Annotated in this window: 99 protein-coding genes, 1 tRNA gene and 5 pseudogenes (1 of these 105 cut by a window edge); 36 read left to right on the top strand and 69 right to left on the bottom strand. The window is 71.2% G+C overall.

Features of this window, described 5'->3' with window-relative positions:
- Positions 1-254, bottom strand: the 5' portion of a protein-coding gene (gene bldG, locus ACFQ6S_RS12045) for an anti-sigma factor antagonist BldG (RefSeq protein WP_003975386.1). The gene continues 88 nt to the left of window position 1, outside the view; only the first 254 of its 342 coding nucleotides appear in the window; its start codon is at positions 252-254; the stop codon falls past the left edge of the window.
- Positions 255-336: 82 nt separating this feature from the next.
- Here bldG and ACFQ6S_RS12040 point away from each other — a divergent pair, with 82 nt between their 5' ends.
- Positions 337-2,991, top strand: coding sequence for a DEAD/DEAH box helicase (locus ACFQ6S_RS12040; protein WP_383406827.1), 2,655 nt, complete (start codon positions 337-339; stop codon positions 2,989-2,991).
- Positions 2,992-3,061: 70 nt separating this feature from the next.
- On the opposite strand, the pseudogene ACFQ6S_RS12035 reads toward ACFQ6S_RS12040, so the two are convergent.
- Positions 3,062-3,262 (bottom strand): annotated as a pseudogene (locus tag ACFQ6S_RS12035) (Rv3654c family TadE-like protein); the annotation flags it as partial.
- Here ACFQ6S_RS12035 and ACFQ6S_RS12030 point away from each other — a divergent pair.
- On the top strand, positions 3,164-3,424 hold the full coding sequence (locus ACFQ6S_RS12030; protein ID WP_383409310.1) for a hypothetical protein: 261 nt from the start codon (positions 3,164-3,166) through the stop codon (positions 3,422-3,424). The pseudogene ACFQ6S_RS12035 and the gene ACFQ6S_RS12030 overlap by 99 nt on opposite strands.
- Positions 3,425-3,483: 59 nt before the next feature.
- Here ACFQ6S_RS12030 and ACFQ6S_RS12025 read toward each other — a convergent pair whose 3' ends face one another.
- From ACFQ6S_RS12025 to ssd, 6 genes are all read right to left on the bottom strand, one after another.
- Entirely contained in the window at positions 3,484-3,879 is a 396-nt protein-coding gene (locus ACFQ6S_RS12025) for a TadE family type IV pilus minor pilin (RefSeq protein ID WP_383406824.1), read from the bottom strand.
- Complete coding sequence (locus ACFQ6S_RS12020; RefSeq protein ID WP_383406821.1) at positions 3,866-4,075, bottom strand: DUF4244 domain-containing protein; 210 nt, start codon at positions 4,073-4,075, stop codon at positions 3,866-3,868. Before ACFQ6S_RS12020 ends, ACFQ6S_RS12025 begins: the two co-directional genes overlap by 14 nt.
- A 141-nt stretch (positions 4,076-4,216) precedes the next feature.
- Entirely contained in the window at positions 4,217-5,020 is an 804-nt protein-coding gene (locus ACFQ6S_RS12015) for a type II secretion system F family protein (RefSeq protein WP_383406818.1), read from the bottom strand.
- A gap of 49 nt (positions 5,021-5,069) precedes the next feature.
- Complete coding sequence (locus ACFQ6S_RS12010) at positions 5,070-5,939, bottom strand: type II secretion system F family protein (RefSeq protein ID WP_383406815.1); 870 nt, start codon at positions 5,937-5,939, stop codon at positions 5,070-5,072.
- On the bottom strand, positions 5,923-7,122 hold the full coding sequence (locus ACFQ6S_RS12005) for a TadA family conjugal transfer-associated ATPase (RefSeq protein WP_383409198.1): 1,200 nt from the start codon (positions 7,120-7,122) through the stop codon (positions 5,923-5,925). Before ACFQ6S_RS12005 ends, ACFQ6S_RS12010 begins: the two co-directional genes overlap by 17 nt.
- A gap of 476 nt (positions 7,123-7,598) precedes the next feature.
- A complete protein-coding gene (ssd, locus tag ACFQ6S_RS12000; RefSeq protein WP_383406812.1) occupies positions 7,599-8,726 on the bottom strand; it encodes a septum site-determining protein Ssd in 1,128 nt (375 codons plus the stop codon).
- Between the two features lie 557 nt (positions 8,727-9,283).
- Here ssd and ACFQ6S_RS11995 point away from each other — a divergent pair.
- Positions 9,284-10,117, top strand: coding sequence for an HAD family hydrolase (locus ACFQ6S_RS11995; RefSeq protein WP_383406811.1), 834 nt, complete (start codon positions 9,284-9,286; stop codon positions 10,115-10,117).
- Between the two features lie 419 nt (positions 10,118-10,536).
- Here the strand turns inward: ACFQ6S_RS11995 and ACFQ6S_RS11990 are convergent, their stop codons facing one another.
- The gene (locus ACFQ6S_RS11990; RefSeq protein ID WP_383406808.1) at positions 10,537-11,361 is read right to left on the bottom strand and encodes an oxidoreductase; all 825 of its coding nucleotides are present in this window, start codon (positions 11,359-11,361) and stop codon (positions 10,537-10,539) included.
- A gap of 101 nt (positions 11,362-11,462) precedes the next feature.
- Between ACFQ6S_RS11990 and ACFQ6S_RS11985 the strand changes: the two genes are divergently transcribed.
- Entirely contained in the window at positions 11,463-12,503 is a 1,041-nt protein-coding gene (locus tag ACFQ6S_RS11985; protein ID WP_383406806.1) for an ATP-binding protein, read from the top strand.
- Here ACFQ6S_RS11985 and ACFQ6S_RS11980 read toward each other — a convergent pair.
- Positions 12,493-13,767: a hypothetical protein gene (locus ACFQ6S_RS11980; protein WP_383409195.1), complete on the bottom strand. Its 1,275-nt coding sequence runs from the start codon at positions 13,765-13,767 to the stop codon at positions 12,493-12,495. The genes ACFQ6S_RS11985 and ACFQ6S_RS11980 overlap by 11 nt on opposite strands.
- A gap of 332 nt (positions 13,768-14,099) precedes the next feature.
- Here ACFQ6S_RS11980 and ACFQ6S_RS11975 point away from each other — a divergent pair, with 332 nt between their 5' ends.
- From ACFQ6S_RS11975 to ACFQ6S_RS11950, 6 genes are all read left to right on the top strand, one after another.
- Entirely contained in the window at positions 14,100-16,736 is a 2,637-nt protein-coding gene (locus ACFQ6S_RS11975; protein WP_383406805.1) for a bifunctional SulP family inorganic anion transporter/carbonic anhydrase, read from the top strand.
- Positions 16,737-17,039: 303 nt separating this feature from the next.
- Entirely contained in the window at positions 17,040-18,998 is a 1,959-nt protein-coding gene (acs, locus tag ACFQ6S_RS11970; protein WP_383406802.1) for an acetate--CoA ligase, read from the top strand.
- A gap of 212 nt (positions 18,999-19,210) precedes the next feature.
- The gene (gene nhaA / locus ACFQ6S_RS11965) at positions 19,211-20,650 is read left to right on the top strand and encodes a Na+/H+ antiporter NhaA (RefSeq protein ID WP_383406800.1); all 1,440 of its coding nucleotides are present in this window, start codon (positions 19,211-19,213) and stop codon (positions 20,648-20,650) included.
- Between the two features lie 78 nt (positions 20,651-20,728).
- Positions 20,729-21,226, top strand: a complete 498-nt coding sequence (locus tag ACFQ6S_RS11960; protein ID WP_383406798.1) for a phage holin family protein — start codon at positions 20,729-20,731, stop codon at positions 21,224-21,226.
- Complete coding sequence (locus ACFQ6S_RS11955) at positions 21,223-22,161, top strand: alpha/beta fold hydrolase (protein ID WP_383406795.1); 939 nt, start codon at positions 21,223-21,225, stop codon at positions 22,159-22,161. Before ACFQ6S_RS11960 ends, ACFQ6S_RS11955 begins: the two co-directional genes overlap by 4 nt.
- 127 nt (positions 22,162-22,288) lie before the next feature.
- Positions 22,289-22,471, top strand: coding sequence for a hypothetical protein (locus tag ACFQ6S_RS11950; RefSeq protein WP_383406792.1), 183 nt, complete (start codon positions 22,289-22,291; stop codon positions 22,469-22,471).
- 53 nt (positions 22,472-22,524) lie between these two features.
- On the opposite strand, the gene ACFQ6S_RS11945 is transcribed toward ACFQ6S_RS11950, so the two are convergent.
- The 3 genes from ACFQ6S_RS11945 to nth all read right to left on the bottom strand — a co-directional run bounded on the left by ACFQ6S_RS11945 (position 22,525) and on the right by nth (position 25,755).
- A complete protein-coding gene (locus tag ACFQ6S_RS11945; protein ID WP_383406789.1) occupies positions 22,525-23,724 on the bottom strand; it encodes a MarP family serine protease in 1,200 nt (399 codons plus the stop codon).
- Between the two features lie 120 nt (positions 23,725-23,844).
- Complete coding sequence (locus ACFQ6S_RS11940) at positions 23,845-24,540, bottom strand: NUDIX hydrolase (protein ID WP_383406787.1); 696 nt, start codon at positions 24,538-24,540, stop codon at positions 23,845-23,847.
- Positions 24,541-24,687: 147 nt separating this feature from the next.
- Positions 24,688-25,755: an endonuclease III gene (nth, locus tag ACFQ6S_RS11935; RefSeq protein ID WP_383409192.1), complete on the bottom strand. Its 1,068-nt coding sequence runs from the start codon at positions 25,753-25,755 to the stop codon at positions 24,688-24,690.
- Between the two features lie 411 nt (positions 25,756-26,166).
- On the opposite strand from nth, the gene ACFQ6S_RS11930 reads away from it, so the two are divergent.
- The 3 genes from ACFQ6S_RS11930 (at position 26,167) to ACFQ6S_RS11920 (ending at position 29,027) form a co-directional block, all read left to right on the top strand.
- Positions 26,167-26,841, top strand: coding sequence for a Crp/Fnr family transcriptional regulator (locus tag ACFQ6S_RS11930; protein WP_030046018.1), 675 nt, complete (start codon positions 26,167-26,169; stop codon positions 26,839-26,841).
- A gap of 421 nt (positions 26,842-27,262) precedes the next feature.
- On the top strand, positions 27,263-28,147 hold the full coding sequence (locus ACFQ6S_RS11925) for an NUDIX hydrolase (RefSeq protein ID WP_383406784.1): 885 nt from the start codon (positions 27,263-27,265) through the stop codon (positions 28,145-28,147).
- A 49-nt stretch (positions 28,148-28,196) separates the two neighbouring features.
- Positions 28,197-29,027 carry an MBL fold metallo-hydrolase gene (locus tag ACFQ6S_RS11920; RefSeq protein WP_383406781.1) on the top strand — a complete coding sequence of 277 codons (831 nt, stop codon included), beginning with the start codon at positions 28,197-28,199 and terminating at the stop codon, positions 29,025-29,027.
- Between the two features lie 11 nt (positions 29,028-29,038).
- On the opposite strand, the gene ACFQ6S_RS11915 is transcribed toward ACFQ6S_RS11920, so the two are convergent.
- The 3 genes from ACFQ6S_RS11915 to ACFQ6S_RS11905 all read right to left on the bottom strand — a co-directional run bounded on the left by ACFQ6S_RS11915 (position 29,039) and on the right by ACFQ6S_RS11905 (position 30,684).
- Complete coding sequence (locus ACFQ6S_RS11915) at positions 29,039-29,887, bottom strand: nucleotidyltransferase (RefSeq protein WP_383406779.1); 849 nt, start codon at positions 29,885-29,887, stop codon at positions 29,039-29,041.
- Between the two features lie 174 nt (positions 29,888-30,061).
- Positions 30,062-30,529 carry a RidA family protein gene (locus ACFQ6S_RS11910; protein WP_383406776.1) on the bottom strand — a complete coding sequence of 156 codons (468 nt, stop codon included), beginning with the start codon at positions 30,527-30,529 and terminating at the stop codon, positions 30,062-30,064.
- The gene (locus tag ACFQ6S_RS11905) at positions 30,526-30,684 is read right to left on the bottom strand and encodes a DUF4177 domain-containing protein (RefSeq protein ID WP_003967454.1); all 159 of its coding nucleotides are present in this window, start codon (positions 30,682-30,684) and stop codon (positions 30,526-30,528) included. The genes ACFQ6S_RS11910 and ACFQ6S_RS11905 overlap by 4 nt, the downstream gene beginning before the upstream one ends.
- A gap of 106 nt (positions 30,685-30,790) precedes the next feature.
- Between ACFQ6S_RS11905 and ACFQ6S_RS11900 the strand changes: the two genes are divergently transcribed.
- Positions 30,791-31,768 (top strand): ArsA family ATPase, encoded by a 978-nt coding sequence (locus ACFQ6S_RS11900; protein WP_383406773.1) that lies wholly within the window; start codon positions 30,791-30,793, stop codon positions 31,766-31,768.
- Positions 31,769-31,820: 52 nt separating this feature from the next.
- On the top strand, positions 31,821-33,239 hold the full coding sequence (locus ACFQ6S_RS11895; protein WP_383406771.1) for an ArsA family ATPase: 1,419 nt from the start codon (positions 31,821-31,823) through the stop codon (positions 33,237-33,239).
- Positions 33,240-33,316: 77 nt separating this feature from the next.
- Here ACFQ6S_RS11895 and wblA read toward each other — a convergent pair whose 3' ends face one another.
- The gene (wblA, locus tag ACFQ6S_RS11890) at positions 33,317-33,655 is read right to left on the bottom strand and encodes a transcriptional regulator WblA (RefSeq protein WP_383406768.1); all 339 of its coding nucleotides are present in this window, start codon (positions 33,653-33,655) and stop codon (positions 33,317-33,319) included.
- Positions 33,656-34,180: 525 nt separating this feature from the next.
- Between wblA and ACFQ6S_RS11885 the strand changes: the two genes are divergently transcribed.
- The gene (locus ACFQ6S_RS11885) at positions 34,181-36,484 is read left to right on the top strand and encodes a transglycosylase domain-containing protein (RefSeq protein ID WP_383406765.1); all 2,304 of its coding nucleotides are present in this window, start codon (positions 34,181-34,183) and stop codon (positions 36,482-36,484) included.
- 102 nt (positions 36,485-36,586) lie between these two features.
- Here ACFQ6S_RS11885 and ACFQ6S_RS11880 read toward each other — a convergent pair whose 3' ends face one another.
- Positions 36,587-37,051, bottom strand: a complete 465-nt coding sequence (locus ACFQ6S_RS11880; RefSeq protein ID WP_383406762.1) for a GatB/YqeY domain-containing protein — start codon at positions 37,049-37,051, stop codon at positions 36,587-36,589.
- A gap of 128 nt (positions 37,052-37,179) precedes the next feature.
- On the opposite strand from ACFQ6S_RS11880, the gene ACFQ6S_RS11875 reads away from it, so the two are divergent.
- The 5 genes and pseudogenes from ACFQ6S_RS11875 to ACFQ6S_RS11855 form a co-directional block, all read left to right on the top strand.
- Positions 37,180-38,106, top strand: coding sequence for a metallophosphoesterase (locus tag ACFQ6S_RS11875; protein ID WP_383406759.1), 927 nt, complete (start codon positions 37,180-37,182; stop codon positions 38,104-38,106).
- A gap of 121 nt (positions 38,107-38,227) precedes the next feature.
- Positions 38,228-39,037, top strand: a complete 810-nt coding sequence (locus tag ACFQ6S_RS11870; protein ID WP_383406756.1) for a Pr6Pr family membrane protein — start codon at positions 38,228-38,230, stop codon at positions 39,035-39,037.
- A gap of 33 nt (positions 39,038-39,070) precedes the next feature.
- A tRNA-Pro gene (locus ACFQ6S_RS11865) sits at positions 39,071-39,144 on the top strand.
- Between the two features lie 152 nt (positions 39,145-39,296).
- Positions 39,297-39,821 carry a hypothetical protein gene (locus ACFQ6S_RS11860; protein ID WP_383406753.1) on the top strand — a complete coding sequence of 175 codons (525 nt, stop codon included), beginning with the start codon at positions 39,297-39,299 and terminating at the stop codon, positions 39,819-39,821.
- Positions 39,822-39,922: 101 nt separating this feature from the next.
- Positions 39,923-40,072 (top strand): annotated as a pseudogene (locus tag ACFQ6S_RS11855) (IS5/IS1182 family transposase); the annotation flags it as partial.
- A 547-nt stretch (positions 40,073-40,619) separates the two neighbouring features.
- Here ACFQ6S_RS11855 and ACFQ6S_RS11850 read toward each other — a convergent pair.
- From ACFQ6S_RS11850 to ACFQ6S_RS11760, 19 genes and pseudogenes are all read right to left on the bottom strand, one after another.
- Positions 40,620-43,286, bottom strand: a complete 2,667-nt coding sequence (locus tag ACFQ6S_RS11850) for a tetratricopeptide repeat protein (RefSeq protein ID WP_383406750.1) — start codon at positions 43,284-43,286, stop codon at positions 40,620-40,622.
- Between the two features lie 17 nt (positions 43,287-43,303).
- Complete coding sequence (locus tag ACFQ6S_RS11845; protein WP_383406747.1) at positions 43,304-43,879, bottom strand: hypothetical protein; 576 nt, start codon at positions 43,877-43,879, stop codon at positions 43,304-43,306.
- 475 nt (positions 43,880-44,354) lie between these two features.
- On the bottom strand, positions 44,355-45,869 hold the full coding sequence (locus tag ACFQ6S_RS11840; protein WP_383406744.1) for a peptide MFS transporter: 1,515 nt from the start codon (positions 45,867-45,869) through the stop codon (positions 44,355-44,357).
- A 6-nt stretch (positions 45,870-45,875) separates the two neighbouring features.
- Entirely contained in the window at positions 45,876-46,715 is an 840-nt protein-coding gene (locus ACFQ6S_RS11835) for an SAM-dependent methyltransferase (protein ID WP_383406741.1), read from the bottom strand.
- Positions 46,716-46,753: 38 nt separating this feature from the next.
- The gene (locus ACFQ6S_RS11830; RefSeq protein ID WP_383406738.1) at positions 46,754-48,013 is read right to left on the bottom strand and encodes a cytochrome P450; all 1,260 of its coding nucleotides are present in this window, start codon (positions 48,011-48,013) and stop codon (positions 46,754-46,756) included.
- Between the two features lie 2 nt (positions 48,014-48,015).
- Positions 48,016-48,372, bottom strand: a complete 357-nt coding sequence (locus ACFQ6S_RS11825) for an antibiotic biosynthesis monooxygenase family protein (protein ID WP_383406736.1) — start codon at positions 48,370-48,372, stop codon at positions 48,016-48,018.
- Positions 48,369-48,704 carry an antibiotic biosynthesis monooxygenase family protein gene (locus ACFQ6S_RS11820; protein ID WP_383406734.1) on the bottom strand — a complete coding sequence of 112 codons (336 nt, stop codon included), beginning with the start codon at positions 48,702-48,704 and terminating at the stop codon, positions 48,369-48,371. The genes ACFQ6S_RS11825 and ACFQ6S_RS11820 overlap by 4 nt, the downstream gene beginning before the upstream one ends.
- 1 nt (position 48,705) lies before the next feature.
- A complete protein-coding gene (locus tag ACFQ6S_RS11815; RefSeq protein WP_383406731.1) occupies positions 48,706-49,455 on the bottom strand; it encodes an SDR family NAD(P)-dependent oxidoreductase in 750 nt (249 codons plus the stop codon).
- Positions 49,456-49,484: 29 nt separating this feature from the next.
- Positions 49,485-50,201: pseudogene (locus tag ACFQ6S_RS11810) on the bottom strand (SDR family NAD(P)-dependent oxidoreductase); the annotation flags it as partial.
- A gap of 30 nt (positions 50,202-50,231) precedes the next feature.
- Positions 50,232-50,681 (bottom strand): annotated as a pseudogene (locus ACFQ6S_RS11805) (SRPBCC family protein); the annotation flags it as partial.
- Positions 50,681-50,944 carry an acyl carrier protein gene (locus ACFQ6S_RS11800; protein ID WP_383406728.1) on the bottom strand — a complete coding sequence of 88 codons (264 nt, stop codon included), beginning with the start codon at positions 50,942-50,944 and terminating at the stop codon, positions 50,681-50,683. The gene ACFQ6S_RS11800 and the pseudogene ACFQ6S_RS11805, both read right to left, overlap by 1 nt.
- 39 nt (positions 50,945-50,983) lie before the next feature.
- Positions 50,984-52,252 (bottom strand): ketosynthase chain-length factor, encoded by a 1,269-nt coding sequence (locus ACFQ6S_RS11795; protein ID WP_383406725.1) that lies wholly within the window; start codon positions 52,250-52,252, stop codon positions 50,984-50,986.
- Positions 52,249-53,535 (bottom strand): beta-ketoacyl-[acyl-carrier-protein] synthase family protein, encoded by a 1,287-nt coding sequence (locus tag ACFQ6S_RS11790; protein WP_383406722.1) that lies wholly within the window; start codon positions 53,533-53,535, stop codon positions 52,249-52,251. Before ACFQ6S_RS11790 ends, ACFQ6S_RS11795 begins: the two co-directional genes overlap by 4 nt.
- Positions 53,532-53,963, bottom strand: a complete 432-nt coding sequence (locus tag ACFQ6S_RS11785; protein WP_383406719.1) for a cupin domain-containing protein — start codon at positions 53,961-53,963, stop codon at positions 53,532-53,534. Before ACFQ6S_RS11785 ends, ACFQ6S_RS11790 begins: the two co-directional genes overlap by 4 nt.
- Complete coding sequence (locus ACFQ6S_RS11780; RefSeq protein WP_383406716.1) at positions 53,960-54,331, bottom strand: TcmI family type II polyketide cyclase; 372 nt, start codon at positions 54,329-54,331, stop codon at positions 53,960-53,962. The genes ACFQ6S_RS11785 and ACFQ6S_RS11780 overlap by 4 nt, the downstream gene beginning before the upstream one ends.
- 162 nt (positions 54,332-54,493) lie before the next feature.
- Positions 54,494-56,416 (bottom strand): BTAD domain-containing putative transcriptional regulator, encoded by a 1,923-nt coding sequence (locus tag ACFQ6S_RS11775; protein WP_383406713.1) that lies wholly within the window; start codon positions 56,414-56,416, stop codon positions 54,494-54,496.
- A 325-nt stretch (positions 56,417-56,741) separates the two neighbouring features.
- Entirely contained in the window at positions 56,742-58,613 is a 1,872-nt protein-coding gene (gene asnB / locus ACFQ6S_RS11770; RefSeq protein WP_383406710.1) for an asparagine synthase (glutamine-hydrolyzing), read from the bottom strand.
- Positions 58,610-59,143 carry a hypothetical protein gene (locus ACFQ6S_RS11765; RefSeq protein WP_383406707.1) on the bottom strand — a complete coding sequence of 178 codons (534 nt, stop codon included), beginning with the start codon at positions 59,141-59,143 and terminating at the stop codon, positions 58,610-58,612. Before ACFQ6S_RS11765 ends, asnB begins: the two co-directional genes overlap by 4 nt.
- A complete protein-coding gene (locus tag ACFQ6S_RS11760) occupies positions 59,140-59,589 on the bottom strand; it encodes a DUF1772 domain-containing protein (protein WP_383406704.1) in 450 nt (149 codons plus the stop codon). The genes ACFQ6S_RS11765 and ACFQ6S_RS11760 overlap by 4 nt, the downstream gene beginning before the upstream one ends.
- 265 nt (positions 59,590-59,854) lie before the next feature.
- On the opposite strand from ACFQ6S_RS11760, the gene ACFQ6S_RS11755 reads away from it, so the two are divergent.
- On the top strand, positions 59,855-61,438 hold the full coding sequence (locus tag ACFQ6S_RS11755; protein ID WP_383406701.1) for an FAD-dependent monooxygenase: 1,584 nt from the start codon (positions 59,855-59,857) through the stop codon (positions 61,436-61,438).
- Between the two features lie 100 nt (positions 61,439-61,538).
- On the opposite strand, the gene ACFQ6S_RS11750 is transcribed toward ACFQ6S_RS11755, so the two are convergent.
- From ACFQ6S_RS11750 to ACFQ6S_RS11720, 7 genes are all read right to left on the bottom strand, one after another.
- The gene (locus ACFQ6S_RS11750; RefSeq protein ID WP_383409189.1) at positions 61,539-63,242 is read right to left on the bottom strand and encodes an FAD-dependent oxidoreductase; all 1,704 of its coding nucleotides are present in this window, start codon (positions 63,240-63,242) and stop codon (positions 61,539-61,541) included.
- Entirely contained in the window at positions 63,152-64,192 is a 1,041-nt protein-coding gene (locus tag ACFQ6S_RS11745) for a methyltransferase (RefSeq protein WP_383406698.1), read from the bottom strand. Before ACFQ6S_RS11745 ends, ACFQ6S_RS11750 begins: the two co-directional genes overlap by 91 nt.
- A gap of 194 nt (positions 64,193-64,386) precedes the next feature.
- The gene (locus ACFQ6S_RS11740) at positions 64,387-65,952 is read right to left on the bottom strand and encodes an MDR family MFS transporter (RefSeq protein ID WP_383406695.1); all 1,566 of its coding nucleotides are present in this window, start codon (positions 65,950-65,952) and stop codon (positions 64,387-64,389) included.
- Between the two features lie 227 nt (positions 65,953-66,179).
- Positions 66,180-67,157, bottom strand: coding sequence for a zinc-binding alcohol dehydrogenase family protein (locus ACFQ6S_RS11735; RefSeq protein ID WP_383406692.1), 978 nt, complete (start codon positions 67,155-67,157; stop codon positions 66,180-66,182).
- Positions 67,158-67,318: 161 nt separating this feature from the next.
- Positions 67,319-68,296 (bottom strand): zinc-binding alcohol dehydrogenase family protein, encoded by a 978-nt coding sequence (locus tag ACFQ6S_RS11730; protein WP_383406689.1) that lies wholly within the window; start codon positions 68,294-68,296, stop codon positions 67,319-67,321.
- Positions 68,297-68,384: 88 nt separating this feature from the next.
- Positions 68,385-69,329 (bottom strand): methyltransferase, encoded by a 945-nt coding sequence (locus ACFQ6S_RS11725; protein ID WP_383406686.1) that lies wholly within the window; start codon positions 69,327-69,329, stop codon positions 68,385-68,387.
- Positions 69,330-69,439: 110 nt separating this feature from the next.
- A complete protein-coding gene (locus ACFQ6S_RS11720) occupies positions 69,440-70,996 on the bottom strand; it encodes an FAD-dependent monooxygenase (RefSeq protein ID WP_383406683.1) in 1,557 nt (518 codons plus the stop codon).
- A gap of 115 nt (positions 70,997-71,111) precedes the next feature.
- On the opposite strand from ACFQ6S_RS11720, the gene ACFQ6S_RS11715 reads away from it, so the two are divergent.
- Entirely contained in the window at positions 71,112-71,600 is a 489-nt protein-coding gene (locus ACFQ6S_RS11715) for a MarR family winged helix-turn-helix transcriptional regulator (protein ID WP_383406681.1), read from the top strand.
- Between the two features lie 57 nt (positions 71,601-71,657).
- Here the strand turns inward: ACFQ6S_RS11715 and ACFQ6S_RS11710 are convergent, their stop codons facing one another.
- From ACFQ6S_RS11710 to ACFQ6S_RS11660, 11 genes and pseudogenes are all read right to left on the bottom strand, one after another.
- Entirely contained in the window at positions 71,658-73,313 is a 1,656-nt protein-coding gene (locus tag ACFQ6S_RS11710) for an FAD-dependent oxidoreductase (protein WP_383406678.1), read from the bottom strand.
- A 64-nt stretch (positions 73,314-73,377) separates the two neighbouring features.
- The gene (locus ACFQ6S_RS11705) at positions 73,378-74,217 is read right to left on the bottom strand and encodes an ester cyclase (protein WP_383406675.1); all 840 of its coding nucleotides are present in this window, start codon (positions 74,215-74,217) and stop codon (positions 73,378-73,380) included.
- Between the two features lie 67 nt (positions 74,218-74,284).
- Complete coding sequence (locus tag ACFQ6S_RS11700; protein WP_383406672.1) at positions 74,285-75,247, bottom strand: GNAT family N-acetyltransferase; 963 nt, start codon at positions 75,245-75,247, stop codon at positions 74,285-74,287.
- 153 nt (positions 75,248-75,400) lie between these two features.
- On the bottom strand, positions 75,401-76,174 hold the full coding sequence (locus ACFQ6S_RS11695; protein ID WP_383406669.1) for an SDR family NAD(P)-dependent oxidoreductase: 774 nt from the start codon (positions 76,172-76,174) through the stop codon (positions 75,401-75,403).
- Complete coding sequence (locus ACFQ6S_RS11690; RefSeq protein WP_383406666.1) at positions 76,171-77,622, bottom strand: FAD-binding oxidoreductase; 1,452 nt, start codon at positions 77,620-77,622, stop codon at positions 76,171-76,173. Before ACFQ6S_RS11690 ends, ACFQ6S_RS11695 begins: the two co-directional genes overlap by 4 nt.
- The gene (locus ACFQ6S_RS11685) at positions 77,622-77,990 is read right to left on the bottom strand and encodes a hypothetical protein (protein WP_383406663.1); all 369 of its coding nucleotides are present in this window, start codon (positions 77,988-77,990) and stop codon (positions 77,622-77,624) included. The genes ACFQ6S_RS11690 and ACFQ6S_RS11685 overlap by 1 nt, the downstream gene beginning before the upstream one ends.
- A 353-nt stretch (positions 77,991-78,343) precedes the next feature.
- Positions 78,344-78,895 carry an O-methyltransferase gene (locus ACFQ6S_RS11680; protein WP_383406660.1) on the bottom strand — a complete coding sequence of 184 codons (552 nt, stop codon included), beginning with the start codon at positions 78,893-78,895 and terminating at the stop codon, positions 78,344-78,346.
- Between the two features lie 133 nt (positions 78,896-79,028).
- Positions 79,029-79,799, bottom strand: coding sequence for a calcium-binding protein (locus ACFQ6S_RS11675; RefSeq protein WP_383406657.1), 771 nt, complete (start codon positions 79,797-79,799; stop codon positions 79,029-79,031).
- Between the two features lie 143 nt (positions 79,800-79,942).
- The gene (locus ACFQ6S_RS11670) at positions 79,943-81,037 is read right to left on the bottom strand and encodes an acyltransferase family protein (protein ID WP_383406654.1); all 1,095 of its coding nucleotides are present in this window, start codon (positions 81,035-81,037) and stop codon (positions 79,943-79,945) included.
- Positions 81,038-81,191: 154 nt separating this feature from the next.
- Positions 81,192-82,586 (bottom strand): LCP family protein, encoded by a 1,395-nt coding sequence (locus ACFQ6S_RS11665; RefSeq protein ID WP_383406651.1) that lies wholly within the window; start codon positions 82,584-82,586, stop codon positions 81,192-81,194.
- An 86-nt stretch (positions 82,587-82,672) separates the two neighbouring features.
- Positions 82,673-83,065: pseudogene (locus ACFQ6S_RS11660) on the bottom strand (M48 family metalloprotease); the annotation flags it as partial.
- A gap of 207 nt (positions 83,066-83,272) precedes the next feature.
- Here ACFQ6S_RS11660 and ACFQ6S_RS11655 point away from each other — a divergent pair.
- The gene (locus ACFQ6S_RS11655) at positions 83,273-83,494 is read left to right on the top strand and encodes a twin-arginine translocase TatA/TatE family subunit (RefSeq protein WP_383406648.1); all 222 of its coding nucleotides are present in this window, start codon (positions 83,273-83,275) and stop codon (positions 83,492-83,494) included.
- 56 nt (positions 83,495-83,550) lie between these two features.
- On the opposite strand, the gene ACFQ6S_RS11650 is transcribed toward ACFQ6S_RS11655, so the two are convergent.
- The 5 genes from ACFQ6S_RS11650 to ACFQ6S_RS11630 form a co-directional block, all read right to left on the bottom strand.
- Positions 83,551-84,948, bottom strand: coding sequence for an MFS transporter (locus ACFQ6S_RS11650; protein ID WP_383406645.1), 1,398 nt, complete (start codon positions 84,946-84,948; stop codon positions 83,551-83,553).
- Between the two features lies 1 nt (position 84,949).
- A complete protein-coding gene (locus tag ACFQ6S_RS11645) occupies positions 84,950-86,839 on the bottom strand; it encodes a glycoside hydrolase family 15 protein (RefSeq protein WP_383406642.1) in 1,890 nt (629 codons plus the stop codon).
- Positions 86,840-86,888: 49 nt separating this feature from the next.
- Positions 86,889-87,299 (bottom strand): hypothetical protein, encoded by a 411-nt coding sequence (locus ACFQ6S_RS11640; protein ID WP_383406639.1) that lies wholly within the window; start codon positions 87,297-87,299, stop codon positions 86,889-86,891.
- Positions 87,300-87,342: 43 nt separating this feature from the next.
- On the bottom strand, positions 87,343-87,807 hold the full coding sequence (locus ACFQ6S_RS11635) for an SHOCT domain-containing protein (RefSeq protein ID WP_383406636.1): 465 nt from the start codon (positions 87,805-87,807) through the stop codon (positions 87,343-87,345).
- Positions 87,808-87,882: 75 nt separating this feature from the next.
- The gene (locus ACFQ6S_RS11630) at positions 87,883-88,524 is read right to left on the bottom strand and encodes an HdeD family acid-resistance protein (protein WP_383406633.1); all 642 of its coding nucleotides are present in this window, start codon (positions 88,522-88,524) and stop codon (positions 87,883-87,885) included.
- A 218-nt stretch (positions 88,525-88,742) separates the two neighbouring features.
- Between ACFQ6S_RS11630 and ACFQ6S_RS11625 the strand changes: the two genes are divergently transcribed.
- Positions 88,743-90,155, top strand: coding sequence for a DUF2252 domain-containing protein (locus tag ACFQ6S_RS11625; RefSeq protein WP_383406630.1), 1,413 nt, complete (start codon positions 88,743-88,745; stop codon positions 90,153-90,155).
- Between the two features lie 48 nt (positions 90,156-90,203).
- On the opposite strand, the gene ACFQ6S_RS11620 is transcribed toward ACFQ6S_RS11625, so the two are convergent.
- The 3 genes from ACFQ6S_RS11620 to ACFQ6S_RS11610 form a co-directional block, all read right to left on the bottom strand.
- Positions 90,204-90,401 carry a hypothetical protein gene (locus ACFQ6S_RS11620; protein ID WP_383406627.1) on the bottom strand — a complete coding sequence of 66 codons (198 nt, stop codon included), beginning with the start codon at positions 90,399-90,401 and terminating at the stop codon, positions 90,204-90,206.
- A gap of 119 nt (positions 90,402-90,520) precedes the next feature.
- Positions 90,521-91,039, bottom strand: coding sequence for a hypothetical protein (locus tag ACFQ6S_RS11615; RefSeq protein ID WP_383406625.1), 519 nt, complete (start codon positions 91,037-91,039; stop codon positions 90,521-90,523).
- A 36-nt stretch (positions 91,040-91,075) separates the two neighbouring features.
- Positions 91,076-93,721 (bottom strand): LuxR C-terminal-related transcriptional regulator, encoded by a 2,646-nt coding sequence (locus ACFQ6S_RS11610; protein ID WP_383406622.1) that lies wholly within the window; start codon positions 93,719-93,721, stop codon positions 91,076-91,078.
- A gap of 193 nt (positions 93,722-93,914) precedes the next feature.
- Between ACFQ6S_RS11610 and ACFQ6S_RS11605 the strand changes: the two genes are divergently transcribed.
- The 5 genes from ACFQ6S_RS11605 (at position 93,915) to ACFQ6S_RS11585 (ending at position 101,401) form a co-directional block, all read left to right on the top strand.
- Entirely contained in the window at positions 93,915-94,388 is a 474-nt protein-coding gene (locus tag ACFQ6S_RS11605; RefSeq protein WP_383406619.1) for a carboxymuconolactone decarboxylase family protein, read from the top strand.
- Positions 94,389-94,420: 32 nt separating this feature from the next.
- The gene (locus ACFQ6S_RS11600; protein ID WP_383406616.1) at positions 94,421-95,353 is read left to right on the top strand and encodes an RNA polymerase sigma-70 factor; all 933 of its coding nucleotides are present in this window, start codon (positions 94,421-94,423) and stop codon (positions 95,351-95,353) included.
- Positions 95,354-95,761: 408 nt separating this feature from the next.
- Positions 95,762-99,781, top strand: a complete 4,020-nt coding sequence (locus ACFQ6S_RS11595) for an AAA family ATPase (protein WP_383406613.1) — start codon at positions 95,762-95,764, stop codon at positions 99,779-99,781.
- Between the two features lie 280 nt (positions 99,782-100,061).
- On the top strand, positions 100,062-100,631 hold the full coding sequence (locus ACFQ6S_RS11590) for a UTRA domain-containing protein (protein ID WP_383409186.1): 570 nt from the start codon (positions 100,062-100,064) through the stop codon (positions 100,629-100,631).
- The gene (locus ACFQ6S_RS11585) at positions 100,628-101,401 is read left to right on the top strand and encodes a glycosyltransferase family 2 protein (RefSeq protein WP_383406610.1); all 774 of its coding nucleotides are present in this window, start codon (positions 100,628-100,630) and stop codon (positions 101,399-101,401) included. Before ACFQ6S_RS11590 ends, ACFQ6S_RS11585 begins: the two co-directional genes overlap by 4 nt.
- Before the next feature lie 10 nt (positions 101,402-101,411).
- On the opposite strand, the gene ACFQ6S_RS11580 is transcribed toward ACFQ6S_RS11585, so the two are convergent.
- The 3 genes from ACFQ6S_RS11580 to ACFQ6S_RS11570 form a co-directional block, all read right to left on the bottom strand.
- Entirely contained in the window at positions 101,412-102,626 is a 1,215-nt protein-coding gene (locus tag ACFQ6S_RS11580; RefSeq protein ID WP_383406608.1) for an amidohydrolase family protein, read from the bottom strand.
- Positions 102,627-102,902: 276 nt separating this feature from the next.
- Positions 102,903-103,628, bottom strand: coding sequence for a TIGR03943 family putative permease subunit (locus tag ACFQ6S_RS11575; RefSeq protein ID WP_383406605.1), 726 nt, complete (start codon positions 103,626-103,628; stop codon positions 102,903-102,905).
- The gene (locus tag ACFQ6S_RS11570; protein ID WP_383406602.1) at positions 103,625-104,644 is read right to left on the bottom strand and encodes a permease; all 1,020 of its coding nucleotides are present in this window, start codon (positions 104,642-104,644) and stop codon (positions 103,625-103,627) included. The genes ACFQ6S_RS11575 and ACFQ6S_RS11570 overlap by 4 nt, the downstream gene beginning before the upstream one ends.
- A gap of 250 nt (positions 104,645-104,894) precedes the next feature.
- Between ACFQ6S_RS11570 and ACFQ6S_RS11565 the strand changes: the two genes are divergently transcribed.
- The 6 genes from ACFQ6S_RS11565 to ACFQ6S_RS11540 all read left to right on the top strand — a co-directional run bounded on the left by ACFQ6S_RS11565 (position 104,895) and on the right by ACFQ6S_RS11540 (position 111,141).
- A complete protein-coding gene (locus tag ACFQ6S_RS11565; RefSeq protein WP_383406599.1) occupies positions 104,895-106,817 on the top strand; it encodes an NAD-binding protein in 1,923 nt (640 codons plus the stop codon).
- A gap of 10 nt (positions 106,818-106,827) precedes the next feature.
- On the top strand, positions 106,828-107,058 hold the full coding sequence (locus tag ACFQ6S_RS11560; protein ID WP_383406596.1) for an anti-sigma factor family protein: 231 nt from the start codon (positions 106,828-106,830) through the stop codon (positions 107,056-107,058).
- A 135-nt stretch (positions 107,059-107,193) separates the two neighbouring features.
- A complete protein-coding gene (locus ACFQ6S_RS11555) occupies positions 107,194-107,868 on the top strand; it encodes an RNA polymerase sigma factor (RefSeq protein WP_383406592.1) in 675 nt (224 codons plus the stop codon).
- On the top strand, positions 107,865-108,095 hold the full coding sequence (locus ACFQ6S_RS11550; RefSeq protein WP_383406589.1) for an anti-sigma factor family protein: 231 nt from the start codon (positions 107,865-107,867) through the stop codon (positions 108,093-108,095). Before ACFQ6S_RS11555 ends, ACFQ6S_RS11550 begins: the two co-directional genes overlap by 4 nt.
- A gap of 48 nt (positions 108,096-108,143) precedes the next feature.
- On the top strand, positions 108,144-109,805 hold the full coding sequence (locus ACFQ6S_RS11545) for an NAD(P)/FAD-dependent oxidoreductase (RefSeq protein ID WP_383406587.1): 1,662 nt from the start codon (positions 108,144-108,146) through the stop codon (positions 109,803-109,805).
- A complete protein-coding gene (locus ACFQ6S_RS11540) occupies positions 109,798-111,141 on the top strand; it encodes a hypothetical protein (RefSeq protein WP_383406584.1) in 1,344 nt (447 codons plus the stop codon). Before ACFQ6S_RS11545 ends, ACFQ6S_RS11540 begins: the two co-directional genes overlap by 8 nt.
- A gap of 69 nt (positions 111,142-111,210) precedes the next feature.
- On the opposite strand, the gene ACFQ6S_RS11535 is transcribed toward ACFQ6S_RS11540, so the two are convergent.
- Genes ACFQ6S_RS11535 through ACFQ6S_RS11525 form a run of 3 tightly spaced genes read right to left on the bottom strand, consistent with a single transcriptional unit; the run spans position 111,211 to position 113,332 of the window.
- On the bottom strand, positions 111,211-111,717 hold the full coding sequence (locus ACFQ6S_RS11535) for a DM13 domain-containing protein (protein ID WP_383406582.1): 507 nt from the start codon (positions 111,715-111,717) through the stop codon (positions 111,211-111,213).
- 57 nt (positions 111,718-111,774) lie between these two features.
- Positions 111,775-112,608, bottom strand: a complete 834-nt coding sequence (locus ACFQ6S_RS11530; protein WP_383406579.1) for a hypothetical protein — start codon at positions 112,606-112,608, stop codon at positions 111,775-111,777.
- Between the two features lie 22 nt (positions 112,609-112,630).
- A complete protein-coding gene (locus ACFQ6S_RS11525) occupies positions 112,631-113,332 on the bottom strand; it encodes a flavodoxin family protein (RefSeq protein WP_383406576.1) in 702 nt (233 codons plus the stop codon).
- Between the last annotated feature and the right edge of the window lie 114 nt (positions 113,333-113,446).

Raw genomic sequence — 113,446 nt, 5'->3', positions numbered from 1 at the left:
CGCTCCTGGTTGCAGACCAGGCGCAGGGAGCCCTCATGGGCACGAACCCGCTTCAAGCCGCCGACCAGTACGCCGAGCCCGGTGGAGTCGAGGAAGTCCACGCCCTCCATGTCGACGACGAGGTGAAAACTCCCGTCGTTCACAAGCTCGACCAACTGTTCGCGCAACTTGGGCGCGGTATATACGTCGATTTCGCCACCGACCTCGACGACCGTACGATCGCCGACGGTACGGGTCGACAGGGACAGGTCCACGGATCCTCCAGCACCTTGCTATCGAGCGGTCGCCCCTTGGGACACCCCGGCTTGCAGCCCCCAAGACGGTTCGCCAGCCGCGATGGCATTCAATCACTTACCGGCAGGCGTGCACGACGCCTTGGTCCCATTGTCCGTCACGCCAGTGACACACTCGGTCCCAATGGCCAAGAATCACCGATCCGATCGATCCCCGACGGGCCCCGCTTCCCGGGTGGACCCGGGCGCGGTGCTGGGCCGACTCGCCTCGGGGCCGAGTCGGGCTTCGCGCATCACTCATACGGAGCATGTGCCCCCGCGCGCGGGCCGCCATGCCGTCTGGCCCGACCGGATCCGCGCGGAGATCATCGCCGCAGTACAGACGGCCGGAATCGAACATCCCTGGGCCCACCAGGCACGCGCCGCCGAGCACGCCCTGGACGGCGACTCCGTGGTCGTCGCCACGGGCACGGCCTCCGGAAAGTCCCTGGCCTACCTCGTGCCGGTTCTCTCGACGCTCCTGGACGGCTCCGAGGCCCCGAACGGCCGCGGCGCCACCGCCCTCTACCTGGCTCCGACCAAGGCTCTTGCGGCGGATCAGTGCCGTTCGGTGAAGGAACTTTCACATCCGCTGGGCAATTCCGTCCGACCTGCCGTGTACGACGGCGATACTCCGTTCGAGGAGCGGGAGTGGATCCGTCAGTACGCCAACTACGTGCTGACCAACCCCGACATGCTGCACCGGGGCATACTCCCGTCCCACCCCCGCTGGTCCTCCTTCCTCAAGGCGCTGAAGTACGTCGTCATCGACGAGTGCCACACCTACCGCGGTGTCTTCGGCTCCCATGTCGCCCAGGTCCTGCGCCGTCTGCGCCGCCTGTGCGCCCGCTACGGCGCCTCTCCCGTCTTCCTGCTGGCCTCCGCGACCGCCGCCGAGCCCGCGGTGGCCGCCCGCCGCCTCACCGGGCTTCCGGTCGTCGAGGTCGCCGACGACGCCTCTCCGCGCGGCGAACTGGTCTTCGCCCTCTGGGAGCCCCCGCTCACCGAGCTCCAGGGCGAGAAAGGTGCACCCGTCCGGCGTACCGCCACGGCCGAGACGGCGGACCTTCTGACCGATCTGGCCGTGCAGGGCATCCGCTCGGTCGCCTTCGTGCGTTCCCGGCGTGGCGCCGAGCTGATCTCGGTGATCGCTCAGGAACGCCTCGCCGAAGTAGATCGCTCCCTCGCCCGGCGTGTCGCGGCCTACCGGGGCGGCTACCTCCCCGAGGAACGCCGCGCCCTGGAACAGGCCCTCCACTCAGGCGAACTCCTCGGCCTCTCCGCCACCACCGCCCTGGAACTCGGCATCGACGTCTCCGGCCTGGACGCCGTACTGATCGCCGGCTACCCCGGCACGCGAGCCTCCCTGTGGCAGCAGGCGGGCCGGGCCGGCCGCTCCGGACAGGGGGCGCTGGCCGTCCTGGTCGCCCGCGACGACCCGCTGGACACCTACCTCGTCCATCATCCCGAGGCCCTGTTCGACCGTCCGGTGGAATCGACGGTCCTCGACCCCGACAACCCGTACGTCCTGGCCCCGCATCTGTGCGCGGCGGCCGCGGAGATCCCGCTGACGGACGAGGACCTTGCGCTGTTCGGCCCCGAGACCGAGGGGCTGCTGCCGCAGCTGGAGGCCGCGAAGCTGCTGCGCCGCCGTACGAAGGCCTGGCACTGGACGCGCCGGGAGCGGGCCGCCGACCTGACCGACATCCGCGGCGAGGGCGGCCGCCCGGTCCAGGTGGTCGAGGCCGGGACGGGACGCCTGCTCGGCACGGTCGACGCGGGCTCCGCGCACGGCTCGGTGCACGAGGGCGCGGTCCACCTCCATCAGGGCCGCACCTACCTCGTCCGCTCCCTCGACCTGGAGGACTCGGTCGCCCTGGTCGAGGAGGCCGCCCCGCCGTATTCGACGGTCGCCCGCGACACGACGGCCATCTCCGTCCTGGAGACGGACATCGAGGTCCCCTGGGGCGACGGCCGCCTGTGCTACGGCTCCGTCGAGGTCACCAACCAAGTGGTCTCCTTTCTGCGCCGCCGGCTGATCACAGGCGAAGTACTGGGCGAGACGAAACTCGACCTCCCTCCTCGTACGCTGCGCACACGCGCGGTGTGGTGGACGGTCACCGAGGACCAGCTGGACGAGGCCCGGATCAACCCGGAGATCCTCGGCGGCGCCCTGCACGCCGCCGAGCACGCCTCCATCGGCCTGCTGCCCCTCTTCGCGACCTGCGACCGCTGGGACATCGGCGGCGTCTCGATCCCGCTCCACCCCGACACGCTGCTCCCGACGGTCTTCGTCTACGACGGCCACCCCGGCGGCGCCGGCTTCGCGGAACGCGCCTTCCACACGGCCCGCTCCTGGCTCACGGCCACCCGCCAGGCCATCGCCTCCTGCGAGTGCGAGGCCGGCTGCCCGTCCTGCATCCAGTCCCCCAAGTGCGGCAACGGGAACGACCCGTTGCACAAGAGGGGTGCGGTGCGGTTGCTGGGTGTGCTGCTGAAGGGAGCGGTGGAGGGGGAGGCCGTCCCGGCCCGGGAGGAGCGCGGGAGGCCGCCCACGTCGGCCGCTCAGCCGCTCACGGAACCGGTCTCGGCCGGTTCGTCCCCGCTGGGCCGGGCGATGGCCCCGTCAGCGGCACAGCCACCCTCGCCGGCTCCGTCGGCCCAAGAGGCTCCGTCGACTCAAGAGGCCCCGTCGGCCCCGGAATCCCCGAAGGCGTAGTCGGCCCCGCCGGCCCCGCCCGCGCCCTGACCTCCGCCTCGAAGGGCCCTCGGCCCGATGCCGCCGTGACGTCCGAGACCTCGCCGGCCATCACGCACCGCACCAGCCGCGCTCTCTGCGCCAGCGCAACCCGTTCCGCCCTCGCACAGGCCGCCGTACCGCCCTCCGCCCAGTGGTCGGCCGCCGCCAGCGCCGCGAGATCCGCACCGCCGGCCGCACGGTGCCGGGTCACTACGGCGTGGCCCAGGGCGAGTACGACGCCGAAGACGATGCAGAGCACGGCGATGCCACCGAGGCTCCACACGCTGGCGGAACCTCGGTCGGAACCGCCGTCGGAGCCGCCGTCGGAGCCGCCGTCGGAACCGCCGTCGGGGCCGTCGTGTTGGCGGAGGGCGACGGCCGGCTCGCGGACCGTGCGCCGACCGCCAGTTGAGTCACGCCGCGACCGGCGATCGGCACGAGGACTACGGCCGGTTGTGCAACCTCCGCTCCTCATGTCCCCGCCCCCACCGTGTCCTCCGCCGACGCCACGGCCTCCTCCCGTACCTCGAACGAGAGCCCCCTCAGCACCGGTGGCCTGGCCACGACGACCACATGGATCTCGTCTCCCTCTCGGTCAACCGTCACCGACGCGCCGCGCGGCGCCGTCTCACGCGCCACTTCGATGACCGCCTCCATCGGATCCTGCCGAGCTGCCGCGCGTGCGCCGGTCCTGGCCGCGTCCACGCACTGGATCTGCGCCGCCATCACGAGCAGCCCCCACACCAGTGCCATCGCGAACATGACCAGCACCGGCAGCACGACGGCCGACTCAGCGGTCACGAACCCCCGGTCCGAGCGCCAAGCCGCCCTGCGCTCGCGCCCGCCGTCCCGTTCACATCCGCGCATCGAGCGCCCGCTTCACGATGGCCTGCAACTCCGCGCTGACCTCGCCGCTCGTCACGACCTTGTAGAGCACCACGGCGAACGCCACCGCCGCGACGATCCCCATCGCGTACTCGGAGGTGACCATCCCGGCATCCCTCCGCGCCGCTCGCACCCTCCACAACTGCATGCGCATCCGCGCCCGTACCGCCTTGTACATCTCAACCCCCGTAAGGTTCAGTCCTGTTGAAACCAGCTGTTGAACGCCTGCTGTTGAACGCCGCGACAGCCCCGAGCCCGGTTGCCTACCGCCGGTTGCCGACTGCCTGTTGCCCACTGCCGGACGCCCCGCCTCACCCCGTCATCCACCACCCCCTCCCAACACCCCACCCGCGAGCCCGATCACCACCGGCGCCACGCCGACCGCGATGAACGCGGGCAGGAAGCACAGCCCCACCGGCACGGTGACCATGACGGCCGCCCGTCTGGCCCGTTCCGTGGCAGCGCGGGTCCACTCGGCGCGGGCCTCCGCGGCGAGCCGCGCGACCGGTCCGGCCGCCGGAAGACCCGTCACATCGGCCCGTTCCAGCAACCGCGCCAGCGCCCCGGCCCCCGGCATCGAGGCCAGCCGCTGCCATGCCTCGCCCGGTTCACCACCGAGCCGCACCTCCGCCGCGCCGCGCGCCAGCCCGTCCCCAACGGGACCGCCCAGCGCCTCGCCCACGGCCTGCGCCGCGATCACCGGACCGGCTCCGGCCGCGATACAGGCCGCCAGCAGATCGGCGGCGAGCGGAAGCCGGCGTGCCACCTCACCGGCGTCGACCTCTTCCACACCGGCTCCCACGGCCTTCTGACGGCGCCGCCACACCCACAGCCCGGCCGCGACGACCAGCCCCACCACCAGACCGGCGGCCCCGCCGACCAGCGCCCAACCGGCAGCCCCGACCGCCACCACGGGCAGCCCTTGCCGCATGCCCTGCCGGACGTCGAACCGTCTGCGCGTCGGCGCCAGGTCGGCGGTCGTCATCAACCCCGCCAACCGTCGTTGAACCCTGCGCTCGTGCCGGACGTCCGCCCACCACCGCAACAGCCACCCGACGACCAGCACCGCCCCCAAAGCCGTCCCCAAAGCCGTCCCCAGCCTGTGGACAACCTCGACGCTCACGCCGCCACCCCCTTCTCACGCTTCTCACGCCCTGGCTCGACTCGAGTCCTCACACCGCCTCCGCTCCCCGCACGATCCGCGTCGCCCACCACATCCCCACCCCCTCCAGCACTCCGCCGACGACCAGGCAGCCGATGCCCGCCCCGGTGTGCAGCAGCACGTGCAGCGGATCGGCCCCCATCGCGGCACCGAGCAGCAGTCCCAGGACCGGCAGCCCGGCGAGCATCGCCACCGTCGACCGGGCTCCCGCCAACTGGGCGCGCAGATCTGCACGTTGATCCCGCTCGGCCCGCAGTGCCCCTTCCAGCCGGTCGAGGCCGGCCGCGAGCCCCGCGCCCTGATCCACGGCCACCCGCCAGCACGCCGCCAGGCCCGACAGTCCCTCTGCGCCCGGCTGCCGTGCCGCGGAGGCGAGCACGCCCGGCACATCCCCGCCGAACCTCGCCGCCGCCAGCACCGCGGACTGCGCTTCACCCAGCCCGCCGCAGTCCCGTGCCGCCCGCAGCAACGCCTCATTCGGCTGTCGCCCGGCCCGCACCTCCCCGGCGAGCGCCGCGCACAACGCGATCACCGCGTCCCCGTGGCGCTCCCGCGTGCGCCGCGCCTCCCGGGCCAGCCGTACCCGCCGCAGCAACGGCACCCCGGCCGCTCCCGCGACGACCGGCAGCACAGACGCCCCCAGCACTGCCAGCACCAGCCCGACGGCCGGCGCCCACCACTCGGCCCGCATCCGCCCCCGCAACCGCCGCAGATCCCCAGCCAACCGTCGCCAGTCGGGCGGCCCGGCACCCACCGCCCCACCTCCCGCGAGCAGCAACTGGGCCCGTCGAGCCCCCGAGTTCTGGCCGCCCAGCAACCAGACCGCCACGCCGAGGCACAGCACGGCCACGCCCGCCGACACCTCACCCACTCGAATCACCGAACCCCTCACGTTCACGGAACCCCTCACGAAGCAACCCCCGCAGCCGCTCCCACCCCCGCTCGTACGCGAACGCCTCCTCGCCCCACCGCAGCGCCGGCACCGTCCGCACCAACCCCGACGGGTCCCGCTCCAGCACATGCACCTCGGCGATCCGCCGACGCCCGCTCCGGTCGCGTACCAGATGCAGTACGACCGACAGCGCGGCCGCCAACTGACTGTGCAGCGCGGCCCGGTCGAGCCCTGCCGCTGTGCCGAGCGCCTCCAGCCGGGCGGGAACGTCGCCCGCCGCGTTCGCGTGGACGGTCCCGCATCCGCCTTCGTGGCCGGTGTTCAACGCGGCCAGCAGATGCACCACTTCGGGTCCGCGCACCTCACCCACGACGAGCCGGTCCGGCCGCATCCGCAGCGCCTGCCGGACCAGGTCCTCCAGGGTGACGAGACCGGCGCCCTCCTGATTGGCGGATCTGCTCTCCAGCCGTACGACGTGCGGGTGGTCGGGCCTGAGCTCCGCGGAGTCCTCGGCGAGCACGATCCGCTCGCCCGGCCCGACCAGCCCGAGCAACGCGCTGAGCAGCGTCGTCTTGCCGCTGCCGGTGCCGCCGCTGATGAGGAACGACAGTCGGGCGTCGACCAATGCGCGCAGGACCAGGTCCCCGCCCGGCGGCACCGTGCCCGCCGCGACCAGTTCGTCGAGCGTGAACGCACGCGGCCGTACCACTCGCAGCGACAGACACGCACAGCCGACGGCGACCGGTGGCAGCACCGCGTGCAGTCGGGTCCCGTCGGGCAGACGGGCGTCCACCCAGGGGCGCGCGTCGTCCAGTCGCCGCCCGGCGACCGCCGCGAGGCGCTGCGCGAGGCGTCGTACGGCCGCCGGGTCCGGGAAGGACACGGACGTCAGCTCCAGACCGCCGCCCCGGTCCACCCAGACCCGGTCCGGCGCCGACACCAGCACGTCCGTCACCGACGGGTCGGCGAGCAGCGGCTCCAGCGGGCCGCTCCCGACCAGCTCGGAGCGCAACTGCTCGGCCGCCCCGAGGACTTCGGCGTCCCCCAGCACCCTGCCCTGCTCCCGCAGCGCCTGCGCCACACGCGCGGGCGTGGGTTCGCCCCCGCTCTCGGCCAGCCACTGCCGCACCCCGTCGAGCAGCTCCGACGGCATACCCGCCCGGCCCGCCATTGCGTCCGTCGCCCACCGCACAGCCGCCGGACCGGCCCGGACGGCCAACTCCCGCCCCGCACCGGCCGTACTCACCACGCCCTGCGACGGCCGCGCTCCGGCATCACCGCCAGCTGAGCCGCCCGAGCCGGACGAGGCCGATCCAGCCGCGTCCGTAGACGCCCTGTCGTCGGTCACCCATCGCGGCGAGGACACGCGTAGGCCGCCATCCGACGCCCGACGAGGCACACCGGCACTCGCCCCGCCATCCGACGCCCGACGCGCACTCGCACCCGCAGTCGCCCCGCCATCCGCCACCGCCCGAGACCCGCCCGTACGTGCCCCACCACCGGACGCCCACCGAGGCGCCCGCCTGCGCGGCCCAGCGAGCCGCGCCCCGGCCGCCACCGCGTCGCCGTCCGACCGACCCCGCCCAGGCGACGCCCGCACCGAACCACCCTCGCCACCGCGCACCCGGTCGAGCCCAGAATCCGTACTCATGCCGCCCTCGCCTCGACCAACGCCCGCTCCCAGAACTCCCGGCAGAACCGCGCCAGCGGCCCCCGCCCCACCGCCCCCGGCGGTTCCTTGCTCTCGTGCTGTCGCAGCAGCCCCGTCTCGACGGGCACCTCGCCCACCAGCGGCAGCTCCAGCAGCCGGGCCACCTCGCGGTCGTCCAGCCCGGGTGCGTACGGCCCGCGCACGGCCACCCGCAGGTCCCGCAGGACCAGCCGGACCGCCCAGGCCACTTGGCGGGCGGCGGCGACGGCGCGCAGTTCGGCGGGGACCACGAGGATGCCGACGTCGAGCTGGGCGAGGGCCTCCGCGACCCCGTCGTCGATGCGGCGGGGCAGGTCGACGACGACCGCGCCGCCCCGTCGCCTGGCCGCGGCGAGCACGGCACGCATCGCCTGCGGCGGAACGGCGACGCACTCGCCGCGATCCCAGCTCAGGACCCGCAAGGAGTGCAGCTTCGGCAGCGACTCCTCCAGCGCCCCGCTGCCGAGCCGCCCGCGCGATCCGGCGAACGAGGGCCAGCGCAGCCCTTCGGCCGCCTCCCCGCCGAGCACGACGTCGAGTCCGCCGCCCAGCGGGTCGGCGTCCACGAGCAGGGTGCGCAGTCCCTCACGCGCGGCGGTGACGGCGAGGGCGCACGCGAGCGTGGAGGCTCCGGCGCCACCGCGGCCGCCGATGACGCCGACGGTGAGGGCGGGTCGGCCGACGCCCTCCGTCACGTCGGCGATGCGGTCGACCAGCCATTGCTCGCCGTCGGGAAGCATCAGGACATGGTCCGCGCCGATCTCGACGGCCCGGCGCCAGACCCCGGCGTCGTCCTGGTCCCGTCCGACGAGCACCACTCCGCGCCTGCGACCGGCCCCGCGTACGCGGCGGGCGGCGTCGTCGCCGACCAGGACGAGCGGAGCGCCCTCCCAACTGCCTCTGGGCTCAGGCACTCCATGGTGGACCTCGGGTGTGGCGCCGGCCGCGGCGCACAGGCGCAGCAGGTCGTCCAGCAGTTCGGCGTCCTCCGTGACGATCAACGGCTTGCCCGGCCGCCCGGAGGCGGCGTACGGCGGATCGTGTGTGACGGCTGCGGTCACGGCTTCCGTCCCCCTTCGCTGCATCACTCGCGCAGCCCTGCGGCCCCGCGATTCCCATCCGTGTGAAGAACCGGTAAGCGGCCTCCATATGAACGGCCGATACGAACCGGCCAAACACGCCCGACTAACCAGAACCGGCCATGAAGTCGGCCGAGCGGGACGCGTTGGAATCACGGTGCAGCGATCCCGGAAATCGTGTGGATCTTGGTCGATAACTGTGGACAACTCAGTAGTTGTGAATATCGCCGTCACCCAAACCGGTGACCCCCACACCGACCCGTGTGCGACTTCCGCAGAGCAGCGCGACGGCTACACACAGTCACGAATCTTGAACATGCTGACCAGGCCGCCGCAGCGACCTGACATCGGCCTCGCGGCCGCGCTCAGAAGAGGAAAACCCACCCGGACATGCGACGACCCCCGCCGGGGGGGAGAGCGGGGGTCGTCTCCACGGCCGACTCGGGGGGGGAGGAGTCGGACCGGGTTAGCACGGTCGCGAACGATCCGTGACTTCCATGGTGTACCCGAGAGCCCTCTCAGGCAAACCCACGCGCCCACCTTACGCCGAATGGGCTGCCCCTATGCTCAGGGTCGTGGAAAACCACTCCTTGCCCCGCACAGCGGCCTTCTTTGACCTGGACAAGACGGTCATTGCGAAGTCGAGCACGCTCACCTTCAGCAAGTCGTTCTACCAAGGTGGTCTGATCAACCGCAGGGCCGCCCTGCGTACCGCATATGCCCAGTTCGTCTTCCGCGTGGGCGCTATGGACCATGACCAGATGGAGCGCACGCGCAAGTACCTCTCCGCGCTCGTCCGCGGCTGGAACGTCCAGCAGGTCAAGGAGATCGTCGCCGAGACGCTGCACGACCTGATCGACCCGATCATCTACGACGAGGCCGCCTCACTCATCGAGGAGCACCACACCGAGGGCCGCGACGTGGTGATCGTGTCCACGTCGGGGGCCGAGGTGGTCGAGCCGATCGGCGAGCTGCTCGGCGCCGACCGCGTGGTGGCCACGCGCATGGTCGTGGGCGACGACGGCTGCTTCACCGGGGAGGTGGAGTACTACGCCTACGGCCCGACGAAGGCAGAGGCGATCAGGGAGCTGGCCGAGTCCGAGGGCTACGACCTCGACCGCTGTTACGCCTACAGCGACTCGGCGACCGATCTGCCGATGCTGGAGACGGTCGGACATCCGCACGCGGTGAACCCGGACCGCGCGCTGCGCCGCGAGGCAGTCGCGCGCGGGTGGCCGATTCTCGACTTCCATCGCCCGGTCCGGCTCAAGCAGCGGATCCCCTCCTTCTCCGTACCGCCGCGCCCGGCCCTCGTCGCGGCCGCCGCCATAGGAGCGGCAGCGGCCACCGCCGGCTTGGTCTGGTATGCGAACCGACGCCGTACGGCGCCCGCCTGACCTGGCCGCGCGCATTCCGTAAGCCTCGCTCGACAAATCGATGTCTGTTTCAAGTGATTTGAGGGCAAAAGTAAAGAACTGCGGACAGGCCTTCCGCTTGGTGGTGACCAGGAGTACAAAGGAGTCAACGGCCCGCGAGACCAAGGACATCCGAGAGGATCACCTTTGATACGCATTTGGCCCCACGGACCGAGCATGAACATCGAGCACCCACGCGACGTCGACCCGTCGATTACGGGCCAGCCGCACCAGGTGACGGGCAAAGTTCCCGACCTGATGGGCAACATATCGAGGACGCTTGGTAACCCGGTGAACATGCCAGCGGCGGTACGAATCCTCGTACCGCCGCAACTCTTGTGGGCTCCCACGCGCGCGCTTTTGTCAGCGCGTCACCACCACGCGCGCGTGCGCTGCGTCCGTTACGCCGCCCCGCGCTGCAAGGCCTCGCACACCGCCGTCGACTCGCGCGCCCCGAGTTCGGTCGCCCTGCCGCAGTGGGAGATCCACGCGGCCACACCCTCAGGGGTGCCGGAGACATAGCCGTCGAGGGCCGCCGCATACGCAGCGCGGCCCAGTTCGGCGTGGCCGACCTCGGCCGGGCAGACGGACTTCGGGTCCAGGCCGCTGCCGACCAGGACGATGCGCTCGGCCGTGCGCGCGACCAGGCCGTTGTGGGAGGCGAAGGGGCGCAGCGCGAGAAGCTCACCGTGCACCACCGCGGCCGTCACCAGGGCCGGCGCCGAACCGCCGGCGATGATCAGCTCGGACAGTCCCTCCAGCCGGCCGTGCACCTCCGCCGCGCTCGGCAGCGGCAGCTCGATCAGCGGCTCGTCGACCGGCTCGCCCTCCTGACGTGGACGCCCGACCGCGTCGTCCTTGCTCGCCGCCGCCACCAGGTGCAGCCGGGCCAGCACGCGCAGGGGCGACTGCCGCCAGATGGACAGCAGTTGGCCCGCCTCGGCCGTCAACCGCAGGGCCGCACCCACGACCCGGGCCTCGTCGTCACCGCTGAAGTCGGTACGCCGGCGCACCTCTTCGAGTGCCCAGTCGGCGCCGGACAGCGCGGCGGAGCCACGGGCGCCACGCAGGGCCGCCTCGGAGGTGATCTCGTTGCTGCGGCGTCGCATGATCCGGTGCCCGTAGACCCGGTCCACCGCCTTGCGCACGGACTCCACGGAATCGGGCACCCCGGGCAGCGAACCGAGGGCCGCGAGCGGATCGGCGGACGCACCTGTCGTACTCATGAGTACGACACTACGCACCCCGGCCCGGCACCCCACGATCGAGTGGCGTTCTTCACGCACGCCTGCCACATACAGCTATCGGACGACTACTGTTCGTGAACATGAAAATTGCTTTCGTCGGCAAGGGCGGCAGCGGCAAGACGACCCTGTCCTCCCTGTTCATCCGCCATCTCGCGGCCACCGGCGCGCCCGTCATGGCCATTGACGCCGACATCAACCAGCACCTCGGAGCGGCCCTGGGTCTCGGCGAGGACGAGGCCGCCGCACTCCCCGCGATGGGTGAACGGCTGCCGCTGATCAAGGACTACGTGCGCGGCACCAATCCACGGATCGCCTCCGCGCGGACGATGATCAAGACGACACCCCCCGGCGAGGGTTCGCGGCTGCTGCGGGTGTGCGAGACGAACCCGGTCTACGACGCCTGCGCCCGCCCCGTGGAACTCGACGGCGGCGCCGTCCGTTTGATGGTCACCGGCCCCTTCACGGATTCCGACCTCGGGGTCGCCTGCTACCACTCCAAGACGGGAGCTGTGGAGCTGTTCCTGAACCACCTGGTGGACGGCCCCGACGAATACGTCGTGGTCGACATGACGGCGGGTTCGGACTCCTTCGCCTCCGGCATGTTCACCCGCTTCGACATCACGTTCCTCGTCGCCGAGCCGACCCGGAAGGGGGTCTCCGTCTATCGCCAGTACCACGAACACGCCCGCGACTTCGGAGTCGTCCTGAAGGTCGTCGGCAACAAGGTGCAAGGACAGGACGACCTCGACTTCCTCCGCGCCGAGGTCGGGGACGACCTGCTGGTGACCGTCGGGCACTCGGACTGGGTGCGCTCCATGGAGAAGGGCCGCCCGCCCCGGTTCCAGCTCCTGGAGGACGACAACCACCGCGCCCTGCGCCGACTGCGCACGGCCGCGGAGGCGACATACGAGCTGCGGGACTGGGAGCGCTACACCCGCCAGATGGTGCACTTCCACCTGAAGAACGCCCGGACCTGGGGCAACGAGCGCACCGGGGCCGACCTGGCGGCGCAGATCGACCCCGGGTTCGTGCTCGGCGAGAGCGTGACCGCCCTGCCCGAGGGGCACTCCCCCATGGGTAAGTCGCCGCTGGGCAACTCTCGTCTGACGCCTACGGCTTGACCGCCGGCGCCCCGGGCACCCCCTTCGGGGCCGGGGCCGGATGCCCGGACAGGAAGGGCGCCCAGCCCTCCTTAGGGGCCTGGCCGACGTCCAGGGTGCGCAGCTTCTTCAGGGTCGCCGGGTCCTGTGCGTCCAGCCAGTCGGCGAGCTGCCGGAACGACACACAGCGCACGTCGGGCTTGTTGCACACGGCCTCGACGACCTCCTGGACGGCTCGCATGTAGGTGCCGCCGTTCCAGGACTCGAAGTGGTTGCCGATGATCAGGGGCGCGCGATTGCCGTCGTAGGCCCGGCGGAAGCCCATGAGCAGGCCGTTCCGCATCTGATCGCCCCAGAACTCGCGCTTGTCGGGGTCGCCCTGGGTCGCGGTGCCGGACTGGTTGACCATGAAGTTGTAGTCCATGGTGAGCTGCTCGTAGGAGTGCCCGGGGAAGGGCACCAGCTGCATCGACAGATCCCACAGGCCCTCTGTCTTCCTGGGCCAGAGCTGGTTGTTGACGCCGCTGGAGTCATAGCGGAAGCCCAGCTCACGGGCCGCCTTGACGAAGTTCTTCCGGCCCTCCAGGCAGGGTGTGCGGGCGCCGATGAGCTCCTTGTCGTAGTCGAAGGGCAGCGGGGCCGCTTTCGTCACGCCGGTGGTGGTCTTCCAGGACTTGACGAATCGTTTCGCCTGGACGATCTCGTCCTTCCATTCCTTCACCGACCACTCGCCGACACCGCCGTCGCTGCCGCAGAAATGGCCGTTGAAGTGGGTACCGATCTCGTTGCCCTCCAGCCACGCGTGGCGCAGCTGCGTCACGGTGTCGGCGATGCCCTCCTCGTCGTTGAAGCCGATGTCGGAACGGCCCGGCGAGTGCTGCGGCGGGCGATACAGGTCGCGTTTGTGGTCCGGCAGCATGTAGACGCCGCTGAGGAAGTAGGTCATCGTCGCGTTGTTCGCCTTGGCGACCTCGCGGAAGTGGGAGAACAGCTTCTGGCCGTCCTCGCCGGCGCCGTCCCAGGAGAACACCACGAACTGCGGGGGCTTCTGACCGGGCTTCAGCCGCTCGGGCCTGGGCAGATGCGGCTGCGCACCGGTGTACGCGGTGGACCCGTCGCCGATCAGGCGGATCGCACCACGGGGCGCGGGGGCCGCGGGCTTCGCCTTGTGCGGTCCGGGTGCCGCGTGCCGGGACGTGTCATGGCCGCTCGCGCATCCGGCGAGCGACGCGCAACAGACCGCGGCGGCAGCGGTGCCCGCGGCGATCCTGTGCGTGGCGGCAATGGGGCGGGGAGCGGCGAACCTGCGAGTGGCGGCCATGTTCCGTGCACCTTCTTCCTTCTCTCGGGTGCCGACAGCGCCGCAAAGGTCGCACGGAACAGAGAAGGAATTAATACGACAAGCCGACTAATGAATCGCTTCACTCTTCAGGGGGATTTATTAGTCCATTTGCTCGGAAAAACTATTCCCTCCCTTTACTCTGCATTACGATCCGTTTACCGACAGTTTCATCCCGCCACTGCACGCCGTGACCACACGGCCGCGACCCGACCCCTCGCCGATCAGCGGGGGACCACCAGTTCCGCGACCGCGCTGCCCCGGAGGAGACGGGAAACATGTCAGCCTGCGTTCCCACCCGCGCCGACGGACCACGTCGAGAGAAGTGCATCCACGAGCCCCACAGTCCACCCCCGACCCGGCCCCGCCGGCCTCACGTGGCGGGCGCCGATGTATCCGCCTCGATCGCGGTCTTCCTGATCGCGCTCCCCCTGTCCCTCGGCATCGCCCTCGCCACCGGCGCGCCCCTTCAGGCCGGCCTCGTCGCCGCCGCCGTGGGAGGACTCGTCGCCGGACGGCTCGGCGGTGCCCCGCTCCAGGTCAGCGGCCCTGCCGCCGGACTCACCGTCGTCACCGCCGAGCTCATCCAGCGATACGGATGGCGTACGACCTGCGCCATCACCGTCCTGGCTGGCTTCGCCCAACTCGGCCTCGGGCTGCTGCGCGTGGCACGCACCGCGCTCGCCGTCAGCCCCGCCATCGTGCACGGCATGCTCGCGGGCATCGGCGTCACCATCGCCGTGGCCCAGCTGCACATCGTCCTCGGCGGCATCCCGCACAGCTCGGTCCTGGACAATCTGCGGGAGCTGCCCGCCCAGCTGGCCGGAGTGCGTCCTGCCGCCCTGTCGGTGAGCGTGCTGACCCTCGCGCTGCTGGTGCTCTGGCCCCGAATTCCCGGCCGGACCGGCCGGTTGCTGCGCAAGGTGCCGACCCCGCTCGTCGCCGTGGCCGTCGCCACCACGACCGCCTCGCTCGCCGGACTGAGCCTGCCCAAGGTCGACCTGCCGTCCTGGAGCAGCCACGCGCTGGCCACCCTTCCCGACGGTCCGGTCCTCGGCCTCGTCGCCGCCGTGCTCACCATCACGCTGGTGTGCAGCGTGCAGTCGCTGCTCGGCGCGGTCGCGGTGGACAAACTGGTCGCCGGTCGGCCGGAGCTGTCCGCCCGCGTCGGACGCTCCGACCTGGACCGTGAGCTGCTCGGTCAGGGCGCCGCCAATGTCGTCTCCGGCGCGCTCGGCGGGCTGCCCATCGCGGGCGTCGCCGTGCGCAGCTCCGCGAATGTGCAAGCCGGTGCCGTCAGCCGGAACTCCACGATGTTGCACGGCGTTCTCGTAGTAGTCGCCGCGTTGCTGATGGTCCCGATCCTGGAGTTCATCCCACTCGCCTCACTCGCCGCCCTGGTGATGGCCGTCGGCATCCAGATGGTGTCCCTGCACCACATCCGCACGGTGACGCGCCACCGAGAGGTGCTGGTCTACGCCGTCACCACCCTCGCCGTGGTGTTCCTCGGCGTCCTTGAGGGGGTGGCGCTGGGAGTCGCCATGGCCGTCGGAGTCGCCCTGCACCGCCTCACCCGCACCCGGATCACGCATGACGAGCAGGAAGGAGTCCATCACGTACATGTACGAGGCCAGTTGACCTTCCTCGCGGTGCCTCGGCTCAGCCGGGCCCTGCATCTCGTACCCCAAGGCGCCCACGCCGTAGTGGAGTTGGACGGGTCGTTCATGGACCACGCGGCGTACGAGTCACTGCAGGACTGGCAGAACACACAGACCGCCCACGGTGGCACCGTCGAGCTGGTCGGCCGCAGGGCCGGGGTCCGGATCGGTGAGCCGACGGGACCTTCCGGTCTGCATGCCGCCATCGGGAGGATCGCGGAGGAGCCGGACGACTGCCGTTGCCATCCCTGGACAGCCTGGCGCAACCACCAGTGCGAGATCCCGGAGACCGTCCCGCCCCGCGACGGACAGCCCGGGGAGGCACAGGCGACCGGTGCCTACGACACCGACGGTTCCAACACGCCCTCCGAAGCCGATGCCCCCAGCGGCCGCGCCGACGCAACCGCCCCAGTCGGCGGGACCGGCGGAGCCGACGGCACCACCGAGCCCGGCCACCCCACCGAGCCCGGCCGCCCCGAGGGGGGCGTCGCCGAAGCAACCGGAGGCGACACAGACACGGCCACAGAGAAGGCCACAGGCACGGCCACAGACCTGTCCACCGGCGGAGCCACCGACGGCAGCCGACCGAGTGCACGTCAACTCGCCCGTGGCATCAGCGCGTTCCAGCGCAACACCGCGCCCCTGGTGCGGAGCGAGCTGGCGCGGCTGGCGCGTGAGGGGCAGCAGCCCTCGCAGCTGTTCCTCACCTGTGCCGACTCCCGGCTCGTCACGTCGATGATCACCTCCAGTGGTCCCGGCGACCTGTTCGTGGTGCGCAATGTGGGCAATCTCGTCCCGCTGCCCGGCCAGGAGAGCGGGGACGACTCGGTGGCCGCGGCGATCGAGTACGCGGTGGACGTGCTCCAGGTGCGCTCGATCACGGTGTGCGGGCACTCCGGGTGCGGGGCCATGCAGGCACTTCTCACCTCCGAACCCGACGGCCCCCAGACCCCGCTCAGGCGGTGGCTGCGGCACGGGGAGCCGAGCCTGGAGCGGATCTCCGACGAGAGCCGTCCATGGGCCAGACTCGCCGGGCGGGCGCCGGCCGACGCGGTCGAACAGCTCTGTCTGACGAACGTGGTCCAGCAGCTGGAGCATCTGCGCGCCCATGAGTCGGTGACCCGGGCCCTGCGGGCTGGGGCGCTGGAGCTGCACGGCATGTACTTCCACGTGGGCGAGGCGCAGGCGTATCTGCTGGCCGAGGGGCTCGAGGACGAGGTGTTCGACCACGTGGGCGTGGCGGATCTGTCGGCCTGACCGGGAAGTGCGCGCGGCCCCGCTCGGAGCGGGGCCGCTTCACGTGGGCCCGTTCGAGGGCAGCCGTGCTCGCCATGGGGCCGCGTTCCACCTGCGTCCGGACGGAATGTGAAAGGGATAACAGACCTGAACCGCGTCCGTCCGGCGTCCGTGGGAACGGATGACCCCGGCACCGGCACCGGCTCGGACCTCACCCGCGCCGACAGGTCTAAACCAATTATCCGTCGACCCTTGTCATCAGACCCCCGGGTCTGATGAGCTGTGGCCTGGGACACAACGGACACCCTGGGAAAGGGAGATGTCGTGAGCAACGAAAGCCTGGCCAACCTGCTGAGGGAAGAGCGCAGGTTCGCACCCCCCGCCGACCTGGCCGCAGGCGCCAACGTCACGGCGGAGGCGTATGAACAGGCCAAGGCTGACAGGCTCGGCTTCTGGGCCGAGCAGGCCCGTCGGCTGACCTGGGCCAAGGAGCCGACCGAGACGCTGGACTGGTCGAACCCGCCGTTCGCGAAGTGGTTCAAGGACGGCGAGCTCAATGTGGCGTACAACTGCGTCGACCGGCATGTGGAGGCCGGGCTCGGCGACCGGGTCGCCATCCACTTCGAGGGCGAGCCCGGCGACAGCCGCGCCCTCACGTATGCCGAGCTCAAGGACGAGGTCTCCAAGGCGGCCAACGCCCTGCTGGAGCTGGGAGTTCAGAAGGGCGACCGGGTCGCCGTCTACATGCCGATGATCCCTGAGACGGCGGTCGCGATGCTGGCCTGCGCCAGGATCGGCGCCGCCCACTCCGTCGTCTTCGGCGGCTTCTCGGCGGACGCCCTCGCCACCCGTATCCAGGACGCGGACGCCAAGGTCGTCATCACCTCCGACGGCGGCTACCGGCGCGGCAAGCCGTCCGCGCTGAAGCCGGCCGTGGACGAGGCCGCCGACAAGGCAGGCAATGTCGAGCATGTGCTCGTGGTCCGCCGCACCGGCCAGGACGTCGCCTGGGACGACAGCCGTGACGTCTGGTGGCACGAGATCGTCGAGCGGCAGTCCGCCGATCACACTCCCGAGGCCTTCGACGCCGAGCACCCGCTGTTCATCCTGTACACGTCCGGTACGACGGGTAAGCCGAAGGGCATTCTGCACACCTCCGGCGGCTACCTCACCCAGACCGCGTACACGCACCACGCCGTCTTCGACCTCAAGCCGGAGACGGACGTGTACTGGTGCACCGCCGACGTCGGCTGGGTCACCGGGCACTCGTACATCGTGTACGGGCCGCTGGCGAACGGCGCGACGCAGGTCATGTACGAGGGCACCCCGGACACCCCGCACCAGGGCCGCTTCTGGGAGATCGTGCAGAAGTACGGGGTGACCATCCTGTACACGGCGCCGACCGCGATCCGTACGTTCATGAAGTGGGGCGACGACATCCCCGCGAAGTTCGACCTCGGCAGCCTGCGCGTGCTGGGTTCCGTGGGTGAGCCGATCAACCCCGAGGCGTGGATCTGGTACCGCAAGCACATCGGGGCCGACCGCACGCCGGTCGTCGACACCTGGTGGCAGACCGAGACCGGCGCGATGATGATCTCGCCGCTGCCGGGCGTCACCGAGACCAAGCCCGGTTCGGCGCAGACCCCGCTGCCCGGCATCTCCGCGACCGTCGTCGACGACGAGGCGAACGAGGTGCCCGACGGCGGTGGCGGCTACCTGGTGCTGACCGAGCCGTGGCCGTCGATGCTGCGCACCATCTGGGGCGACGACCAGCGGTTCCTCGACACCTACTGGTCGCGGTTCGAGGGCAAGTACTTCGCCGGTGACGGGGCGAAGAAGGACGACGACGGGGACATCTGGCTCCTCGGGCGCGTGGACGACGTCATGCTCGTGTCGGGCCACAACATCTCCACCACGGAGGTCGAGTCGGCCCTGGTCTCCCACCCGTCCGTCGCCGAGGCGGCCGTCGTCGGTGCCGCCGACGAGACGACCGGGCAGGCGATCGTCGCCTTCGTGATCCTGCGCGGTACGGCCAACGCCGAGGACGAGAACCTCATCGCCGACCTGCGCAACCACGTCGGCACCACCCTCGGCCCGATCGCCAAGCCGAAGCGAATCCTGCCGGTGGCCGAGCTGCCGAAGACCCGCTCCGGCAAGATCATGCGCCGTCTGCTGCGGGACGTCGCCGAGAACCGCCAGCTCGGTGATGTGACGACGCTGACCGACTCAACCGTCATGGACCTCATCCAGGCGAAGCTCCCGGCGGCGCCGAGCGAGGACTGAGCACGACCGTGACCTGATCGCGGCCATCGAGGGCACCCGGCGAATGACGCGCCGGGTGCCCTTCGCGTACGTACCGTGGAGATCGACGGATGCACTGCCCGCGCACCCTCACGCACCCTTAGGTAAGCTAAGGAAAACAAACGCGTCCTCAGGTGTGCCGGGAAGTCTGGTCGGCAAGTGCTCTGTCCTGCCCACCGACCGGAGGTCTCCCCGTGGCCGCCCCCCGCACCCCCGCTCCCGTCCGCAAGATCCTCGGGCGGCTCTCTCTCCCCGAGCGGACCTTCGTCACGGATGCGCTGCGCACCGAGACCGTCGGCGGTGTGCTGCTGCTGCTCGCCGCGATCACCGCGCTGGTCTGGGCGAACGTCCCCGCACTGCGCGACAGCTACGAGACCGTCGGCCACTTCCACCTGGGCCCCGAGTCGCTCGGGCTGAACCTGTCCGTCGAGCACTGGGCCGCCGACGGACTTCTCGCGCTCTTCTTCTTCGTCGCCGGCATCGAGCTCAAGCGTGAGCTGGTGGCCGGCGATCTCAAGGACCCCAAGGCGGCCGTGCTGCCGGTCGTCGCCGCACTGTGCGGAATGGCGGTGCCGGCGCTGGTCTACACGCTGACCAGTGTCACCGGGGGCGGCTCGACGGAGGGCTGGGCGGTCCCGACCGCCACCGACATCGCCTTCGCACTCGCCGTGCTCGCCGTGATCGGCACCTCGCTGCCGAGCGCCCTACGGGCCTTTCTGCTCACCCTCGCCGTGGTCGACGACCTGTTCGCGATCCTGATCATCGCGATCTTCTTCACCTCACAGATCGACTTCGCCGCCCTCGGCGGCGCCGTCGTCGGACTTGTCGTCTTCTGGCTGCTGCTGAGAAAGGGCGTACGCGGGTGGTACGTGTACGTCCCGCTCGCCCTGGTCATCTGGGGGCTGATGTACAACAGCGGCGTCCACGCCACCATCGCGGGCGTGGCGATGGGCCTGATGCTGCGCTGCCGTCGGCACGAGGGCGAGGAGCACTCCCCCGGCGAGCACATCGAGCATCTCGTACGCCCTCTGTCGGCGGGGCTCGCCGTCCCGCTGTTCGCGCTGTTCAGCGCCGGTGTCGCCGTCTCCGGCGGCGCGCTCGGCGAGGTGTTCACCCGGCCGGAGACGCTCGGGGTCGTCCTCGGGCTGGTGGTCGGCAAGGCGGTGGGCATCTTCGGCGGTACGTGGCTGACGGCACGTTTCACCAGGGCCTCGCTCAGCGATGACCTGGAGTGGGCCGACGTGTTCGCGGTGGCCACCCTCGCCGGCATCGGCTTCACCGTGTCGCTGCTCATCGGCGAGCTCGCCTTCGTGGGCGACGCCGCGCTGACCGACGAGGCCAAGGCCGCGGTGCTGCTGGGCTCCCTCATCGCGGCGACCCTGGCGACGGTGCTGCTGAAGATACGTAACGCCAAATACCGCGGGATGGTCGACGCCGAGGAGCGCGACGACGACGCGGACGGCATTCCGGACATCTACGAACAGGACGAGCCGGAGTACCACCTGCGCATGGCCGCCATCCACGAACGCAAGGCCGCCGAACACCGCCGCATCGCCGAGGAGAAGGTCGCCGCGCGCCACGCGCTTGCCGAAGTGGCGGGCAGGGCAGGCGAGGAGGAGCACCGTCGGGCATGATCTGACGGGACGGTACAAAAGACGGAACCGTACGCAGTCAGGCAGAAGACGGAACCGTACAGGACGAGGGAGACCGCGATGAGCGCACCCGACGGCAGCCCGGTCGGCGCAGAACGCAGCATCGGCCAGCTGTTCGCCTCGGCGACGACCGAGATGTCGGCGCTGGTGCATGACGAGATCGCACTGGCGAAAGCGCAGCTCAAGCAAGACGTCAAGCGTGGCGCGACGAGCGGCGGCGCGTTCACGCTGGCCGGCGGGGTGCTCGTGTTCTCGCTGCCGATGCTGAACTTCGCCCTCGCGTACGGCATTCGGACCTGGAGCGACTGGAACCTCGCGATCTGCTTCGTGCTGTCCTTCGCGGCAAATGTCCTTGTCGCCGGCATCCTCGCGCTGATCGGCGTCGTCTTCGCGAAGAAGGCCAAGAAGAGCCAGAGCCCGCAGAAGGTCGCCGCCTCGATGAAGGAGACGGCGGGCGTCCTGCAGAAGGCGAAGCCGCACCCGCGTCCGGCCCCCGCGCCGGAGCTGGAGGACCGGGCGCCCGTGGCCATCGAGGCTGTGGCACGCTCGTCGTCATGACGGATCCCGCCGCCCCTTCGGCACAACCCTCCTCGGTCGTCAGACCGGATGGTCCCTGGACACACAGGGACGTGGCCGCCAATGGTGCGCGCTTCCACATCGCCGAGCTCGGCGACGGTCCGCTGGTGCTGCTGCTGCACGGCTTCCCGCAGTTCTGGTGGACCTGGCGGCACCAGCTCGTCGCGCTCGCCGACGCGGGATTCCGGGCCGTCGCCATGGACCTGCGCGGCGTCGGCGGCAGCGACCGCACCCCGCGCGGTTACGACCCGGCCAACCTCGCCCTGGACATCACCGGCGTGGTCCGCTCCCTCGGCGAGCCCGACGCCGCGCTGGTCGGCCACGACCTGGGCGGATATCTGGCATGGACGGCGGCCGTGATGCGCCCCAAGCTGGTGCGACGGCTCGCGGTCTCCTCCATGCCGCACCCCCGGCGCTGGCGCTCGGCGATGCTCTCCGACGTCAAGCAGACGAATGCGAGTTCCTACATCTGGGGGTTTCAGCGGCCCTGGATTCCCGAGCGGCAGCTGACGGCGGACGACGGGGCACTCGTGGGCCGACTGGTCCGGGACTGGTCGGGCCCGCGACTGCCGGACGACGACGCGGTGGAGACCTACCGTCGCGCGATCTGCATCCCGTCGACGGCCCACTGCTCCATCGAGCCGTACCGCTGGATGGTGCGCTCGCTGGCGCGCCCCGACGGCATCCAGTTCAACCGCCGTATGAAGCGCCCGGTGCGCGTGCCGACGCTGCATCTGCACGGCTCCCTCGACCCCGTGATGCGCACCCGCAGCGCGGCCGGTTCGGGCCAGTACGTCGAAGCGCCCTACCGCTGGCGGCTGTTCGACGGGCTCGGGCACTTCCCGCACGAGGAGGACCCGGTCGCCTTCTCCGCCGAACTGATCAACTGGCTGAAAGACCCCGAACCCGATCGGTGACCGCGCCGATGCGCCCGGTATCCGGATCTGAACACGTGTACTACGAACAGCCAATTGCCTGGCGCATAGGCCAATTGGGGACGCCGGAGGCGGTTATCGATCGTGGGGCAGGGGCAGACGTCGGGGTATGGGCTGGACGCACGACTACAGTGACGCAGCACGCAACCGCCGCTCGGCCAGTGGGCTGAGCTCCCACCAGCGGGGCGCTGCCCCGCAGATGCCGGGCTCGGATCTCCGGGTGGGCATTCCGCACATTCTGCGCCGCCGGGCCCGCTGGGTCTCGGTACGCCTGCGCCACCCGCGCGGCTGACCGGCCGCCGCTTCTCCTTATCAGGGGCATGCCCCTGACCGGGGCTCACGGGTCTACAGCGCGCAGCTGTCGCTGTCCACCTGCTGGTTGGCGGTACGCCCCTTGGCGATGTCCTCCTGGATCTCGTCCGCGGTGAGCGCGTAGCCGGTCTCGGCGTCGTCGAGGGACTTGGCGAAGACCACGCCGTACACCTTGCCCTGGGGTGTGAGCAGCGGTCCGCCTGAGTTGCCCTGGCGGACGGTCGCGTACAGCGAGTAGACGTCGCGGCGCACGGTGCCGCGGTGGTAGATGTCCGGCCCGTTGGCCGGCAGCCGCCCCCGCACCCGCGCGGCGCGCACGTCGTAGGCGCCGTTCTCCGGGAAGCCCGCGATGATCGCGCTGTCGCCGCTGTCGGCGTCGGTGGCCGTGAACCGCAGCGCGGGCGCGTCCAGGTCCGGTACGTCCAGTACGGCGATGTCGCGTTCCCAGTCGTAGAGGACGACCTTCGCGTCGTACCGCTTGCCCTCGCCGCCTATCTGGACGGTGGGTTCGTCGACGCCGCCGACGACATGCGCGTTGGTCATGACGCGACGCTCGGCGAAGACGAAGCCGGTGCCCTCCAGGACCTTGCCGCAACTCGTCGCCGTGCCCATGACCTTGACGATGGATCGCTTGGCGCGGGTGGCCACCGGGCTGTTGGCCAGGGCCGGATCGGGCGGCTGGACCTCGTTGATCGGCTCGTTGGAGAACGGGCTGAAGACCTGCGGGAAGCCGTTCTGCGCGAGCACGGTGGAGAAGTCCGCGAACCAGGTGTCCGCCTGGTTGGGCAGCGCCCGCGAGACACCGAGCAGCACCTTGGAGCTACGGACCTCCTTGCCCAGCGTCGGCAGCGTCGTCCCGGCGAGGGCCGAGCCGATCAGCCATGCCACGAGGAGCATCGCCACGACGTTGACGAGGGCGCCGCCGGTCGCGTCCAGGGCGCGGGCCGGGGACCAGGTGATGTACCGGCGCAGCTTGTTGCCGAGGTGGGTGGTCAAGGCCTGCCCGACGGAGGCACAAACAATGACGACAACGACCGCGACGACAGCGGCAGTAGTACTGACCTCGGCATTGTCGGTCAGCGCGTCCCAGATGACCGGGAGGAGATAGACGGCCACCAGGCCGCCGCCGAGAAAGCCGATCACCGACAGGATGCCGACGACGAAGCCCTGGCGATAGCCAACGATCGCGAACCACACGGCGGCGACCAGCAGCAGGATGTCCAGCACGTTCACCGATTCAGGCCTCGCCTCGTCACTCTCCGGTCCCCCCAGCTCGACCGAGGGCCCGGCCCGTCGCACAGCGGAAATCGGACAGGGCGGACCCCGGGAAAAGACAGCACGGCAGACACCCTGTCATGACCGCCAGTCGAGCGGGACCTGGTTACCCCGGTCCCAGGGCTGCTCCCACCCCGAGAAATGGAGCAGACGGTCGATGATCCCGGCCGTGAAGCCCCACACCAGCGCCGATTCGACCAGAAATGCCGGACCTCGGTGGCCGCTGGGGTGGACGGTGGTGGCGCGGTTGTCCGGATTCGTGAGATCCGCCACGGGGACGGTGAACACGCGGGCCGTCTCGTTCGGATCGACGACATCGACCGGGCTCGGCTCCCGCCACCAGCCCAGCACGGGCGTGACCACGAAGCCGCTCACCGGGATGTACAGCCTGGGCAGCACACCGAAGAGCTGGACGCCGCTCGGATCGAGCCCGGTCTCCTCCTCGGCCTCGCGCAGAGCGGCCCGCAGCGGCCCGTCGCCCTGCGGGTCGCCGTCCTCGGGGTCGAGGGCACCACCGGGGAACGACGGCTGTCCGGCATGCGACCGCAGCGAACTGGCCCGCTCCATCAGCAGCAGCTCGGGCCCTCGCTCGCCCTCACCGAAGAGGATCAGCACGGCGGACTGCCGCCCCGCCCCGTCCTCCGGCGGCAGGAACCGGCTCAGCTGCACCGGCTCCACGGTCTCCACGACCCGCACCACCGGATCCAGCCACTGCGGCAGCCCGTCCTTGCTGACCACCACCGGCCCGTCCTGCGTATCACTCGCCCGCGTCATCGCCACCCCCGTCGTTCTGCCGAGTCCAACGCCCGAGGGCACCTAGATCGTTCCGATACAGCCGTACGGCCGCCCGGGCGCCGCCCTTCGAACGCTGCCCGATCGCCCTCTCGGCAGTCCCCCGCCCCCTCCGGCTCGCTCGCTCCGTCATCCGGCCCCCAGCGGCGGGGCCGCCTTGCCGCCCGCGTCCAGATAGGCCTGCGGAGGATTGAGCCGCTGCCCCGGGAAGCCGCCCTTCTCGTACTTGAGGAGCTTCTTGGCCTTCTCCGGGTCCGTCTCACCCTCGCCGTACGCCGGGCAGAGCGGCGCGATGGGGCAGGCGCCGCAGGCGGGCTTGCGGGCGTGGCAGATACGGCGGCCGTGCCAGATCACATGGTGCGAGAGGTCGGTCCAGTCGCTCTTCGGGAACAGCGCGCCGATCTCGGCCTCGATCTTGTCCGGGTCGCTCTGCCCGGTCCACTCCCAGCGCCGCACCAGCCGCTGGAAGTGCGTGTCCACGGTGATGCCGGGCCGGCCGAAGGCGTTGCCGAGCACGACGAAGGCGGTCTTGCGCCCGACGCCGGGCAGCTTGACGAGCTCCTCCAGCCGCCCCGGCACCTCCCCTCCGTAGTTCTCCACCAGCGCCTTCGACAGCCCCATGACCGACTTGGTCTTGGCCCGGAAGAACCCGGTCGGCCGGAGGATCTCCTCGACCTCCTCCGGGTTGGCGGCGGCCAGGTCCTCGGGGGTGGGGTACTTGGCGAACAGCGACGGGGTCGTCTGGTTCACGCGCAGGTCGGTGGTCTGGGCCGACAGCACGGTGGCGACCACGAGTTGGAAGGGGTTGTCGAAGTCCAACTCCGGGTGGGCGTAGGGGTAGACCTCGGCGAGCTCACGGTCGATACGACGGGCTCGGCGGACCAGGGCGGTGCGGGACTCGGCCGAGGGGGGTTTGGCGGCGACGGTCTTGACCGCGGAGGCGCCCTTTACGGGAGCGGTGGCCTTCTCCGGAACGATGGCGGGCTTCTTGCGGACGCCCTTGGCCGTGACTGCCTTCTTGGCGGTCGCCTGCTTAGTGGCCGCCTTCTTGGCAGTGACCTTCTTGGCGGTCGTCTTCTTCGCGGAGGCGGTCTTCTTGGTGGAGGCGGCCCTCTTCGCGGAGGCGGTCTTCTTGCCCGGCGTGGCCTTCCCAGCAGGGGCGGACTTCGCAGCAGCCGACTTCCCCGCCTTCCCCACCTGCCCCGCTTTCTCCGTTTCCTCCGCCTTGCCCACCTTCTTCACCACCACTTTCTCGCCATCGGCAGCCGTCTCGCCCCGCGCCGATTTATCCGCTTTCGCCGTTTTCCCTCCACCGCCGGGGTCCTGTTCGCCCACAGCGGAATCTCGACGTACAACCACCCGCCCAGCCCCCTTGGCCTGTGCTCTCACCGGCGATTTGGACACCCGGCCAGCCTAAAGCCCGACACTGACATCCGCCCCGGACCCTGAAGATCGGCCCCCAATTGGACCCCTGCCGCTTACCTCGGGACACCTGTGCGGCATCCTTGTGACAGATCACACTGTTTGGACCGTCCGGCAAAATGGGGAGCACGGTCCCCTGGTACGCGGGGGAGAGATCCCCTGAGCAGGTCGACAAGGAGAGAACTCGTGGACGACCCTCTGCGGCGCAATCCGCTCTTCGCGGCTCTCGACGACGAGCAGTCCGCGGAACTGCGCGCCTCCATGAGTGAGGTGACCCTCGCACGTGGCGACTCCCTGTTCCACGAGGGCGACCCGGGCGACCGGCTCTACGTCGTCACCGAGGGCAAGGTCAAGCTTCACCGGACGTCCCCCGACGGCCGCGAGAACATGCTCGCCGTCGTCGGCCCCGGCGAGCTCATCGGCGAGCTGTCCCTGTTCGACCCGGGCCCGCGCACGGCGACCGCCACCGCGCTGACCGAGGTCAAGCTGCTGGGCCTGGGCCACGGCGACCTCCAGCCCTGGCTGAACGCCCGCCCCGAGGTGGCCACCGCGCTGCTGCGCGCCGTCGCCCGCCGACTCCGTCGCACGAACGACGCGATGTCCGACCTCGTCTTCTCGGACGTCCCCGGCCGTGTGGCCCGCGCGCTGCTCGACCTCTCCCGCCGCTTCGGCGTGCAGTCCGAGGAGGGCATCCACGTCGTCCACGACCTGACGCAGGAGGAGCTGGCCCAGCTGGTCGGCGCGTCCCGTGAGACGGTCAACAAGGCCCTGGCCGACTTCGCCCAGCGCGGCTGGCTCCGCCTGGAGGCCCGTGCGGTGATCCTTCTGGACGTGGAGCGGCTGGCGAAGCGCTCGCGCTAGACCCACCGAGCCGTACGACACCGGGGTCCCCCTCATCAGGAGGCGGGCCCCGTTGCGTTTGCCCCCAAGGGTTGTCGCCCCCGCCGCCCCTACCCGTCCCATCCCTGGGGGCTGCCGCCCCCAGACCCCCGCGTCGGCCCTGAAGGGACCTCGTCCTCAAACGCCGGACGGGCTGGATGATGCGGCCCGCACCCGCGTACGGCGGCAAGGGGCCGTGCCGGGGGGTGTCCGCCCGCAGCGGAGGGCGTCAACAAACGCCCACCTCCCTCCCGACAGCAACCGCCCGACCGAGGACGGACACCCCCCGGCACGGCCCCGACCCACCCACCCCACCGCAGGCGCTAGGCGAACCCCCACTCACCGAAGCGGGCCGCCGCAGGCACCCCTCGAACATCCGCGCACCAAGAGATAGCCTCCGCCCATGGCAAACGGGCAGTGGTACCCACCGGAGTGGCCAGACCGTATCCGTGCGCTCGCGGAAGGAAGCCTCACCCCCGTCGCCCCGAAACGGGCGGCCACGGTCATGCTGCTCAGGAACACCAGCACCGACACCGCCACCGGCACCGCCCCAGCCGTGCACATGCTCCGCCGCCGCAGCTCCATGGCCTTCGCCGGCGGCGCGTACGCCTACCCCGGCGGCGGCGTAGACCCCCGCGACGAGCAGCAGATCCGCTGGGCCGGCCCCACGCGCGCGTGGTGGGCGCAACGCCTCGGCGTGACGGAAGCGGAAGCCCAGGCGATCGTCTGCGCCGCAGTACGCGAGACCTACGAGGAGGCCGGCGTCCTGCTCGCCGGCCCCACCGACGATTCCGTCATCGGTGACACCACCGGCGACGACTGGGAAGCCGACCGCGCCGCCCTGGTCGCCCGCGACGTCTCGTTCGCCGAGTTCCTGGACCGCCGAGGCCTGGCCCTGCGCTCCGACCTCCTGGGCGCCTGGACCCGCTGGATCACCCCGGAGTTCGAACCCCGCCGCTACGACACGTGGTTCTTCGTCGCCGCCCTGCCGCAGGGCCAGCGCACCCGCAACGCCTCCACCGAAGCCGACCGCACGGTGTGGATCCGCCCCACGGACGCCGCCGCCTCGTACGACAAGGGCGAGCTGCTGATGATGCCGCCCACCATCGCGACATTGCGCCAGCTCACCGCATACGACAGCGCCGCCGAGGCCCTCGCCGCCGCCCCCACCCGCGACCTCACGCCCGTACTGGCACAGGCGCGCCTGGAAGACGGCGAGATCGTCCTCGCCTGGCCCGGCCACGACGAGTTCACCAAGCACATCCCGACCGGCGGAGCCCCCGCATGACCGCGCCCACGGCACCCACCCCGCACGCAGCCCCGGAAGGCCCCCACGCATGACGGACGCAGCAGCCCTCCCCGGCCAGCCGCGAGGCGGGGTCCTCACCGGCCCCGCAACCCCCCGCGCGGTCAACGTCCTCGCGCCCAACGCCTCCGCGATGACCCTGGACGGCACGAACACCTGGCTCCTCTCGGAGCCCGACTCCGACCTGGCCGTCGTCATCGACCCCGGCCCCCTCGACGACGGCCACCTCCGCAACGTCGTCGCCATGGCCGAGAAGTCCGGCAAGCGCATCGTCCTGACCCTGCTCACCCACGGCCACCCGGACCACGCCGAGGGCGCCGCACGCTTCGCCGAACTCACCGCCACGCGCGTGCGTGCCCTCGACCCGGCGCTGCGGCTCGGCGACGAGGGGCTCGGCGCCGGAGACGTGATCAACGTCGGCGGTCTGGAGCTGCGCGTCGTACCGACGCCCGGGCACACCGCCGACTCCCTGTCCTTCCACCTCCCGGCCGACCGCGCCGTCCTGACCGGCGACACGATCCTGGGCCGCGGCACCACGGTCGTGGCACACCCCGACGGCCGCCTCGGCGACTACCTGGACACGCTGCGGCGGCTCAGGTCCCTCACGGTCGACGACGGCGTGCACACCGTCCTCCCGGGCCACGGGCCCGTCCTGGAGGACGCCCAGGGCGCCGTCGAGTTCTACCTCGCCCATCGCGCCCACCGCCTCGCCCAGATCGAGACGGCGGTCGAGGACGGCTTCCGCACCCCGGCCCAGGTCGTCGCCCATGTGTACGCGGACGTGGACCGCTCCCTGTGGCCCGCGGCCGAGCTGTCGGTACGGGCACAGCTGGACTACCTGGAGGAGCACGGCCTCATCTAGCCCGCGCCCACCTAGCCCACACCCGCGCCCACCCCCACGTCACCGGGCCGCAACGCCTTGACGCCGTGCACGCGCGCGTACTCCCCCACAAGCCACGGCCCCAGATCGTCGACGTACGACCGGAGAACGCCCGCGTCACCCGTCGGCTCGCACCCCAGCCCCGCCGCGACCTTCATCTGCTCGCCCCGTGCGGGGTAGTACGACCCGAACGCCTCCGCCATCTCCCCCAGATCACTGGTCCACCCGCCCCACCGGGGCATGACCAGCGTGAACCCCGTCCGCACCAGACGCCGCGACATGAACCTGACGAGCGGCCGGCGCGCGTCGTCGCTGTCGTCCGCGTCGGCGATCCGCGCCCGCCACCGAGGCAGCAGGAGACCGAGATCGCCGTTCGTCTCGCGCGCGAGCAGCGTGTCGGGCCGGTAGCGCGGCAGATACTCGGCGAGATCCTCCCCCAGCAGGGGCGTGCACAGACAGGCGACGAACCACCCGCCGTCGTACCTCTCCAGATCGCTCAGCAGCTGCCCGCGGCTGCTGAGCAGCGTCCCCGCCCCGTCGATCTGCGCGAACTCCTTGTCCAGCGCCTCGTCGAGCACGCGCGCGTCCGCCCGGTCCGCCTCGGTCGGCTCCTCGCGCAGGGCGAGGAGCAGATCCAGGTCGCTGCGCCCCACGCGCGCGGTGCCGCGCGGAATCGACCCGTAGAGATAGGCGCTGTGCATCCGCGCCCCGAACACGTCCAGCACGCGGTCCCGCGCGGCGGCGACGACGGGTCTGAAGTCGCGGGGGACGCGCCCGAGGGACCCTTCGCGCGCGATGTACCCCTGGGCGTCGAGCCCTCTGCGGAGAACAGTCTCGGCCATGGGGCCACTGTGCCCTGTCGGAAGGCCCGGCAGCGGCTCATCACCGGCGCCGCTCAGCGATGTTCAGCCTGCCCGGGCATCCCGGACAGGCTGCTGCGATCCCCGCCGCGCCGCCGCGCCCTCGCGCCGCTTCGACACAGAACGCCGGTATACGACGGCCGCACCGCCGAAGGCCTACGCCCCCGCCAGCTCCACCTGAACCTCGACCTCCACCGGCGCGTCCAGCGGCAGCACCGCCACACCCACCGCACTGCGCGCGTGCACGCCCTTGTCGCCGAGGACCTGCGCCAGGAGCTCGCTGGCACCGTTGATGACGCCGGGCTGTCCCGTGAAGTCGGACGCCGACGCCACAAACCCCACGACCTTCACGACGCGCGCGATGCGGTCCAGGTCACCCGCCACCGACTTCACGGCCGCGAGGGCGTTCAGGGCGCAGATACGGGCGAGGTCCTTGGCCTCCTCGGCGGTGACCTCCGCGCCCACCTTGCCGGTGACCGGAAGCTTGCCCTCCACCATGGGGAGCTGGCCGGCGGTGTAGACGTACACGCCCGACTGGACCGCCGGCTGGTACGCGGCCAGCGGCGGCACGACCTCCGGAAGCCTCAGGCCCAGCTCGGCGAGCTTCGCCTCGACGGCGCTCATGCCTTCTCCCGCTTCAGGTAGGCCACGAGCTGCTCGGGGTTGTTCGGCCCGGGCACGACCTGGACGAGCTCCCAGCCGTCCTCGCCCCAGGTGTCCAGAATCTGCTTCGTGGCGTGGACGAGCAGCGGCACGGTTGCGTATTCCCACTTGGTCATGTGGCCGACTTTATCCGTTGCCCGGAGGGTGCCATGCGGCCGACCGCCGACAGGTTGTCCACAGGCTGCCGCGTGACCGGCGCACCGACTGGTTAGGCTCGAAGACGTGAGCAGGCTCCAGGTCGTCAGCGGCAAGGGCGGGACCGGAAAGACCACGGTCGCCGCCGCGCTCGCGCTCGCCCTCGCCACGGAGGGGAAGCGGACGCTTCTCGTCGAGGTCGAGGGCAGGCAGGGCATCGCGCAGCTCTTCGAGACAGAGGCGCTGCCTTATGAGGAGCGGAAGATCGCCGTCGCTCCTGGGGGCGGGGAGGTGTACGCCCTCGCCATAGACCCCGAACTGGCCCTTCTGGACTATCTCCAGATGTTCTACAAGATGGGCGGCGCGGGCCGGGCTCTGAAGAAGCTCGGCGCCATCGACTTCGCCACCACCATCGCGCCGGGCCTCAGAGACGTACTCCTCACCGGGAAAGCGTGTGAGGCCGTGCGGCGCAAGGACAAGGCCGGGCGGTTCGTCTACGACTATGTGGTCATGGACGCGCCCCCCACCGGGCGCATCACCCGCTTCCTGAACGTCAACGACGAAGTGGCGGGGCTCGCCAGGATCGGGCCGATACACAATCAGGCGCAGGCCGTGATGCGGGTGCTGAAGTCGGCTGAGACGGCCGTGCACCTGGTGACCCTGCTGGAGGAGATGCCCGTCCAGGAGACCGCGGACGGGATCGCCGAGCTGCGGGCGGCGCGGCTGCCGGTCGGGCGGATCATCGTGAACATGGTGCGGCCCGAGGTGTTGGACGCGACCGATCTGGAACTCGTACGCAGTGTCCCGCGGACGGCCGTCGCCAAGTCGCTGTCCTCGGCCGGGCTCGGCGGGGCGCGGCGCGGTGGGAACGCCGAGCGGTTGGTGGACCCGCTGCGGGCGCAGGCCGACGAGTACGCCGAGCGGCACGCGCTGGAGCACGAGCAGCGTGCGGTCCTGGACGAGTTGGGGCTGCCGGTGCACGAACTGCCGCTGCGCGCCGAGGGCATGGACCTGGCGGGCCTGTACGGACTCGCGCGCGAACTGCGGGAACAGGACCTGTCATGAGTCCGTTCACAAGTCGGGAGCCGTACGCGGTACGTCGGAAGCAGGGGATGTCATGAGTCGTCCGGAACCGGCCGCGGCACAGGACGCCGCCCGCCAGCCCCACGCCTTGTCCCACGCGCGCGTGCTCGACCTCGACCCGCTGCTCGACGATCCGAAGACCCGCATCGTGGTGTGCTGCGGCTCGGGCGGCGTCGGCAAGACCACGACCGCGGCGGCGCTGGGGCTGCGGGCCGCCGAGCGGGGACGGAAGGTGGTCGTGCTGACCATCGACCCGGCCCGCCGGCTCGCCCAGTCGATGGGCATCGACTCGCTGGACAACACCCCGCGCCGGGTGAAGGGCGTCGAAGGCGACGGCGAGCTGCACGCGATGATGCTCGACATGAAGCGCACCTTCGACGAGATCGTCGAGGCGCACGCGGATCCCGAGCGGGCCGCCGCGATTCTGGGCAACCCCTTCTACCAGTCGCTCTCGGCGGGCTTCGCGGGCACGCAGGAGTACATGGCGATGGAGAAGCTGGGCCAGCTGCGGGCGAAGGACGAGTGGGACCTCATCGTCGTCGACACCCCGCCGTCCCGGTCCGCGCTGGACTTCCTGGACGCGCCCAAGCGGCTCGGGTCCTTCCTCGACGGCAAGCTGATCCGCGTCCTGCTGGCCCCGGCGAAGGTCGGCGGGCGCGCGGGGATGAAGTTCCTGAACGTCGGCATGTCGATGATGACCGGAGCCCTCGGCAAGCTGCTCGGCGGGCAGCTGCTGAAGGACGTACAGACCTTCGTGGCCGCGATGGACTCGATGTTCGGCGGGTTCCGCACCCGCGCGGACGCGACGTACAAGCTGCTCCAGGCGCCCGGGACGGCGTTCCTGGTGGTGGCTGCGCCGGAGCGGGACGCGCTGCGGGAGGCCGCGTACTTCGTGGAACGGCTGGCCGCCGAGGACATGCCGTTCGCGGGTCTGGTGCTCAACCGGGTCCACGGCAGCGGCGCCGACCGGCTGTCGGCCGAGCGGGCGCTCGCCGCCGCGGAAAATCTTGAAGAGCCCCGCATTGTGGATCAGGAGGGCGGGAAAGCTGGACTTCGTAACTCCCCCGACACGTACGACAGTTCAGAATCGGCCGCTTCCGAGGCACCGGCTCCTGACGCAGGCTCCCCCGCCGCCACGCACCTGGAGCGAACCTCGGCCACGGACGAGCCACAGTCCGTGGACCCGCAGTCCGTCGACCCGCAAGCCGGAGCTCCGCATGTGGAGCGGTCCGTCGACCAGCTCACCGCAGGCCTGCTGAGGCTGCATGCCGAGCGTATGCAGCTGCTCTCCCGCGAGCAGCGCACACGTGATCGCTTCACCGCGCTCCACCCCGAGGTGGCGGTGGCCGAAGTGGCCGCGCTGCCCGGCGACGTCCATGACCTGACGGGGCTGCGGGACATCGGAAACCGACTCGCGGCCCATCGGCCGGAGCTGCCCGAGTCGACTGACTGACGCCTGACCGCGGCTGCCGGAGACGAGCGCCTGAGGAGACCCCCGGGCGCACACCCGCAGCGAGCCGGAGGGTGGCCTCAGCCCACCGCCGCGTAGTTCTCGTACATCTCGTCGTCGTCGAGCGGCAGCAGGCCCGCCCCGCGCTCGTACTCCGTGCGTGCCGTCTCCAGCAGCCGGCGCCACGAGGTGACCGTGGGCCGCCTGCGCAGCAGCGCACGGCGCTCGCGCTCCGTCATTCCTCCCCAGACGCCGAACTCGACGCGGTTGTCGAGCGCGTCCGCCAGGCACTCCGTACGCACCGGGCATCCGGTGCACACCGCCTTGGCCCTGTTCTGCGCTGCTCCCTGAACGAACAGTTCATCCGGATCGGTAGTGCGGCAGGCCGCCTGCGCACTCCAGTCGACTACCCAGCCCATACCGGCGCCGTCCTCTCCCGAATCGAGGCTCCCCCACGGCGGCAGCGGCATATTCACCGCTGCCAGTTGAGGACGTTACGGAAGGCAGGCACAGCGCAACACCCCCTTCGGGCCCAATCTTGAATGGCCCGAACGGACTATGCGTAAGCGGCAGATCACCCGGGGGAGTGAGCCTGCGACATGCGTGACTTTCCCGGCAAATCGGGACAGTTCTGTTGAGTCACAACGGACGCCGGATGACACACAAGGCGGATTCGGACACGCCCCCACCAAAAAAGTGGGCTACCGCCAGAACGATTCGGGGTCGCCGGACGTATTGATACGTGGCCGCACTGCTGTGACAGTTGGGAGCAGCTTAGGCCAACGCCTGCGCGCCTGTCCGGCGAATGGGCCGCATTGCGCTGCATCCGTCGGCGAGCTGCGCTCGCGGACCCCGACCCGCGCATGGCCTGTCTCACATCGCCGTGCCGGGCTCACACACGATCGGCCCTCGGTTCGCTCATCTCTACGGTTTAGGCTGCCCCCATGCCAAAGAACCGCTCGGGCGGTGGTCTGTCGCCGACGCAGCAGGCCGCCAAGTTCCTCGGTGTCAGTGTGCTCGCGGGAGCCGTGCTGGCCGGTATCACGCTGCCCGCCGTAGGCGCGCTGGGACTCGCGGCCAAGGGGTCCGTCGAGAGCTTCGACGAGCTCCCGACCAACCTCAAGACACCGCCGCTGAGTCAGCGCACCACGATCCTGGACGCCGAGGGCGGCACGATCGCCACGGTCTACTCGCGCGACCGGACGGTGGTCGACCTCAAGGACGTATCGCCGTACATGCAGAAGGCGATCGTCGCGATCGAGGACGCCCGCTTCTACCAGCACGGCGCGGTCGACCTGAAGGGCGTCCTGCGCGCCCTCAACCGCAACGCCCAGAGCGGCGGCGTGAGCGAGGGCGCGTCCACGCTCACCCAGCAGTACGTGAAGAACGTCTTCGTCGAGGAGGCCGGCGACGACCCGACGAAGGTCGCGCAGGCCACCCAGCAGACCCTCGGCCGAAAGATCAAGGAGCTGAAGTACGCGATCCAGGTGGAGGAGGAGCTCGGCAAGAAGAAGATCCTCGAGAACTACCTGAACATCACGTTCTTCGGCCAGCAGGCGTACGGCGTCGAGGCCGCCGCCCAGCGCTACTTCTCCAAGTCCGCCAAGGACCTCAAGCTCCAGGACGCCGCGCTGCTCGCCGGCATCGTCCAGTCGCCCAGCCGCTACGACCCCATCAACGACGAGGCCGAGGCCACCAAGCGGCGCAACACCGTGCTGCAGCGCATGGCCGACCTCGGTGACGTCCCCCAGGCGGAGGCCGACAAGGCCAAGGAGGCCCCGCTCGGACTGAAGGTCCGCAAGCCCAAGAACGGCTGCATCACCGCGGTCAAGGGCGCCAGCTTCTTCTGCAAGTACGTCGAGAAGGCATTCCTCGGCGACCCGGTCTTCGGCAAGAACCGCGAGGCCCGCGCCAAGATCTGGAACCAGGGCGGCCTGACGATCACCACGACCCTGGACCCGCAGGCCCAGAAGTCGGTCCAGGCCTCCCTCAAAGACCACGTCTACCAGGACGACAAGGTCGCCGCCGCGACCACCCTCGTCGAGCCCGGCACCGGCAAGATCCTCGGCATGGGCCAGTCGAAGCCGTTCGGCTACGGCAAGAACGAGACCGAGATCAACTACTCGGTCGACTCGGCGTACGGCGGGTCCAACTACGGCTTCCCGACCGGTTCGACATTCAAGCCGTTCGTCGCGGCGGCCGCGCTGGAGGAGGGCCGGCCGCCGACGCAGGAGTACTCGTCGCCGTACGAGATGGAGTACCCGAGCCCGGTCCAGACCTGCGACAGCGCGCCGTGGACCAACCTGAACAACGAGAAGCTGGAGAACGAGAGCGAGTCGGAGCACGGCCCCTACCGCCTGAAGAAGGCGATGGAGCTCTCGGTCAACACCTACTTCGTGCAGATGATCGCCGACATCGGCCTGTGCCCGGTGGTCAACATGACCGACAAGCTCCAGGTCCGCCAGGGCAACGGCGACAAGCTCCCCGAGCGCCCCGCGATCGCCCTCGGATCGGTCGGCCTCTCCCCGCTGACGATGGCGAGCGCGTACGCCGCCTTCGCCTCCCGCGGCATGTACTGCACGCCGATCGTCTTCGAGTCGATCTCGCAGAAGGTCGGCGGCCAGCAGAAGTCCCTGGAGGTGCCGAAGTCGACATGCTCGCGCGCGATGTCCGAGCAGACCGCGGACACCATCAACAGCCTCCTGCAGGGCGTGGTCGACTCCGGTACGGGTAAGGAAGCCGGTCTCACCGACCGCGACAGCGCAGGCAAGACGGGTACGACGGACGAGCGCCGCAACGCCTGGTTCGTCGGCTACACGCCGAACCTCTCCGGCGCCGTCTGGGTCGGCAGCGCCACCCAGAAGGTCAAGATGCGCAACATCTACATCGGCGGCGTGTACAACGACCTCGTCTACGGCGGCAAGGTGCCGGGCCCGATCTGGCGGGACGCGATGATCGGCGCCCTCGAGGGCAAGCCCGTCGACGAGTTCAACACCATCCACATCCCGGACGAGGATCGCGACCGGGGCCGGGGCCGCGATGACGACGACCGCGACGACAACGGCGACGGGAACAACGGCGACGACAACCTCATCGGCGGCCTGATCGGCGGCGGGGACAACGGTGGGGGTAACGGCGGCCCCAACGGGGGTACCGACGGCGGTACGACCCCGTCGCCGACGTTCTCGATCCCCGAGGGCTGGTGGCAGGGACAGACGAACGGGAACGGAACCGGGGGCCGCGACTAGGCGGTCGCCCGGCCGGCCCGTGGCACGACGACGGCCCCTGTCCCTTCGTACGAGGGGACAGGGGCCGTTGCGCTGTGGGACTACATGGGGCCGGGGGCGGGGTCAGCCCGCGAGCAGCTTCTTGACCACCGCGGCCACCCGGCCGCCCTCGGCCTGCCCGGCGACCTTCGGGTTCACGATCTTCATGACGGCACCCATGGCACGCGGGCCCTCGGCGCCGGCCGCCTTGGCCTCCTGCACGGCCTGGGCGACGATCTCGTCCAGCTCGTCGTCGCTGAGCTGCTTCGGCAGGTACGCGGCGAGCACCTCTCCCTCCGCCTTTTCCCGCTCGGCGGACTCGGCACGACCACCCTGCGCGAAGGCCTCGGCCGCCTCACGGCGCTTCTTCGCCTCGCGGGTGATCACCTTCTGCACCTCGTCGTCGGAGAGCTCGCGCTTCTCCTTGCCCGCGACCTCCTGCTTGGTGATCGCGGCGAGGGTCAGCCGGAGCGTCGAGGAGCGGAGCTCGTCGCGCCCCTTGATCGCGGCGTTGAGGTCTTCCTGAAGCTTCGACTTGAGCGTGGTCATGGGGTTGATTGTCGCAGGTGCGGGGTGCGGAACGCCCGTTGATTTCAAGGGGCGTGCGTGGAGGGGCCGGGGACTGCGGCCGAGGACTGCCGGGACTGGACGCTCTCCCGGTCTGACACGATGGTCGTATGCGCGCACGATACGGAGTACCCCTGGGAATCACGGCGGTTGGTGCCGCCGGTCTGCTGTACTCGGCGGGTTTCGAGGCCCGTTCCTTCCGTCTGCGACGGGTGACGATCCCCGTCCTGCCGGCGGGCATGCGGCCACTGCGGGTGCTCCAGGTCTCCGACATCCACATGGTCGGCGGCCAGCGCAAGAAGCAACGCTGGCTGCGCTCGCTGGCGGGCCTGCGCCCCGACTTCGTGATCAACACGGGCGACAACCTGTCGGACCCCGAGGGCGTGCCGGAGGTGCTGGACGCGCTGGGCCCGCTGATGGAGTTCCCGGGCGCGTACGTCTTCGGCTCGAACGACTACTACGGCCCGAAGCTGCGCAACCCCGCCCTCTACCTGCTGGAGAAGACCCAGGGCCGCCACGGCCTGAACGGCAACGCGCCCGCCGTCGGCGCGATCCACAACCCCTGGCAGAACCTGCGCGACGGCTTCGACGCCGCGGGCTGGCTCAACCTGACGAACACCCGCGGGACGCTGAAGGTCGAGGGCGTGTCGGTCGAGCTCACCGGCCTGGACGACCCGCACATCAAGAGGGACCGCTACGAGCAGGTGTCCGGCGGCCCGTCGGGCGCCGCGGACTTCGCGATGGGTGTGGTCCACGCGCCGTACCTGCGCGTCCTGGACGCCTACACGGCCGACGACTACCCCCTGATCCTGGCCGGCCACACCCACGGCGGCCAGCTCCGCATCCCCTTCTACGGCGCCCTGGTCACCAACTGCGACCTGGACACGGACCGGGCGAGGGGCCTGTCGACGCACACGGCGGAGGACCGCACCTCCTACCTGCACGTCTCAGCAGGCTGCGGCACGAACCGCTACACCCCGTTCCGCTTCGCTTGCCCGCCGGAGGCGACGTTGTTGACGTTGGTGGGGCGGGAGTAATCGGTTGTTGGGACGGGAGTAGTCGGTTGGCGGGGCGGAATTAGCCGATCGGGCTGGGGAGGCGTAACCCACCCGGCCCACCCATATCGCCCATTTCGCCCACACTGCTTAGCGTGAGGGCATGACCGCCCCGATACCCAGGGACATCCCGGATCTCCCCGCGATACCGGGCATACCCGTCCTGTTCCCCTCTCACGTCCCCGCGACGGCGGTGGTGACCCCCACACCCCGACGCCTGGCCGCCGTATTCCGCCTGCTGGTGGCCCTGGCGGCGGCCGCGGCCGTAGCAGTGGAACTGGCCCTCGGCAGCCCCCTGCGCACCCTGAGCCACTTCGCCATCCAGAGCAACATCCTGCTGGCCGTGGTCTTCGCCCTCTCAGCCCGACTCGCCTGGACCGCGCGCCGCCCGCTCCCCTCGACCCTCACGGGCGCCACGCTGCTCTACGCCATGATCACGGGCCTCGTCTACCACCTGATCCTGGCGCACGAGGGGAGCTCCTACGCACTCCCGGGCGTCCTGACGGGTACGGCGACCGACCCCACGGGCTGGCACGCGATCACCAACCACGTCCTGCATACGGCCACCCCCGTCGCCGCCCTGCTGGACTGGCTGCTCCTCACGCCCTCCGGCCACCTGCACCTGCGCCAGGCGACGACGTGGCTCCTCTACCCCCTCGCCTACCTGGCCTTCACCCTCACCCGAGGCGAGCTACTGCTTCCCGGCGCGCCGGCCCGCTACCTCTACCCCTTCCTCGACGTCGACCACCACGGCTACAAGACCGTCCTGGGCAACGCCCTCCTCCTGGGCCTCGCCATGTACGCCCTGGCCATCCTCCTCGTGGCCCTCGACCACGCCCGCCCCAACCCACTGCGCCACCGCGCCCACCACACCCCGAAAACCGGATTTCGTCTCCAGCCACCAGTGGGCTAAAGTAAACGTCGTCGCCGCGACAAGCAGCGACATCGGGGTGTAGCGCAGCTTGGCAGCGCGCTTCGTTCGGGACGAAGAGGTCGTGGGTTCAAATCCCGCCACCCCGACGCTGGTCAGAGGCCACATACCAAATTCGGTATGTGGCCTCTGTCGTGCCCGGGGGCCAAACAGGGGGCCAACGGAAGTTGATCAAGACCCAAACGGGTGCACTTGTTTCGTCAGGCGACGACCGGACATCCGGGGCAGATCTACTGACGCTATGGATCAAGGCATAGCGGGCTTGGTGGGGGCGGCGCTAGGGGGCTTCATCGGCGTCGCGGGCACGTTGGCATCAGTGCGGCTGACTGGAAGAGACCAGAGAAGGAATCAGCACGAGCACTGGCGTCGCCAGCAGCGGCGAGACGCCTACAGCCAACTAATAAGCCAAGCTTCTGAGGCCATCAGGCTCGGCGGCAATGCCTTAGCCGCTTACTCAGGTCGTGAGCGCAACACTGACGATCTCTGGGAACGATTCAACGAGACGGTCCGCAAGCTGGAAGAGCCGATGAGTCTCGTGGCCCTGGAGGGCCCCGCGGAAGCAGCCGCCGCAGCGACGGAACTTGTGGGAGCACTTGCCGGATGGGCGGGCAGCATACTCCTCGCCCTCGAGGAAGACTCGGGAGCCCATGTGCGAACCCGTTACGACCCGGCAGCGGGTCTGGACGAGCTAATAGCGGAGCAGGGGAAGAGCTATGAAGCCTACGATGCCCTCATCCAGCTCTGCTGCGATCTGCTGGACGTCTGACCAGCAGAACTGGCCTGCGCCAGGTACCCAAGCGCTGATGAATGGGCACCTGACATGCTTAGACGTCGTTTCTTATGGCGTGGTCGTTCGTTGAATTGTGCATGACGGATCTGGTTGAGCGGCTGGTGCCGGACGAGTCGTGGGGGCTGTTCCGGCGGGTGGTACCGCCGGTGGAAGTGAAGCGTCCGCAGGGCGGGGGCCGGCGTCGGGTCGGTGATCGGGAGACGCTCGCCGCAATCATCTTCGTGAGTCCATTCAACCTCCGGCCACGTCGCGCGGTTGGACGGATCGCTCTGGGAAAAGGCCATGACGATGTCGGGGCCTGCTCGTATCGTCAATGATGAATGGCCAGGTCACGGGCATAGTCGGCGCTGCAATGCGATCGGTCTTGAAAACCGTCGTGGCGCACCATGCGGTTGCTTTCGGTCGACGACGTCCCGGCACTGCAACCAGTAGCGCATCACAGGTCGGCCGGCGATCGCCAGCATCGGTGGAATAGGTCGGACCCGCGGACGTCATGTGAGTCGGAGCCTATGCGGCTAGCGGGGCTCGACCGTGACTGGCGCCCTTCGCCTTGAGCTCACGCAGCTGGTAGTACGCGCGGGGCGGTCCGTGCCCGCCGCGGCAATGTCCTTAATGGTGGACGTCTGGCCCTGATCGATGATGGTCGTGCGTTTGTGTCGGAGGACCTCCTCCTGCCGATCGCTGAGGTAGTCCACCCTGAGGTTGGCCACGACGGTCGCCCGCCTCCGCAAGCGTCGCGTCGCACGCGAGGGCGCGATCGGCTACTGAGGATGGTCAGGCGTCTGGTAGCGGCTTCTCGGCGCTTGCGCGGGAGATGGCCGCCGCTTCGTCGTCACCGGCGCGGGTGTATGCCGTGGCGGACTGTTTCCATGCACCCCGAACCCGGGACGGTTCGGCACCGGATGCCGTCAGGGTGGTGGCGAGCTCCCCCCACGCTTCCCCGGCCCGCACCCAGTTCTCTTCCTGGGTCAGCATTTCGATCGCCTTCTCTCCTGCCGAGATTGCCTCCGTGAACTGCTCAAGACCGCGGCAGGCTGTGCCGAGGTTGTTCCAGGCGACGGCCTGGCCGTGGGCGTCGCCCGTCTGCTGGAAGAGGTCGAGGGCGGTTTGATGGGCGTCGAGAGCTTCGGTGTGGCGCCCGAGCTTGCCCAGCGCGAGGCCGAGGTTGTTCCAGGCGTTGGCCTGGCCGTGGGTGTCACCCGTCTGCTGGTGGAGGTCGAGGGCGGTTTGGTGGGCGTTGAGAGCTTCGGTGTGGCGCCCGAGCTCGCCCAGCGCGAGGCCGAAGTTGCTCCAGGCGTCGGCTTGACTGTGGGTGTCGCTCGTCTGCTGGTGGAGGTCGAGGGCGGTTTGGTGGGCGTCGTGTGACTCGGTGTGGCGCCCGAGCTTCCGGAGTGCTAGGCCGAGGTTGTTCCAGGCGCTGGCCTGGCCGTGGGCGTCGCCCGTCTGCTGGAACAGGTCGAGGGCGGTTTGATGGGCGTCGTGTGACTCGGTGTGGCGCCCGAGCTTGCCCAGCGTGGTGCCGAGGTTGGTCCAGGCGCCGGCCTGGCTGTGGGTGTCGCCCGTCTGTTGGAAGAGGTCGAGGGCGGTTTGGTGGGCGTTGAGAGCTTCGGTGTGGCGCCGGAGCTCGCCCAGCGCGAGGCCGAGGTTGTTCCAGGTGCTGGCCTGGCCGTGGGTGTCGCCCGTCTGCTGGTGGAGGTCGAGGGCGGTTTGGTGGGCGTCGTGTGACTCCGTGTGGCGCCCGAGCTCGCCCAGCGCGAGGCCGAAGTTGCTCCAGGCGCCGGCCTGGTCGCGGGTGTCGCCCCTCTGTTGGAAGAGGTCGAGGGCGGTTCGCTGAGCGTCGTGTGCTTCAGCGTGGCGCCGGAGCTTCCGGAGTGCGAGGCCGAGATTGCTCCAGGCACCGGCCTGGTTGAGAGTGTCGCCGAGTGCCTGGCAGGCTTCGAGAGCGTGGGCGCGGACGGTAATCAGGTCCTGGAATCGCCGTCGCCATTCCAGGTAGCGGCCGAGGGCGAACCCGAGGTCCAGGGCCGTCTGGGTGCGGGCATAGGCCTGCGTGGTGGCGAGGAGGTTCTCGCGTTCGGCCTCGAACCACGCCAGCGCCTTATCCCGACCAGCGAACAGCATCGAGACGGCCTCGCCGGGCGGCTGGAGATGAGTGTCGGCTGCTTCCGCGTGGCGGACGTAATAGTCGGTGAGCCGGGTGCGGGCCTGTTCATAGCGCCGGCGAGGGACACGCCCACGGTGCATGGTGATGCGGGCCTGTTCCTGCGCGTGAACGCGTAGCAGATCGTGCATGAACCAGCGGTCACGTAACTGGCTGTTCTGGATGAGCAGACGCGCCTGGACAAGCTGCCGCAGCAACGGCGCGACTTTGTCGGCCGGCTGGTCGGTGAGGGCCGCGGCAGCGGGGGTGGAGATGTCCGGGCCAGGGTGGACGCCCAGGAGGCGGTAAAGGTCGGCCTGCTGGTGCGTGAGACGGGTGAGGCATTCGTCGAAGACAGCGCGCAGGTTGCGCTCCCCGTCGTCGAGACCACCGAGGCGGCTGCCGGCGTCGGTGAGCACCCGCACCCGCTCGGACAGCGGCTGGTCGGGGTCGTCTACGAGAAGGGCGGCGGCGATCTGCAGGGCCAGGGGCAGGTAGCCGCAGAGTGCGGCAAGTTCCTCCGCGGCCGCGGGCTCGTCCTCGACGCGCCTGTCATCGGGGTCGGCGACCTCCAACCGCTGGTGCAGGAGCTTGACGGCGGCATCCGGCTGGAGAGGGTGAAGGTTGAACAGGCGGGCGCCAAGTCCTGGCAGGGTGTGCCGGGAAGTCACGAGCACCGCGTGGTGACGTGCCGGCAGCAGCGACCGGACCTGGTTCGAGGTCGAAGCATTGTCCGCCAGAATCAGAACCCGCTGCCCCTCACGTGCCAGGGCATCGAGTTGGGACCGGTAGAGCCCCTCCCGCTCGTCCAGCGTGGGCGGGATGTGATCGGCCGCGACTCCAAGGGCACGCAGCAGGGCCTCCAGAGCGTCCTCCGGCGGGACAGGGGCCGGGTCGTAGCCGCGCAGGTTCACCAACTGCACAGCTGTGAACCAGCCCTTGTCGAGCCCGGCATGCCCCACGGCATGAGCGAGCGTGGTCTTGCCCACGCCCGGCAGTCCCGCAACCGACCCCACCGCCGCACTCGCACCGCTCCCGGGGTCGAGCAGGGACAGAACCTTGGCGATCTCTTCCTCGCGGCCGGTGAACTCCTGCGGCAGACCCGGCAGAGCGTTCAGCGCGGTCGGCACCGCCGCGTACGCCTGCACGTTGATCTTCGTGGTCTGCGTCCCGCTGCCGAGCACCTGGCTACGCTCGAACGACGCCCCCGCGAAACTGCTACCAGCCCACTGCCCCTGCCCGGGACGCTTGTCCCTTCTACTGCCGCTCTTGCGCTTGCCGGACGTCTTCCTCGCCCCCATGCCCGCCGCCCGCGCCTCTACCGGTTGATCGTGTTGTTCTGCGTGCCGCTCCCGAGAACCTGGCTGTCGGTGAACGTCGCATTGCTGAAGTCGTTGTGCGTGCTCTGCACCGGGGCCTGGGCCTGCGCCTGCTGGACCAAAGCCTGCAACTCAGCCGCCACCTGCTGACGCTCCTCCTCCGGAAGCTGCTCAAGAAGCATCTCCAGACGGGTCTGCCAACGGGTCACCAGAACCGTCTGCATCCGCTCCGCCCCCGCGCCGTCACCGGCCGACTCCAGCTCGGCCCGGGTCTGGTCGAGCCGCTCAAGCTCGGCCTGCTCCCGCCCTGCCTCACCGCGACCGAGGATCCGTGCGACACCGCTGCGGATCCCGGCCCACGCATCCGTCCCCGCCGCCTGCACAATCGCCCCGCCACCCGCCGCCGCCACCGCGATCAATCCCTCGACCAACACGACAACACCCCCCACGAAACAACGGACAAGAAGCCCAGCGTAGGACGAGACCCCCCACCCAATCAGCCGAACCACCAACCTCACGCCACCTGCCACGACCTCGGCAGCCGAGAAGCCACCAAGCCGCACGACCTGGGCCATGCGGTGTCCTGGGGCCTAGCGCGGTACGTAAGCGGGTGTGGGCTCAAACGTGGTCTCAAACGGCCTTCGATCCAGACGCATCTGTCGACGTCCACCAAGCTTCGGAAAGGGCTGTGACCAGGTTTGACGCCCGGCTCCTGGACGCAGGCGGATGTCCTCAGATCAAGATCGGACAACTCGTAATGCGTAGGTCTCGGGTTGGAATCCTCGAAGGTGGCTCCCACAGACCTCAGGTCAGGAGTTCGGGGCCAAACCGTGGTCGCGGACCGTGATCCATGTCCGGGCAGCGAAAGGGACGGCCGTGTCGTAGCCGCCGCTATCAGCCCTCGCAACCGCTGACCGGCTATTCAGACACCCAGTTCAAACGCCACCCCGACAGTGAAGTACCACTGAAGGGCTTGATCCGCTTAGCGGGTCAAGCCCTTCAGTGGTTTCTGGGGGCCCTGGGAGAAGCCCTGGAGAAGGTCCAGGGATCTCACTCCGGCTGCCTGCGATCGGCCGGTCCGCCGAGGAGGCGGCGTAGGTGCGGGGTGCCGAGTGCGACCGTTGTGCCGATGGTCAGTACGAAGGTTCCGAGTAGGAGGAAGTAGGTCGCCGAGGACAGCACGGCGGTCAGGCGGAACAGCTGGCCTCCTACGACCACACCCACGGCGCCGAACAGGCCGTTCACCGCGAGCAGGCGGCTGGTGCTGCCGGGGGGTGCGACCGTGGCGGCCAGTGCCAGGCCGGCCGGTGCGAGCGCGATCTCGCCGCAGGAGTAGAGCAGGTAGACCAGCAGCAGCCAGTGCGGGCCGACCGGGCCGTGCTCGGCGAGCCTGGCCGCGACGGCCATCAGCAGAAAGCTGAGACCGGCTGCGATCAGCGCGCCCGCGAACTTGACCGGTACGTCGACGCGGGGCCCGGCACGCAGCCAGAGCCGGGCGAAGAGCGGAGCGACCAGCAGGACGAAGAGCGGGTGCACGGACTGGAACCAGCTGGCGGGGACATCGAAGCCGAGCAGGTCGCGGTCGGTGTGACGCTCGGCGAAGAGGCTGAGCACCGAGCCGCTCTGCGCGAAGATCATCCAGAATGCGGCCGAGGCGGCCATCAGCGCGGTGAATCCGGCGAGACGACTCTTGTGGGCCGCTCCCAGTGCGTGGGTCCGGCGGAGTGAACGCAGGTACCAGAAGGGGAGGGTGACCGTGGTCAGGCCGAGGACCGCGAGCACCAGGGGGAGCGGCAGCAGGCCGTAGGACGCCGGCACCACCAGAAGCGCGCTCACCGCCCCCGTGGCCAAGCCGGCACGCCGGAGCATCGCGGCGGCCTCGGGGCGCGGCACCGGACGGGGCGGACGCGCGCCCACATCCCCGTAGCGGCGCAGGCCGAGGGCGAACTGGATCAGCCCCGCCGTCATACCGACGGCGGCCGCCGCGAAGCCGAGGTGCCAGGCGACGCGCTCCGCCAGCAGCCCGGTGACGACGGGGGCGATGAGCGCGCTGACCTGGATGCACATGTAGAAGAGCGAGAAGGCCGCCTCACGGCGGCCCTCCCCCTCCCCGCTGACCCCCGCGACCATGGCCGCCATGGCCGGCTTGACCAGGCCTGTTCCCGCGACGACCAGCAGCAGCCCGGCATAGAGCGAGCCCGTCATCGGAACCGCGAGCACCGCGTGGCCGCAGGTGATGAGCACACCGCCGAGCAGCACGGCCCGGCGCGCACCCAGCACCCGGTCGGCGAGCCAGCCGCCGGGCAGACCGGCCATGAACGTGAGCGACATGTACGCCGCGAAGATCGCGGTAGCCGACTGCGGCGCCATGCCCATGCCGCCGCGAGCCTCGGAAGCGGTCAGGTAGAGGACCAGGATCGCCGTCATGCCGAAGAAGCTGAACCGCTCCCACAGGTCGACCGCGAGCAGAGTGCCGAAGCCGGGCCTGGTGCCGTTCCCTGCCCGTACCGTCGCGGCGGGAGCTGTGGTCGGCGATGAGTCCGACGGGGTGAGGGAGGTGTCCACCGGAGGTCACCGAGCCGGTTTGAACGCCACTCCGGCCAGCATCGCGAGCCCGGCGTCGGGGGTCTCGGCCGGTTCAGGACGCCACAGCGGGGCACGGACCACGCCGGGTTCCACCAGCTCGAAGTCCTCGAACAGCGCGGCGAGTTCCTGGTTGCTGCGCCAGATCACCTGGCTCACCGCTCCCCGGTACTGCTCGGCCGCCTCCGGCGCCGCCCTCGGGACCTCCTCCGCGCCGGCGTGCGAGATCACCAGGGCGCTGCCGGGTGCCAGCCGCTCGGTGTACCGGCGCACCAGCGCGAGCGGATCGTCGCCGTCCGGGACGAAGTGCAGTACGGCGGCGAGGATCAGCGCGACCGGCCGGTCGAAGTCGATCAGCCGGCGGGTGTCCTGCGCGTCCAGGATCTCCTGGGACTTGTACAGGTCGCCCTGGAAGACGGCCGCCCTGGGTTCGTCGGCGAGCAGCGCCCGGCCGTGCGCGACGGCCACCGGGTCGATGTCGACGTAGACGACCTTGCTGTCCGGGTGGGCGGCGAGGGCCACGTCGTGCACGTTGCCCTCGGCCGGGATGCCGGAGCCGATGTCGAGGAACTGCCGTATGCCGAGCGCGGAAAGCTCGCGTACCGCGCGGCGCAGGAAGGCCCGGTTGGCCTTGAGGGTGGCAGGCAGGTCGGGGTTGCCGGCCGCGACCTTGCGGGCGAGTTCCCGGTCCGCCGGGAAGTTGTGGGTGCCGCCGATCCAGTGGTCGTAGACCCGGGCGATGCTCGGGGTGTCGATGTCGACCTCCGGCGGGGCCCAGTCGGGGCGTTCGGTGCCCGGACGTTCCAGTTCGGTGTCCTGACGTTCCACGGGTGTCTCCTCCTGTAGGGGCGGGGCGGGGTCGGCGGTCACGCCGTGAACACCGGGAGCTCTTCGAGGCCGCGCATCATCAGGCTGCTGCGCCAGCGCAGTTCGTCCGCGTCCACGGCGAGCCGCAGCCCGGGGAAGCGTGCGACGAGACGGCTGAGGACGATCTGTCCCTCCAGCCGGGCGAGCGGGGCGCCCAGGCAGTGGTGGATGCCGTGGCCGAAGGCGACCGAGGCGGTGTGGGCGCGGGTGATGTCCAGGCGGTCCGGGTCGGGGTAGCGGGCCGGGTCCCGGCCGGCGGCGCTGAGCGAGATGGTCACGAACTCGCCCTCGGGGATGACCACGGAACCGACCTCGACGGGCTCGGTCGTGAACCGCCAGGTGGCGTTGGTGACCGGACCGTCGTGGCGGAGGAACTCCTCGACGGCCGCGGGCCACAGCGACTCGTCCGCCGCGAGCTGCCGGCGCACCTCGGGGTGGGTGAGCAGGCCCAGGGTGCCGTTGCCGATGAGGTTGACCGTGGTCTCGTGGCCGGCCACCAGCAGCAGGAACGCCATGGAGATCAGCTCGTCGGACGACAGCTGCTCACCGGAGTCCTGGGCGTGCACGAGGTCGGTGAGCATGTCGTCGGCCGGTTCGGCCCGCTTCGCCTCGATCAGCGCCTTCAGGTACGCGATCATCGACGCGCTGGCCTCACGCACCTCGTCGGTGCCCGCGCCGGAGACCAGCAGGTTGGACCAGCGGCGGAAGGCGGCCCGGTCGTCCGGGGGCACGCCGAGCAGCCAGCAGATGACCGTGAACGGCACCGGGAAAGCCAGCGCCTCCATGAGGTCCAGCCGCTCGTGCCGGGCCATGGCGTCCAGCAGTTCGTCGGTGAGCTCGGTGATGCGTGGCCGCAGGGACTCGACCCGGCGCGCGGTGAAGGCCCGGCCGACGAGTCGGCGCAGCCGGGTGTGGTCCGGCGGGTCGCTGTCCAGCATGTGCACGCTGAGGACGTGCGGGAACTGGCTGCGCTCCCCCGACTCGGCGAGGAACTCCCGCTGTTTGTCGGGATCGGCGAAGTTCTTCGGGATCAGGTCCCGGCCGACCCGCATGTCCTTGCTCAGCCGGGGGTCGGCGAGCAGCGCCCTGGCGTGCTCGTATCCGGTGACCAGCCAGGTGCGCAGGCCGTTCGGTGTCGTCACGGGCACGGCGGGCGCGGTCCGCCGCAGGTCGGCCAGCGCCTCGTGCGGGTTCTGGTGAAAGGCCGGGGTGAACAGGTCGGTCGGCGGGGCGGTCTGCCGGGCGTCGGTACGTGCCATTTTCAGACTCCTTCCGTGACGTCGGCGGTGGCCCGGTCCCCCGCGTAGCTGGCGAGCTCCCGGTAGATCTCGAAGGGCCGGTCCCGGCCGGTGTCGCGCAGCGGCCGCAGCGGGGCGGTCTGGTCCTTGTGGGCCGGGCCGCTCTCCCAGGCGGTGAACGCCTCCCAGTGCGACCAGCGGCTGACCACGACATAGGAGCGCGGGTCGCCGAGGGCGTGCAGCAGCTTGTTGCCGAGCAGGCCCGCGGTACCCGTCATCCGGCGGCTGGCCTCGTGGTACGCGGGCAGCACCCGGTCCGGGTCGTCGCTCAGGTGGTAGAGCACCACCTCGATCGCCGTAGGGGTGGCTTGGGAGGTCACGACGTGCCGCCGGCCGCGCCGGACAGGGCGGCGACGACGTGCATGGTCGTCATGGAACCGCCGCTGCGGTACGGGTGCAGCTTCTGACGGTGTTGCAGATGCCGGTCGCTGGTCTCGAACTCGCGGAACAGCGGCTCGTTCACCCAGTCGCTGACGATGTAGTAGACGCCGTCCTCATCGACACCGCGGGACAGCCACTGGCCGAGGTTGGCGGGGTGGGTGGTGACCGAGTCGCCGACCTCCAGCCACACCTTCTCGAACTCGTTCTCCATGCCGGACTTGATCTGCATCCGCAGCATGACCCGGAAGACCTTCTCGGCGGGCTCGGGCATGTCAGATACCCCCGTCGACGTTGAGGGTCTCGCCGGTGATGTACGCGGCGGCGTCGGAGAGCAGGAACAGCACCGGGCCCGCGAGTTCCTCGACGGTGCCGAGGCGGGCGAGCGCGGTCTTGCGGGAGTAGGTGGCCCGCAGCCCGTCGGCGCGGTCGGCGGGCATCGTGGCGAAGGCCTCGGTCTCGATGACGCCGGGAGCGACCACGTTGACCCGGATGCCCTGCGGGCCGAGTTCCTTGGCGAGGGAGCGGGTCAGCCCGATCATGGCGGCCTTGGCGGCGGTGTAGTGGGCGCGCAGCGGTATGCCCGCGGCGGCTCCGCGCGAGCCGATGTTGACCACCGAGGAACCGGCGCCGAGCAGCGGCAGCGCCTGCTGGATGATCCGGTAGGCGGCCGTGAGGTTGGTGTCGAGGATCCGCGCCCACTCGTCGGCGGGCAGCTCCGCGAACGGGATGTGGCTGATCACACCCGCGTTGTTGACGACCCCGTCGAGCCGCCCGAAGCGGTCCTTGGCCTCGCCGACGAGGCGGTCGACCTCGGCGGTGTCGCCGACGTCCGCGCGGATCACGTGGTGGTCACCGGCGGTCTCCTTCAGCGCGGCGGTCAGGCTGTCGACGGCCTCGCTCTCCTGCCGGTAGCAGGTGAGGACGTCGGCGCCGGCCTGTGCGGCGGCGAGGACGATGCCCCGGCCGATGCCCCGGGTGCCTCCGGTGACGAGCAGTTTCCTGCCGTGCAGTGCGAGTTCCACTGGGATTACCTCCTTGGCTGGGCCGCGGCTCACACGCAGCCGTCGACGTGGATGTTCTGGCCGGTGACGTATCCGGCGTGGTCGCTGACGAGGAACAGCACGGCCTGGGCGATGTCGTCGACGGTGCCGAGCCGGCCGAGCGCGGTGAAGGAGGCGAAGGTGGCGCGCTGCCGCTCGGCCTCCTCGGCGGGCAGCTCGTCGAGGGCCTCGGTGGCGATACGGCCGGGGGAGACCGTGTTGACGCGGATGCCGAGCGGTCCGAGCTCCCGGGCCAGCGAGCGGGTCATGCCGACCAGCGCGGACTTGACGGCGGTGTAGTGGACGCCGCCGGCCATGCCGATGAAGGCGACCGTGGAGCCGATGTTGGTCACCGAGGAGCCGGCCGAGAGCAGCGGCAGGGTGCGCTGGGTGACCAGGTGGGCGGCGGTGAGGTTGCCCTGGAGGGTGGCGGCCCACTCGGCGGGTCCGAGTTCGGCGTACGGCTGGGGCCGGAACGCCCCGGCGTTGTTGACGACGGCGTCCAGTCCGCCGAGGCTCGCCCGGCAGGCGGCGGCCAGCCGGTCCACGTCCGTCTCGTCGGCGGCGTCGGCCCGCAGCACCTGGTGCTTGCCGGGGGTGCCGGCGAGTTCCTCCTCCAGGGTGGCCACGGCCTCGCCGGGAGTGCGGTAGCAGGTGACGACGTCGGCCCCGGCCCGGGCCGCGGCGAGGACGATGCCCCGGCCGATGCCGCGGCTGCCGCCGGTCACCAGGACGCGCTTGCCCTGGAGTTGCCGGCCGGCCCGGGCCGCGGTCTCCACCTTGGCCTTGATCAGCCGCATCTGGACGGCGGTGTTGCGGTTGAGCCTGGCGGTCATCCCGGCGTCGTCGATCGGGGCGTCGGGCTTCATCGCGAAGTCCTGGATCCAGCGCATCCGTACGCCGCCGGGCACCTCCTCGTACTCCCAGCGGATGTTCATGTACGCGAAGGGGCCGGTCTCGACCCGGCGGGCCACGACGGTGCGGGTGGCCGGGTCGGGGGTGCGCTCGGAGACCCAGCTCCAGACCGTGCCGTTCTCGTCCGGGTGCAGGGCGAGCCGGAAGGTGACGGTGTCGCCGTCCTGACCGAGGATCTCGGCGGAGGCGTACTCGTTGAACAGCCGTGGCCAGGAGGCCACGTCGTTGGTCATCGTCCACACCAGGTCCATCGGTGCCTCGACGACGATCGCGTTGTCGGTGTGTCCTGCCATCAGACGCGGGCCTCCCTGAGCCGGGCGTGGACATAAGCGAGGGCCTCGGCGGGGCTCTGGGTATGCGCGAGGTCGCCGTCGGGGATCTGGATGTCGTACTCGCGCTCGATGCGGTTGACGAGCTCCAGCAGGGCGAGGGAGTCGTAGCCGAGGTCGGCGAACGCGGTGTCGGCGAACTGGTCGCCGTCCAGGTCGGTCTGCTCGTCCACGCCGCCGCTGGCTCGGAGGATGCGGCGTAGGTCGTCGAGGGTGAACTCCGGCATGAGGAGCCGCCTTTCGTTACGTCGTGGGTGGTGGGCCGGTCACTTGGTGGGGGCCTCGCGGTCGCCCGCGCCTACCACCAGGGCGGACGTGAAGCCGCCGTGGCCGCGGGCGAGCACCAGGGCCGTCCTCGGGTCTGTCTGGCGGGGGCGGTCCAGGACCAGGTCGATCTCGCAGCCGGGGGCCGGCCGGGCGAGCCCCGCGGTGTGCGGGACGACACCGGCGCTCAGGGCGAGCAGCGCGGTGGCCACGTCCAGCGCGGCGCCGCCCGCGTAGAGGCGCCCCGTGAGGGTCTTCGGCGCGGTCACCGGTACGGCGCCGGGGCCGAAGACCTCGGTGATGGCACGCGCCTCGGCGAGGTCCTCGGCGGGCGTGCCGGCGGCGTCGGCGAAGACCATGTCGACGTCGCCCGGGGTGAGCCCGGCGTCGGTGAGGGCCCGCCGGACCACGGAGGCCAGCACGGAGTGCCGCGCGGTGGTGCCGTCCGCCGTGGGGTCGAAACCGGCCGCGTAGCCCAGGAGTTCGCCGTACGCCGGGACCCCGCGGGCGCGTGCCGCCTCGGCGCTCTCGACGACGAGGATGGCGCCGCCCTCGCCCGGGACGAAGCCGGAGGCGGCCGCGTCGAAGGGCAGATAGGCGCGGGCGGGATCGTCCTCGGTGGACAGCCGGCCGGTGGACAGCTGCGCCACCAGTCCGTACGGGCACAGCGAGGCGTCGGTGCCGCCGCTGAGCACGAGCCGGGAGCCGGTGTCCAGCAGCCGCCGGGACTGGCCGAGGGCGTCGAGGCCGCCGGCCTGCTCACCGCAGATCACCCCGCAGGGGCCGCGCATGCCGTGCCGGATGGAGACCTGGCCGGTGGTGGCCGCGTAGAACCAGGCGATGGACTGGTAGGCGCCGACCCAGGAGGAACCCTTCTGGTAGAGGTTCTCCATCTCGTGCTGTCCGAACTCGGTGCCGCCCGAGGAGCTGGCGGTCACCACCGCCATCTCGTACTCCGGCAGGGTCGCCGGATCGGTGGCGGCGTCCGCGAGGGCGTCCTCGGCGGCGGCCAGCGCGAAGTGGGTGAAGCGGTCGGTCTGCGGGACGAGCCGTCCCGGCACCTGTTCGCCGACGCGGAATCCGGGGACCTCCCCCGCCACTTGGACGGGGTAGCCGGTCGGGTCGAAGCGGGTGATCCGGCCGAGGCCGCTCTTGCCCGCGAGCACCGAGTCCCAGTGCCGGGCGGCGCCGATCCCGGTGGGGGCGACCACGCCGAGGCCGGTGACCACGGACCGGCCGCGGCGGCCGGGGCGTATGCCGGAGGCGCTCATGCCGCCTCCCGGTACGCCCCGGCGGGCCGGCCCAGGACCATCGCCGTCTGGAAGCCGCCGAAGCCGCTGCCCACGCTGAGCACCCGGTCCATACGGTGCTCACGGGCCGTCACCGGCACGTAGTCGAGGTCGCACTCGGGGTCGGGCGTGGACAGGTTGGCCGTCGGCGGTACGACCTGATGGCGCAGGGCCAGGGCGCAGGCGGCGATCTCCAGGGAGCCGATGGCGCCGAGCGAGTGCCCGATCATCGACTTGATGGAGCTGACCGGCACCTCGTGCGCCCGCTGTCCGAGACTGCGCTTGAAGGCGGCGGTCTCATGCCGGTCGTTCTGCTTGGTGCCCGAGCCGTGCGCGTTGATGTAGTCGATGGCGCCGGGGTCGAGCCGCGCCCGGTCCAGGGCGACCCGGACGGCCTCGGCCATCTCCCGGCCGTCGGGCTTGAGTCCGGTCATGTGGAAGGCGTTGCTGCGGCCGGCGAAGCCGAGGATCTCGGCGTACACGGTGGCGCCGCGGCGCCTGGCCGACTCCAGCTCCTCGATCACCATGACGGCGGAGCCCTCGCCCAGAACGAAGCCGTCGCGCCGTCCGTCGAAGGGCCTGGAGGCGTGTTCGGGGTCGTCGTTGTTGGCGGTGGTGGCCTTGATGGCGTCGAAGCAGGCGGAGGTGATCGGCGACAGCGGGGCGTCGGTGGCGCCGGCGAGCACGATGTCGGCCGTGCCCTCCTCGATCAGCTGGACGCCGTGTCCGATGGCGTCCAGGCCCGAGGTGCAGCCGGTGGAGATCAGCGCGACCGGCCCCTCGGCGCCCGCCTGCCGGGCCACCTCGACGGCGAGAGTGCTGGGCACCATGTAGCCGTACAGGTGGGGAACGCCGTAGCGGTGGTCGACCAGCCACTCACGGCCGCCGTCGGAGAGGACGGCGTACTCCTCCTCCAGGCCCATGGTGCAGCCGACGGCGCTGCCGATGCTCACGGCGACCCGTTCCGGGTCGGCGCCGGGCAGTTCGACGCCGCTGTCCGCGACGGCCTCGCGGGCGGCGACGACCGCGAACTGGCCGGCCCGGTCCATACGGCGGGCCTCCTGCGGGGTGAGTCCGGCGGCGAGCGGGTTGAAGTCGCACTCGGCGGCGACCTGGGAGCGGAACCCCGCCGGGTCGAACAGGCTGATGCGGCGGGTGGCGGTGCGGCCGGCGGTGAGCAGGTCCCAGTAGGCGTCCCGCCCGATCCCGCCGGGCGCGACGGCGCCCACCCCGGTGATCACCGCGCGTCGGTGCCCGGCCGTCATCGGGCCGCCCCCACATCGGGATTGCCCGCGGACTCGTCGATCGGCTGTTCGGTGTCGACGTGGCCCAGTTCGGGGCGCGGTGCGAGCGGGGAGAGGTGGAAGACCGCCTCGGCCGGCACGGACCCGGTGTTCACCAGGCGGTGGCGCACCCCGATGGGCACCAGCAGCGAGTCGCCGGGGCCGAGTACGACCGGGGTGCCGCCGTCCAGGGTCATCTCCAGCCGGCCCTGGACGACGTGCAGGAACTCCTCGGAGTACGGGTGGAGGTGCTCGGTGACGTGATGGCCGGGGGCCAGTCGCAGCACTCCGCCGAAGCCCGAGGTGCAGCCCACGGTCTTGGGGCTGAGGGTGACGCGGATGTCGCCGCCGCGCTTGGTGTTGGCGGCGACCTCGTACACGGAGACCCTGGTGGTGGCGGGGGCGCTCATCGGCCACCGCCCAGGTTCGCCGAGCGCGGGGCGCTGGTCTGCGGGCCCTGCTGGGGCGTCCAGGAGTAGAAGGGGACGGCCATGGCGTCCTTGGGCTCGCGCCAGTCGGGGTCGTAGGGCGAGATGAACTGGCCGAGCCGGGTGTTGATCTCCTCGTAGAGCGGGTGGCTGCGCGCCTTGTACAGGTTCGGCGCGATGTCCTCGTCGGCCTCCACCAGATGGAAGTACAGGTTGTGGAACGCAAACAGCGTCCGCCTCGACACCCCCACCAGATGCGGCAGTTCGGTGCTGTCCGAATCGGCGAAGACCTGAGCGACGCCCTCGGCGTCGGCGAGGTCCATCCTCGCCACGATCAGCGTTCGGTGCACGATGTCCTCCGGCTTGTCGGTTCTGTGTTCACCCTGGTCGGCTGGGGTCGAGACGCTCTCGAAGGCGCCTGGAGAACCGCTGACGGCCCCGCGTGCGGCGGACGGGACACAGCACGACGGCCCGCCGCACCTGGGGTGCGGCGGGCCGTCGAGGAGGTGCTGCTACCGGCCTACGTCGGCCTTCAGCAGGGTGACGCCGGAACCGGTGCCGGCGACTGCGCCGACCCCGGCGGTCCGGCCGGTCGGTACGCCGCTCACGGACGTACCCCGCAGCAGGAGGATCAGGGCCTGCCGGGTGAGCCGGGGCACGGAGTACAGGAGCTCGGCGTCCGGTGTCAGGTGTTCCTGGACGAGGTGGACATCGACGAGGTATTCGAGGAGCGTCTCGGCGTCACCGATGCCGGGACGCAGCCGTGCCACCACCTCGTCGAGGCTCCAGCGGCCGCGCTCGCGCTGGAGCAACAGGCGCAGCAACTCCCGGGAGCAGTCGGGCAGATGCCGGTGGCTGGCCGCCACCGTCGTCATCAACGACTGGGTTCCGGCGGGGAGTTCGAGCAGCATCCGGTGGTTGCCGCGCAGCCGCAGCGCCAGCCGGGCCGCCGACCAGCCGGGCCGCGCGGTGAGCCGGCCGGCCACCGCCCTGATCGCCAGGGGGAGTCCCTCGCACAGCTCCATCAGCTCCTTCACCGCCGCGGGGTCCTCCTGCCGGGAGCGCTTCCCGGCGACCCGGTCGTAGAGCTGGAGGGACTCCTCGGGGCACAGGGCGGGGAGCACGATCTTGCGACCGGTGGAGAGGCTGTGCGCCCGGTAGCGGTTGGTGGCGATCACCGCGCAGCCGGAACCGCCCGGCAGGACGGCACGGATCTGGGAGGCGGTGAGCGCGTCGTCGACCACGACCAGCACCCGGCGGTCGGCGGTCCAGGTGCGGAAGAGCCGGCTGAGCTCGTCAAGCCCGGTGGGCTGTGCCTCGCGCTGGATGCCACAGGCGGTGAGACAGGCCGACAGCACGTCGGCGAGCTGCTGGGAGCCCTCGCCGACGGCGGACAGGTCGATGAAGAGCTGTCCGTCGGGGAAGCGCGGGCGCAGCCGGTGCGCGGCACGCACGGCGAAGGCGCTCTTGCCGACGCCGGGCGGACCGTGCACCTCCACGACCCGCATGCCGGAGCTGGTCCGGTCCGCGCCCAGGAAGGTCTCCAGCTGGGCGAGTTCCCGTTCCCGTCCGACGAAGTCACCTGCGTCGGCGGGAAGCTGGGCCGGGCCTGGCACGGGCCGGCGCCCGGCGGGCGCGGCCTCGGTCGTGGCCGGGACCGGTCCCCTGAGGTTGCCGCGGTCCGCGAGCACCTCTTGGTGGAGCCGCTGGAGCTGCGCGGAGGGTTCCAGTCCGAGTTCCTCGACGAGATGGCTGCGCAGGGTACGGAAGGTGTTGAGGGCGTCCGGGCGGCGGCCGCAGCGGTGCAGGGCCCGCATCAGCTGTCCGGCGAACGCCTCGTGGGTGGGGTGCGCGCGGAAGGCCTCGGACAGCTCGTCCAGCACTGCGTGGTGACGGCCGAGTTCGAGTTCCAAGGAGAAGCGCTGTTCCTGGACGCTCTTACGGCGTTCCTCCAGCTGGGTCGACCAGGCCGACAGCCGGCGTCCGGTGCTGACGTCGACCAGGGCTCCGCCGTGCCAAAGAGAAAGCGCCTTCTTGAGCGTGCGGGCCGCCTCCAGCTCACCCGCGCCGGTACGGAGCTGTGCCATGCCCTGTTCGGTGAGCTGGTCGAACCGATAGGCGTCCACCGACTGCTTGTCGTCCAGCCGCAGTTCGTACCCACCCACTCTGGTCAGGATTGCGGGGCAGCTGTGCGGTGGACGGGATCCGAAAGGCGCGCCGTGCTGTTCTGTGGCCAACAGCAACCTGCGGCGCAGTTGATAAATGTAGGTTTGCAAGGTGGTCAGCGCGCTGAGCGGTGGGCGGTCCTCCCACAGCTCCTCGCACAGCTGGTCCACGCTGACCAGCGAATTAGCATTGAGCACCAGCAGGGCCAGCACCTGACGCAGCTTGGGGGCCGACGGTGTAACGTCCTCCCCGTTCCTGCGTATTCGCATGGAGCCCAGCAGACCGATCTCTATCACTGCATTCCCCCTGAGTGCGCCACCTTTGTGGGGTGACGGCCATCGGCTATTCACCTTCCTGCGTCACTCATTTCCGGGCGAAACATTTCCCGCGCCGACGGCTCGAAAAATTACCTGCCCTTTACTCGAGAAAACGGTTTCGCCGAAAAGAAGTTGAATCCAGCAAAACCCCTGCGCCGCCCTGGCAAAGGAATGTCTTATTTCCGTTCCTCGCCTTGCCCGCATTCTATGGCTACGCGCACATGGATGACAAGATGCACATTTATGCTGGGGGTGTGACGTCCGGTCCCCTCACCCCTCACAGACTCAGCTCGACCCGGTACTCCGCCAGCCAGGTGTTCAGCTGGAGCACCATCTCCATGCTCGCCCGCTCCACCCACGCGAAGGCACCGCTGGGGGCCGCCGCCGCGCCCAGCGCCGCCCGGGTCGCCTCGGCGTCCAGCAGCGGGGCGACCGGTGCCGCCCGGTCCTCGGCCACGTCCCCGAAGCGGTGGCGCACGAACTCGCCGTACGCCGCCTCCTGGACGGTCGGATAGGCGCTCTTGGGCCGGTTGAGCACCCGCTCCGGCAGCAGATCGGCGACGGCGGCCCGCAGCAGGCTCTTCTCCTGGCCGTTCACCCGCTTCAGCTCGGCCGGCACGTTGTACACGTACTCCACCAGCGCCCGGTCGCAGAACGGCGGGCGCAACTGCACCCCGTGCGCCATGCTCATCCGGTCGGCGCGGTCCAGGTGGGTCGGGGCCCACCGGGTCAGCGCCAGATAGGTGACCTCGCGCGCCCTGCGCTCGGCGGGGCTCTCCCCGGCCACCTGCGGGACCTCGGTGAGCGCGTCGCGGTAGTGCTGGTCGGCGTACTCCATGAAGTCCAGCTCCTTGCGGAGCGTACGGTCCACCAGCGAGCAGCCAAGACCGCCCGCGGCGGCGTCGTGCCCGCGCTCGAAGGAGACCCACGGGAAGGTGGTGGAGTTGCTGTGCGCCGCGTCGTACGCCCAGAAGTAGCCGTTGAACACCTCGTCGGCGGTCTCCCCGGAGAGCACGGCCGTGATCCCGGCGCCGCGCAGCGCCTCGAAGAACAGCAGCAGCGACACGTCCATGTCGCCGAGCGGCGAGGGCACGTCCTGGCTGCGCAGGGCGGCGGCGTGCGTCCGCGGGTCCGCGAGCGCCGACGGCTCCAGCAGGATCTCGGTGTGCTCGGACCCGATGTGCTCCGCCGCGAGGGCCGCGTAGGGGGCGTCGGGGGTGGCGCGCATGGTCGGGTGCGGCTCGAAGTTCTCCGCGTAGCCGGTGAAGTTCACCGAGAACGACCTCAGCCCGCGCCCCGCCGCCCGCCGCTCCCCGGCCGCGAGCGCGGTCAGCGCGCTGGAGTCGATCCCTCCGGAGAGCATCGCGCCGACGGGCACGTCCGCGCGCAGATGCGTCGCCACCGCCTCCGACAGCAGCCGGCGCACGGTGGCGACCGTGGTCTGAAGGCTGTCGGTGTGCGGGCGGGCGGGCAGCGACCAGTAGCGCCGGTGTCCGGTGCCCGGCGCCCGCACGGTCATCGTGTGGCCGGGCAGCACCTCGCGCGTGCCCCGGAACACCCCGGTGCCGGGCTTGCGGCTGTGCGCGAACAGCTCCCGCAGTCCGTCGGCGTCGACCACCGGCCGTACCGCCGGATGCGCCAGCAGTGCCTTGGGTTCGGAGCCGAAGATCACCCCGGACGGGGTCAGGAAGTAGCACAGCGGCTTCACCCCCAACCGGTCGCGGACCAGCAGCAGTTCCTGCCGCCGTACGTCCCACACGGCCAGGGCGAACAGGCCCTCCAGCCGGTCCGGGAACGCGGCGCCCCACTCCAGATAGGCGTGCAGCGCCACCTCCGCGTCGCCGTCGCCGGTGAACCGGTGGCCCTTGGCGGCCAGTTCACGGCGCAGCTCCACGTGGTTGGTGACACTCCCGTCCAGGGTCAGCACGGCCACCGGACTCCCGGCCTCCGACTCCACGACGGCCGGCTGCCCGGCGTGCTCGCGGTCGAGCAGGGCGAGCCGCCGGTGGGCCAGCGCGGCATGCCCCTCGATCCACTCGCCCGAGCCGTCGGGGCCGCGGTGCGCGAGCGCCGCCGCCATCGCCCGTAGGGTGGGCGCCTCCGGTGTCAGGTCCCGCTCGAAGTCCACCCAGCCGGCGATTCCGCTCATCGTGGTGTCCTCTCGTTCTCCGCGTCTGATGTGGGTGCGCTGCTCTCGTCCGGGACGGGGGTGACGTGGGTGACCTCCACCAGGGAGAGCCCCTGCCCGGCCACGGCCTCCCGGAACTCGGCGAGTCCGGGCCCCCCTTCGCCGCGCACCGCGATTCCGAGCCGGCGTGGGGCCGCCTCCCCGTAGCGGCGGTACAGCTCCAGATAGCCGCGCGCGGTGCGCTCCGCGTCATCGACCAGCGCGAACCGCACCGGTCGCCGCTGCCCGCGCCAGGTCAGCTCGCCCGCCGAGCCGCCCGCGAAGTTGTGCCGCCAGCCGCTGCCGGTGGCCACCACCAGCGCGCCGCCGAGGGTGTGTACCCCGGCGGGCACGGTGTACGGCCGCCCGCTGCGCCGTCCCGTGAAGTGCAGCAGCGCGAGCCGCTCGGCCACCGGACCGGGCTCGGGGCGGGACAGCAGCTCCCGCATCCGGACGTCGGCCGCCGCCCGCTCCGCCCCCTCCGGCAGATCACGTACGACGACGGGGGTCACGACAGCACCACCGCGGCGGCCGTCAGCGCACAGCCCGCGATCGCGAGGCAGGTGCGCACCAAGTGCCAGTCCCGCCAGGCCGGGCGGGGGTCCCGCCAGCCGGGGCCCAGGTCCTCGGGCCGGGTCCGCTTGACCGTCCGGTTGATCGGCACGTTCCGGGTCTGCGACACCACGGCCACCCCCGCCATACAGAGGGCGGCGGCCGCGAACAGCACCCGGGGGCCGTCCGACGCCCGTACCGCGAGCCCCACGTTCACGGCCGTGGAGCCGGTGACGATGAACGGCATGATCCGGTCGTAGCGCCTGCCGAGCAGGATGTGCGTGGACACGTACCGCTCCGGGGTCATCGCGATCAGCGCGGGCATCACGCTCACCGCGACCGCGAAGAGCACCCCCGCCACCAGGCCGGTGCCCGTCAGCACCAGCACACTCAAAGCCTCCACCACCGCTTCCGCCCTCCTTCGAGCCTTCCGCCGCACCTAGGGGCCGTCCGGCGGATCAGTGCAGCCGGCCTGATCCGCCTGACAGCCCCTGGTGCCTGGATCGACTCGAACCTCTCAGCCACCCCTGGGACGGCACTCGAATCCGCCTGGGAGCGCGCCGCCGTGCACAGGTTCCGTTCGCCCGCGCCGCGAGCCCGGTTCGAGGCCCCGGGTGTTGCATCGGCCCGCCGAAACCGAACGCATTCCCTTAACCCTTCGAGGAGCCGGCATGGCGGACGAGACGACCGAAGTACTCATCGTGGGCGGCAGCATGGTGGGCCTCGCCCAGGCCCTGTTCCTCGCCCGGCAGGGCATCCGGGCGCTGCTGGTGGAGCGGCACGCGGAGATCTCGGCGCACCCCCGGGCGCAGGCCGCGAGCCCGCGGACCATGGAGCTGCTGCGCGCGCTCGGCCTGGAGGACGCGGTACGGGCGCGGGAGAACCCGCACGCCCAGTACGGCGACATCCTCCAGGCCGAGTCCCTCACCGGGGCCGAACTCGGGCGATTCGACGGGCCGTTCCGCTTCGACCCGCACGAGGTCGGCACCACCGGCTGGACCCTGATCGGGCAGGACCGGCTCGAACCGGTGCTGCGGGAGGGGGCCGAGGAGCTCGGCGCGGACATCCGGTTCGCCACGGAGATGACGGGGTTCACCCAGGACGCGGAGGGCGTCACGGCCGTCCTGCGCGACCTGGGCGACGGCTCCGAACGGACCGTGCGCGCGCGGTACCTGGTCGCGGCCGACGGCTCACGGGCGCCGATCCGCACCTCGCTCGGCATCGGCCATCACGGACAGGGCGTGTTCGGCGGGCAGATGAACATCGTCTTCCACGCCGACCTCGACCCCTACGTGGCAGAGCGCACCTTCTTCCTCTGCTTCGTCAGCAACCCGACCGTCAAGGGCGTGCTCGGCAAGCTCGGCGGCGCCGACTCCGACCGCTGGGTGCTCGCTCCGAGCCTGCCGCCCGGGGCCGATCACCGCGCCTACGGCACCGAGGACTGCGTGGAGCTGGTGCGGGCCGCCGTGGGGGTGCCCGATCTGCCGGTCGCGGTGGAGTCCGCGACGAGCTGGGAGATCGCCGCCTGGGTGGCGGACCGCTTCCGCTCCGGGCGGGTGCTGCTGGCCGGTGACTGCGCGCACGTCATGCCGCCCACCGGAGGGTTCGGCGGCAACATGGGTATTCAGGACGCGCACAACCTGGCCTGGAAACTCGCGCGGGTGCTGCGCGGGGAGGCGGGTCCCGGCCTGCTGGACACCTACGAGCAGGAGCGGGCGCCGGTCGCCGAGTTCACCGTCGACCAGGGCGTCATCCGCTACCTCCAGCGCAGCGGCCTCGACGAGGCGGCCGCGGCCCGGCACCGTCCCGAGACCACGGTGCTGTTCGGCCACGTGTACCGATCGGACGCCGTCCTCGGCGAGGCCGGCGACGACGACACCGCCGTGATCGAGGACCCGACGGCCCCCAGCGGCCGCCCCGGCACCCGCGCTCCCCACCTTCCCCTGGTCCGCCAGGGCAAGGAGATCCCCCTCCACGACCTCCTCGACGGCGACTTCTGGCTTCTCACCGGCCCGAACGGCACCGTCTGGCAGGAGCCCGCGGCAACGCTCGGCCTCTCCTTCCACCGCGTGGGCGCGGAGGAATCCCCCGAGGTCGCCGAGCGCTTCCTCACCCGCTACGGCCTCCAGGACACCGGCGCGGTCCTGCTCCGCCCGGACGGATTCATCGCCTGGCGCGGCACCGACCTGCCGGAGAACCCCGCCGAGTCCCTGACGACGGCCCTCGACAAGGTGTTGCACCGCACCGCGAGCTAGTGCCCCGACAGGCAACGGGCCACAGGTTCCGCCCTCCGCACACACCACGGCCGCGGCGCTCCAGGACGGAGCACCGCGGCCGTTCGATGCGCTCGAGCGCCTACACCCGGTCCAGAATGGCCCGCAGGGCCGCGACCGCCGCGCGATCAACAGGCCCGCTGCGCCCCGCGGTCGTACGCCACCCGACGAACCCGTCGGGACGGACCAGAACCGCCCCACCGGCCAGCAGGCCGTACCGGCGGCGGAAGGACCCGTCCTGGTCCCACAGCCTGGTGCCACGACCGATGCGGACGACCTTCAGGTCGACTCCCAGCCGCGCGGCCTCCTGCTCCACCGCCCCGGTCCACCGCCCCGTCACCTCGTCCGCGAGCAGAGTGAACCCGTCGCCGTACAGATCGATGACGGACACCGGCCCCTCGGGACCGTCGAGCTGGAGATGCGGGGCCCGCGCTCCGGGCCGGGCGCCGGGATGCGAAGGGTCCTCCACGATCGCATCGGGCGCCCCCTCCTCCGTGGCGAAGGCCCCGGAGCGGTAGCAGTACCCGAACGTCATGGTCGTCTCGTCCAACAGCTCCGCGGCGACCTCCTGGTACTGCTTGCCGTCGCGCACCGCGAACCGCAGCAGCGCCTGCCGGACCGTCTCCTCGGCCACCGGCCGCCGCTCGGCGTCGTAGCTCTCCAGCAGCTTGGGGCCGGCCGTGCCGGACAGCACCAGGGCCAGCTTCCAGGCCAGGTTGTACGCGTCCTGGATGCCGGTGCTGGCGCCGAACGCCCCGGTGGGCGGCATGACATGGGCGGCGTCACCGGCGACGAAGACCCGGCGGGTCGCGAAGGTGTCCGCCACGCGCGCGGAGATGTCCCACGCGGGCATGTCCACCGACTCGATCTTCAGCGGCAGGTCCGGCACCCCGACCGCGGCCCGCACCAGGGCGGTGCAGCGTTCCTCGGTGAAGTCCTCGGCGCGCTGGCCCTGTTCGGGGAAGAAGGAGACGTTGATGACCCAGCGGCGGTCGTTGTCGATGGGGATGATCGTGCCGCGCACCTCGGGGTTGTTGACGTACGCCGCGATGATCCGGCGGCCGCGCAGCGCCTCGGTCAGGTCGGCCTCGAAGAAGAAGCTGACGAGGTTGGTGATGGTGCCCCGGCCGTGGGCCCCGATGCCCAGCATCTCGCGCAGCGGGCTGCGGCTGCCGTCGGCCGCGATCACGTACTCGGCGTGGATCTGCGAAGTCGCGCCGGTGGACAGGTCGGTGGTGTCGACCAGCACGCCGGCCCCGTCCTCCTCGTACTCCTGGATCGCGTCGACCCGGGTGGAGAAGCGGACGTCCGCGCCGGCCTCGACGGCCCGCTCGCGCAGGATCGGCTCCAGTTGGTTCTGGTCGATCAGCGTCCACTGGGTGGGGCTGATCCGCCCGATGTCCTCCGGGGAGGCGTTGGGCATCCGTACGCGTTCCTTGCCGGCGAGGCTCTCGACGTGCACCAGGTCGGTGTTGCCGGAGATGGGGGAACGCCCGGCCCGTACCCGCTCCTCCATGCCGACCGCGCGGTACAGCTCCATGGTCCGCGGGTTGATGGCGCGGGCCTTGGGGTGGGTGGAGGTGTCGGGGTGGCGTTCCACCAGGGTGGCGGAGACACCGTGGTGGGCGAGGAAGACCGCCGCGGACAGTCCGGTCAGCCCGCCTCCGACGATGAGGACAGGGGTCCGGTGCGGCTTCATGCTGCCTCCTTGTGGGCGGTGACCAGGGTGTGGGTGCCGAGCAGGGGCTGTGCGTCGCCGTCGGTGAAGCCGGCCCCGCGCAGCCAGGCCCGGCAGTCCGCGACCCGGTACTCGGAGCCGTCGGGGCTGACCAGCCGCATGTGCAGGCTGCTCAGCAGCCGCTCCGGGTCGCTGCGGTCGTCGTCGATCATCCGGTCGTAGACGAGGACCGTGCCGCCGGGCCGCACCGCCTCGAAGACCCGGCCGAGCAGCTCGCGCCGTCGGGCGGTGTCGAAGCCGTGCAGGATGTGGCCGAGGACGACGACGTCGGCCGGCGGGATCGGGTCGGTGAAGAAGTCGCCGCCGGCGAAGGTGACCCGGTCGGTCAGGCCCAGGCCGCCGATGTGCTCGGTGAACAGCGGCCGCGTCCGCTCCAGGTCGAAGCAGGTCGCCTCCAGATGCGGGTGCGCCCCCACCAGTACGGCCGCGAGGTTGCCGCGCGCGCCGCCGAGGTCGACGAACGAGGAGTGGCGGCCCCAGTCGAGGCGGCGGGAGAGTTCGGCGCCCATCCGGTCGCTGTACGCGTCGAGTCCGGCCAGGAACCGCTTCATCTTGGCCGGGTCCTTGTGCCGGTCCCCGACGAAGCCGCCCTTGTCCGGGTCGAGGTGCTGGGGCTCGCCGGAGCGCAGCGCCTCGGTGAGCCGGCCCCAGGTGCCGTACAGCGTCTCGTTGGTGAGCTCGACGAAGCCTCCCAGGTAGGAGGAGCCGTCCGGCACCAGATAGGCCTGCGCCAGCGGGGAGTTGCGGTAGCGGCCCTCCGTGCGCTCCAGCAGACCGAGCCCGACCAGGGCGTCCAGGAAGTCCGGAACCATGCGGTGGTGCGTCCCGGTACGCCGGGCCAGCTCGGCCGCGTCGGCGGGACTTCCGTCAAGCGCGCCGAACACGCCGAGGGTCACGGCGCTGTGCAGCACCTTGGCGGCGCAGTCGGCAATGGTCAGCCGGATCAGCGGTCCGGGGTCGACCGCCGGGGCCGTCTGCGGGTCTTCGGTCGTTGTCACACGAGCCTCCTGGTCTGCCTATGCCTGTTCTTCGGCCTGCGTCCTGCGTCGTACGGCTGTGCAGTGCCGACGATGGTCGCGAGCCGTCGATTCGGGCTCGAAAGGCGCTGAAGGGCGGCCGGGGGCAGCCAGGCCGACGCACGCGAGCCGCCCTCCGGGGGAGGGCGGCTCGCGGGGCGGCGGGTGAAGAGAGGTCAGTTCTCCTCGGCGGCCGCCTCATGACCCTGGTGGTCCTCGCCACGCAACGGGAGGTTCTTCATCGTCAGGGCGGCCAGCAGCCCCAGGAGGAGGACCGGTACGGCGGTGAGGAACACGGGGGTGAGCGCGGCGGCGTACGACTGCTCCACGGCGTTGCGTACGGGCTCGGCGAGTCGGTCCAGTGTCTCGGTCGAGGACAGCGCGTCGGGGTCGATGCCGCGCAGCGCGTCCGGGGGCGTCCGGTCGGCGATCTCCTCGGTGAGCCGGTTGTAGAAGATCGAGGCGAACAGGGAGATGCCCACGGTGGTGCCCAGCTGCCGGGCGAAGGACACGGTGGCGTGCACCGCACCGATGTCGTCGCGGGGCGCGGTGTTCTGCGCGGCCATGGTGAGCACCTGCATGTTCAGTCCGGCGGCGACGCCGAAGAGCAGCATGTAGCCGATGACCACGGCACGGGGGGTCCCCGTGTCCATGGTGGCCAGCAGCAGCGCGCCCACGATGCCGACGGCCATGCTGAGGACGGGATACCACTTGTAGCGCCCCGTCTTGGTGATCGCCGTGCCGCTGACGACGGAGGAGGCGACCAGGCCGAACATCATGGGCAGCAGCACCACACCGGACATGGTCGGGCTGGCGCCGGTCACCACCTGGATGTAGATCGCCAGGAAGTTGACCGAGCCGAGGAAGACGATGCCCGCCGCGACGCTCACCAGCACGCTGACGCTGAAGGTGGAGTCGCGGAACAGGTGCAGCGGGATGACGGGTTCGGCGGCCCGGCGCTCGGCGGCGACGAACCCCACGGCGAGCAGCACCGCGCCCACGGCGAGCCCGAGGATGCGCCAGTCCAGCCACTCGTACTTCACTCCGCCCCAGCTCGCGGCCAGGGTGAGCGCGACGATCGCGGTGCTGAGCAGGACGAAGCCGGTGTAGTCGATGTGCGCGGGGCGCTCGACGCGGGGCAGGTGCAGACAGGTGGAGACCAGCACCAGGATCACGATGCCCACGGGCAGGTTGATCAGGAAGACCCAGTGCCAGCTCAGCAGGTCGGTGAGAGCGCCGCCGACGGCGGGCCCCGAGAGCGCCGCGAGCGCGAAGACGATGCCGAACAGGTTGAAGTACTTGGCGGCCTCGCGCGGGTTGAACAGCTCCCCGATGATGGCGAGCACGGAGACGAAGAGGCCGCCGGCGCCGATGCCCTGCACGGTGCGGAACAGGATGAGCTGGTCCATGGACTGGGCGGCGCCGCTCAGCGCGGAGCCGGCCAGGAACACGGCGACGGAGATCAGGAAGATCTTCTTCCGGCCGAAGAGGTCGCCGAGCTTGCCGTAGAGGGGCGTGGTGACGCTGGCGGCGATGATGTACGCGGTCGTCACCCAGGCGAACACGTCGAGACCGCCGAGGTCCCCGACGATGCGGGGCAGCGCGGTGGCCACGATCTGCGAGTCCAGCATGGCCAGGAAGACGGCCAGCAGACAGGCGGCGATGACGGGTCGGATCCGGGTCTGGGGTGGGGAGCCGACAGCGCTGAGCGGGCTGTCTGTCCCTGTGGTCCGGGAGGGCACGGTGATTCGCCTTTCGGGCTGGAGTGGGTGCCATCCCCGTCCCGCCGGCCGGGGTCGGCCGGGGTCGTCTGCGGTGTGGGATCCGTCAGGGGATCGCTGTGGACTGCGTTGGACCGCGCCGTACGGCACGAGTGCCTCTCGTGCCGTACGGCGGGTGGCCGGTCCCGAACGGGGGATGATCGTGACCGGCCACGTCGGACGGGAGGCGGCGGGTCGCCGGTCCCGCGTCAGGGGACGAGGACGACCTTGCCGAGCTGGGCCCGGGCCTCCATCAGTTCGTGCGCCTTGACGGCCTCGTCGAGACCGAGCCGCTCGTGGACGATCGGGCGGACCTTGCCGGTGGCGATCATGTCGAGCAGGTCGCGCTGTCCGGCGGCGATGGCCTCGGGCTTGTTGTAGAGCATGGCGTACAGGGCGAATCCGGCCACGGTCTTCATCCGGCTGAGCATCAGCGGGTGGATGGGCTGGATGTCGCCGCTGGCCGAGCCGTAGAAGACCAGCCGGCCGAACTGGGCGGTGAGGGCGACGCTCTTGGTGAGGATGTCGCCGCCGACGGTCTCCAGGACGACGTCCACGCCCCGGCCGTCGGTCGCGGCCCGTACCTGCTCGTCCCAGTCGTCGTCGGTGTAGTTGACGGTGACGTCGGCACCGAGGTCACGGACGAAGTCCAGCTTGGCCTGCGTACTGGCGGTGGCGATCACCTTGCCCGCGCCCATCGCCTTGGCGATCTGCACGGCGAGGTGGCCGACGCCCCCGGAGGCGGCGTCGATCAGGATCGACTCGCCGGGCCTGAGCTGACCGGACTCCTTGATGGCGTGGTACGCGGTCTGGGCCGGGCTGGGCAGCAGGGTCGCCTCGGCGGCATCCATGCTGTCCGGGATGGTGATGGCCCAGGCGGCGTCGGCGGTGACGTAGTCGGCGTAGGCGCTGTGGTCGACGTCGACGACGACACGGTCCCCGACGCTGAGGGTGGTCACGTCCTCGCCGAGTGCCTCGACGACGCCGGCGACATCGCCGCCGGGGGCGCCGGGCAGCGTGGCGTGGCCGCCGATCGGGATGCCCTGACGGCGCTGGACCTCGGCGAACGTGACACCGACGGCCTCGGAGCGGATCAGCACTTCGCCCGGTCCGGGCTGCGGCTTCTCCGCCTCTTCCACACGCAGCACCGAGGGGGCCCCGTGCTCGTGGTGGCGGACGATGCGCATGGTGTTCTCCCAACTAGGAGGTGTTGTCGAGCCGCGGATGGTCGTCGCGCGGCTCCGCCCAGGGATCCGGGTTACATGGTTTACCGACAGCAATTACATGCTGTCGTGCACGCATTTGTCAAACTGCACATCGATGATTCGATGCATTGTCTGAAACAGGGTCAGGGAACGAGCACCACACGGCCGAGCTGGGAGCGCGACTCCATCAGCTCGTGCGCGGCCGCGGCGTCCTTCAGCGGCAGCTCGGCGTGGACGACGGGACGGACCTTGCCGGAGGTCACCATGTCCAGCAGCTCCCGGGCACCCTCGGCCATGACGTCCGGCTTTTCGCCCATCACGCCCCACATGCTGAAGCCCATGACGATGCGGTTGTTGAAGATGTCGCCGACCTCGATGGCCGGCAGCTCGCCACCCGCCGCGCCGTAGACCACCGTCCGCCCGAACTGGGCGGTGAGGTTCACGGACTTGGTGAGGATGTCGCCGCCGACGGTCTCCAGGGCGACGTCCACGCCCCGTCCGCCGGTCGCGGCGCGCACCTTCTCGTCCCAGCCGTCCTCGCCGTAGTCGACGGTGACGTCCGCGCCGAGCGAGGCGGCGAAGGCCAGCTTCTCCGCTCCGCGGGCGGCGGCGATGATCTGCCCCGCGCCGAGCGCCTTGGCCATCTGGACCAGCAGATGGCCGATACCGCCCGCGGCGGCGGTGATCAGCACGGACTCACCGGGCTGGAGCTTCGCCGCCGTGGTGATCACGTGGTAGGCGGTCTGGCCGGGGATGGGCAGCGAGGTGGCCTGACCCGCGTCGATCCCCTCGGGGACGGCGAACAGCCAGTCGGCCTGGGTGACGACGTACTCGGCGTACCCGTCGGCGGCGACACCGGTGACCACCCGGTCACCGACGCTCACCTGGTCGACGCCCTCACCGAGGGCCTCGACGACGCCCGCGACATCACCGCCCGGCGAGCCGGGAAGCGTGGCGGGACCGCCGACCGGGATGCCCTGACGGCGCTGGCACTCGGCGAAGTTGACCCCGACCGCCTCGGTGCGGATCAGCACCTGGCCGGGACCGGGGACAGGGGTGTCGGCCTCTTCGGACCGCAGCACCGAAGGGGCGCCGAACTCGTGGTGTCGGACGATGCGCATGGACGTACTCCTCTTTCTCTTGGTTCTGTTGGTTCTTTTGGTTTTCTTGCGTGCGTTACGGGGGTGCGGGGATGGGGCACGAGCCGGGTCAGGCCGGTGTGAGTTCGACGAGCGAGCGCACCGGTCCCAGGCCGACCACTCGGCGCAGCAGGAGCCCGGCGGTGGCCGCCAGCTCGCGCAGCTGCTCGGTGGTGCGCATCCGCCCGCCCAGATAGACGAGCATCCGCAGGTCCAGATCGGTCTGGTCGGTCTGGACGTCGAGCAGGCCTTCGAGGACCATCACCCGGCCGCCCGGACGGACGGCCTCGGCGCAGCGCCGGAGGATCTCGGCCGCTCGGTCGTCGGGCCAGTTGAGCAGGACGTTGGACAGCAGATACACGTCGCCGTCGGCGGGCAGCGGATCGAAGAAGCTGCCGACCACCGCACGGCAGCGCTCCTGAAGTCCCGCGGCCGCGAAGTCCCGCTCGGCCGCGGCCGCGGGCCCCTCCAGGTCGAGCAGGGTGCCCCGCGCGCCCGGGGTGGCGTCGACCACGGCCGCGAGCAGGTCACCGCTGCCGCCGCCCACGTCGACGACATGCCGTACGGCCTGCCAGTCGCCGTGGGCCAGCAGCTCGGGGACGACCCAGCGCATGCTCGCCGCCATCCGCCGCGCGAAGGCCTCCGCCAGCGCGCCGTCCGACTCGACGTCCGTCCAGAACTCCTGCCCGTACAGCGCGGAGTAGACGGGTGCGCCGGAGCGCACGGCGTCGAGCAGGCGGAACACCGCGGTCTCGCCCCGGCCGGTCGGGCCGTCCAGACGGAGCCAGTCGCGGCCCGACTCGGGGACGTCGTCGCGCAGCAGGACGCCGAGCTCGGTCGGTTCGTAGCCCCCGTCGGGGAGCGGGCGGTAGATCCCGGCGTTCACCAGGTGGCCGAGGAGCCGGCCCAGGGCGGCCGAGTCCACGTCCGCCTCACGGGCCAGCGTCTCGACCGTGACCGCTCCGGCGGCCATGTGGTCCGAGAGCCCGAGGGTGGCGGCCACTCTGATGGCCATGGGGGTGATCAGGTCACTTTTCTCCAATAACTCCTGCGACCAGGGGGGATTGCTCACTTCGTCCTCTCACGTGCACAAGCGGTGTGGGGGGTGTGGGGGGAGGTGCCGGGTCAGGCGGTGCCGAACCAGGTGGTGACCGCCGCGGACAGCGACTCCCGCAGCTCCGCCTCCGGCATGTCCCGGTCGGCGGCCCAGGCGACATAGCCGTCGGGGCGGACCAGCAGACCGGCCAGCTGCGGCTCCTGGGCGCACTCCGCCCGGACGTGCTGGAGCCGGCCCGCCCAGGAGGCGCCCGCGGCCCACTTCTCGTACACCTGGCCGATCTGTTGATCGCCGGTCAGGTCGAGCAGCAGACCGGTGCCGCGCTTCAGGTACTTGGGGAGGGGCCGGTCGCCGTCCTCGGTCTTCAGCTCCAGGTCGCGGGCGAAGTCGCCGAGCAGCCGGTGCTCGGGGCCGTCGATCGCGTAGCGGACGGTGACGCCGCTGAGCATCTCGGCGAGGTGCCGGTTCACCTGCTCCTTGCGCATGAGATCGGTGAAGAGCTCGCGCAGCGGGGTGACGTACGGGTCCGGGTTCATCAGCGCGATCTGCGCGCGGGTGTTGGCCAGCACCTTGCGGGCCGGTGCCTGGCGCTCGCGGTCGTAGCTGTCGAGCAGGCCCTCGGGAGCCCAGCCGTGCACCTCGGCGGCGAGCTTCCAGCCGAGGTTGAAGGCGTCCTGGAGACCGAGGTTGACGCCCTGGCCGCCGACCGGGAAGTGGGTGTGGGCGGCGTCGCCCGCGATCAGCAGCCGGCCCTCGCGGTAGCGGTCGGCCTGGCACGCGGAGTCGGTGAAGACCGACAGCCAGCGCGGCGAGTGCGCGCCGAGGTCGTCGCCCCAGATCTCGCGCAGGCTCGCGGTCAGCTCGTCCAGGGTGAGCTCGGCGCCGGGCTCACGGTCGGCCTCGAAGTCGAACGTGGACACCCGGTGGTAGGTGTCGTCGAGCGGCACGCAGAACAGCAGGCCGCGTTCGGTGCGCTCCATGCCCATGGGGGCGTTCTCGCGGTCGGCGAGGATCACGTCACCGAGCCGGGCGGTGACCCGGCCGCCGGTGCCGGGGAAGGCGATGCCGGCCTCCTGGCGGACCAGGCTGCGACCGCCGTCGCAGCCCACGGCGTACCGGGCGCGCAGGGTGTACGTGCCGTCGGGGCCGGTCACCTCGGCCTCGACGCCGGCGGCGTCCTGGCGTATCGCGGTGACCTCGTGACCTCGTCGGATCTCGGCGCCGAACTCGGCGGCACGCTCCTCCAGCAGGCGTTCGGTCCTGGTCTGCTCGGAGAGCAGGGCGTAGCCGTGCGCGCTGTCGAGGGTGGAGAAGTCGACCCACTCGTCCAGGCCGGCGAAGTGGCCGTTGTTCCAGGAGCGGGCGCCCTCGCGGAACCGTTTGAGCAGGCCGCGCCGGTCGAGCGACTCCAGGGAACGGGCGTGCAGCCCGAAGGCCTTGGAGTGCGGGGTGCGCTCGGGCAGCCGTTCGAGCACCACGGCCCGGACGCGGGAGATACGGAGTTCCGCGGCGAGCAGCATGCCGACGGGGCCGCCGCCGACGATCAGCACGTCGAAGTCGACGTCGGTGTCGTAGGCGATCTCGAAGTCGCGATCGGACTTCTCGGGGGGCACGGGATGGGACATGGGGTCGGGTTCCCTTCGATAGATGTTTACTGACAGGTATATGCTTAACGTCATGCAGTGGATTGAGAGCATACAGATGCTCGTCTGCCGTAATCAACTCGCTTAGAATGCGGACATGGACACTTCGACTCAGCCCCCGCCGCGGGCAGCGGATCTGCTCGACGCTGTCGGCCCGGCCTTCTCCCGACTGCGGCGCGCACAGGCGCTGAATGTGGAGAAGCAGGTGTCCCGCAAGGACTTCACCAGGACCCTGGTCCTCAACATCGTCCAGGACGGGCCCGACCAGGAGGGCCAGGAGATCACCGTCGGTGTCGTGGGCGAGCGGCTCGCCGTCGACCCCTCCGTGGCGAGCCGGATGGTCTCCGACTGCATCACCGCCGGCTATCTGATCCGCGCGGCCTCGCAGCGCGACGGCCGCCGTACGATCCTCCAGCTCACCCCGGAGGGGCACGAGACGCTCGCCCGCTTCCGCCGCCACCAGCGCGCGGCCTTCGAGCGCATCACCCAGGACTGGCCACAGGAGGAGCGGCTCGAATTCGCCCGCCTGCTCATCAAGTACGTCGACTCCGTGGGCGAGTTGCAGCAGGACTCGGGCTCCGCCTGACGCTCGGGCGAGCCCACGGAAAAGGTCCGCGGCGACGTCCGCCACGGACCCGGCCCGCTACTTCGTCCCGGTACGGGATCCCCGTACGAGAATCCTCCGCAGTACCGCTGACAGCACCGCGGTCTCCTCGCCTCCCGGGTCCGCGCCCGCAGACCGCCAGGCCACGACACCGTCCGGCCGTACCAGTACCGCGCCTTCGGGGCGCAGACCGCCGTAGCGCTCGGACCAGCTGCCCTCCGGGTCGGCCAGCGTGCCCGCCCCGCCACCCGTGCCCGGCACCACCCGGCGTGCCGTGAGTTTCAGGCCCAGCTCGGCGGAGGCGGAGACGGCGGCCGAGATCCACTCGCGACCGCGCTCCCCGGTCAGCAGGACGAAGTCCCGCCCGAAGAGGTCGAGCGTGGAGAGGGGTTCACCGCCCCGCGACAGCGCCGCGTACGGTGCCCTGGTCCCCGGCGCCCCGCGCAGCGCCCGCGGATCGGAGGCGACCGGAAGGTCCGCACCCCCCGGCTCCCCGGCGACCGCTTCGGAGCGGTACGCCTGGCCCGACGTCACCGTCACCGCGTCCGCGACGGCGGCCTGCTGCTCCGCGGTGGCGGTGCCGGAACGCAGGGCGAGCTGGAGGGATCCCTGCTCGGCCGTGTAGACCGCCACGGGCCGCCGCTCGGCGTCGTACGTGTCCACGAGGCCGGCCCCCGCGACGCCGTCGACCACCAGGGCGAGCTTCCAGGCGAGGTTGTGGGCGTCGGCGATACCGGTGTTGGCTCCGTAACCGCCGGTCGGCGGCACCACATGCGCCGCGTCCCCGGCGAGCAGCACCCGCCCGTGCACGAAGCCCTCGGCCACCTGCTCCGCCATGTCCCAGGGGAAGCGCGAACGGATCGTCACCTCGACCCCCGGCGCTCCTACGGCTGCCCCCACCAGCTCGGCACAGCGCTCGTCGGTGAAGTCCTCCAGGCTCTCGCCGTCCTCGGGCCGGTACCCGACGATCAGCGTGCCCCCGGTCAGGGTGTCGTCATGCACGAGGATGCCCGTGACCTGGGGATTCTTCACATGGACCACGCTGTAACGGCGCTCCCCCAGCACCGGGCGCAGATCCGCGCCGAACGCGATGCTCACATGACGGGACAGCACCCCGCGCCCCTGTCGGGGCACCTTCAGCGCCTCTCGCACGGTACTGCGCGGCCCATCGCAGGCCACCAGATAGGAGCTGCGGAAGGTACGGGTGCCGTCGGCGTCTCCGAGGACGGCGGTCACCCCCTCCGGGTCCTCGGTGAAGGACAACAGCTCCGTACCGAACCTGAGGTCGGCGCCGAGTTCCACGGCCCGGTCCCGCAGCAGCGGCTCCAACCGGTCCTGCGGCAGCAGAAGCAGCCGGGACGGGGTGAGGTCGCCGAGGTCGTCGTCGCCCTCCAGCTCCTCCTTGCTGAACAGCACCTCACCCGCCAGCGAGGTCACCCCGGCACGAGTGCGGTGCGTGGCGTACCCCGTGGCCTCCCGTACGGCCGCGTCCTCGACCCCGGCCTGACGCAGCAGTTCCCCGGTCCGGGGGTAGTAGCCGACGGCCCTCGGATGGATGGACGTGCCCGGATGGCGCTCCACCAAGGTGCAACGGACCCCGTGCCGGGCGAGGAACACAGCGGTGGACAGCCCGACGAGGCTGCCGCCGACGATCAGTACGGGTGCGCTGTCGGAAGGGTCGGAAGCGGAGGTCATCGCAAGGTCCCTCTCTCGGGTGTCGGCCTCGGACATCGGCTCTCGGAACGGACGTCGGTCCTGCTCACGGGGTCGGCAGCCCGGCCCGCCCCAGGGCCAGGTAGTCCACGACCTCCCAGTGCTCCGCGACCTTCCCACGCTCGATCCGGAACTGGTCGCAGGTGCGCATCTCCAGCGGCAGCCCGGAGGGGCCGCCCCCGCTCCAGGCGCCGGTGAGCGTGCCGGTCCAGGTCACGAAGACCATCACCCGGTCGCCGGCGGCGACGATGTGGTCCACGGTGGTGACCAGGTCGGGAAAGGCGGCGATGTTGTCCGCGAAGAAGGCCTTGAACGCGTCGAGCCCGTCCGGCACTTGGTCCGTGCGCATGTTGTGGTGCCGGTAGTCCTGGTGGTAGTAGCGCTCGGCCAGGTCCAGCCGGTGCTCGCTGAAGACATCGCGGTACGCGCCGAGCACCAGCTCCGCGTTGGCCCGCTCGGTGTCGCTGTGCGGGCCGTGCAGACCGGGGGCGGCCGGCTGACCGCTGCGTTCCGGCCCGCCGTCCACGCCGTGCGCGGCGAGCACGTCCCGGTCCACCACGTTCCAGTGCTCGGCGACGCGGTCGTCCCGCAGGCGGTACAACTCGGCGGTGTGCAGCCGGAGTTCGCCTCCCGAGCGGGTGCGGCCGGTCCAGGTCGCGAAGAGCATCACCCGGTCGTTGTCGGCCACCAGGTGGTCGATGTCCGCGCGCAGCCCCGAGATGTCACGGTCCGATGTCCGCCAGTCCACCGGGTCGTGCTCGACGCAGTCGGCATGGAAGAAGCGGCCCGCCTCCTCGAAGCGGCGCTCGCGGTAGAGCGTCTCGTACAGCTCGCGGACCAGCTCGGCGTTGCGTGTGCGCTGTCCGGCGGGGATCACGGTGGTCATGGGTTCCTCTCGGCTCGGCCTCGTGGCTCGGGTCGTGAACAGGGGGGGATCAGGGGAAGGTGACCGCTCAGGCCTTGAGCGCGTACGTCGACCAGTGGGAGTCGGCCTCGAAGCCGAGCTTCCGGTTGAGCGCGACCACGGCGGTGTCGGCGGTGTCGTTGAAGACCTGGACCAGCGCGAGACGCCCGTTCTCCCGGGCGGCCCCGAGCAGCAGTTCGGCCTTCAGCCAGGCGGCGAGACCACGCCGCCGGTGCTGCGGCAGCACCAGCGTCTCGCCGACGTCCGCCATCGGACTGTTCCGCACGAACAGGGTGGTGTACGCGACGATCGCGGTGCCGTGCTCGGGCAGCGCCGCCACCACGTGGGGCAGATGCCCGGCGCGCTCCGCCTCGGCCTCCCGCGCCCGTACGTCGTCGGCGGAGGGATGCCGTACCCGGGCCTGGCCGTTGACCCGCTCCTCCAGCGCGCTCCAGGCCCGCGCGTAGGACTCGACCAGGTCGTCGGGGCAGGGCCCCTGCCACGTCACCAGCCGGTACCCGGGCACCGGCCGGGCCGCCGCGGCCTGAAGCACCGCGCGGGCGGGGCCGGCCAGACGCAGCCGGTGGCGCACGCTCTCGCCGATGAGTTCGGCACCGAGCTCCGCCGCGAAGCGCTCACCGGCCGCCGCCCTGGGAGCGTCGGCCAGCAGCAGTTCCCGTCCCCGCTCGCGCAGCGCGGCCAGGCCCGCGGCCGCCAGCGCCCGCCCGGCACCACGCCGCCGGAAGCCGGGGAACACCCACAGCGAACCGTGTCCCGGCCCGCTCTGATCCCCCAGGTCGAGCCCGAGCTTCAGCACACCGGCCGCAGTGGCGCCGTCGTACGCGACGAGCACGATGCGCTCCGTCCCGTGCCGCCGCTGGAACAGCCGCGCCAGCAGCGCCTCCGTGACCGGCGGATCACCGGGCAGCTCCAGACTCATGGTCTCCCGGAACCCGGGAAGCAACGCGGCGATGGTCGCCGGCTCATCGCCGTCGAGGCTACGAATCTCCATGCCCCACACGGTGACCCGGACCTCTCGAAACACCGTCGAGGACAACTCGACAGCGGGGCGGCGGCGCGGAACGGGGCGGGCCCCGCCGCACTCCAGGATCCCTGGACTGCGACGGGGCCCGGTACTACGACGGGCAGGCACTGTTCACACCCGTCAGGCGCCGCCCGTCACGCGGAGCGTCTCGCCGTTGGTGTTGCCGTTGGCCGCCGAGCCGAGGAAGACGACGGCGCGCGCCACGTCCTCGGGCGCCGACATCCGGCCCGACGGCAGGCTCTTGCCCTTCTCCTCCAGGAAGCCCGGGGGCACGTGCGCCCGCACGGTCTCGGTGCTGGTCTGCCCCGGCACCACCATGTTGACCAGGATCCCGTCGGGCCCCAGCTCCCAGGCCAGGCTCCGCATCAGCCCGAAGAGCGCGGACTTGCCGGCGCCGTAGGCCCCCGCCCCGGCCTTGCCGGTGTCCGCGAGGCCCGCGCCGAGCAGCACGACCCGGCCCCACGGCCGCGCGCGCATCCACGGCAGCACCGCCTGAAGCGTGTGGAACACGGCATCGACGGACGTGCGCAGCACCTCCTGCCACTGCTTCGCCGGTACGTCCTCGAAGCGCGGCACCGGCTGACCGGGCCGCGGGATCGCCTCGCTCCAGACCACCGCGTTGGCCACCAGCACGTCGATGCCGCCCCACTCCTCGGCGACCTTGCCCACCGCGTCCCGTATGCACCGCTCGTCCGCGAGGTCGTAGCGCACCACCAGCGGTGTACCGCCCGCCTCGGTCACCAGCCGCGCCGTCTCCCGGGCCCCGTCCTCATTGCTGTGGTAGGTGATCGCAACCCTGGCGCCCTCCTCCCCGTACGCCACGGCCGTTGCCCGGCCGATGCCCGAGGAGGCGCCGGTGACCAGCACGACTTTGTTCCGCAGATCCGTCCTCATGACTCCACCTCGGTCGTCGGGGCACGGTGGCCGATGCTCTGCGCGTGCCGGAAGAAGTCCTCCGGGTCGTAGGCCCGCTTCACGGCGCGCAGCCGGAGACGGTTCGCACCGAAGTACTCCGTCTCCCAGTCCCCGCCCACCCGCGAGCTGGGGAAGTTGATGTACGAGCCGCACGCGAGCGGCGCGAGTGCCGCCGCCGCACGGTCCGCCAGCGCGGTCAGCCGCGCCGGTGCGGCCGGGTCCGCCGCCGCCTCACGGCAGGCGAACTGATACCCGATCAGGAACCGTGCGTCCCGGTGCGCGTAGGCGGTCGCGGTGCCCGGCACCCGGCTCGCCGCACCGCCCAGCGCGATGCACAGCAGATAGCGCTCCTGGCCCACCGCGTCGAGGGCGGGATCCCAGGCGTCGAGCAGCGCCGCCGACTCCGCCCGGGTCGCGGCCCGGCCGGTCAGCCGATAGCTCTGCCGGGTGTACGGATGCCGGTGCCCCACGGCCTCGGGACCGGTTCCCGTACGACGGCACTGGGCCACCGACTTCGAGCCGCACAGCGCCTCGTGCATCACCTCGGCATACCCGGCCCGCGCACCGACGGTCCGGCTCAGCGGTTTGCACCCGGCCCGTTCCGACAGCTCGTCCAGTCCGAGGTTCAGCGCCTCGTCCGTACCCAGGTGCGCTCCCCAGACCCGGACCACGGGACGCCCGCCGGGCCCGAACATGCCCGGCAGCACCACCAGGGAGGTGCCGAGCTCGTCGGGACCGTCGACGGCCCACTCCTGCCAGGCCGTCAGCACCTCCACGGCGTCGTCGTACGCCCACAGCGTCTCGAAAGCGGTCATCGCGGGCGCGTCGATCGGGCGCACCGCGAACTCCGTGACCACTCCGAAGGTGCCTCCGCCGCCACCGCGCAGCGCCCAGTACAGATCGGGCTCCTCGGTGGCCGAGCAGCGGACGGTCCTGCCGTCCGCGAGCACCACACGGGCCGCGGTGACCCGGTCGCTGCCCAGCCCGAACCTCCGCGTCTGCCAGCCGATCCCGCCGCCGGTCAGGAATCCGCCCGCGGCGACCGTGGGAAACGTCCCGGTGACGATCTGCCGTCCCTGGGGCCGCAGGGCGTCCAGCGCGTCCAGCGACTGGACGCCCGCCCCGAGCCGCACCTCGGGCCCCTCGGCCACGGCGTGGTTCATCCGGGACAGGTCGACGACCAGTCCCTCGCCGGTCGACCAGCCGTTGAAGCTGTGGCCGCCGCCCCGGATGTGCAGCCGCACCCCCTGCTCCCGGGCATGGCGCACGCACACGGCGACATCCCGCTCGGAGGCGCAGTACGCGACGGCGTACGGCTCGATCGTGTCGTACTCGGTGTTCTGGAGCTGTCTGGCCAGGGCGAAGCCCGCCTCGTCCGGCAGAACCAGGTCCCCGTCGAGCCGGTCCCGCAGCGCCGCCGCCCGCATCAGTCGGCGATGCCGAACTTGCCGGCGGTCACCTTGGAGCCGGCGTGCCCGCGCAGCTTGGTGCCCTGCGGGTCGAAGAACTCGGCGCCGCCGGTGCCCTGCCACTCGGTGTCCGAGACGAACTCGCCCGACACCCGGACATGCGCCTCCCCCACGTGCTTGCCCTCGGGATCGGCGGCCAGGATGTGGAAGCCGTACTCGAAGGTGTCCGGGCCCGTGGCGGACCAGGTGCCCAGACCGATGTTCTTCGTGTTGAGCTGGGTGGAGACGACCGTGCCGTCCGCCGAGAAGCAGACGAGCCCGGGGACCGTCTTCCCGTCGTCGTCCAACTGCGTGGTCCAGGTGCCGACCAGCCGTGCGTCGCTCATCGCGGATCTCCTTGATTCTCTGGGGGAGTTGGCGGAGTGGGATGTCCCGGCCAGGCTTCCGGCCCCCTCTCAAGGCCCGCTCGAAACGCTCTGTAGCTGGCGGGGTCCTCCTGCGGCGGAAGGCACTGGGGCCCGAACTCCGGATGCCAGAGCGCGGCCACGTGCATGGAACCGAGGGCCACCAGGGCCCGGTAGGACGGCAGCAGGAGGTAGCGCACCAGCCCCCGCCACAGAGCGCCCGAGGCGGTGCCGCGAGGCGGGCCGGCGATCTTGTCGGGGTGCCCCTCGGGCAGGAACTCCGGGTTGAACGGACGAAGGGACATGGCACTCCTAGAGGTGGATGCGCACAGTCGTCAGGCAGCGCGGACGGCCATCTCCAGACCGCCGTCGAAGGGAAGAGGCAGCGACACATAACCGCTGCCGGGAACCCGGACATGGGCGAGGAACTCCGCGCACAGCGCCGGCACGTCCCGCACGCCTTGGGCCACCACCACCGCGCCCGGCAGCATCCTGGGCTCCACCAGCTTCAGCAGCGCCAGGAAGGACTCCGGCGGACCACCGAGCAGCAGCAGATCGACAGGGCCGGGGACGGTCGCCAGCACCCGTTCGGGCCGGCCCACCCGGACCTGCGCGTACGGTCCGAGTCCGGCCTTCTCGATCGCCGCCGCGGCGGCCTCGGCCCGTACGCCCTCCGGCTCGCAGCAGATGACCCGGCCACGCCCGTTCTCGCTCATCGCCGCCGCCAGCCTGGCGGTGAACGACGCGTACGGACAGCCGATCTGGAGCACATTGAGCGGTCCGGCAGCCAGCACCAACTGCCGCAGGAGGATTGCGGTGGCGGTTTCGAAGGAGGGCTCGGCGGAGCATTCGGCCGAAGCATCGGCGGAAGAAACGGCATTGGGCATGCGGAACTCCCCGTCACGAGTTTCGAGACATTCGAGGTCTCTCCGCCGAGCGTTACAGATGCCGCCCTCACGAGCGACGACCCTGGATGCCTTCCCGAGCGAGACTCCAGCCGCGCTGGACAGCTTGCGGGGTTTAGCGGACGTCCACGAAGTCGCCCGTCGCCTTGACGGCGCTCGTGGTCATGGTGCCTCTGAATTCGTAGCGCCAGTAGCGGTCGGCGGTGGCCGTGACCTTCGCGGTGGCGACGCCGGTGGAGTTCGTGGTGGTGTAGCCCAGGGACTCGTAGTAGTCGGTGCCCGGCCGGCGGAACTCGAGGTAGGCGCGCTGGTTCGTGTAGCCGCGGTAGTCGTGGGTGTCCCAGTTGGCCCGGGAGAGTTTGCCCGTGACCGTGAGGGTGCGGCCCTTGGCGACCGGCTCCGGAGAGGCGTTGACGGTCAGCCTGCCGTAGCGCTTCATGAAGAACGTGGTGTGGCCGTCCGCCTTCACGTAGTCGCCGTCGTTGGCCTTGATGTCGACGTAGACCGTCCAGATCCCGGCGAGCGAGTTCTTCAGGGAACGCCGGGGATCGATCGTGTAGTGCTTGGTGCAGACCGAACTGGTGCCGTTGGCCGTGCACACCGGCGCCGCTTCCTTGGGCTTCAGGATCGCGTCGGCCTTGCTGAGGCTGCTCCCGTGGTAGAGCGTGAAGTCCGCGGACTTGACGCCCGAGTTGTCGCTCGCCGTCAGCTTGACGGTGATCGTCCGGGAGTTGGTGGTGCCCAGCACGACATCATTGCCGGAGCCGCCGCCACCAGTGATCTTGAAAGCGCCGGCATCCGCGTTGCCCACCACCTCGTCCGCATGCGCACCTGGAGTGAACAGGGCGGCCATCGCCAGAGAAGCGAGCAGAGCAGAGCCGATCATCGATCTTCGCATTGTGTCCCCGAAGGGTCGGGCCCGCCCCTTGCGGCAGGCCGCCGATAAAAGTGCAGGCAGTGTACGCAGCGGTGATCAGGGGGTGATGGTGGGGTTCCGGTGCAGGTCGGAACGCCGGCCCAGCCGGAGTCTCAGCGGCGGAACGCCCACCTCGCCGGCCATGCCGGCAAGGCTCGTAGCGGCCGCTGTACGGCAGGTGCGCACAAGGCCGTCATGGTCGCGGCTGCGAGAAGGGTGACCGTGACCTCGCCGGCCGGGTGGTGCAGCCAGGGCAGGGTGTACCAGCCCCAGTGTTCGGCCGCCTGGGCGATGAAGCCGTGCAGGAGATAGGCGTACAGGGTGCCCGCGCCCAGGGCGGTGAACCAGGTGGAGCGGCGGGGTACCCAGGCGAGGAAGCCGGCGGCCAGCACCACCGAGCAGCCGAAGGTCGCCAGGGTCATGATCGGGCCCGCCCAGGCGGGGGCCGCGAGGGCCGTCGCGCTGTCGTTGTGGAAGAACCACGCGTAGTCCATGCGCGGGACCGCCCAGTAGGCGAAGCACAGCGCTCCGGCGAAGAGCGGCACCGCCAGGCGGCGGGTGCCGCGACGGTGCAGCAGGCGGAGATGCTCGGGCCTGAGGCACAGGCCCAGGACGAAGTACGGCAGGAACTGGGCGACTCGCTGGAGGTCGAGGTCGTTGCCGATGGCCGGGGAGAGCGTCGCCGCGGCGGCGATCGTCAGGGCCACGGGGAGCGGCCGGCGCAGCGTCTTCCAGACCGGAGTCGTCAGGCGCCAGATGAACAGTGCCGCCAGGTACCAGGTCAGGTAGAGGGGGTCGAGGAGGGTGACCGCGCGGTCGGGGTCCTCGCTGGTCCAGCGGGTGAAGTAGGTGTAGGCCGTCTCGAAGAGGACGTAGGGGACCACCAGGCCTGTGAGCAGGCGTCCCAGCTGCCTCGGAGTCGCCTCGAAGCCTCGCGATAAGGAGCCCGAGATCATGGCGAACACCGGCATGTGGAAGGCGTACACGAGCATGTACACGGCGGTGACCGGCCTGTTTCCCTCGCGCAGGGGTTCCCAGGCGTGGCCCACCGCCACCAGGACGATCGCCAGGTACTTGGCGTTGTCGAGGAAGGGGTCCCGCCGCGCCGGTGCCCGTCTCGCCACCGCCTCTGCGGACGGCAGCGGGTCCTGCCGTCCTTCCGGTGCTGCAGTGGCGTGGGGTACCGGTGTGGCGCGAGTGAGGAGCATTGCCAGCACCCTAAACACACCGTTGAGGCTTCGCTCAACCCCCGCGGGTCGGTCGTCGGGTCAGGCGGCCGCCGACTCCGGTCCCACCGCCTCGGACAGGACGTCCTCCATCGTCACGAACCCGTTTAGTTCGATCTCCGACCGGTACGGCCCATCAGCGAATGCGCCCGGTGTCCAGGTCCTTCCCGACGACCAGGGTGACCACGCCCGCCGTCGCGTCCGACGCCGGCCTGGCCCGGACGCCCCCGGGCAGCCGTGCGGCCAGCGCCTCGGCCTGCTTCTCCAGGCCCGCCGGGTAGGTGACCGTCGTGGCGCCGGTGTTCTGTGGGGCGTTGCCCGTACCGGTGACCGTGACGCCGGACTCGCGCAGCTTCTCCGCGACGGTGCCGGCCAGCCCCTGGACCGCGGTGCCGTTGAGGACCTGGACGTGGACGGAGGAGGCGTACAGCGGGGTCTTCGTATCCGCCTCCAGACGCTTCTTGTCGACCTCCCTGTCCTTGGCCAGCGAGGTGAACAGGTCGGTGGCCTGCGGGTATTGCCAGACGACGTTGGCCGTGTCGGAGGCCACGTCGGCCTCGCGCGGGTAGTTGGGGACCGTGAGGAAGGTCAGACGCTCGCTCGGGATTCCCTTGAGCTCCGACGCGAGGGAGTACAGCGGCCTGATGCCGGCCAGATCGGGGTCCGTGGTCAGGGACTTCGTGCCGGACTGCAGAAAGCCGTAGAGCGACTTCGGGCTCGTCAGCTTGGCCTGCGCCTTCTCGGCCAGGGCGTTCATGAACTCCTGCTGGCGCCCGATGCGCCCGATGTCGGAGCCGTCTCCGACGCCGTAGCGGACGCGCACGTAGCCGAGCGCCTGTTCGCCGCGGACGGTCTGGCAGCCGGCGTCCAGGTCGAGCCGGGCCTTCTTGGAGTGGATGGCCTCCTCGGGGCAGACCTCTATGCCGTCGAGGGCGTCGACCATCCCCTTGAAGCCCTGGAAGTCGACGGACATGAAGTGGTCTATGCGCAGGCCCGTGTTGGCCTCGACCGTCTTGATCGAGCAGGCGGCGGCACCGGCGACCTCGCCGCCGGTGCCGCCGATCGCGAACGCCTCGTTGATCTTGAAGTGGTGCGGGGCGGAGGTGTCGCCGTCGCCCTTGTCGCAGGCCGGTATCTCCACCCAGGAGTCACGGGGGAACGACACGACCGTGGCCCACTCCCGGTTCGCGGGCACGTGCACCACCATCAGCGTGTCCGACTGCATGGTGGTCAGGTCCTTGCCGTACTTCGCGTTGGCGCCGTCGCGGCTGTCGGAACCGACGACGAGGATGTTCTTCGAGCCGGGGCTGAGATTGGCCGGCCGGTCCCCGCCGATCTTGTCGTCGACGTCGGCGGATCTGATGTTGTCGTCGAGGTCCTGATAGACCCACGCGCCCACCCCGGCGACACCGAGGACGGCCGCCGAGGCCACCCCCGCACTCCACGCCAGGATCCGTCCCCGCCGGGTCAGCCGGCCCTTGCCCGCCGCGGCCGGCGTACGCCGCCGCCCCCTCGTTCCGCTCACCGGCATTCCCTCCCCCTGGGCCGCGATGGCCCCACCATGAACAGACGTCGAATTCGGTGACTTCCGTTGCCTCGAGGTCAGAGGGGCGTCGCCGCGCGCAGGATCGGTGACGGCCGGCGGCGCACCACCGGAGCGGGCTTCAGCAGCGCGAGTGTCGCGACCGGCGTACCCCGCGACACCAGCGCCGCCTTGCCGATCGCGCACGCCACCGTCCGGGCCGCCAGATGCGCCCGCTCGTGGGCGAACAGCGCCCGGTGTTCGGCGGGTTCGAGGTCGTCCAGCAGGCCGGTGGTGACGACGACGGGGTCGTGTCGGCCGCCTGGCAGCGCGTACGCGTAGGGCAACTCGTCGGCCAGTACGGTCACTTGGGCGTCCGGCAGCCCGGTCGGCGCCCGGTGGGCCCGGCGGCGCACCCGGACGTGCCGCCACAGGGTCCGGGCGCAGGACGTGAGCGACAGGACCAACGCCTCCAGCTCGCCCTGTCCCCGGCGCCGGGAAGCCTGCCGGTGATCCGCCATCCCCTGTCTCCCTTCCGCTGCGCCGCACGTCATCCGCGCTACATCGAGCGGTACATCGTAAGGAAAGCAGAGCCGGCCCGGCCGGGGCGGGCCTTCCCCAAGGAGGTGCCGTCCGACCCGGGGCGACCGCATACTGAGGCGCAGCCCCCAGCTCACCAGGAGGACAGGACCCACATGTTCGGACTGAGCGAATTCGCCATCATCCTCATCGTCGTCATAGCCGTCCTCTGCGCGAAGAAGCTTCCCGACCTGGCCCGCTCGGCGGGCAAGTCGGCGCGCATCCTCAAGGCCGAGGCCGGGGCGATGAAGGACGAGGACGACCGGACGACGCCCCGGGTGATCCAGGGCGAGACGGTCGAGCCGGGCGCCGAGGGCACGCGGCGGCCCGGGCAGTGACCCGGCCCCGGGGGGACCGGGAGTTCATGACCGGTCGGCCGGTCGGCCGGTCGGGCTCAAGGCCCGCTCGCGCCGTCGGCCGCCGGTGTTCGCGGGAGCCGGATAGCGGCCGCCAGGCCGATGAGGCCCAGGGCCGCCAGCGTGATCAGCGCGGCCGCGTACGCCCCCCTGGTGAGGCCGGAGACCAGGATGGTGCCGGCGATGGCGGTGCCGAAGGAGGACCCCAGGTTGGAGACGCTGCGGGACAGGCCGGAGATCTCGCCCTGGCGGGACTCGGGGAAGCTGGACTGCACGACGTTGACCGAGGGGGTCAGCATCAGGCCGATCCCGAGGCCGAGCAGGAGCAGGCCGGGGACGTAGGCCCAGGCGGTGGTGTAGACGCCGGCCAGCACGATCAGGACGACCACGCCGGCGAGGGTGACGACGAACCCGGTGACGATGAGGCTGCGCTGGGAGCGCCGCTTCGCCAGGCGCTCGGCGCCGAGGGACGACACGAGCAGGCCCAGCGTCGCCGCCGTGAAGATGACCCCCGTCTGGATGGCGTTGTAACCGCGCACGGTCTGGAGGTACGCCGCGACCGTGAACGAGGAGCCCATCAGCAGCAGCCACTGGATGTTCTGGGTGATCAGGCCCAGGTTGGACGTGCGGTTGCGGAACAGCGTGAGGGAGATCAGGGGGTCCCCGCCGGACCGTTGCTGCGTCCGGATCCAGTGGAAGAACCCCAGGAGCACCAGGACGCCGAGGGCGATCAGGGAGATCATCAGCCAGACGTTGTTGTCGGCGGCCAGGATGCCCATCACGACCAGGACCAGGCCGACGGCGGAAAGGACCGCTCCGGTGGTGTCGAAGGAGCGGGTCGGGTCCGGTGGGAGGGGGTCGGAGAGATCGCGGCTCAGGAACACGATCACCACGATCACCAGGGCCTGGAAGACGAAGGCCGCCCGCCAGCTGATCCCCTCGGTGATCAGTCCGCCGATCAGCGGCCCGGCGGCGGCACCGAGGCCGCCCAGCGCCATGATCATTCCGAAGGCCCGGGCACGGGACGTCAGATCCTGGTAGAGCAGCGTGGCCAGGATGTAGACGGGCGGGATGAGGAGGGCGGTGCCGATGCCCTCCAGGATCGAGTTGCCCAGGATCAGTACGCCGAGGCCGGGCGCCGCCGCGCTGAGCACGGCGCCCACGGCGTAGACGACCAGGCCCGCCCGGAAGCAGCGCTTGCGGCCGTAGCGGTCGGTCAGCTTGCCGCCCGGAATCATCAGCGCAGCCATGACCAGCAGGAACACGGTGATGGCGACCTGCACGCCCTGCACGGTGGTGTCCAGGTCCTCGCTGATGTCGTTGATCATCACGTTCATGTTGGAGCCGGCGAAGCTGCAGATGAACTGCGCCAGGGCGAGAGCGGTCAGGACACGTCCCGGTCCTGCGCGCCGGCCGTGCCCGCCCGGCCCGGTCATCTCAGTCGGCCCGGGGAGCGGTCCGAGCGATGTGGTGGAAGGCCGGGTGCAGGTGTTCCGCCCCCGGCGTGGTGGCCTGTCTGGTCAGCTCCTCGTCCAGGGCCATCGCCGCGGTGACCAGCGCGAGATGGGTGAACGCCTGGGGGAAGTTGCCGAGTTGCTCTCCCGAGGGGCCGATCTCCTCGGCGAACAGGTCGACATGGTTGGCGTAGGTGAGCATCTTGTCGAAGGCGTAACGCGCCTGGTCGAGCCGGCCGCTGCGGGCGAGGGCCTCGACGTAGAAGAAGCTGCACAGGTTGAAGGTGCCCTCGGAGCCGCGCAGGCCGTCCGGGGAGGCCGCGGGGTCGTAGCGGTAGACCAGGCTGTCGCTGACGAGGTCGTGGTCCATGGCGTCGAGGGTGCTGAGCCAGTCCCGATCGTGCGCGGAGACGAAGCCGACCCGGGGCATGAGCAGCAGCGAGGCGTCCACGACGTCGGTGTCGAAGTGCTGGACGAAGGCCTGCCGTTTCTCGTGCCAGCCCCGCTCGACGATCTGCCGGAAGACGGCGTCCCGGGCGGCGGTCCAGCGCTCCAGGTCGGCGGGGCGGGAGGCGTAGAGGGCCGCTCGGATGCCGCGGTCGAACGCCACCCAGGTCATCAGCCGGCTGTAGGTGAAGTTCTGCCGCCCGCCGCGGGTCTCCCAGATGCCCTCGTCGCGGCGGTCCCAGTGGTCGCACAGCCAGTCCAGTACGCCGTTGAGCGCCTTCCAGCCGCGCAGCGCGCCGATGTCGCGGCCGACGATCAGGGCGTCGGCGGCCTCGCCGTAGATGTCGAGCTGGAGCTGGTCGGCGGCGGCGTTGCCGGCCCGGACGGGCCGTGAGCCGCGGTAGCCCTCCAGGTGGTCGAGGATCTCCTCGGTCAGATGGGGCTCGCCGTCGACCCGGTACATGATCTGCAGGGGATCGCCGGACGCCGAGCCCCCGGCCTCGATACGGTCGCGCAGCCAGCGCCGGAAGGCATAGGCCTCCTCCTCGAAGCCCAGGTCGATCAGGGCCCGCACGGACAGGGAGGCGTCGCGGATCCAGGTGTAGCGGTAGTCCCAGTTGCGCTCGCCGCCGATCTGCTCGGGCAGGCCCATGGTGGCCGCCGCGACGGGCGCTCCGGAGGGGGCGTAGGTGAGGAGCTTGAGCGTGATCGCCGAGCGGTTCACCACGTCCTGCCAGCGGCCCCGGTAGGTGCACGAGCGCAGCCAGGACATCCAGAACACGCGGCAGCGCTCCATCTGCTCGACGACGTCGTCCAGGGACGGCTCGGGCGGGGCGATGCCGCCGCTGTCCGTGGTCGTCAGCACGATGGCGACGGCCTGGCCGGCCGAGAGCGTGAAGCGGGCGGCGACGTCGTCCCCGTCGGAACGCAGGGCGACGTCGCCGGTGGTCCGCACATGCAGGTCGGTCCCCGGGCCGTGCAGGACGGCGGAGTGGTCGTTCGGGCGGGTCAGGGTGTGCGGGGCACGGGCGTAGTCGAAGCGCGGCCGGCAGGCGAACGCGAAGGGCAGACTGCCGCGTACGACCCTGACGACCCGGACCAGGGAGTGCCGGTCGGTCGCGACGGGCGACTCGACGGGCACCATGAAGTCGGCGACCTCACCGACGCCGCCCGGTGCCATGAAGCGTGTGAGCAGGATGGCGGTGTCGGGCAGATACAGCTGCCGCACCGTCGTGGCGTCCTCGCCGAGGTCCACGGCCAGCCGGCAGTGGCCCCCACGCTCGCTGTCCAGCAGCGAGGCGAACAGACTGGGCGAGTCGAAGCGGGGGCTGCACCACCAGTCGACGGTTCCCTCGCAGGACACGAGGGCGGCGGTCTGGAGGTCGCCGACCATGCCGTGCTCTGCGATCGGCGGGTACGGGTTCACGTGCCCCTCCTTCCCGCGGTGTGTCACCGCGGGGCGTGCGGACGACGGACTACGCGCTGAAGTCTTCCTTCCGCGCGACGCACAGTGCCCAGATGATGAACCCGGATATCGCGATCATGACGACCGACCACACCGGGTAGTACGGCAGGGAGAGGAAGTTGGCGATGATGATCAGCCCCGCGATGGCCACGCCGCCGACCCTGGCCCACATCGCCGGCTGGAACAGACCGATGCCGATGATCACGGCGACCACGCCCAGGATGAGATGGACCCAGCCCCAGCCGGTGAGGTCGAACTCGAAGACGTAGTTGTTGGTGTTGACGAAGACGTCGTCCTCGGCGATCCCCATGATGCCGCGGAAGATTGCGATGAGTCCTGCGATGGTGAGCATGACGGCCGCGAAGACCGTCAGGCCGCCGGCCCAGGCGTACTTCGCCTGCCCCGTCTGCGTGCTGGTCATGGTTGTGCCTCGTTTCCTAGTGCGATTTCCCGCTGGTACGAGCTCAGGTGTGGTGGGACGTGGAGGCATCGGAACGGGCCGACGGGCCGGCACCGCTCAGGACGAGGTCCTTGGCACGGCGGAACTCGTCGTCCGTGATGTCGCCGTGGCTGCGCATCTCGGACAGCTTGGCGAGCTCCTCGGCGCTGCTGGTGGTCCTGCCGCCGCCCGCCGTGTCACGGATGTAGTCGTCGAACGCCCGCTGCTGTGCCTGGGCGTGGGAGATCTCGCGGCTGCCCATCTCCTTGCCGCGGGCGATGAGGTACACGAACACGCCGAGGAACGGCAGCACGATGCAGAAGACCAGCCAGCCGGTCTTGCCCCAGCCGCTCAGGCTGTCGTCGCGGAAGATGTCGCCGATGACCCGGAAGAGCAGGACGAACCACATGACCCACAGGAAGAACCACAGCAGCGTCCAGAACATGCTCAGCAGCGGATAGTCGTAGGCGAGGTAGGTGTGCGTGCTCATCGTCTGCCTCCGTCCCTGGCGGGGCGTCCGCCGCTCCCACCGACTTCAGCGTGCGCATGCTCAAGAGGAACGGCCTCACCCAGGGCGGGTGAAGCCTGCCCGGTGGCGCGCGGACCGCCAGGCGAAGGCGACCCCCAGTTCGACCAGTCCGAGCAGCACCAGCCACAGTCCGAGCAGCCGGGTCAGGACGACGGCCGACTCGCTGGGCAGCGCCAGCACCACGATGCCCGCGACGACGCCGAGCGCCCCGGCGGCCAGGACGAAGCCGCGGTGAGGCAGGCCCTTGGCGGCCAGGGCCGTCCAGGCGGTCAGCATGCCCGTCACGACCCAGACGGCACCGACGATCAGGGAGAGCGCGGCGATCGTCTGCAGCGGGTTGCGCAGGCACAGCACCCCGGCGAGGACGTACAGCGCCGCCGCGAGCAGCTCCAGATGCCGGTCGCCTTGCTCCCGGGCGAAGGAGGCCACGAACCGGAAACCACCGGTCACCAGCAGATACAGCCCGATGATCACCGCCAGGACGTGCAGGGACGCGTGCGGCCAGGCCAGCGCGACGATGCCCGGCACCAGCGTCGCCGCCGCCGCCCCCAGCAGCCAGGTCCACGAGCCGCCCACCTGCGCCAGCACCATCTCGGTGTCCTGTTCCGAGCCCGGAACCGTCCCGTCGCTCAGAGGATCGGGTCCGGTGTCCGGCGCGGGACCACGCGACACGGTCATGGCTCCTCCTCGCGTGATACGACCGGCCACCACCGGACCACCCGACGGGACGGTGTGCGGCACCCTCACGGGGTCAGCGTCGCGCGCGCCGCCGCGTGCCGGGTCACCCCTGACGGGTGATCCGCGACGCCGGCGGTGGCGGTGAGGTGGCCTGAGGAAGGGCCTGCCGGTGCTGCCCGGAAGCAGGGCGACGGCCGCCCGGAGGTGGAGGGTGAGCCATGCCGATACCGAGTGCGTTCACGGCCTCGCTGTCGCCGGACGAGAGGGCGGCGTACGGCAGAAGTGCCCGGAGGCGGGCCTCGCGGTCCGGCCAGGGCCGGGTCGAGGCGGCCGGCGACCGGCCCGATCCGATCGAGGTGATCGAGCGTCAGTCGGTCACCCGGGTCCAGGAGTTGGTGCCGATCCGCTACGGCCGGATGCTGGAGTCCCCGTTCCGTTTCTACCGGGGCGCCGCGGCCATCATGGCGATGGACCTGGGCCGGCTGCCGGACACGGAGCTGACGACGCAGCTGTGCGGAGACGCCCATCTGCTGAACTTCCGGCTGCTGGCCTCGCCGGAGCGCCATCTGGTCTTCGACATCAACGACTTCGACGAGACGTATCCCGGCCCGTTCGAGTGGGACGTCAAACGGCTGGCGACCAGCTTCGTGATCGCCGCCCGCGCCAACGGATTCTCCACCGCCGAGCAGGAAGGCGCCGTACGGGAGTGTGTGCGGGCGTACCGGACGCGGATGCGGGAGTTCGCGGGCATGGGCACCCTGGACATCTGGTACGCGCAGGACGACGCCGATCACATGCGTGAGCTGATGGCGTCCTCGATGAACAAGGAGACCAGGCGCCGCACGGCCCAGGCCACCGCGAAGGCACGCACCCGCACCCACATGCAGGCCTTCGCCAAACTCACCCAGGTCACCTCCGAGGGCCTGCGGATCGCGCCGGATCCGCCGCTCATCACACCGCTGAGCGACCTGGTGGGCGGCTCGTCCGCGGGCGAGGAGGCCAAGGAGCTCCAGACCGTCTTCGAGGAGTACGCGAAGAGCCTGACGTCCGAGCGCCGGCACCTGCTCGGCCGCTACCACGTGGTGGACCTGGCCCGGAAGGTCGTCGGGGTCGGCAGCGTCGGGACCCGCTGCTGGATCATCCTGCTGCTCGGCCGGGACGACGGGGATCCGCTGCTGCTCCAGGCCAAGGAGGCCCAGGAGTCGGTGCTGGCCGCGCACGTCCACGGGGAGCGCTACGACAACCAGGGCCGCCGCGTGGTGACCGGGCAGCGGCTGATCCAGACGACCAGCGACATCTTCCTGGGCTGGACGCACATCGTCAGCGGGCTCGACGGCCGCGGCCGGGACTTCTATGTACGGCAGCTGCGGGACTGGAAGGGCATCGCGCGTCCGGAGACCTGGGACCCGACCATGCTGCGCCTGTTCGGCCAGCTGTGCGGCGGCAGCCTCGCGCGGGCCCACGCCCGCTCCGGCGACCCCGTCGCCATCGCCGCCTACGTGGGCGGCAGCGACCGCTTCGACCGTGCGCTGACCGAGTTCGCGCAGGCCTACGCCGACCAGAACGACCGGGACTTCGAGGCACTGGGCTCGGCCGTCGGCTCGGGGCGGGTGACGGCGACCGACCTCTGACACCCACGTCCGCCCTCTGACATCGTCTCCGGCCTCCGGCCTCCGACGTCATTCGGGCAACTGCCGCATCTCCACCACCCGCAGCCCCAGCGACTGGCAGCGGGCCAGCAGTCCGTACAGGTGCGCGTCGTCGATGACGGGGCCGTACAGCACCGTCTGGCTGGACATCACCACGTGATCCAGTTCCGGAAAGACCTTGGCCAGGGTCTCCGACACATGTCCCTCGATGCGGATCTCGTAGCGCATGTGCTGCCCTCCCGCCGCGGACGCTGGCAGAGCTGCTGCTGGAGTCATCGTCCCGCCCGGGGAAAGGGCCGCACCTCACCCGGCACAGGTGACCCGGGCCCGGCGGTTCTCCCGGCGCTTCAGTGGGTCAGGACGATCTTGAACAGGATGATCAGCAGGCCGAGCACCAGATTGACGGCGGCGCTGACGGCCATCAGGGCGCCCGAGGCGCCGGCCCGCCGGGCCGCGGCCAGCGACCAGCCCACCTGCCCGGCCACCGCCACGGACAGCGCGAGCCACACGGCACCGGACAGGTCCAGACCGAGCAGCGGACTGATGGCCACGGCCGCCGCCGGCGGGACGGCCGCCTTGACGATCGGCCATTCGTCACGGCACACGGTCAGCACGGTCCGGCGGTCCAGGGCGTGCTCGGCCAGGCGGGCGCCGAACAGCTGGGCGTGCACATGGGCCACCCAGAAGACCAGGCCGGTGAGGATCAGCAGCAGGCCCAGTTCCAGGCGGGGGAAGGACCCCAGCGCACCGGCACCGATCACCACGGACGCGGCGAGCATGGAGCCGTAGACACCGCCGGTGTAGTCGGCGTGCTCACGGCGCGCCGCCCGCCGCTCCCGCGCCGTCGCGGGCCGGGTACTGGACATGGGCGCCTCCCGATCGGGTCCGTACGGCCGCGGACGTCACAGCAGGTGCAGCTCGCGGGCTCGTCGTACGGCGTCGCTGCGCCGGTTCACCGCCAGCTTCCGGTAGACGCTCTTGAGGTGGGTCTTCACCGTGTTCACGGAGACATACAGGTCGGCGGCGATGTCCTCGGTCGACATCATCTGGGCGAGCCGCTCCAGCACATCGCGCTCGCGTCCGCTCAGGTGCTCCACCAGCAGCGGGGCGGGCTCGTCGGACGCGCGCCCCGGCATGAGCCAGCCGGCGGCCAGGTCGCGCAGCGGCGGTCCGGCCAGGTAGGGCCCGAGCCATGCCCCGGCCTCCAGGAAGGGGCGCCGCAGCCGCTCGCGCCGGGCGTCCGTGAGCGAGCGGGCGATCAGCCGGCGGGCGGTGGCGAGATCGCCCGCCTCGTTGGCGGCCTGCGCCCTGAGCAGCGTGGCCCGCACGAGCACCGCGGGGCCGGTGTCCGCCTCGGCGCCGATGATGTCGAGCAGCTTCAGGGCCGCGTCGGGGTTGCCGGCCGCGAGGTGGGCCCGCGCCGCGCCCACCGCACAGGTCGGCAGGTCCCCGGCGACCGGCTCCAGCACCTCCGCGGCCTCGTCCGCCCGGCCTTCGGCCAGGTGGGCGGCCGAGGCGACCAGCGCGGCGTGGCTGCGCTCCCAGGGTGAGGCGACATCGGCGGTCACCGCGGGTTCGGTGGCCGCGAGGGCGGCGCGGGTCCTGCCCCGGGCCAGCAGCAGACGGGCCGTCGCGATGGACCGGCCCGCGGCGGTCACCGGGTCGCGTACCGCGAGGCGGGTCGTCTGGTCGAGGAGCGCCTGGGCCTCGGCCAGTTCGTTGCGGTCGACGGCGACGGCGGCCAGCACCAGCCGCCCGAGCGCGGAGACGGACGCCTCGGGCAGGCTGAACCGCTCCGTTTCGGTCATCGCCGCCACGGCCTGGCGTTCCGCCCTGGTCGGCCAGCCGTCGAGGTAGTCGATGAGCGCCAGATGCTCCAGGGACTCCTCCCTGGGCAGTGCCGTCGCGGCACCGGCGGTGGTGTCGGCGACGGTGCTGAACGCGGCCCGCGCCGCCTCGAAGTGCCCCGCCCACAGCCGGGTCGAGCCCAGATGGGTCAGCAGCAGCGCGGGCAGCTCCGGGTGCTTCTCCAGCAGCTGGGCCGGGACCTCCCGCTCCAGTTCACGGGCCGTGCGCACGGCCTGCTCGGCCCGGCGGGGGGATCCGGCCAGCCGGGCCGCGAGCGCCTCCAGCAGGGCACAGCTCAGCTGGGCCGCCGCGGGGCCGTCGGCGTCGGAGGTCAGCTGCTCCTCGGCACGGTGGAGGCGGGCCAGCGCACGATCCAGGTCGCACTGGGAAAGGTCGCGGGCGGCGCGGACCAGGTCGGCCGCTGGGCTGGTCGTCTCGGGGCCCATGCCGGAGAACAGCTCGGCCAGGTCGTCCGAGCGCATGCCGGTGAAGAGCTGTCCGATCGCCAGGTCGTCGACGAAGGCGCGGGCGGTGAAGTCCCACTCCCCCGCGGCGGCGCCGTGGGCCAGCATCTCCGGCAGCAGCCCGGAGCTCCGCAGCCATCGCGCGGCCCGCAGGTGCAGCTCCGGTTCCAGGTCGGCGGAGCGCTCCCGCAGATGGGCCCGGAGTATCTCCCGGAACAGCGGGTGCAGGCGGTACCAGCTGTGCCCCAGGTCCTCGACGAAGGCGTTCTCCCGGTGCAGTCCGGCGAGGATGGCCTCGGCGTCGCTCCGCCCGGTCAGCGCGTCCGCGAGGCCGACGCAGAAGCGCTCCAGGACGCTGACCCGCAGCAGCAGGTCCTGGGTGGGCGCGGGCTGCCGGTCGAGGACCTCGGCGAGCAGGAAGTCGGCGACCGTGCTGTGCCCGGCCTCGAACTCCTTCAGATAGGCCTCCGGGTCCGGGCGCTCACGCGCGGCCAGGGCGCACAGCCGAAGGCCGGCCGCCCAGCCCCCGGTGCGGTCCACGAGGGCGTCCGCCGCGGGGACGGGCAGCCGCAGCCCGTGCCGTTCCAGGAGGGAGACCGTCTCCTCGGGGGTGAAGGCCAGCTCGGCGTTGCGGATCTCGGTCATCGCGCCGGCCGTGCGATAGCGGTGCAGCGGCAGCAGGGGCTCGTTGCGGGTGACGATGACCAGGCGCAGCCCGGGTCCGGCGTGGTGCAGCACGAACTCCAGCTGCCGCGAGATCTCCGGGGCGCTGATCCGGTCGTACTCGTCGAGCACCACCGTCGCGACGCGTTCGGCGTCTGCCAGGCGCGCGGCGAGCCGGGCGAGCAGGGTGCGGCTGACCTCGCTCTCGTCGGAGGGGCAGCCGAGGTCGCCGACCGGCACACCGTGGATGCGCAGCGCCTGCAGCAGATGCGCCCAGAACATCCTCGGGCCCTGGATCGCCGCGTCGAGCGTGAGCCAGGCGACCGGTTGTCCCAGGCCCGCCGCCCAGTCGGCGACCAGCAGGGTCTTGCCCGCTCCGGCGGCGCCGTTGACCATCGTCAGCGGTGTCCGCAGGGCCTGGTCGAGATGGTCGACCAGCCGTTCGCGCCGCAGGAACGTGGCGGGCCGGGCCGGCAGGGCGAACCGGGTGCGCAGGAACGGGTCTCCCAGCGGATCGACGTGGGAGGCGGCCGGTTCGTTGGGGACGTCATCGCTCGCTGCCACCGCGCTCACCGCCCTGCGGGATCGGGGATGGTGCTCCCCTCACCACCATCACAGCTTTGCCGCGTTCTTGCGCGCCGGCGTCCGAAAGCCGCCACGGCCGCGTTTCGCGGGAGGAGACGCAGGTCACATTCGCCGATGTCACAGGGGCTCGGGCCATCTCGTCCCGTGGAGGAAGCCACTACGACGGCCAAGGGAGCACACCATGGACGCGCGACTGAATCTCCTCACCGACCCGACCATCGCCAAGGCCCTCAAGTACGTGATGTCGGCGGGCAGGGTGATCAAGGACTCCGCTCTGCCGGCCGTGACCCAGGAGCTGGTGTCGCTGCGGGTGAGCCAGATCAACGGCTGCGCGGTCTGCCTCGACATGCACACCAAGGAGGCCGTCGCGGCCGGGGAGAGCCCGGTGCGGCTGAACCTGGTGGCCGCGTGGCGGGAGGCGACGGTCTTCACCGAGGCCGAGCGGGCCGCACTGGAGCTGGCGGAGGCCGGGACCCGGATCGCGGACACCGGCGTCGGGGTCGCCGACGAGGTGTGGGAGCGCGCCGCCCGTCACTACGACGAGGAACAGCTCGCCGTGCTGCTGATGCTGATCTCATTCATGAACATGGCGAACCGGATGAACGTCATCACCCGGCAGCCCGCAGGCGACTACAAGGTCGGACAGTTCCACTGAGGAACTGAGCAACCTGAGGAAGAGGATCGCGCGTGAACAAGGTCGAGGAGTTCGAGGAACTGCGCCCGCTGCTGTTCTCGATCGCCTACCGGATCCTGGGCAGCGTGGGCGAGGCCGAGGACGCGGTGCAGGAGACCTGGCTGCGCTTCGACGGCTCGCCGACCCGGCCCGCGTCGGCCAAGTCCTATCTGTCGGCCGTGGTGACGCGGATCTCGATCGATGTGCTGCGTTCCGCGCGGGTGCGGCGCGAGGAGTACGTCGGCCCGTGGTTCCCCGAGCCGCTGCTGAGCGACCCCTACCAGGATCCGGCGCGCTCGGTGGAGCTCGCCGACTCGGTGTCGATGGCGGCACTGCTGCTCTTGGAGCGGCTCAGCCCGCTGGAGCGAGCGGTGTTCGTGCTGCGGGAGGTGTTCGGCTTCGGCTTCGACGAGATCGCCACGGCGGTGGATCGCTCGGAGGCGGCGTGCCGTCAGCTGGTGGTACGGGCGCGACGGCACATGGAGGCCGGGCGGCCCCGGTTCGCGGCCGACCGGCGGGAGCGGCAGGAACTGGCATCACGGTTCTTCGACGCGCTGAAGGACGGTGACATGGGCGGGCTGCGGGAGCTGCTGGCCGCCGATGTGCAGCTCGTCGGGGACGGCGGCGGGAAGGCACCGCAGCTGGCCAGGGCCGTCGTGGGCGCGCAGAAGGTGGCCCGGCTGCTCGCCTCCGTCTTCCCGCGGATGGCCCGGGTCGACATCTCGTTCGAACCGCACGAGATCAACGGCCAGCCCGGTGCCGTCTACCGCGACCGGGACGGCAGGGTGCTGCAGACTCTGGTGCTCGACGTCCTGGACGGGCGGATCCAGACGATCCGCACGGTGCTCAACCCCGACAAGCTCGGGCACCTGGGCCGGCCGGCGGACGCGTGGGCGATCACCCGCGAACTGAGGCGGATCCCGGCGGTCGACCCGCACCACCCCTGACCGCATCGTCCGGCACCGGTCCCTCCCCTCGTGGGGACCGGTGCCGAACGGCGGGGCGGAGTCGATCCATGAGCTGGATCGAGCAGGACGAGAGTGGCGCGACGTGCTCAAGGCTCCCGCGGAAGTGGATCCCGCTGGAGCGGATCCGGCGGAAGCGGATCCGCCGGAAGCGGATCCGGCGGAAGCTGGCCGAGAACATGCGGCGCCATGAGTGGTGTCTCCGAGCTACGGGCTGGTGGACTGCCTGGGCGACGCGCGAAGGCTGCGCATTTGCGTCGTGATCCTGCCAGCCGAGCGTGCCGGGGAGGAGGTTCCGGTCTCCGGACGCCGCCTTAGCCGCAGGTCAGCCGTATAAAGTGAGTTTTCCGGTCCGGATGACAGGTGCGGCTGAGTAAGGAGTGGGAGGCCTTGAGTTTCGACTCGTCGGCGCGCACAGCCTTCGCGGAACGGCTCGCGTTGCTCTACAAGGAGGCCGGCAACCCTCCCCTGAAGAGCGTGTCCGAGGCGGTCGTCCGGCTCCAGCGGGTCGACGAGCGAGGGCGTCCCGTACGGGTCTCCGCCCAGCGGATCAGCGACTGGCGGCGGGCCAGGAACGTGCCCGCCCAGTTCGCCGCCCTGTCGGCCGTCCTGCATGTCCTGATCCCCCAGGCGCGGCGCGAGCGGCCCCTGCCCGTGTCCCCCGGACTGTACGACCTCGGCCAGTGGCAGCGCCTGTGGGAGCGGGCGACGACGACGGCCGGGGAAGAGGAGGAGCAGACTCCGGTCGAGCCGCCCACGGTGGCCGGCGGGGTGTGTCCGTACCGGGGACTGGCCTCCTACCGGCACGAGGACGCCCGCTGGTTCTTCGGCCGGGAGCGCAGTACCGAGGCCCTGATCGCCCAGCTCCGCGCGGTGGAGAAGACCGGCGGCCTGGTCATGCTCGTCGGCGCCTCGGGAGCAGGGAAGTCCTCCCTGCTGAACGCCGGCCTGGTGCCCGCCCTGCGCGGCGGCGTGCTGGGCGAGAAGGGCGACGGGGCCGGCACGGTCGTCCAGTTCGTGCCGGGGACCGATCCGCTCGCCGAACTGACCCGCCGTATACCGGAACTCGCGGACGTCGTGGCGTCCTCGGCGGATCCCGACCGGCCCGAGGACCTTCAGGACCCGGGCGGCCCGGAGGAGGCCGGCACCCGGGACACCGGTGGCGACTTCGCGCATGCCACACGTGAGGCCGTCGCCGCGTGGGCCCGCCGTGAGGCGTCGGCCACCGCCCCCGCGGTGCTCATCGTCGACCAGTTCGAGGAGACCTTCACCCTCTGCGCCGACGAGGCGGACAGCCGCACCTTCGTCCGGCTCCTGCACGCCGCCTGCACCCCCGCCGACCCCGGCGACCCGCCCCCCGTCCTGGTCGTCCTCGGCATCCGCGCCGACTTCTACGAGCAGTGCCTGTCCCACCCGGAGCTGGCCGACGCGCTGCAGCACCGGCACATGGTGCTCGGCCCGCTGACCACCCCGGAACTGCGGGAGGCGGTGACCGGGCCGGCCAAGGCCGTGGGTCTCGAACTGGAGCCGGGGCTGGCCGAGCTGATCGTGCGCGAGGTGAGCGCGGACGGACCGCGCGGCACGCATGACGCGGGCGCGCTGCCGCTGCTGTCGCACGCGCTGCTCGCCACCTGGCAGCGGCGCAAGGCGGGCCGGCTGACGATGGCCGGATACCGCGCGGCCGGCGGCATCCAGGGCGCGGTCGCCGCCACCGCCGAGCGCGCCTGGTCCGGCCTCGACCCGGCGGCCCGCTCGGCCGCGCGGCTGCTGCTGCTCCGGCTGGTCAGACTCGGCGAGGACACCCAGACCACCCGGCGGCGCGGGACACGGCGGCAGCTGGCGTCGGAGTCGACGAATCCGGGCAAGACCGAGGAGTCGCTCGAGGCACTGGTGCGCGCCCGGCTGGTGACGCTGGACGCGGAGACCGTGGAGATCACCCACGAGGCGCTGCTGCATGCCTGGCCCCGGCTGCGGGACTGGATCGACGAGGACCGGCAGGGCAATCTGCTGCGCCAGCGCCTGGAGGAGGACGGCCACGCCTGGGTGGCCTCCGAGCGCGACTCGGCGCTGCTGTACCGGGGGTCCCGGCTGGAGCAGGCGCACAGCTGGGCGCGGTCGGCCGGGGACACCTTCCTCACCCGCGGCGCGGTGGAGTTCCTGGCCGCCTCGGTGCGGCTGCGCAGGCGCACGGTGTGGATCATGCGCAGCGCGGTCGCGGCGCTGGTCGCGCTGGCGATGCTGGCCGTGGGCGCGGCGGTGGTCGCCTGGCAGCAGCGGGACGACGCCGTGTTCGCGCAGGTGCTCGCGGAGGCCGACCGCTTCCAGTACACCGACCCGTCGCTGTCCGCCCAGCTCGACCTGGTCGCCCACCGGCTGCGCCCCGGCGACGAGGACACCACCAGCCGGCTGATCTCCATCGTGAACGCACCGCTGGCCACGCCCCTGCGCGGCCACACCGGCGCGGTCTACCTCACCACCTTCAGTCCGAACGGCCGGCTCCTGGCCACCGCCAGCTACGACCGGACCGTACGGCTGTGGGACGTGTCCGACCGGGATCGGCCGAAGCCGCTGGGCAAGCCCCTGACCGGGCACAAGAGCTGGGTGAGCAGCGCGGTCTTCAGCCCCGACGGGCACACGCTCGCCAGCGCCGCCGACGACGGCACGGTCCGGCTGTGGGACGTACGCCGACCGAGCCGTCCGCGTCCGGTCGGGGCGCCCCTGACCGGGCACGAGGGCACGATCTACCTGGTCGCCTTCAGCCCCGACGGCCGTACCCTCGCCTCCGTCAGCGAGGACCGCACCGTACGGCTGTGGGACGTGGCCGACCCCAAGCGGCCCAAGGCGCTCGCCACGCTGCCCGGTGCCGAGGCCGCCGTGCGGTCCGTGGCGTTCAGTCCCGACGGGGACACCCTCGCGGCCGGGGGCGACGACGACACCATCCGGCTGTGGGACGTGGCCGAGCCCGGCCGGCCCGAGCGGCTCGGCACCCTGACCGGGCACACCGACCTGGTGCACTCCGTCGCCTTCAGCCCGGACGGCCGCACCCTGGCCAGCGGCAGCGCGGACGACACGATCCGGCTGTGGGACGTGAGCGACCCACGGCACGGGACCCGGCTCGGCGCCCCGCTGACCGGGCACACCGGCCCCATCTGGTCGGTGGCCTTCAACCCCGACGGCACCATGCTCGCCGCCGCCAGCGCCGACAGCACCGCGAGCCTGTGGAACGTCAGCGACCCGGCGTATCCCTCCCAGGTCGGCGAGCCCCTCGCGGGCGCCAGCGGGGAGATGTACGCGCTGGGCTTCAGCCCCGACGGCCGCACCCTTGCCACCGGCAGCGGCGACAGCAAGGTCCGCCTGTGGTCGATCCCTACGTCGGACATGATCGGCCGCGGCGGCGCGTTCCGGCCGGACGGCAAGGTGCTCGCCACCGCCGCGCGCGACGGCAGCGTCCGGCTGTGGAACGTGGCGAAGCCCGCCCGGCCCGTCCTGCTGAACCGGCCCTTCATGCCCGGCGACGGCGGCCAGCGCTCCCTGGTGTTCTCCCCCGACGGCCGCACCCTGGCGGTGCTGACCGGCAGCCGCCAGGTCCATCTGTGGGACATCGGCGACCCGGCCCGGCCGGTCGCCCTCGGCCCGCCCCTCACCTTGCGCACCCGGTTCATGGGCCCCGACGCGCTGGCGTTCAGCCCGGACGGGCGCACCCTGGCCACGGCCTACGACGACCGCACCATCCGGCTGTGGAACGTCACCGACCCCTCCCATGTGGTCCCGCTCGGGTCACCGGTCACGGGCCACACCGGCTACATCAACTCCCTGGTCTTCAGCCCCGACGGGCACACCCTGGCCAGCGGCAGCGCGGACTCCACCATCCGGCTGTGGAACGTGACCGACCCGGACCGGCCGAGGGCACTGCCCGCGCTCACCGGTCACACCGGGCCCGTCAACGCGCTCGAATACAGCCCGGACGGCCACACCCTGGCCAGTGGCAGCGACGACGACACCGTACGGCTGTGGGACGTCACCGACCCGCGTGCGGCGAGCGAGCTCGGCTCGCCCCTCACCGGCCACACCGAGGCGGTCGTGTCGCTGACGTTCAGCAAGGGCGGGCGCTATCTGGCCAGCGGCGGCAACGACAACACGGTCCGGCTGTGGAACGTCTCCAGCCCCTTTGACGCCTCCGCGATCGGCCAGGCCATGAGCCCCAACGCCAAGACGGGCAACTTCCTGTCGTTCAGCCCCTCCAGCCACATGCTCGGCGTCTCCAGCGGCACCGACACCGTGCGGCTGTGGAACCTGAACGTGGACCAGGCGATCGACCGTGTCTGCTCGACCACCGAGGGCGTGCTCACCCGGGACAAGTGGCACGAGTACCTGCCGCGGCTGTCGTACGAACCGCCGTGCGCGCCGTAGCTCCCCGCTCAGCTGCCCTCCGTGACGGGCCGGAGACACAAGTGACATCACGAGGCTTCTGCGGACAGCGGTTTCCGTGATCCCGATCACAACGCCTCGTCGCAGCCGAAGAGGCGGCTCCCGCGAGGCAGGCAGCCTTGTTACTGTTGGCACCAGCCCGATCGCTGGTGCATCCCCCGTCGCCAGCGATCGGGCGTTGTCATGTGAGGAGTCGTACGCTGAGGCTGTGCCCAAGGCGTACGAAGTGACCGTGGACGACCCGCGACGCCCCCGCACCCCGATGCTCCGCGACAACCACCGGCACCAGTGGGAGAAGGACCGGGCGCGCCGCCCGCGCGCCACGCGGGCCGCGACCGGCGCCACGGAGCACGAGACCGGCCTCGCACTGCGGGACCTCGTCTTCCACGCCCGCTACCGCGAGATCGCCGCACCCTGTGAACTCGCGGACGTCTTCGGCGTACCGGAGGGCACCCCGCTGCTGGAGCGCGGCTACCGGACGCGGTACGCGGCCGAGAGCGCCCCGTTCAGCCTGGTGACGTCCTATCTGGTGCGCGAGCTGATCGCCGCCAATCCCGATCTGCTGGACGCCGCCAACGAGCCCTGGCCGGGCGGCACTCAGAACCAGCTCTACACGGTCGGCGTCGAGGTCGGCCGGGTCGAGGAACGGGTCTCCGCGCGGCCGCCGACGCCCCAGGAGGCGCGGGAACTGGGGCTGCCGGCACGGACGTCGGTGCTGCTGCTGTGCAAGACGTCGTACGACATCACGGACCGCGTCGTGGAGATCGCCGAGGTCACCCTGCCCGGCGACCGCGCCGATCTGCTCTTCACCACGTCCCTGGAAAGGTGGTGAACGCCGCCGTGTCCCGGCGCGTCATCGTCGTCACCGCGGTCCACGGCCCTTCGGCGCGCTTCCTGCCCGAGGCCTACAAGTCGCTGCGCGCACAGGAGTTGCCCCCGGGCCGGGAGTGGCACTGGGTGATCCAGGAGGACGGCCGGACGGACGAGGTCCGCCCCTACGTCCCCGACGACACCCGCGTGACCTTCCGTCAGGGCCGCCCCGGAGGCCCGGGGGTGGCGCGCACCCTCGCGCTGGCGCACGCCGAGGGCGAGTACGTGAAGATCCTGGACGCCGACGACCAGCTCACCCCGGGGGCGCTGGCCCGTGACCTCGCCGTCCTGGAGGCCGACCGCGCCCTCGGCTGGACCACCTCCCGGGTCCTTGACCTGCTGCCGGACGGCACGACGGCCGGTTTCCCCGGCGACCCGGACGAGGGGCCGATCGAGCCGGGCGCCGTGCTCGACTTCTGGCAGGCCGGCGACTTCCGCGCCCAGGTCCACCCGGCGACCCTGTGCGTACGCCGGGACCTCCTGCTCGCCCTCGGCGGCTGGATGGCGCTCCCGGCGTCGGAGGACACCGGCCTGCTGCTCGCGCTCAACTCCGTGAGCCGGGGCTGGTTCTCGGCCGAGGTGGGCCTGCTCTACCGCAAGTGGGAGGGCCAGGCGACGGGTCAGGCGGCGCATGTCGACCCGGCGGAGCGGCAGGCCCGCATGGCCGTGGTGGCGGCCAGGGCGCGGGCACTGGGCTCGTTCGGCTGGCGGTATCCGCCCACGGCAGGGTGAGGGCGTCGGCCTACCGGTCGAAGGGGAGGTCGAGCATCCGGATCGCGTTGCCGCGCAGCAGCTTGTAGGCGACCTCGTCGGAGAGCCCGCCGACATGTTCCTCGGCCACCCGTTTCGTCTCCGGCCAGGTCGAGTCGACGTGCGGATAGTCGGTCTCGAAGGTCGCGTTGTCGACGCCGACCGTCTCGATCGCCTCGATGCCGTGCTTGTCGCGGAAGAAGCAGCAGAAGATCTGGCGGTAGTAGTACGTCGACGGCGGCTCCGGGATCAGGTCCTTCACGCCGCCCCAGGCCCGGTGCTCCTCCCAGACGTCGTCCGCGCGCTCCAGGGCGTACGGGATCCAGCCCATCTGGCCCTCGCTGTACGCCAGTTTCAGCCGCGGGAACTTCACCAGGACCCCGGAGAAGAGGAAGTCCATCATCGACGCCATGGCGTTGTTGAAGCTCAGCGAGGCCTGTACGGCCGGCGGGGCGTCGGGGGACGCGGCCGGCATCTGGGACGAGGACCCGATGTGCATGTTGACGACCGTGCCGGTCTCCTCACAGGCCGCGAAGAACGGGTCCCAGTAACCGGAGTGGATGGACGGCAGCCCCAGATACGTGGGGATCTCGCTGAACGTCACCGCGCGCACCCCGCGCTCCGCGTTGCGCCGGATCTCCGCGACCGCGAGGTCGATGTCCCACAGCGGGATCAGGCACAGCGGGATCAGCCGGCCGGCACTGTCGCCGCACCACTCCTCGACCATCCAGTCGTTGTAGGCGCGCACGCAGGCCAGCCCGACCTCCTTGTCCTTGGCCTCGGCGAAGGTCTGCCCGCAGAAGCGGGGGAAGGTCGGGAAGCAGAGTGAGGCCTCGACATGGTTGATGTCCATGTCCGCCAGCCGGGCCTTGGGGTCCCAGCAGCCGCGCCGCATCTGCTCGCGTGTGATCCCGTCGAGCGTCATCTCGTCCCGGGAGAAGCCGACGGCCGCGATGATGCGCTTGTACGGGAACAGCCCGCCCTCGTACTCCCACCAGTCGGTGATCTGGCCGTCCGGGTCCGTGGTGAACCGGTACTTCCCGCCGACGTACTCGAGTTCGCCGATCCCGGCGGTGAGGGGCTTCGGGCCCCGGTCCCGGTACTTGGCCGGGAGCCAGGTCTCGAAGAGGTGCGCGGGCTCGATCACATGATCGTCCACGCTGATGACCCTGGGCAGGTCCTTCGTGCCGCTCTCGGTACTGGCCACGCCTACCTCCTGGCTGCGCCGAATCTGACGGTCCATCAGATTTAGGGTCAGGGTAGTGCTCCGGCCGGAGTCCCGCCAAGGGCCCGGGTGGGGAGTGGGGTGAGGGCCTGCCCGGCGGATCAGGGCCGGACAGGTCGCGGCGTCTGGTGCGGTGCATCGCAAAGCGCCGGAGCGTCCTAATAGCGGAGCTATTCGGACGTTTCGGCAACGCGGCGAGGTGCCGTGCCAGACGCCGCGGACCCGGCCATGATCCGCCGGGCAGGCCCCACGGCCGGATCAGCCGTTCCAGCTCTCGTCGTACGGGTCCGTCGGCTCCGCCACCGGCTCGGCCCGGGTGACCTCGACGAACGGGATGGGGCCGCCATTGACCGGGTCCTTCCTCCGGCGCGGGGTGTAGGTGCCGGTGATCCGGAGCCAGGTGTCCGGCTGGAGCACCGGCGGGACCTGGCCGGTCAGGGCGACCTTGACCGGCTGGGCGTCGGCGGCGCAGCAGTTGAGGGCCATGCGCACGAGGTAGGGGGTGCCGTCGCGGTCCAGGGCGAGGAAGCCGGTGAGCTGGACGCGGCGGCCCTGCAGGGTGCGGCCGTGGTCGTAGACGGCGCGGCCCGCGTAGTCGACCACGCTGAGGCGCAGGGGGTCGGCCGACGGCAGGCGGGGGTAGGCGAGGGGTTCCTGGAGGGCGGTGCCGGTGCGGGTCGCGCTGTAGGAGCCGAGGGCGGGCGGGGCGACCAGGATGAGGGCGAGGAGGGGAAGGATCAGGAGCCAGGAGACCCGGGGTTCGGGGTGGACATGGTCCCGGGCGCTGTCCGGGTCCTGCCGTCGCGCCCGCTTCCGCTCGTACCAGACCGTCGCCACCGCCGCCGCGATCAGCACCGCGCCGGCGGCCAGCACCAGCGGGCGCAGTCCCTGCTTGACGTACCGCAGATAGAGGTCGGTGCTGCCCGCGTGCAGCAGGGACGCGCCGAGCAGGAACAGGACTGCCGACTGGGCCTGGCGGTTCACAGGATCACCGCCCCGACCAGCACCGACACGACCACGGCCAGCGCGAAGGTGGCCGGTGCGAAGCGCAGGGCGAAGGCACGGCCGAAGGTGCCCGTCTGCATCGCGAACAGCTTCAGGTCGATCATCGGGCCCACGACGAGGAAGGTGAGCCGGGCGGTGAGCGAGAACTGCGACAGCGACGCCGCCACGAACGCGTCCGCCTCCGAACAGATGGACAGCACCACGGCGAGGACCGCCAGGGCGAGGACCGACAGCACCGGGTTGTCGGCCGCCGCGCGCAGCCAGCTCTCCGGGGCCACCGCCTTGAGGGTCGCCGCCGCCATCGCGCCGACGACCAGGAAGCCGCCGGCGTGCATCACGTCGTGCCGGACGGAACCCCAGAAGGCCTCGCCCTTGCTCTGTCCGTCGTGGGACGGATGGGACGGCGGCTTCAGCCAGTCGGTGCGGCCAAGACGCAGCCACAGCCAGCCCATCGCGCAGGCCACCAGCAGGCTCGCGACCAGACGGGCCAGGACCATCTCCGGGTTGCCGGGGAAGGCCACGGCCGTCGCCGTCAGCACGATCGGGTTGATCGCGGGCGCGGAGAGCAGGAACGCCAGCGCCGCGGCCGGGGTGACACCCCGCCGGACCAGCGCCCCGGCCACCGGCACGGACGCGCACTCGCAGCCGGGCAGCACCGCGCCCGCCGCTCCGGCGACCGGGACGGCGAGGGCGGGGCGGCTGGGCAGGGCACGGGCGAAGAAGGACGGGGGCACGAACACGGCGATGGCCGCCGAGAGCAGCACGCCGAGGACCAGGAAGGGCAGCGCCTGCACCAGTACGGCGACGAACACCGTCATCCAGCTCTGCATCACCGGTGCGGACAGGGCCCGGCGGATCGGGCTCTGGAGCAGCACCAGCGCGAGCATGAGGATGGTGAGGAGGAGCGGGGAGTTGAGGTGCCGGCCCTCCTCCTGAGGCCTCGCCGGTTCCGCGCGGTCGTCGGTCCGCTGCGGGACGGGCTTGGTGATCGCCACGGGCGAGGTACCTCCGGTGGTGCGGAAGGGTGCTGGTTTCCCTCGGGTGCCGGCTTCCCTCGGGTGCCGGCTTCCCTCGGGTGCCGGCTTCCCTCGGGTGCTGGTTTCCCTCCCCTCCAGTACGGGCTGCGGGGCGCGGACGTTCAGCCGCGAAAGGGCCGCTTGTGGAACCACCCGTCACTTTGAGGCAGTCTTTCCCCTCGTGGCGAGCGTTCCGAATCAGAACTTAGGGAGTGACACGACCGCGCACATGGTCGTGTGCGGCGACGACGGACTCGCGCACCGGCTGGCCGCCGAGTTGCGCGGGGTGTACGGGGAACAGGTCACCCTCGTCGTGCCCCCCTCTCAGCGCACGGTGCTCCCGCCGGTCGTGGGCCGGGCCCGGGCCGCGTCGGCGGCGCTGCTGGACCGGATGGTCAACGCGGCCGTGGGCCGTGCCGCGGGCGGTGCCGGCGGCACGGCCGAACCGGCCGGGAGCGTACGGGTGGTGGAGGCCGCCGAGGCCAGTGAGACCAAGCTGGCCGAGGCGGGCGTGGAGCGGGCCGATGCCCTCGCCCTCGTGTACGACGACGACGAGACCAACATCCGCGCCGCCCTCACCGCCCGCCGCCTCAACCCCCGCCTCCGGCTCGTGCTGCGTCTGTACAACCGCCGGCTGGGCCAGCACATCGAGGAACTCCTCGACCAGGCGGCCGCGTTGGCGACGGGCGCGGGCGACACCGGTCTGGACACCTCCACGACCGTCCTGTCCGACGCCGACACGGCGGCCCCCGCGCTGGCCGCCGCGGCGGTCGCCGGCACCACCAAGGTCGTACAGACGGACGGCCTGTTGCTGCGCGCGGTGGAACGGGCGCCGCTGCGGCCGGGGCAGGCACCGCCGTCCGGGCTGGTCACGCTGGCCCTGCTGTCCGCGAACGGCAACGACCCGGGCGCGGACGACGGTTCGGAGAGCGGGGAGCACGGCCCACTGCTGCTGCCGGACGAGGCGGCCGTGCAGGGGGCGCGGGGCCGGGGCACGGTCGTCCTGGAGCAGGTGTCGTACGCGGGTACGTCGATGCCGTCGGGCGGGGGCGGGCGCGGCATCGTGCCGTCGTTCGGCTCGCTGTTCTCACGGCGGTTGAGGTGGTCGCTGGCGGGACTGGTGGGGTGCGTGGCGGCGCTGGCCGTGGCGCTGACGGTGGTGACCGGCGAACACCCGCTGTACGCGACGTACATGACCCTTCTCGACCTCTTCGCCATCAACGACCCCGCGCTCCATCAGCCCCTGGCCCGCCAGCTCCTCCAGCTGCTGTCCGGGCTGACCGGGCTGCTGCTCCTCCCGGTGCTGCTGGCCGCGGTGCTGGAGGCGCTCGGTACCTTCCGGACCGCCTCCGGCCTGCGCAAACCGCCGCGTGGGCTGGGCGGCCATGTGGTGCTGCTCGGGCTGGGCAAGATCGGCACCCGGGTGCTGACCCGGCTGCGCGAACTGCACATCCCCGTGGTCTGCGTCGAGGCCGACCCCGAGGCGCGCGGACTCGCGACGGCGCGGCGGCTGCGGGTGCCGGTGGTGCTCGGGGACGTCACCCAGGAGGGCGTCCTGGAGGCCGCGAAGATCCATCGGTCGCACGCCCTCCTCGCGGTGACCAGCGCGGACACGACGAACCTCGAAGCCGCCCTGTACGCCCGCTCGGTACGCCCCGACCTCCGTGTGGTCCTGCGCCTGTACGACGACGACTTCGCCACCGCCGTCTACCGCACCCTGCGTGCCGCGCACCCGCACGCCTCCACCCGCAGCCGGAGCGTGACGCATCTGGCCGCGCCCGCGTTCGCCGGGGCGATGATGGGCCGGCAGATCCTGGGCGCGATCCCGGTCGAGCGGCGGGTGCTGCTGTTCGCCGCGGTGGACGTGGCCGGTCATCCACAGCTCGAGGACAAGACCGTCGGCCAGGCCTTCCGGGCGGGCGCCTGGAGGGTGCTGGCCCTGAACCGGACACCACGGCAGGAACGCCGCGAGGAACCGGCGGCGGAGGAGTCCTACGAGGACACCCGGTCCGGCGACGCGACGTCGGGGTGGGTGTGGGACCTCCCCGACGCCCACGTCCTGCGGAAGGAGGACCGGGTCGTCCTGGCCGCCACCCGACGGGGGTTGGCCGAGCTGCTGGGGAGGCGGTCGCGGGAGCGGGCGGGGGCGTAGCCTTCGAAGGGTGAACTGCGATGAGTTCGTCGGGCTGGTGACCGCCTTTCTCGAGGGTGCCCTGGACGAGCCGACCGAGCTGCGCTGTCTGGTTCACCTGACGGGGTGCGACGGCTGCGAGACCTGTCTCGACCAGTTCCGGCAGACCACCGCGCTCCTGGGCGAGCTGCCCGGCCCACGTCTGTCCACCGAGGCGCGCGACCGGCTACGCGGCGCTTTCCACGCCTTGCGGCGGGACTGACGACCGCCGCCGCCCCTGGTCTGCATGGCCGTGACGGTCCTTACCGGGACATGAACAAACGCACCGCCGTACGACCTCACCCGCCGAGCTGCCCTAGGCTGACGCTCTCATGTGACGGTCGGCGAGGAGAGACGCATGGCGGGCGCCCGCGAACTGCCCCCGGACGAGGTCCTGGTGCAGCGGCTGCGTGACGGCCACGAGGAGACGTTCGCCCTCGTGCTGGACACCTGGTCGGGTGGCATGCTCCGGCTGGCCATGTCGTTCGTGTCGACGAAGGACTCCGCCGAGGAGACCGTCCAGGACACCTGGCTGGCGGTCATCAGGGGGATCGGCGACTTCGAAGGCCGTTCGTCCCTGAAGACCTGGGTGTACCGGATCCTGGTCAACACGGCCAAGGCACGCGGCACCAAGGAGAGCAGGACCGTCCCCTTCGCCAGCCTGCTGCCGGAGGAGGAGGACGGCCCCACGGTGGACGCCGAACGGTTCCGCGGCCCCGGCGAGCGATACGCCGGGCACTGGGCCGTAGGGCAGGAGCCGCGTCCCTGGCGTCTTCCCGAGGACCATGTGCTGCGCGGCGAGGTCCGCGAGGTGATCGAGGAAGCCATCGAGGAACTCCCGCCCCGCCTGCGCACGGTGATCACCCTTCGCGACGTCGAGGGATACGGCTCGGACGAGGTGTGTTCCCTGCTGGAGATCTCGCCCGGGAACCAACGCGTCCTCCTGCATCGGGCCAGGGCCTTGTTGCGCCGTAAGCTGGAGAACTACCTGTCCGGTGCTCATGACGTCGCGGGCGAGAGGGGACGAGCGTGAACTGCGATGAATTCGTCGAGCTGGTGACCGAGTTCCTCGACGGCGCCCTGCCCGAGGACGACGAGCGCCGCTTCATCGAGCACCTGGCGGAGTGCTCGGGCTGCGAGACCTACCTCGATCAGTTCCGGCAGACGATCGCCACGACGGGCGAACTGACCCCGGACGGCATCTCGACGGACGCCAGGCAGCAGCTGCTCTCCGCGTTCAGGGGCTTCAAGCGGCAGTGAGCCGACAGGACTTGTAACGCTCGTGCGGTGCGCCCGCTCTGAACGTGCATGACTCTGCTCAGAAGACTCTTGTCCGGCGTCATCGCCGGACTGACCGGCGGCCTGATCGTGGCGGTCGTCACGAACCCGCCGTGGCTCCCCTGGGCCGCGCACACGGTGCTGCTGGGTGCCGTGCTCGGCCTGCTCTTCGGCGAGCACAGGCAGAGCAACGGCTCGGCCTTGTCCGTCGGTCTGCTCATCGGCCTGCTCGACTGGGTGACCTGGTCCCTCACGCTCGCTCCCGTGCTGGAAGGCAGAACCCCGTCCTGGACGATGGCGGTGGCCGTCGCGCGGTTCCCCGAACTCGTCGGCGCCGCCCTGCTCGGCGCGATCGCCGGGCTCGTCCTGCACGCCCTGGCCACCTGGCGCCCGCCCGGGCCCGCGCCCCGACGGGCCAAGCCCCACATCGTGATCGTCGGTGGCGGCTTCGGCGGGGTCGGGGCCGTGCGCGAACTGGACCGACGGGTCGGCCGCGGGCTCGACGCCCATGTGACGCTGATCAGCGACTCGAACTTCCTGCTGTTCACCCCGCTGCTGGTCGGCGTCGCCGCCGGCACGGTGGAGGCCAGGCATGTGAGCGCCCCGGTGCGTGCCGGGCTCGGCCATGCCTCCTTCCTGCACGGGCGGGTGGTCTCGATCGACACCCGGACGCGCAATGCGTACGTCTCCGCCGGCAAGGAAGGACTGCTGCGCGTGCCGTACGACCAACTGGTCCTGGCGGTGGGCGGGGTGCCGCACTTCTTCGACCTGCCGGGCGTGCGCGAGCACGCGTTCCCGATGAAGTCCGTCGAGGACGCCACAAAGCTGCGCAACCAGGTGCTGAGCGCGCTGGAGCGGGCCGACCTGGAACCGGACCCGGCCGAACAGGCCCGGCTGCTGACCTTCGTGGTGGCGGGCGGCGGATTCGCCGGGACGGAACTGGTGGCCGAGCTGTTCGACCTGGTGCACGACGTGCTCCACCTCTATCCGCGGCTGCACGGGCTGCGGCCCAGGTTCGTGCTCGTGCACGCGGGTGAGCGGCTCCTGCCGGAACTGTCGCCGAAACTCGGCCTCTACGCGCAGCGCAAACTCGGCGGACGCGGCATCGAGTTCCGCCTCGGCGCACGCGTGAGCGGTGCCACCGCCGGGGACATCACGCTCGACTCCGGCGAGACCGTCCCCACCCGGACCCTGGCCTGGACGGCGGGCAACCGGCCCAACCCGCTGGTGCGGCAGGTCATGCAGGGGCCGCTCGTCGTGGAGCCGACCCTGCAGGTCCCCGGCGCACCCGGCCTGTGGGCGCTGGGCGACTGCGCGAGGATCCCCGACACCGCGGGCGGCACGCATCCTCCGACCGCGCAGCACGCGATCCGCGAAGGCAAGGCGGCGGCGCGCAACATCGCCGCGGTCCTCGGCGGTCGCCGTCCCGAACCGTTCCGCTTCGGCGGGCTCGGCGTGCTGGTCTCGCTCGGGCACCGCACGGCGGCCGGCGAGATCGGCGGGCGGCAGGTCTCCGGCTTCCTCGCCTGGATCCTGTGGCGCTCGGTCTATCTGAGCAAGCTGCCCGGTGCGGAGAAACGGCTGCGGGTGCTCGCCGACTGGACCCTCGACCTGGTCTTCCCCAGGGACATCGCCCTCTCGACCGTCTCGACCGTCTCGACCGTCTCGACCGAGGGTGATCGTCATGCGTAACGCCGGTTTCGGAGCTCTCGCCGGTCTCGCGGGCGGGCTGGTCTTCGGCGAGGTGATGGTGCTGATCGGGTATCTGCCCACCGTCGCGGCGATCGTCAGGACCGACTCCTCCGTCGTGGGCTTCGCCGTCCACCTGTTGATCGCGGCGATCATCGGAAGTGTCTTCGGCGTGCTCGTGGCGCACCAGCGCGAGCTGCTGTTCTGGGGGCTCGCCTACGGAGTGCTGTGGTGGTTCCTCGGCCCGCTGACGCTGCTGCCGCTCCTGCTGGGCAGGCCGGTGGCCTGGGATGTGGCGACGGCACAGGCACTCGTCCCCAGCCTGCTGGGCCATCTGGCCTACGGGGCGGTCACGGCCGGTGTCCTCGCCCTGGTGTCGCGCCGGGAGCGGCGGTTCACGCCCGGCCTCCTGGTGCGCGCGGCGGCGTCCGGGCTGCTGGTCGCCCCGGTGCTCGGGTCCGGCCTGCACGGGATGCTCGTCGGGGCGCTGGTCGGCGCCTGCTACGCGGTGATCTTCGGCGACCCGCGCGAGGGTGGCGGCCCCGCCCTGATCCGCGGCGCCGCCTTCGGCTTCGTGTGGTGGGTGCTCGCGGCGGCGACGATCTCGCCGCTGCTGGCCGGCCGTGGGCTGGAGTGGACACCGGCCGCGGTGCGCACCGCCGTTGCCTCGCTGCCCGGTGATGTGCTGCTGGGCGCCGGTACGGCCCTGCTCACCGGCTGGCTGGGCGGCCTGTCGCGGGCGGTGTTCTCCGACGACATACGGCACTCCCTGGAGGGACGCCTCGCCGGCGGGCGGGTGATCTCGGTCTGGCACGGCGTCGTCGCCGGGCTGGCCGGTGGCTTGATCTTCACCGGTGTCATGGTCGCCGTGGGGTACCTGCCGGTCGTCGCGGCCCTGGTCGGCTCCGAGTCCGCGGCCGTGGGTCTCGTCATCCATCTGCTGATCTCCCAGCTCGTCGGCGTCACCTACGCGGTCTTCTTCCGCCGCCGCAGTTTCGATGCGGCCTCCGGGATCGGCTGGGGTGTGTCCTACGGCTTCCTCTGGTGGGTTCTGGGCAACCTGACGCTGCTTCCCGTGCTGCTCGGCGCGGAGCCCCGCTGGAGTGCCGCCGCGCTGGCCGTCTCCTTCCCCTCCCTCGTCGGCCACCTGGCCTACGGCGCCGTACTGGGCCTGGTGTACCAGCGGCTGGAGGAGCGGGTCGGCCCCTGGCACCTGACCCGCAGTGAGGCGACCGCGGCCCGGGCGGCCGCGCGCCGGGAGCAGACGCTGGGCGCGGCGCCCGCCCTGTGGAGCCTGATCACCTGCGTGGCCCTGCTCATCCCGATCCTGGTGTCCTAGGAAGCCGGAAAGCCGAGGAGCGGGTGGCGATGCCATCCGCTCCTCGGCCTTCCGTGCGATCTGCTTCCGTCAGGCGCGCTGTTCCAGCTCGGCCGCGCCGAACGACACGCTGAAGCGCTCGCACCAGATCGTCACCGTGGAGAACTTGTTCAGGTCGGTGCCCGCCGGGATCGCGTAGTTCTGGTTGCCCTCGTTGCCCTTGAGGTCGCCGAGGTCGACGTGCTTGCCGTCGTCGAGGTTGCCGCCGCCGTCCTTCTCGACCGGCTGGTCGCTGAGCCAGACGTGCAGGGCGGGGCCGTCGGAGGTGCGCAGGTCCGTCAGGCGCAGCGTGGCCTTGCCGTCCGCGAGCCGGTGGATCTGCACCGAGCCGCTGGTCTCGTGCTCGTGGGAGAGGAACGTCCCGGTCGCCAGTTCCTTGGCCGAGCCCCCCTGCTGGGCGGCGGCCGCGGGAGGCGCCTCATCCACGCGGTTGGTGGTGAACAGCCGCCAGGGCTGGAAGAGGTAGAGCCCGACGGCCGCCGCGACGACGACCACCGCGGTGGTGATCCAGAGGACGGGGCGCTTGTTTCCGCACATGAGGGTTTTCCGTTTCTCGTTCGGGTGTCGGCATTCGGAGACGGCGGCCTGCGGCCGTCAGCAGCTCTCGGGGGCGGGGCGCGGCCGCTCGGGCTCGGCGGCGTACGGGACCCGCGCACGCCGCAGTTCGTCGGCCTCGTCGCGGACGGCGTCGAGCCTGACCTCGAGCATGCCGACGCGCTCGCGGTAGCGCTCCAGCTCGGCCCGGACGAACACGGCGTCCGCCACCTGACGTGACGTCTCCTCGCGGATCGTCTCGGTCTCCTCGGCGAACTTCTGCCTCGCGGTGTCGAGCGCCGTGACGGCCAGGTCGGCCGCCTCCTCCGCGAGCGTCGCGCGCTCCTCGGCGGCCAGGATGCGCTGTGCGGCGGCGCGGGTGACCGTCTCGATCCGGGCCTCGGCCGCGGCGGAGTCGGTGATGATCGCCAACTCCTCTATGTAGGACGGCAGATCGGTGGCGAGCCGCGTGATGAGCGCGACGAGGGCGTCGCGTGACTGGGCGGCACGGTCGCCGTCGACCGACGGCGTCGCGGCCATGGCCTCCATCGCCTCCTCCGCCTGAAGTGCCGCCATCTCACTGGTCACGGCTTCCGCATGCGCGTGCTCGGACGGCTCGGAGAAGACGGGCCAGGTCTGCCCGGCGGCCGGCGCCCGGGTCTCCGCCACGCCCTCCTCGGCCGCCTTCTTGGCCTCGGCCGCCGCGCGCTTGTCCTCCTTGCGCTGCTGCCGCTTGGCGCGGAATTTCCGGAACGCGCCGAGCGCGTTGTGCTCGGGGTGCCCGCAGTAGCGCGGCGCCGGCCCCTGTGCGTCGGGGGCGGGTGACTCGGGCGGGTTGGTGCAGCCCGGGTAGGCGCAGGTGGGGACGGTCTCGACGGTGTTCTCGACGGTCATTTCTCAGCCTTTCGTTGCGGAATCAGCGATATTCCGGATTCTCGAAGTCGAACCGACACCCTGCGTCCCACTGGGACCGCTGGTTCCCGTGCGCGGGAATGCCACCGGCGTCCTTGAGCAGCCGTGCCAGATGCAGCAGGTTCCACGTCATGAACGTGGTGTTCCTGTTGGTGAAGTCGTTGGCGGGGCCGCCGGAGCCCGGGTCGAGATAGGAGGGACCCGGCCCGGCCTCTCCGATCCAGCCCGCGTCCGCCTGCGGCGGGATGGTGTATCCCAGGTGCTGCAGGCTGTACAGGACGTTCATGGCGCAGTGCTTGGCGCCGTCCTCGTTGCCGGTGATCAGACAGCCGCCCACCCGCCCGTAATAGGCGTACTGACCGGCGTCGTTGAGCAGGCCCGAGCAGGCGTAGAGCCGCTCGATGACCAGCTTGGCGACCGAACTGTTGTCACCCAGCCAGATCGGCCCGGCGATGACGAGGATGTCGGCGGCCATCACCTGCCGGTACATCGCCGGCCACGCGTCGCGCTCCCAGCCGTGCTCGGTCATGTCCGGCCAGACGCCGGTGGCGATCTCATGGTCGATCGGCCGCAGGTGTTCGACGTGAACGCCCTGCTTCTCCATGATCCGCGAGCTGAGGTCGATCAGGCCCTGGGTATGGCTGCGCTCGGGGCTCTTCTTCAGCGTGCAGTTGAGGAACAGCGCACGCAGGTCGTCATGGCTCATACCCCTCAGTGCCGTCGGGGCGCCGAACGTTACAAGTGCGGTCGGGACGGGGGGGGGGGAGAGGAGCGGGGAAGACAAAAGCGAGAGAAAAGAAAGCAACCCCCGCAGAGAGTG

Origin of the sequence: Streptomyces sp. NPDC056479 (genome assembly GCF_042795335.1) — a bacterium.
GTDB lineage: Bacteria > Actinomycetota > Actinomycetes > Streptomycetales > Streptomycetaceae > Streptomyces.
This window is presented reverse-complemented; position numbering and strand designations above follow the sequence as displayed.

What these genes read in the sequence shown, in the direction of transcription:
- ACFQ6S_RS12040 (WP_383406827.1), top strand. Translation starts at nt 337, where the DNA reads ATGGCATTCAATCACTTACCGGCAGGCGTGCACGACGCCTTGGTCCCA.
- ACFQ6S_RS12025 (WP_383406824.1), bottom strand. Translation starts at nt 3,879, where the DNA reads ATGCGCGGATGTGAACGGGACGGCGGGCGCGAGCGCAGGGCGGCTTGG.
- ACFQ6S_RS12020 (WP_383406821.1), bottom strand. Translation starts at nt 4,075, where the DNA reads ATGTACAAGGCGGTACGGGCGCGGATGCGCATGCAGTTGTGGAGGGTG.
- ACFQ6S_RS12005 (WP_383409198.1), bottom strand. Translation starts at nt 7,122, where the DNA reads ATGGCGGGCCGGGCGGGTATGCCGTCGGAGCTGCTCGACGGGGTGCGG.
- ssd (WP_383406812.1), bottom strand. Translation starts at nt 8,726, where the DNA reads ATGCAGCGAAGGGGGACGGAAGCCGTGACCGCAGCCGTCACACACGAT.
- ACFQ6S_RS11995 (WP_383406811.1), top strand. Translation starts at nt 9,284, where the DNA reads ATGCTCAGGGTCGTGGAAAACCACTCCTTGCCCCGCACAGCGGCCTTC.
- ACFQ6S_RS11990 (WP_383406808.1), bottom strand. Translation starts at nt 11,361, where the DNA reads ATGAGTACGACAGGTGCGTCCGCCGATCCGCTCGCGGCCCTCGGTTCG.
- ACFQ6S_RS11985 (WP_383406806.1), top strand. Translation starts at nt 11,463, where the DNA reads ATGAAAATTGCTTTCGTCGGCAAGGGCGGCAGCGGCAAGACGACCCTG.
- ACFQ6S_RS11975 (WP_383406805.1), top strand. Translation starts at nt 14,100, where the DNA reads ATGTCAGCCTGCGTTCCCACCCGCGCCGACGGACCACGTCGAGAGAAG.
- ACFQ6S_RS11960 (WP_383406798.1), top strand. Translation starts at nt 20,729, where the DNA reads ATGAGCGCACCCGACGGCAGCCCGGTCGGCGCAGAACGCAGCATCGGC.
- ACFQ6S_RS11955 (WP_383406795.1), top strand. Translation starts at nt 21,223, where the DNA reads ATGACGGATCCCGCCGCCCCTTCGGCACAACCCTCCTCGGTCGTCAGA.
- ACFQ6S_RS11950 (WP_383406792.1), top strand. Translation starts at nt 22,289, where the DNA reads ATGGGCTGGACGCACGACTACAGTGACGCAGCACGCAACCGCCGCTCG.
- ACFQ6S_RS11940 (WP_383406787.1), bottom strand. Translation starts at nt 24,540, where the DNA reads ATGACGCGGGCGAGTGATACGCAGGACGGGCCGGTGGTGGTCAGCAAG.
- ACFQ6S_RS11925 (WP_383406784.1), top strand. Translation starts at nt 27,263, where the DNA reads ATGGCAAACGGGCAGTGGTACCCACCGGAGTGGCCAGACCGTATCCGT.
- ACFQ6S_RS11920 (WP_383406781.1), top strand. Translation starts at nt 28,197, where the DNA reads ATGACGGACGCAGCAGCCCTCCCCGGCCAGCCGCGAGGCGGGGTCCTC.
- ACFQ6S_RS11915 (WP_383406779.1), bottom strand. Translation starts at nt 29,887, where the DNA reads ATGGCCGAGACTGTTCTCCGCAGAGGGCTCGACGCCCAGGGGTACATC.
- ACFQ6S_RS11910 (WP_383406776.1), bottom strand. Translation starts at nt 30,529, where the DNA reads ATGAGCGCCGTCGAGGCGAAGCTCGCCGAGCTGGGCCTGAGGCTTCCG.
- ACFQ6S_RS11905 (WP_003967454.1), bottom strand. Translation starts at nt 30,684, where the DNA reads ATGACCAAGTGGGAATACGCAACCGTGCCGCTGCTCGTCCACGCCACG.
- ACFQ6S_RS11895 (WP_383406771.1), top strand. Translation starts at nt 31,821, where the DNA reads ATGAGTCGTCCGGAACCGGCCGCGGCACAGGACGCCGCCCGCCAGCCC.
- wblA (WP_383406768.1), bottom strand. Translation starts at nt 33,655, where the DNA reads ATGGGCTGGGTAGTCGACTGGAGTGCGCAGGCGGCCTGCCGCACTACC.
- ACFQ6S_RS11885 (WP_383406765.1), top strand. Translation starts at nt 34,181, where the DNA reads ATGCCAAAGAACCGCTCGGGCGGTGGTCTGTCGCCGACGCAGCAGGCC.
- ACFQ6S_RS11880 (WP_383406762.1), bottom strand. Translation starts at nt 37,051, where the DNA reads ATGACCACGCTCAAGTCGAAGCTTCAGGAAGACCTCAACGCCGCGATC.
- ACFQ6S_RS11875 (WP_383406759.1), top strand. Translation starts at nt 37,180, where the DNA reads ATGCGCGCACGATACGGAGTACCCCTGGGAATCACGGCGGTTGGTGCC.
- ACFQ6S_RS11870 (WP_383406756.1), top strand. Translation starts at nt 38,228, where the DNA reads ATGACCGCCCCGATACCCAGGGACATCCCGGATCTCCCCGCGATACCG.
- ACFQ6S_RS11860 (WP_383406753.1), top strand. Translation starts at nt 39,297, where the DNA reads ATGGATCAAGGCATAGCGGGCTTGGTGGGGGCGGCGCTAGGGGGCTTC.
- ACFQ6S_RS11850 (WP_383406750.1), bottom strand. Translation starts at nt 43,286, where the DNA reads ATGGGGGCGAGGAAGACGTCCGGCAAGCGCAAGAGCGGCAGTAGAAGG.
- ACFQ6S_RS11845 (WP_383406747.1), bottom strand. Translation starts at nt 43,879, where the DNA reads ATGGCCCAGGTCGTGCGGCTTGGTGGCTTCTCGGCTGCCGAGGTCGTG.
- ACFQ6S_RS11830 (WP_383406738.1), bottom strand. Translation starts at nt 48,013, where the DNA reads ATGGCACGTACCGACGCCCGGCAGACCGCCCCGCCGACCGACCTGTTC.
- ACFQ6S_RS11820 (WP_383406734.1), bottom strand. Translation starts at nt 48,704, where the DNA reads ATGCCCGAGCCCGCCGAGAAGGTCTTCCGGGTCATGCTGCGGATGCAG.
- ACFQ6S_RS11800 (WP_383406728.1), bottom strand. Translation starts at nt 50,944, where the DNA reads ATGCCGGAGTTCACCCTCGACGACCTACGCCGCATCCTCCGAGCCAGC.
- ACFQ6S_RS11795 (WP_383406725.1), bottom strand. Translation starts at nt 52,252, where the DNA reads ATGAGCGCCTCCGGCATACGCCCCGGCCGCCGCGGCCGGTCCGTGGTC.
- ACFQ6S_RS11790 (WP_383406722.1), bottom strand. Translation starts at nt 53,535, where the DNA reads ATGACGGCCGGGCACCGACGCGCGGTGATCACCGGGGTGGGCGCCGTC.
- ACFQ6S_RS11785 (WP_383406719.1), bottom strand. Translation starts at nt 53,963, where the DNA reads ATGAGCGCCCCCGCCACCACCAGGGTCTCCGTGTACGAGGTCGCCGCC.
- ACFQ6S_RS11775 (WP_383406713.1), bottom strand. Translation starts at nt 56,416, where the DNA reads ATGCGAATACGCAGGAACGGGGAGGACGTTACACCGTCGGCCCCCAAG.
- asnB (WP_383406710.1), bottom strand. Translation starts at nt 58,613, where the DNA reads ATGAGCGGAATCGCCGGCTGGGTGGACTTCGAGCGGGACCTGACACCG.
- ACFQ6S_RS11755 (WP_383406701.1), top strand. Translation starts at nt 59,855, where the DNA reads ATGGCGGACGAGACGACCGAAGTACTCATCGTGGGCGGCAGCATGGTG.
- ACFQ6S_RS11735 (WP_383406692.1), bottom strand. Translation starts at nt 67,157, where the DNA reads ATGCGCATCGTCCGCCACCACGAGCACGGGGCCCCCTCGGTGCTGCGT.
- ACFQ6S_RS11730 (WP_383406689.1), bottom strand. Translation starts at nt 68,296, where the DNA reads ATGCGCATCGTCCGACACCACGAGTTCGGCGCCCCTTCGGTGCTGCGG.
- ACFQ6S_RS11725 (WP_383406686.1), bottom strand. Translation starts at nt 69,329, where the DNA reads ATGGCCATCAGAGTGGCCGCCACCCTCGGGCTCTCGGACCACATGGCC.
- ACFQ6S_RS11720 (WP_383406683.1), bottom strand. Translation starts at nt 70,996, where the DNA reads ATGTCCCATCCCGTGCCCCCCGAGAAGTCCGATCGCGACTTCGAGATC.
- ACFQ6S_RS11715 (WP_383406681.1), top strand. Translation starts at nt 71,112, where the DNA reads ATGGACACTTCGACTCAGCCCCCGCCGCGGGCAGCGGATCTGCTCGAC.
- ACFQ6S_RS11710 (WP_383406678.1), bottom strand. Translation starts at nt 73,313, where the DNA reads ATGACCTCCGCTTCCGACCCTTCCGACAGCGCACCCGTACTGATCGTC.
- ACFQ6S_RS11705 (WP_383406675.1), bottom strand. Translation starts at nt 74,217, where the DNA reads ATGACCACCGTGATCCCCGCCGGACAGCGCACACGCAACGCCGAGCTG.
- ACFQ6S_RS11700 (WP_383406672.1), bottom strand. Translation starts at nt 75,247, where the DNA reads ATGGAGATTCGTAGCCTCGACGGCGATGAGCCGGCGACCATCGCCGCG.
- ACFQ6S_RS11695 (WP_383406669.1), bottom strand. Translation starts at nt 76,174, where the DNA reads ATGAGGACGGATCTGCGGAACAAAGTCGTGCTGGTCACCGGCGCCTCC.
- ACFQ6S_RS11690 (WP_383406666.1), bottom strand. Translation starts at nt 77,622, where the DNA reads ATGCGGGCGGCGGCGCTGCGGGACCGGCTCGACGGGGACCTGGTTCTG.
- ACFQ6S_RS11685 (WP_383406663.1), bottom strand. Translation starts at nt 77,990, where the DNA reads ATGAGCGACGCACGGCTGGTCGGCACCTGGACCACGCAGTTGGACGAC.
- ACFQ6S_RS11680 (WP_383406660.1), bottom strand. Translation starts at nt 78,895, where the DNA reads ATGCCCAATGCCGTTTCTTCCGCCGATGCTTCGGCCGAATGCTCCGCC.
- ACFQ6S_RS11675 (WP_383406657.1), bottom strand. Translation starts at nt 79,799, where the DNA reads ATGATCGGCTCTGCTCTGCTCGCTTCTCTGGCGATGGCCGCCCTGTTC.
- ACFQ6S_RS11670 (WP_383406654.1), bottom strand. Translation starts at nt 81,037, where the DNA reads ATGCTCCTCACTCGCGCCACACCGGTACCCCACGCCACTGCAGCACCG.
- ACFQ6S_RS11665 (WP_383406651.1), bottom strand. Translation starts at nt 82,586, where the DNA reads ATGCCGGTGAGCGGAACGAGGGGGCGGCGGCGTACGCCGGCCGCGGCG.
- ACFQ6S_RS11655 (WP_383406648.1), top strand. Translation starts at nt 83,273, where the DNA reads ATGTTCGGACTGAGCGAATTCGCCATCATCCTCATCGTCGTCATAGCC.
- ACFQ6S_RS11650 (WP_383406645.1), bottom strand. Translation starts at nt 84,948, where the DNA reads ATGACCGGGCCGGGCGGGCACGGCCGGCGCGCAGGACCGGGACGTGTC.
- ACFQ6S_RS11640 (WP_383406639.1), bottom strand. Translation starts at nt 87,299, where the DNA reads ATGACCAGCACGCAGACGGGGCAGGCGAAGTACGCCTGGGCCGGCGGC.
- ACFQ6S_RS11635 (WP_383406636.1), bottom strand. Translation starts at nt 87,807, where the DNA reads ATGAGCACGCACACCTACCTCGCCTACGACTATCCGCTGCTGAGCATG.
- ACFQ6S_RS11630 (WP_383406633.1), bottom strand. Translation starts at nt 88,524, where the DNA reads ATGACCGTGTCGCGTGGTCCCGCGCCGGACACCGGACCCGATCCTCTG.
- ACFQ6S_RS11625 (WP_383406630.1), top strand. Translation starts at nt 88,743, where the DNA reads ATGCCGATACCGAGTGCGTTCACGGCCTCGCTGTCGCCGGACGAGAGG.
- ACFQ6S_RS11620 (WP_383406627.1), bottom strand. Translation starts at nt 90,401, where the DNA reads ATGCGCTACGAGATCCGCATCGAGGGACATGTGTCGGAGACCCTGGCC.
- ACFQ6S_RS11615 (WP_383406625.1), bottom strand. Translation starts at nt 91,039, where the DNA reads ATGTCCAGTACCCGGCCCGCGACGGCGCGGGAGCGGCGGGCGGCGCGC.
- ACFQ6S_RS11605 (WP_383406619.1), top strand. Translation starts at nt 93,915, where the DNA reads ATGGACGCGCGACTGAATCTCCTCACCGACCCGACCATCGCCAAGGCC.
- ACFQ6S_RS11590 (WP_383409186.1), top strand. Translation starts at nt 100,062, where the DNA reads ATGCTCCGCGACAACCACCGGCACCAGTGGGAGAAGGACCGGGCGCGC.
- ACFQ6S_RS11565 (WP_383406599.1), top strand. Translation starts at nt 104,895, where the DNA reads ATGGTCGTGTGCGGCGACGACGGACTCGCGCACCGGCTGGCCGCCGAG.
- ACFQ6S_RS11555 (WP_383406592.1), top strand. Translation starts at nt 107,194, where the DNA reads ATGGCGGGCGCCCGCGAACTGCCCCCGGACGAGGTCCTGGTGCAGCGG.
- ACFQ6S_RS11545 (WP_383406587.1), top strand. Translation starts at nt 108,144, where the DNA reads ATGACTCTGCTCAGAAGACTCTTGTCCGGCGTCATCGCCGGACTGACC.
- ACFQ6S_RS11540 (WP_383406584.1), top strand. Translation starts at nt 109,798, where the DNA reads ATGCGTAACGCCGGTTTCGGAGCTCTCGCCGGTCTCGCGGGCGGGCTG.
- ACFQ6S_RS11535 (WP_383406582.1), bottom strand. Translation starts at nt 111,717, where the DNA reads ATGTGCGGAAACAAGCGCCCCGTCCTCTGGATCACCACCGCGGTGGTC.
- ACFQ6S_RS11530 (WP_383406579.1), bottom strand. Translation starts at nt 112,608, where the DNA reads ATGACCGTCGAGAACACCGTCGAGACCGTCCCCACCTGCGCCTACCCG.
- ACFQ6S_RS11525 (WP_383406576.1), bottom strand. Translation starts at nt 113,332, where the DNA reads ATGAGCCATGACGACCTGCGTGCGCTGTTCCTCAACTGCACGCTGAAG.